This is a genomic window from Myroides sp. WP-1 (genome assembly GCF_014145635.1).
In the GTDB taxonomy this organism is placed as follows: domain Bacteria; phylum Bacteroidota; class Bacteroidia; order Flavobacteriales; family Flavobacteriaceae; genus Flavobacterium.
Genome location: NZ_JACHTC010000007.1, coordinates 57,672 through 154,206, shown reverse-complemented (window position 1 = coordinate 154,206; position 96,535 = coordinate 57,672). Strand labels below are relative to the sequence as shown.

The following is a 96,535-nucleotide window of genomic DNA, read 5'->3' as shown; positions in this document are numbered from 1 at the left end:
CAGATTAAGTGGATTGAAAATAAACTCAATAATCGACCTCGTAAAAGACTTGGATACCTCACGCCAAACGAAAAATTTAAACAAATTATTAATCAGAATTCTGTTGCATTTGCAAGTTGAATTCAGCAATCTTTAACTATGGCAAAGAAACAACCTACACTCACAGAACTCACTGAGTTACTATTTCAGCAGGTAGTTCACTTGCAAGAAAAACTCAAGCAAAATATTACTCTGCAAACTCAGCTTTCAAACAGGATAAATAATATTGAAGTAAAAGTAAATGTGTCTGAATTACACAAAATTGAGTCAAATAATAGACAAAGATTACAAGATGATTTCACTGCATTTCAGTCCACACTTTATGATACTAAAGAAGACCTTTTAAAAGTATATAGGGCTATTAGTCATAAGAAGATGTTCTACATCATAGCCCTTAATATTTTTCTTTTACTCACAAGTGGTTTATCAATTTACGTTGCGATTAAAAAATCAATTCATTACTCTGATTATAATCAGTTAATAGAAAATAATAAGAAATCGAATCTTGAATTAATGTATCTGAATCAGTTCTTTAAAGAGAATCCAAAGAACTTTGAGGTATATAAAAAGTGGAAAATTTCTTCTGAAAATAACACAAAAAAGCCTTTATAGTACATTGATTTTTAGTTTTATTTTTTATTAATAATTACACAAAGTTAGGCAATGCCTCGCGGTTCGCTAGCAAGAAAACCCCCATAAATGCTTGACTAAAGTCTTCGCTTTATTGCGCCCGTTTCTTGCGCTTGCTAAGCCATTACCAACTGTGGCTCCATAATTAATTTAAAAATTTAATATTATGGAAACTACAGTTTTAAACAAAGATTGGCTTATCGCTTCAGAAGTAGAATTAATTTACAAATCAAAAGTAAAGGCTTCACAGAGACCTCAAATTACATCTTCTTATAGTGCATATCAAATAGCATTAAAGGCTTGGGATGGTAATAAGATTGAATTATTAGAACAGTTTAAAGTTCTTATGCTTTCTAACAACAATAAAGTACTTGGAGTATTAGAAGCTTCAACGGGAGGAATAACCGCAACAATAGTAGATTTAAGAATTATTTTCTCAGCTTTACTAAAGGCTAATGCTACAGCTTTTATAATTATTCACAATCATCCATCTGGAAAGTTAGATCCAAGTGATGCTGATAGACAAATTACAAGAAAAATAAAAGAAGCAAGTAAGATACTTGATATTAATCTTTTAGATCACTTAATTATAACCGAAGAGAGTTACTACTCCTTTGCAGACGAAGGCACCTTATAGGTGTCTTTGTTTTTTTATATATTCTTAATTACTCTAGTTTTCACTTTTGTATTTAACTCAAATGAATTTTACTTAGAAGCTAAAAATCCCCTTTATCAAATAACCATCAAATAAAAAAACAACTGATTTTAAGCAGTTTAACTTTTAAAACTAGGTTTGTATCAAATAACCATCAAATAAAAAAAGCTTGATTTTAAGCAATTTCAATTCTTAGTTAGAATCGGGCATTTCTAGAATTTCTTAAAACTATACTAATCAATACAAGAACCTAACAATAATTATGTTACCTTAAATAAAAACTATACCTCAAACCGAACAAGATACCCGCAAAATAAAGCAAATATAAAAAGGTATATAACCTTAGTGTATTACAAAAAAAGCTAAAAGAGCAAACAGTATATATATTTCTTTTTTAGGCCATTTAATTACACAATTTAAAAAAACGCCAAAAGTTCACTACTTTCATACAAATCAGTTTGACTACAAAAAACAGCACTTTTATGTAAGCAAAAAATATTGATTACAATTTTTGAAGGCTAACTAGTTTGATTACAAAAAACAGCATTTTTATGTAAGCAAAAAATATTGATTACAATTTTTGAAGACTAACTAGTTTGATTACAAAAAATAACACTTTTATGTAAGCAAAAAATATTGATTACAATTTTTGAAGACTAACTACTTTGATTACAAAAAACAACACTTTTATGTAAGCAAAAAATATTGATTACAATTTTTGAAGACTAACTAGTTTGATTACAAAAAATAACACTTTTATGTAAGCAAAAAATATTGATTACAATTTTTGAAGACTAACTAGTTTGATTACAAAAAACAGTACTTTTATGTAAACAAAAAATATTGATTACAATTTTTATACTCTAACTAATTTCATTAAAGGTTCAAAAGAATACATCGCAGCTCTACGCCCTGATGATTCTTCTCTTAAAACTAAATAGCCATTATCAACTAATTTTTTAATCATTAGTACTGCTGTTGCATTCGGGATCTTTGTTGTACTAACAAATTTATTATTTCTAAATACTGGATAAGTAAATATAAAATCAAGTATCTCTATATTCCATTTTGAAGATAGTAACTCAGAGAATTCAGTTTTTGTAGTTTCGTACAAACTCTTTATACTCTCAGCTATTTCTAAATTTTTAATCGCTTGATTTTCTACTGCTTTTAAGAAAAAAAGAATCCATTCATTCCAATCCTTTGTTTTGGAAACATTACGCATTTGTTCTATATATTCATCTTTATTTTCTTCAAAATATCCACTAATATAAAAATGAGGTTCTGAAAGAATTTTTTCTCTCCATAAGTTCAGCGTAATTAACATTCTTCCAATTCTTCCATTTCCATCTTTAAAAGGATGCAATGCTTCAAACTCCAAATGCATAATAGCAGTTTTAATTAACGGAGGAAAATCACTATTTTCTAGAAACTTAAAAAGCTGCTCTAATCCATCAACTAGATTTTCAGGCCTAATAGGAATAAACTGAATTTCTCTTTTTAACCTATCTGCCAAATAATTTTGTTCTTTCTTAAATTCACCAGGAGATTTATTTGCTCCTCTACCTAAATATAACAACTGTTGATGCATTTGCTTAAGAAAGCTTAATGAAAAATCATAGCCACTTTCAAGTGCACTTTGAGCATTTTTCAAAGCACGTTGGTATAAGATAGTTTCTATTACATCGGTTTTAGCAGTAGTGATATCCTCACCTTCATGATCAGCCTCATATTGAAGTATCTCATCCATTGTGCTAATTGTACCTTCAATTCTAGAAGATATTACCGCCTCCTGATTTCTTAAAGGAGCTAATAAAATTTCAGTGTTATGTAGGTTTTTTAACATTTGATCAAAACGTGCCAATGCATCAGTAGCCCTCACTAATTCTTGAATAAAAAGAGCATAATCAATACTCTTTGGAGGAAAAACACCATAATGATAATCTACCGCTTTCTCTAAATTATAATCCATACATTTTTATTTTGATTACAAAAATACAAATAAAAACAAAAACAAAGATGTTTGATTACATAAATATAGATATTATTGTAATCAAAATATTTTTTATTAAATTATAATGTAAAACAGAAACAGATAAATCTCTATTAAAAATCAAATAAGCTTCCCTCTTTACAAAACACGCTTTATCAGTCCCCACAAACATAGTTAAAACAAATTCTCAAATGCCTGATCAAGCTCTTCTCTATTAAAATCCTCTACATAAGCTTCAGTAGTTTTAATAGATTGGTGCCCAAAGGCCTGTTTAAGCATATATAAGTTCACCCCTTTTTTTAATGATAGAGTAGCGAAAGTATGACGAGCTGTATAAAAGGTAATCTTTGTTTTAATCCCACATTCCTTTGCAATGATATTTAACTGCTTATTATAATAATCCCTAACACTACTTTTTCGTGCTCTTAGTTCTTCTTTAGTATATAAGCTTAGATCTTTATCCAGGATTGAAAAGATGTAATCTGTATCAAATGGCCTATAGATTCTGAAATAGTTTAAGATAGTATCCAAGTCTTTATTCTCTGGTATCTTTACATTAATAGCCACGCCTGTTTTATTTCGGATATAACTAAAACGATTAGAGTTTATATCATCCCATTTTAATTCAGCGATATCAGTAAAGTTCATTCCTCGACAAAAGAAACTAAATAAATAAGTATACAACACCTTAGCTCCTTCAGTATTTTCTGAAAAGTCATAATCAAGTAGCAGCTGTAACTCTTCTTTTGTAAGCGCTTTTTTTATCTTGGTAGATTTCAACTTAGAAATCACATAGTCTCTAAATGGATAATTCTCCAAAGATGCTATTTTTGATTTAATAGCAGAATTATAAATAGCACGTATATTACGCATATATATACCTATTCCTCCATTTGTACAGCCTCTTGATCTTAAGTCTGCTTCAAAGGCTACTAAAAAAGAATAATCAATTTGTGAAAACTCATATTTGATCACCCCAGGCTTAAAACGTTTTAAAGCCTTTAATGAATCATTATATGAACTTGCTGAACTAACTTGACCTGCTTCTTTGAATTGCTCAATCCTATTTTGAAAAAAAGCAACAAATTTTACAATCTCAACCTTCTCTGGTCGAAGTAGAGAATCAAATACTTCAAGTGTAAATTCTTTTTCTTGTTCAATCATCAAATCCAATACTTTTGACGCATCTTGTTTGAGCGTACTTAATATTCTATTGGCTTGTAAAAAATTCGGGAACTTAGAGGTAAACTCCCCCACTTTTGCATTCCAAAATTTAGGTGCAGTACTGTAAGGTGTTTTATAGAATTTAGACCTCCTATTAATAGTAACTCTAAGATTAATTGGGTAAGTTCCATCACTTAATTTTGTCTTTTTTAATACAATTTTTAAACTCGTTTTCATCATAAATAATTTTAAAGTACAACATACGTACAACAAATCGGTACTTATCGTGCAAATAGATGAAACAAAAATATTTTAAAAATTTTGCAACTAACTAAAAACCAGTTAGTTTGAAACAAAATGCAATTAAATACAACATTCATTTCTCCGGCTCATAATCAGCAAGTCCTTGGTTCGAGCCCAAGTGGGACCACAAGAAAACCCCTTCAATATTTTTTGAAGGGGTTTTGTTTTTTATACAACTATTGTCTTTACTTTCATTACAACTACAGCAAGTCAAAACGGTAAATATTTAGGTAGCGATCTTTGATTTTTGTTTCAACTTTCCCCACCAACTGAGCCTTGCACCTTTGATAAAAACCGTCTGCATTAGGATCAGAATACAGTTCAATATAGCGATACTTTTTCTCAACACTTACTGCTTTTGCTTTTTCAATCATAGAACGACCGTATCCTTTACCATGATACTCTGGCAATATCCACAACCCGTCCAACTCTGCATACCCGTTCATGTCTTTTAAAACGAAGAAACCAATAAAATCGCTATCAACATAGCACTTATAAATACTTCGATCCAAAAAACTCGTTGGAGTAATGGCTAAATCATCTTGCCATTTTTCCATTAACGCATCAGAATAACCCCAAAACTGTTTTGCCTTTTTTGCCGTTTGTGTCAACAATTCACAATCTTCTATTGTCGCTTCTGTATATCCAATATTCAACATCCTATTTCTTTCTACTTTCTATTAAAGCTTTATTATCACTATCGTTCTTTTCATCACTCCTCTATCTCCTCTTAAACAACTTATACCTCAAATGGGAAAATAAAACCACAACAAGGATAAATCCCATACAAATTAGATTAAAGACAAGATTGACAACAATTCCTATGGCCAATACTATTTTTTCTCCCCCGTAGTTCTTCATAAAATCATATCATTTACTCCCATAATAATAGCAACAAAACAGCCGTAATAAACAAGATCAAAGCCGAAAGAAAAGCAAGTCCTGCTGCTTTCCAATTTGAATAGAATTCCTTGTTATTTTCTTTGTGTTGTCGCAATATATTTCCTTGTTTTACCTCTACAATCCACCCCACTATCCCCGTAAAGATTGCGGGAAAAATATAATTGGGAATTCGATCAACCAATTCTACGGGAAGCAGCAAGAGTGCAACCAAAAAAATAAGAGTAGACACAATACCTAAGACAAGCGCTTGTTGTGCTTTTTGCTCCTCTGCTAAAGCGCGATAATTGGCCCGAATTAAATATCCTGCAATCAAAGGTCCTCCTAAAAAAGTGGCAAGACAAATAGCATTTGCCGAATAAAACTTGATATTATGAGCTGTGTTTTCCTGTTCTGTCATTGTGCGTAATTTATTCAAGGAAATAAGTATGCGTATTTCCAAGTCGTCCTAATTTTAGAAAATGGTAACTTTTTTAAGTCAAAAATAAAAATAAGTATTCTTTTACAGAACATCACACTTTCTAATCCACAAAAAATGAAATATAAAAAAACCTTCTCAACAGCGCTTTGAGAAGGTTTCATCTATCTTTATGTAATCGTTTACTTATTTTGATACATATCTGGAGTAATGACATATTTCGTTACAAATTCTCCCTTCTTATCCTTGTAATAGTAGTTAATCGTTACTTTAGCCTCTCGCATTTCCTTCATATCCGGATTTGTTCTTGCATTTTCTAACAGCGTTGGAAAAAGCGTTTGCTCAACTACCTCCATATTCAACTGTGCCTTTTCGTAATTAACGAGGGTGTAATTGTATTGAAATGTAGCATTGGGCATAGCTACCGTATTATCCAATCGGATATCCTGATCGATAACCATCGGACAGTTTTTATTGATTTCCGACGCAACAACACTTAGTTTTTGATCAATCGCAATCGAAGATTTTGAAAAATAATTGACCGCAAAACTCACAACGGCCACTCCAATCACGATTCCCAACAAAGCGCCAAAATTTAGCTTTCGTTTTCCTTTTTGAGATGATTGAGCGTGCGTTTCCTTGGAATCCATTTCAACACTAGTTTCTACTTCAATTTTTGGAAGTTGGTATCCACAACTTGAACAATATTTGGAAGTTATTTCGTTCTCCGTCTGGCAATTTTGACATACATTTTTCATCTGTGTAATTTATCTTTAGTTAGTTTCGGTACGTTTCACAAGTAGTATGCCATATACAGGCATTTCTTTGGTTAATTTAACTGCCAAATTTAACATTTCATCCTACATCCACCAAACAATGTCACTTATAATACAGTAAAAACAACCAAGCACTAATCTTCTTTGTACTTAAAGAGTATATCACGCTAATTTCGACTTACGTAGATTAACTTTCTATTCAAAATGATTCATTCCTCTTGTACTAAGAGCGCTTTATTTATATGATGAATACCTCTGTTTTCTATTCAAATTTACCCATCACTAAACAAACGATAAAAAAAAGCCCAACAAACAAAACGTTCATTGGACTTTACATAATATAGTTTGATTGGTTTTTGTGCTATTTTACAAGTTCTCTTTCGCGAAGCAAGGTTTTCGTCTCGTTCTCAACTTTGTACTTTTTAGTCCACATACAGTCATCATTGTAGTCATAGGCAAATACTTCTTTTTCTATAACAGGACGACGTGGTGGTGTTCTATCTTTTTTCTTTTTCTTTTCTTTCGTATATGTAGGAGCGATAATTGTTCTTGTACTCACTTCAACAACGTTATCACAAGAGTCATACTTATAGGTGCTTGTTTTTATTTTTTTCTCTCCTTCTTCAAAAAAAGTAGTTTTCTCTAGTCGAATGGAGCCGCTTTCGTTGTAAGCTCTCACCGTACTAAACCCACGTTCATACTCATCTGAATACTCGCGTGAGGTAACCAACATTGGTCGGCCTTTCACAAATTTAGTGTAAGTGCGTTCTCCATCATCAACCATTGCACCTTTCTCATCATACGTAAACGTACTTTGATAGACTACTTCTCTAACTTGCCCGCGATCTGCGTCATACATTAAAACTTCTTGATACACGCGTCCCTTATCATCGTAGAAAACATCAAACAACTTTCCTAACTCATCTTTGTAATACAAACGATAGCTTTTAATTTTGCCGTCCTTTAGTTCATACTCTATACGATCATTAGGAAAAACACTTTGCGCATCTTTTTCAAAAAAATGGTCGTATTGTTTCCATTTTGGATTTGCATCGATTCGATCTAGTGCCATTTGAGCAAATGCACCCGTACTCATCGTTAACAATAGCAAGGTAAAAATAACTGGCTTTTTCATTGTGTTTTAGTGGTTTTGTTGTACATTTTCCCGAATTGGGTTACGCAAAGTAGAAAAAAAACCAACCATTACAAAAAATAAAACCATCGAATACGAAAAATTAACTTAAAAAGCGTTTTTCACTATGATTTTACGACATAAACTGATGTTGTTACAATAATTTGACTAATAATTGTCCTTTTTCAATCCAAAGTTTCACGTCAACTACAAAAGGCGTTCGACGCCCCAAATTGAGTTCTAACCTTTGTGTTTCATTATTCGCATATTGAAACTTTGTGTCAACGCGAAAATCAATTAATTCATTTACAAAAACATAGCGAACCTCTAAATCTCCGTTGGGTGACTGACCTAGCCAATAAAATTGCGTAACACTGCCTGGTTTTGTGGTACTATAGTCATCAAAGTAACTTTTTATCTCAAGAAAAAGACCTCCTTTTTCAACATTAGCCACTTGAATAGAATCTTTTACAGCGTAAATAGTCTTTTCCATCCCCTTACCTACACTGGGTTGTGCATACAGTGTTGGAGACAAACAAGAAATAAAAAGCACCACTCCTACAAGTCGCAAATATTCATAAATATATCTAAAAAACAAAATTCGGCACAATAGTTGCATAAAACACATATATAACCTTTTATCATAAAAAAAGGAAAAATAACCAATATTTAAAAATATAAAAAAACACGTTATGAGTAGAAAAACAAATGAAAAATCACAAAAAATAAATCACGAAACACACCAAAAATAAAGATTTCGCGTTTAAATAGAGGAAGAAACTGATCAAAATCAAGATAAATATTCTCTAAAAAAAGAAATAAAGTATCCAAACACGTTTGGAATTAATATTTTAAAAAATTTTAACTAATTTTAATAAAGATATGTTTAATTTTGTAAACAATTATAATCTGTAAAAAGAACCATAACACAGCTTGAGTTAATGAGTCAAAAACAACATTTGTTCAAGTTGTAGACTGAGTATGGATCGAAGTAAAATACAAGCTGCAAACCTCTATTTTATTTTACTATACTTCGAAAGGAAAAAGATTATTTTTACACTAAATTTGCAATCGAAGAAATAAAGAAAAAAAATGAAAAAGATCATCTCATTATCAATCCTATTCTTATCTCTGTCAATGACATATGCACAAAAAAAACCAGTGCTATTGACGGGAAACGACATTATTGTGTATAAGGATATTGAAGTTCTTCTTGAGAATAAAGGGGAGCTAGGTTTAAATCAGAAACAAGAAGCCTCTTTTATTGTCAAAAACGAATACATTAAAAGAGACTTACAGGCTTTAAATGATAGAACAGATATGTTACCTGTTGAGAAAAAAGAAACAGAGAAAAAAGTAAAAGCAGGTTATCAATTATTTATTCAACGTACCTTAACCAAAGATCAGATGGATATTTGGGCACAGAAAAAAGTTGAATACGATCAAGCTAATAACATCGACAAAGGGTTAAAAGAAGATTTAAAGAACTTGGATGAGCTTTACAAAGCAGAGCAAAAAGAAATCTACCGTAAATATGGAATGGATAGAAAAATTTACGCTGCTCAAAAAACGTCAATTCGAAAAAAATACGATACAGATCGCCTAAAACTAACAGAATATTACAAAGCTACTGGAGAAGAGAACGATGTAATGTCTTTAGAGGAAATTGCCAACTTAGTAAAAGAATTTGACGATTTCTATAATGGTGAAAACGAAACTAACCCGTTAAAATACTTGAACATCAGAAATAGTTCAGAAAGTGAAACGGAAGTAGAACAAGAAAACTACACAGAAGAATACGAAGAGCAATAAACATGCATCAAGACAAAAACAGCAGCAAACATAATTTGCTGCTGTTTTTGTTTTCATTCAACTATGCATGTCCTTTTTAATTGCACATTCGGAAAGGCAACCAACAATATAACAGCAAAACAAAAGACTGAAAAAGTAAAAACCTTTTTTAAAATGTCCGAATTACACCAAAATACAGCATTTTAAAACCGTTGCATTTCAGTATTTTTACTTTACTTTGCATAAAAATTATCTTATGTCATACATATCAAGAGTTTTAAGTGGAAAATGCCCAAACTGCGGCAAGGAAGATTTATTCTATGATAAGGGAAATCCCGTTACCATGCGCATGCCGAAAATGACGAAAGAATGTTCTCATTGTCATTATAATTTCCATAGAGAAACTGGTTTTTACTTCGGAGGCATGTATGTAAGCTATGGACTTACAGTTGCCGAAATGTGTGTTGTAATGGTGTTGAGATTAATCATCAATGCTTTATTTGACGTGCATATCACTCTGCTTCAAACCTTTATCGCCATTGTAGTTGTCCTACTATTATGCTGGACATTTAACTACAGATTATCGCGCATCATTTGGTTAAACATATTTTATAAAAAAGAATAGTTTCTTTCAAAAAGTTATTTATCTTTGCACCACTTGAAACAAAAACGGGTGTAGTTCAAGGGTAGAATAGCGGTCTCCAAAACCGTTGATGGGGGTTCGAATCCCTCCACCCGTGCAAAAAAGTCCTTACAATTGTAAGGACTTTTTTTATTGATATCGTTTAAAGAATTCTTTTGGTGTTTCCCCCACTCGTTTTTTAAACAGCTTAGAGAAATAGGAGTAATCGTCGTACCCCAACATAGAAGCGATATCATTCAATGGATGGTCTGTATAAATCATCATTCGCTTTGCCTCTAAAACCACGCGATCCAAAATAATATCTGTTGTCGTTTGGTTAACCATTGTTTTACACACGCGATTCAAATGCTTTTGCGTCATATTCATCCAACTTGCATAAACCGCCGCAGACTTCTCCTCCGCAAAGTGTTTCTCTATTAATTCTTCAAATAACTGTAGATGGGTTGCATACAAATTATTTTGAATCGTCTTAAAAGTTTCTCCTTCCAATAAGATTCGATTGGTTTCAATATAAAATAGCAATGTTAAGCTCACGAGTTGCTGATTGCGTTTCCATTGCTCTTGTCGAACTTCCTCAACCATGCGATTCAATACAAAAGCTAAAACCGCTGTATCTTTTTCGCCCAACATGACGTGATTAGGATAAAAGGCAGATCGAAAAACAGGATAGTCACGGAGAGATTCTTTCAACAAATACAAGTCTAAAAAATTTTGCGTGTGAAAAAAGATGAAACCCTCAATATCATCCGACAACTCCCAACTGTGTGTTTGTCCAGGTGCAAGCATAAAGGCTGAACCGGGTTTAACCTGATAACGGTTAAAATCAATCTCGTGAATCCCTTCTCCTTTAGTAAATAAAATGCCTACATAAAAGTTATGCTTGTGTGGTCGCTCAATATGACTGTGGTTATCGAGCAAATGCTGTGACAGCTTATTCGCATAAAAATCTGTTTGCAAATTATTATGTGTCAGATCATTTATTTGTAAAATAGCGATTTCATCCATACCCTCCCATTTTGTGGTAAAAATAACAAGAAATCTAACGCAGCCCAATACAATTAACTATCTAACAAGAACTTTCATTTTAATTGATTAAGAATTGCATAACCAAATTTTATTTTCAAACTTTGTTACTCAATCTAAAAAACAATTGCTCCAATGAAAAAAGCAATACTAGTTACGGGTTTTATCGCCTTAATAGCGTCTGCTTGTACACAACAACAATCGACACAAAATTTAGAATCGCTCGATAAAAAATCAGCAAGAGAAGTTACCTTAAAAACGGTTACTGTTGGTGATAGCATCTATCATATAACCGCACAAACGATCTGGGTTAATGGTCAAATGATACAACAAAAAGTAGATACAATTACTACTGCTAAAAACATCAATGACTGGGGAGCAACTCAACCCACTAGTTTAGAAAAAATTCCAATTTACGTAACAGTAGAATAGTATGAAAAAAAGTAGTAAAGCCGTTTCTTTAGTTTTGATTACAGCAACTTTAGCTTCATGTTCTAAACCTACTGAAACGAAAGAAGAACAACAACGCGTCTTTATGCGTGCAGACAGTAGCGCCCCTTACACAGAAGTAACGGATCAATACCAACAACAACGAAGTGGTGGAGGTATGGGAATGGGCAGTGCCCTGTTATGGTATATGGCCTTTCGCCCTATGATGGGAGGTGGTATGGGGTATACAAGTCCTGGTATTTCACCTCAATCCAATGTAGGAACAAACGCTTCTAAAGCAGATGCGTACAAAAAGCAAACAGCACGTGGTGGTTTTGGTAATACGGCCAAAAACAACACCGTTTCTTCTTAATTGAAATTCATGCAAATAAAACAACTAACACCGCAAGCCAATTGGAAACACCGATTGGAAGAGCAGGGTTTTGGCTATCATACGGATGAAAATAATATTCCGTATTGGATTGAAGACTATTACTATAGTATCTCAGAAAATTTGGCAGATGAAATCTATGCTGCAACTGCAGATCTATGGCAAATGTGCCTCAAAGCAGTTGACCATGTCATCGCCAATAAATTATATGACCAATTTCAAATTCCTTTATTTTTCCACGATCACATTGAACGCTCTTGGGAAAATGACGAGTTGAGTATCTATGGTCGTTTTGATTTTGTTTATGACACAGTACAGCAACAACTAAAGGTATTAGAGTTCAATGCCGACACCCCTACTTCACTCTATGAAACAGGTGTAGTGCAATGGCAATGGATGAATACTTACTTTGGTACTTCTAAAGATCAGTTTAACTCGGTACACGATCGACTAATCGAATCATGGAAAGAAGCCAAAGCTTATCTAAAAGGTAATACGCTTCATTTTTCGTGTATGCGAGAAACATTAGAAGATCTAACCAATATCGAATACCTACGCGATTGTGCGATTCAAGCAGGAATCAATACCAAACTCATTTTCATTGATGATATCGGTTGGGATGGTGAAACATTCACCGATTTAGAAGATGAAGTGATCACGGATATCTTTAAACTCTACCCTTGGGAATGGCTAATTTACGAACCTTTTGCCTTGCATATTCCCAATGATATGGCTCAAGCACAATGGATCGAGCCCTCTTGGAAAATGATTCTTTCGAACAAAGCATTATTGCCCATTTTATGGCAGTTGTATCCCAACCACCCGCTCTTACTGGAATCGTATTTTGACGAGCCAAAAGGCATGCAGAATTTCGTCAAGAAGCCATTATTATCTCGTGAAGGAGCTAATGTAACACTTTATGTCAATAACCAAATTGTCGAGGCTACCAAAGGAGATTATGGAGATGAAGGGTATGTATGTCAAGCCTTAGCTGATACCCCTAACTTAGGTAAAGGGTACTTTATTATTGGTAGTTGGCTCATTGGACAAGAACCTTGTGGAATTACCTTTAGAGAAAGTGATAAACGAATTACTACAGATAAAAGCAGATTTGTACCTCATCTTATTGAATAATACAATACAAGCCTAATACATCCGATTAGGCTTTTTTAATTCATTTCGCCTATGACACCCGATTTTATATACGACCAAACTTTTGAAAACATCGCTCTAGAACCGCATAGTATCTCTTTTAAAGAATATGAAAATTGTAAATTTATCAACTGCGATTTTACCGCTTGTTCTTTTTTATCCACCCTATTTATTGATTGTGACTTCAAAAATTGCAATTTTAAAAATGCTGCGATAAATTATGTCGGACTAAGAAATTGCCACTTTCAAACGTGCAACTTTACGCATGTCAATTTTACTATGATGGATCAAACAATTTTTGAGTTCTCTTTTACAGACTGTAATCTTGAATTTACTTTATTTTACAGCTTAAACTTGAAAAAAACTGCTTTTATCAATTGTAGTCTGATCAGTGCAGATTTTATGGAAGCGGATTTATCACAGGTCATGTTTGATAATTGTAATTTATATCGCGCCAATTTTACTAAAGCCAAAGCAGAAAAAGCAGATTTCTATACTAGCTATAATTTTGATATTGATCCAGACTCAACAAAATTAAAAAATGCCATCTTTTCCAAAGACGCCTTGGAAGGCCTTCTTCGAAAACATCAATTGATTATAAAGTAATTACCAAAATAAAATGTACCTTTAAGTGATAACTTATGGGATCGCACTATGCATTTGAAAAAGAAATATAAAATTATCCTGTTCATTCTTGTTCTAGGAGTTGTACTCTATGGCTCAAGTCAATGGATCATCAATTCTCTTATCAATCAATATTTACCGGATATTATAGTTGAAAAAAACGATTCTCCTTATGAACTAACCTATGAGACTGTTCACTACGCACTAGCGGAGCGAAAATTGACAGTAAAAGAGATTAAAATTCACCCTAAAGCCACAACTGCTGTAGACACAATTTCCTATATTAAGGGGAGTATCAACCAAATAGACATTCAACAAGTTGGAATTTGGGATCTAATCAAAAGACATCATCTCACTGCACAAGGAATTTCAATTATTCAACCTGATATCCAAGTATATGAGCGTCAAACCAAACAAGATACTACCCCCAAAGTTCCGTTGCAATTCATAAAGGCAATTGATATCAAATCAATTGCCGTGAAACAAGCCCACGTGGTCATCCAACAAGCAGAACGAAATATCCGTTTGCATGAAGTTCACAACTTTAATGCACAACTGAAAGGGATTCACTTTGGGGTAGAAACCCGAGATAAACCCATTCCTTTTACATATAAAGATTATATTATTTCTTGTGATTCTGTAACTAGTTTAGTATCAGACGCACAACAATTGAGTATTCACGGGATTGAAGTAAATACAAATCAAATTAGTACCAAACGCCTTTCCTTACTTCCCTTGACTGCATCTAAAGATAAGGCAGACTTACCGCATCGCCTTGTCACCATAGAGGCTCCTTCTTTGGTACTAAAAGGTACAGACTGGGGATATAAAAATCAGACAGATTTCTATCTGCATATCGATCAAGTACAAACACCTATTGTTGATGTAACAGTAGAAGCAAATATGTTGTCAACCCAAAAAAAAGAAACTAAAACCTCCGTCAGCGCAAAACTTTTACCGTTTGATTTGACTATTCACTCCATCGATATGGATAGTATTCGCGTCAATTCTTTGAATGAGTGGTTTGTAAACCAAGGCAGTTTACACCTCAAGCGAGTTTCAAACAAAGCCAAAGAAGAATTACACATTGGAACTATTACTGCAAAGCAACCGGAACTATACTTCCATCAAGCACAACAAAAACAAAAAACAAAAGCAGCAAAAGTAGATGTGTTCTTTGACGATTTGGTGCAGATTGATACCTTATCTCTCGAGCAGGGTAGTTTTACCTCTACCAAAGGGAAAGATCGCACAGTTGTAATACAGACTAAAGGAATTCAAGCTTCTTTTGAAAACATCCACCTAGATGCACAAACCTTACCCAACAAAATTCCAGTACGATACAATGGAATTTCCTTTTCTACTGAGGCAATCCAATGGAATACCGGACAATTCTACGATATTAAGATAGGCAAACTCCAAGGTAAAAACACGTCTTTCACGTGCAGTGATTTTGAGTTGATTCCCAAATACAACCGCAAGAAAATGGTGCGAATGTTTAGGTATGCAGATGATATATTTACCCTCAAGACCAAGTCCATTACTTTTTCAAATTACACGTGGGGATTTGACGCTCAAGACGTCTTTTTCCTTCAGGCAGATAACGTCCGATTAGATCAAATTAACGCCAATATATATCGCGATAAAACACCTCCTTTCAATATGAGTATTAAACCGTTGTTTAGCAAAAAACTGCGGGAAATTCCCTTTACTTTAGGCATTCAAAAAGTACAGATTGTCAACTCAACACTTGAATATGAAGAATATGATGCCAACGCAATTGCACCTGGTAAACTGACATTTGGCAACTTCAATGCTGTAATTCAAAACGTGTATAGTGGTTATCAACGAAAACAAGTACCTAGAACCACAATTGCAGTAGACGCGCGATTTATGAATGCAGCTCCTCTACATGTAGATTGGTCTTTTAATATCCTAAACAAAAGTGATGCCTTCCAGATCAGTGGAACGATACAAAATTTTCCTGCAACTGCTATGCAACCATTTTTACAACCCTATGTAAAAGCTTCAACAGAAGGAAACCTAGACCTTGTAAAATTCAATTTCTCTGGCGACAATAAAGTTGCGACAGGGACATTTGCGATGAATTACCACGATTTAAAAGTTACATTGTACCGAAAAAATGGAGAAAAAAAGAGAAAAATTCTTTCAAAAGTAGGCAATTGGCTGATTCATAAAAATACAGCCGGTGAATTAAAAGAGGTAAATATAAAAAAGGTAAATCGCATTGAAGAAAAGTCTTTTTTCAATTACCTTTGGCTATGTATCTTACAAGGACTAAAACAAACCATTTTATAACACAAAGCAAGATGAAAACAGTATTTATAACAGGTGCATCTTCGGGTATTGGACAGGCAACTGCTAAAGCATTAGCCCCGAACCATCGCTTAATTTTATGCGGACGCAGAAAAGAGCGATTAGAAGCATTAGCACAAGAACTTCAATCAACCGATACTTATATTCTAACGTTTGATGTTCGAGATAAATCAGCCGTTTTTCAAGCCGTTGATTCACTACCCGAAGCATGGAAAAAAATCGACATTTTAATTAATAACGCTGGTAATGCACACGGATTATCTTCTTTTCAAGAGGCAGATATTGAAGATTTAGAAGCCATGATTGACATCAATGTTAAAGGATTAATCTACGTAACTAAAGCTGTTCTTCCTCTATTGCTTCAACACAACCAAGGTGGGCACATTGTTAACCTCTCTTCTATTGCGGGAAAAGAAACCTATGCCAATGGTGCAGTATATTGTGCCTCAAAAGCAGCAGTAGAATCTATTTCGAAAGGATTGCGCATCGACCTCAATACCAAAGGAATAAAGGTAACTAATGTAGCACCCGGAGCTGTGGAAACTGAATTTTCAATGATCCGTTTTAAAGGCGATCAAGCCAAAGCAGAACAAGTATATAACGGATATGACCCACTACTAGCAGACGATATTGCACAGGCCATCGCTTATGCGATTAATCAACCTGAGCACGTACAGCTAGCCGATATGACTATCTTTCCCAAAGCACAAGCAAGTGGAACGACATTCAATAAAAAATAGGGCCAACAACAACACATGAATCTTGTTATGAAACACTTTTTTGCAATTAGTTCTCTCATTGGACTTTATTGCGTTTCTAGTTATTCACTTCAAGCTAGCGAAGTAAAAGCTTCTTGGAAAGAAAATCTACTTCCGTTAATGGAAGCAACAAAAGACACCGTCTTTATTGATCTGAAAAATGATCCCGACTTTAAGTTTGCCAATAATTTACGCTGGTTTCAAGATCCTGAACGCTCTCTTTTTGGTATTAAAACGAAAACCGGCGAGCTGTTTATTGAACCTTTATTTCACCAAATTGAATCCTTTGTAGAGAATATTTCCATCGTCACTTTTGAAGGTTTTCAGGGGGCAATCAACGATAAAGGCGAAGTCGTAATTCCCTATATTTATGAAGAATTACAAACAAGTAGTGAAGATCGAATTGCCTTTTATGAAGGTGGATTGTGGGGTTTCTTCTCAACAACAGGAGATAAAGTGATCCCTGCAACCTACGAATTTGTAGGTAATTTTTCAGAGGGTTTAGCCCTTGCCTCTAAGGATAATCTGTTTGGTTATATCAACAAGTCGGGTAAAGTAATAATCCCTTTTCAATACGAATACGCCAGTAACTTTGAAAATGGACAAGCACAAGTTGAAGTTAAATTTCGCTCTTTTTCAATTAACAAAAAGGGAATGAAAGTATCGAATTAGTTGACAATTAACGGTTTCAATTTTCTGAATAGATCAATCGTACTTTAATCGAAAAATCAACAATCAACAGAAAATACACAACAAAAAACGAGTTAGATATCCCTTCTAACTCGTTTTTACAACTAACCAAAACATTCGTCCTGTTTACAGTCCATCAAATTTTATTCCTAGTGTAAACCATCTACCGGGCATAGGTACTGCTCCCGCTTCAATATAGGTTGTATCAAATATGTTTTGAGCATCTATATACAATTTCACTTTGTCTAAAGTGTAATTTAAACGAATATCCGTAATCCAATAGCTCTTATAGGTCAATCGTTCATTGAAGCGATTAGCTAAGGTTGCACTAAATTTATCTTGCGTATAACTTACCGTTCCCACCACCTGGTGTTTTAAGCTTTCTAGTGCGTATTTAGAAAGCATACCCTCACCTGCAGATTTATTTTCAATTGTTGGAGAAAGATAGGTATAAGAAAGTCCAATGTTCCAAAAATTCACCTCATCCCCCAAGCGATAACGAAGTGCCGTATTTACACCTTTCGTTTTGTTTTTAGAAGCGTTATAAGGTTGATAAGGCTGATTCATATCTACGCGAATCCAATCTACGAAATCATCAATATCGCGATAAAACACAAAAGCTTCCGCTTGAAAATTGTTCGCTCTATACTTTCCTCCTACCTCAACTTGATATGCTTTTTCAGGTGTTAAATCAGGGTTTCCAATATTACCTGGTCGTTGATTCAAGTACAAATCAGTAAAGGACGGAATTCTACTCGCGGTTCCTGCATTGAAGGTAGCTTGCCAATGTGCGTTGAAAGTATAACTAGCGTCGATTCCTGGAAAAATCTCCCATCCATACTTTGAATTATAATTGATATAAGCACCTAGATTGACATCGAAATTTTCAAACCATTCCCGTTGGAAAGCAGCAAAGAAACCATAATTACTTTTACTGTGATCTCCAATATTTGTAGAATTAATTTCTTCGTAACGCATTTCACCACCAAAGGTATACTTTCCGTAATCGGCCGTATATTCTCCGTTCATATTAGAAGTAATTGCGTGCGTATAGTGTCTACTTCTGGCAACATCTAACCGATTGCGATAATAGCGATAATCGTCAAAATTATAGCGATACGCCACACTTGGCATAAACGTCAATCGATCAGATAAATAATGACGAGAGCTTACATTAAATAGAGTTGTGCTCACAATTTCTTTCGATTCTTTATCTCCAGGAGCGGCATAAAAACCATTTGCCCCAAAAGAACTAGAGGCATGTCCCGCTAAAATCATGATTGCATTATTTTCATTGGGAACAATATTACCCTGATAAAATACTTTGTTATTGTGATAAGCCGTATTATAACGATAGCCATTTCCAGAATCGTGACTTCCAAACAACAGGTGGTTGTCTTTTGCGCGAACTAAAGCTCCTCCAATTTGAATACCTCGGTTGTTATACGTCTCCTTGTGGTCATCTTCTTTGTCTTTTTTAAAGCTGGTACCTCCATAAGCAGCGGCAAACACTCCATCCTTCTTTGGGTTTTTCGTGACGATATTCACAACGCCCGTCAAGCTATTAATTCCATATAATCGTGCTGAAGGACCACGAACAATCTCAATGCGTTCCACCGCTTCTAGTGGTACAGGAATATTTAAAGAATTGTGTCCTGTTTGGGGGTCTGAAATCTTTTGTCCGTTTAACAGTAAGATATTCTGTTCAAAACTACCACCATCAATGCTCAAGTCAGCTTGAGTTCCATTGGGTCCGCGTTGTCTTAAATCCACTCCTGCCACAAAGCTCAACAACTCATGGACAGAACTTACAGGTAATTGTTTAATCTGATCTTGCCCTATCACTGTGATATTCCTATTCTTTAGCGTACTAGGAAGTTGCAATCGTTGATTGTAAATCACAATTTCCTCCATTTCTTCTTCCGTTGCCTCAGTGTTTTTTTCTTGTGCATAACCTGCCACAGCAAAAAAACTACAACATACTAAGGGTATAAAAAAATTACGTTTCATAACTAATTAGCGTTCTTATTCCATTTTCATTTGTGTGAGGCAAAAGTACAGGAGGAATATTTTCCTTTTCTAGTCCAGTTTAAAGATAGTAAACAGTCCGGTTTTTTATTCTAAAAAAAATAACTTATTCTCCTCATTTTAGGAGTTATACGAAAAAATCAAACACAAAATATAAACTAAATCTAAATTATTTTCATTATTTTTGCCTTATAAAATTGCTTTATGATTAAACAGATTATATTACCAGCGGTATTGCTGACTTGGGTTCTTACCTCTTGTGGGGAAAAGGAAAAACAGGCGATGCGAGTCATTTATGGCGAAAATCCGGAAGTCGAAGCTCTACTTGAAGTACCTAATATTCAATTTGACTCTTTAAAAACGAGTAAATTGAAAGAGGATGTCCAATTATTTTACAAAAATAACAACTATCACTTAGGGTGGTCTAACGAGCTAAATAGACAACAACTCTTAACCAGTGTTGCAGACCTTAAATTGGATGGAATAAAAATTTCTCCAAATGAACTTCTGCGTCTTTCAGATCTCAATACAACCTATGACAGTCTTGGAGACGAAGATAAAATTCAGGCTGATTTTTTATTTTCTTCGATGTACGTCAATACATTAAACCGATTGTACAACGGTAGTGTAAATGCAAAGCGAATTTATGGAGATTGGGAAATAACCCCAAAACCGCTGAATACAAGTGCAACAATGTTATTGGCTTTAGAGCATAAAAACATTGCTCTTACGTATGACAGTATCCGAACGAAACAACTGGTTTACACTAATTTAAGAAACAAGTTATCTTCTTTATATGCCTTAGAGAAAGACACTTTAAAACCGTTCAAGCAAGCCAAGATAAACGATACGATACCAGAGTTAATTGCCCTTAAAAAACACTTTATATTCTTGGATCAAGTAGCGGACAGTGTAAGTTCAGATGCCATCTACACTCGAGCGATAGCCCAATCAATCAAAGCCTTTCAAACCAAGAAGAAATTGAATGTAACGGGTTATACAGACAACAAGACGATTGCTGCTATTTTACAAGACGAAAATACGTTAAAGGAAAAAATTATTGTCAATTTAGAACGTTGGAGATGGTTTCCTCGTGAATTTTCTGACAATTATATTTTAGTAAACATTCCTGCTTTTAGTTTAGTGTCTGTTTCCAAACAAGACACTATTCAGCAACACAAAGTTGTCGTTGGAACAAAAGCTAGGAAAACACCTATTTTAAGTTCTACGTTAACAACAGTAGTACTCAATCCCACATGGACTGTTCCACCAACGATAAAAAAGAACGACCTTGTGCCAAAGGCTTCTGGTGATCTCTCGTATTTTTCAAGATTAAATTTTACAATTTACGACGGCAACGGAAAAGTGGTTACCCCAGAGAATTGGGATGCTACCAAGGGAACTTCTTATCGCTATGTACAAAAAGGAGGAAAAGGAAACACTTTAGGACGGGTGAAATTTATGTTTCAAAACAACCATGCGGTTTATCTACACGATACACCTAGTCAATGGGGGTTTGCGCGCAATGACAGAAACTTGAGTTCAGGATGTGTTCGCGTACAAGATCCATTTGATCTGACAGCTTATATTTTTGCACAAGCGGCAACGAATCTAACTAAAGAGCAAGTAGATAAAATTATTGAATCACAAGAAACAAAGAGTGTTTCTGTAAGTAATAATCCTATTGATGTTCACTTATTGTATTGGACTGTACAAGTTGACAATCAAGGAAAATTCACGTATTTTAAAGATATTTATCAATACGACGAGGAGCTTTATAAACGCTTGGTGAACTAATTGGTTGAGATTCAAAGCAAAGCAACTCTTTTTACATTTGGCTTATTTCCATTTAAAAATCAATAAAAACGCCCATAAAGTAATGTACTTTATGGGCGTTTCACTATAATCACTTACTAATTCTTTCTTAGATTAAATATCTTGATTTTTTTAAGTAATCTTGTTGTGAAGAGTAAATAAACAAGCATGACTCGTCTTTAATCAGTTCGATCAATTCTTTATTTATCTCATTTGGCACTGCAGGACATCCGTAGCTTCTTCCTAATCTACCTTGTTTTAAAGCCAAAGTAGGTGAAGCGTAATCTGCACCGTGTACCACGATAGCACGTGTACGAGCATTGTCATTAATTCCTTTTTCCAAGCCATCTAAACGCATAGAAAAACCATTACTCCCTTGGTATGTTTCACCTGTTTTATAAAAACCTAAACTACTCATATGCGAATTGATTCGGTTAGAAAATGCCGTAGCAAATTCATCTCCAGTACGTTTTCCATGTGCTACAACAGACTCTAATAAAACAGCATTTTTCTCCATGTCAATCACCCATAAACGCTTTTGTGTAGAGGAAACACTAAAATCAACAATCGTCAATTTATCGTTTTTTATTAACCCTTCCTCTTTCATTTTATAGTAGCCTTTCAAGGCCATGGTAAATACTTTTTCAGAAGGAGCATCAAAATTGTCTAAATCTAACGTTTGAAAGAGTGTATTTGCTTTTAGGGCAAAAAGCTCTTCAGCTGATAATTCAACCTTTTCTACTTTTTCGTTATTTTTTACTTCATCTGTTATATCAATATCCAATTTAATGGAAGAAATCTCAAATTGCATTGAATTTTTCGCAATACCTGCTCCAACCAATACCAAAGCGGCTGAAGCCACTATCCACTGCTTGTAATTCATCATTCACTTGTTACTAAAAGGGGTTATTTATAATTAAGAAGTCGTAAAAATAAAAAAATATTCTTACCAAACAAATGATTATCACCAAACTAAGCGTTTTTTTTACTTTTTTTTCACTCTATCTTACAAATCGAGAAATCCAATCGAAAAAAAAATCTCAATTTGCTAGAATTCAAAAAAACACGAGTTTATAGTCATTCTTTTTTTAAAATAAAAAGCAGGAATCTGCATTAGAAAGGTAAACGTTCAAAATACAATCTGTAAATTTGTGTGTTATATTGAGTCAAACCACAAAAAAATACAACTATGAATAAAAAAGTAATTTTAATGATACTCGATGGCTGGGGTAAAACACAAGACCCAAAAGTTTCAGCCATTGCTCATGCCAATACACCCTTTATCGATAGCTTATATACCCAATATCCTAATACCTATGTTTTAACTGATGGATTAAATGTTGGTTTACCTGAAGGACAAATGGGAAATTCAGAAGTAGGTCATATGAATCTAGGTGCAGGGCGAATTGTTTACCAAGATTTGGTAAAAATTAACATGGCTGTTGAAAATAAATCTATTGCACACGAGCCTGCTTTACAAGCAGCATTTACTTATGCTAAAGAAAAAAACAAAAAAGTTCACTTTTTAGGTTTATTATCTGATGGTGGTGTTCACTCGCATGAAAAACACTTGTATGGATTACTTGAAGCGGCAGTAGATTTCGGTTTGCAAGATATTTTCATCCATGCTTTTACAGATGGACGAGATGTAGATCCTAAATCGGGTGCGAAACACCTAGAACAACTAGCCAAACACATCGCCTATTCACCAGCCAAACTAGCATCTGTTATTGGACGTTATTATGCCATGGATCGCGACAAACGCTGGGAGAGAGTAGCCAAAGCCTACCATTTACTGGTAGAAGGCAAAGGAATTCATTCTACAGATGCAGTAAAAAGTATAGAAGCAAGTTATGCCAATAACATTACGGATGAATTTATTGATCCTATTGTAATGGTCGATAAAGACAACCATCCGGTTGGTAAAATTGAACCCGATGATGTCGTTATCTTCTTTAACTTTCGCACCGATCGCGGACGTGAATTAACTCATGTCTTATCTCAAGATAATTTCCCTGAATACGAAATGAAAGCCTTGCCGTTGTATTTTGTTACTTTAACGAATTACGATGATACCTTCCGCAATGTACACGTGGTGTATGACAAAGAAAACTTACATCACACGTTAGGTGAAGTTATCGCTCAACACGGTAAAAAACAAATTCGAATTGCAGAAACTGAAAAATATCCACACGTAACATTCTTCTTTTCAGGAGGAAGAGAGTTGCCTTTTGAAGGAGAACAACGCATCTTATGCCCATCTCCTAAAGTAGCAACATATGACTTACAACCGGAAATGAGTGCTTATGACTTAAAAGATGCTTTAATTCCCGAATTACAAAAAGCAGAGGTTGATTTCGTGTGTTTAAACTTTGCCAATGGCGATATGGTTGGACATACGGGAGTAATGGAAGCTGCCATCAAGGCTTGTGAAGCTGTAGATCAATGTGTCAAAGAGGTAATCGAAGCAGCGTTAGCCAATAACTATACGACTATTGTTTTAGCGGATCACGGAAATTGTGAAACCATGATTAATGAAGATGGAACACCAAATACAGCACACACAACCAATCCTGTGCCTATTATTTTAGTAGACAAAGACATCAAAACAATCAATCATGGCGTTTTAGGTGATCTTGCTCCAACCATCTTAAAATTAATGGGTTTACCTCAACCAAAAGAAATGACGAGACATTCGTTGGTTTAATTGAAGTATAAAATTGAAAAGTGCTTTGTAGAATTTACAAAGCACTTTTTTGATGGAGCTATGCCAAAAACAAAGCCGTCTCCTAATGCAATTGTATTAGACCAACAAACCTACTTATACGCTTTTTAAAAAAGAAAGCTCACCCTCTAACACTGGTGCTTTAGTAAAACTTGTACCCCAATTTGTCTCTAGCGATAAAATCGTATCGTTATTTTTTATTTCTGTATTGTTTTAAACAATCTAAATATCGTTTATACAAATGCTTGTTCAACTACCTTTACGATAAACAAAAACAAAGAAAGTCATGAAAATAACAAACCTATACTTAGAAACAAACAACCTCGCTCATAGCCTCACTTTTTATCAAAATACCTTAGGTTTATCTATTGTAGAACAAACAGAAACCATGGTTCGCTTTCAAGCGGGAGAAACCTTACTCACCTTCACGGAGAATAAGCATCAGACGTCTTTTTATCACTTTGCTTTTACTCTTGCAATCAATCACCTAGAGCAAGCGATTGCATGGGCACAAGCCAATCAAATTGAACTACTTCCTTCACCTAAAAATGAAATCATCACCCACTTTGATACCTGGAAAGCGAAGTCAATTTATTTTTGGGATTTAAATGGCAACTTACTTGAGTTCATTGTTAGATCCGATATACAAACCACAAAAGAACAGCCATTTTCACCCAAAGAGATGTTGAATATTAGCGAAATAGGAATCGTCACTTCTCATCCTATGGTAACAGCAGAGGCCATTATGCAACAAACGGGATTGCAGTATTTCAGTAAATCCGAACCTTTACCCGAATTCTGTGCCATTGGCGACGATGAAGGTTTACTTATTTTTGTTAGCCCAGAAAGAAATTGGTATCCAACCCAACTCAAAGCACAACCCAGTGCAGCAACCATTGAGCTAGAAGTAAAACACAACATACACACGATTGTAGCATCGGATTGGATATAAGCCAATTATTTTGCCTTTCAACTACATAGAACCTCTTAATTTCTAAAAATCCATTTTCAACCATTTTTTAGATTCAAAGGAATACCGTAATTTTGTAGTTCTTAAATCAATAAAGTATGATCATTCCAAAAACTCTAGAACAAATTGAGTTGATGAGACAAAGCGCCCTTTTGGTTTCAAAAACATTGGGGATGCTTGCAACAGAGCTAAAGCCAGGAGTAACGACTTTAGAATTAGATAAAAAAGCAGAAGAATTTATCAGAGATCACGGTGCAGTACCGGGATTCAAAGGATTATATGGATGTCCTTCTACTATTTTGACTAGTGTAAACGAGCAAATTGTACATGGATTGCCAACGGATAAACCCATTGTAGAAGGTGATATCGTATCGATTGACTGTGGTACGGTGATGAACGGTTACTATGGTGACCACGCTTATACCTTTGAGGTTGGCGAAGTTGCACCTGAAACGAAGCGTTTATTACAAGTTACTAAAGAATCTCTATACGTTGGAATTCGCGAATTCAAATTAGGAAACCGCGTAGAAGACGTAGGAAGTGCGATTCAACGTTATTGCGAAAAAGAAGGGTATACTGTAGTGCGTGAACTAGTAGGTCACGGATTGGGAACCAAGATGCACGAAGCACCTGAGATGCCAAACTACGGTAAACCAGGAAGAGGAAAAAAATTCGTTGAAGGTATGGTAGTTGCTATTGAACCTATGATTAACTTAGGTACGAGAAACATCAAACAATTGAACGACGGATGGACCATCGTAACACGTGACGGTAAACCTTCTGCGCACTTTGAGCACGATGTTGCTTTAGTAAACGGAAAACCAGAACTATTGTCTACCTTCCAGTACATTTACCAAGCCTTGGGTATCCAAAGCAACGAAGAAGATGAATTTAGAGCTAAACCTTTAGTTTTATAATTCATTCACGCTAAATGAAGAAACTTTTTAAAACCATACTGAACATTATACCTCGACCGATACTAATTCGGTTGAGCTATTTTGTTCAACCTATTTTTGCATGGTACCTCAAAGGTGATCGTTATACGGATCCTATTGACGGCAAGTCTTTTAAAAGTTTTTTACCTTATGGTTATGCCAAACAACGTCCTAATGTACTTTCACCAAGCACGTTATCATTAGAAAGACATCGTTTACTGTGGCTGTACTTGCAAAATGAAACAGATTTCTTTACCGCACCTCATCGCGTCTTGCACTTTGCACCAGAACAAGCCTTTTACAAACGCTTCAAAAAACAGGCAAACTTAACTTATACAACAACAGATTTAGAATCGCCTTTAGCCGATGTTAAAGCAGACATATGCAATCTGCCTTTTTCGGATAACTCTTTTGATATTATCCTGTGTAATCACGTCCTGGAACACATCCCTGATGACACCAAGGCAATGCAAGAACTCTATCGCATCCTGAAACCAGGGGGAATGGGAATTTTTCAGGTTCCTCAAGACCTCAATCGACCTATGACTTTTCAAGATGATAGCATTACAGATCCCAAAGAACGCACCTTAATTTTTGGACAATACGACCACGTACGCGTGTATGGATTGGACTATTTTGATAAATTGCGTCAAATTGGATTTACCGTTATTGAAGAAGATTATACAAAGAAGTTAACACCTACAGAAGTAGAACGATATTGCCTTGCTGCCGGTGAAATAATTCCCGTTTGTTTCAAACCTGCATAAACCTTCCTTTCTCATTCTATCACTTTTGCGTATCTTCGTCCTACTATTTTTAGTCAATGGATATGAATAAAATAACGACGGTACTTTTTGATATGGATGGTGTTTTAATTGACTCCGAAAAATTTTGGCAACAAGCAGAAAAAGAAGTATTTACTTCTGTTGGATGTCAATGGAGTGAAGAAATTGCACACCAAACCACAGGACAAACTACAAGAGCAGTTACTGAACTTTGGTATCGTTTATTTCCTTGGGAGGGTAAAACCCTAGAAGAAGTAGAACAAGCGGTTATTGATCGCGTTGATGAGTTAATTCGTCAAGAAGGAGAAATCAAAGCGGGTGTTTTAGCGACTTTATCTTTTTTACAAGCCCAAGAGATCAAAATAGGTTTAGCAACAAATTCAACCCCTTCTTTAATTCAAACAGTATTAGAGCGATTGGGAATTGCTTCCTTTTTTCAAACAACCGTATCTGCTTTGGATGTAGCACAAGGAAAACCAGCACCTGATGTCTATTTACAAGCTGCTAAAAACATCAACAGCAAACCCCAAAACTGCCTTGTTATAGAAGATTCTTTTACTGGAGCAACCGCAGGAAAAAAAGCGGGGATGACGGTCTTTATCGTACCTGAACCTGAATTTTATCACAATCCCAAATTTGATCTTGCAGATAGAAAACTAGTAAACCTAGAAGAATTTGAAGAAAATTTCTTAGCTTTAAGTTACGTAACCTCTTAATCTCCATTATTCATGTTGAACAAGTATTGGCTTTTCCTTTTATTGTTTTGTACAAGCTTCATTCAAGCGCAAAAAACACAAGATTACACAGCTAATTACATTAAAATGGCTGCATTCATGAACAATGAGATGGCAGTTACCCCATTTTTCCCACTAAATGAAAGCTTTTCAATTGAATTTGACGATTTATACGGTGACGAAGGTAATTACTTTTATCGTGTACTTGCTTATAACTACGATTGGACACCTTCACAGCTAAAACCTATAGACTACATCCAAGGAATGGATAATCAGCGTATTCAACAGTATACCACTTCATTCAACACCTTACAGATGTATACTCATTATCGATTGACAATTCCCAATTCTGTTTATCGAATTACCAAAAGTGGTAACTATATTCTCGAAATTTACGACGAAGACAATCAAGTAGTTATACGACGTAAATTTGTGTTATATGAAAATGTAGCAAGTGTAGGTGCACAAGTAAAACGAGCACGAGACCTCACTTACATTGACCAGAAACAAACCTTAGAGCTTACTGTAAAACTAGGCGAGCAACCCTATCAAAATCCTACGTCAAACGTAAAGATCGCCTTATTTCAAAATGGGCGTTGGGACTCATACATCACAAAAGTACCCCCTCAATATACCTTAGGGACAGACTTAATTTACAAGTACGATCAAGAAACTAGTTTTTGGGGTGGTAATCAATTTCGCTATTTTGACAACAGCGATTTGAAACAAGCCAATAACATGATTTACTCCAATTCGAAAGAAAATGATATGTACAAAACAATACTCTACCCTATTACCGGTTGGTTAGAGAAGAAGTATTCATACTTTCCTGATATTAACGGATCATTTAAAGTAAGGAACCTATTTGGCAAAAATGCAAGTATTGAGGGCGAATACAGTTGGGTTTATTTTAGTTTTGAACCTATTGACGATGACAAAAACAATACGTACTATGTTACGGGAATGTTCAATAATTATGAGTTGACCTCAGAACATCAATTGGACTACAATCCGCAAACCGAACGCTATGAAAAAGCAGTATTGATCAAACAGGGATTCACCAACTACAATGTCACCACTGCTCAAAAAGGAAAAGTTAGTCCGGCACATAATCCAGATGGCAATCATGCCTTAACCACAAATAAGTATCAAGTTTTAGTATATTATAAGGGAACAACCGATCTATATGATCGCGTAATAGGCTTTGCAGAAGCTAATGCCGAACAAATAACATATTAAGAACAAAAGAATAACAATATGGTATCCAAACAAACCAAAGGAGTTAATGTAACCGTAGAAACACTGTATGAAGGTTTTTTCCAACGAAGCAATAGCATGCAATTTGCCTTTAGTTATGAAATTACCATCGAAAATCAGAGTGATACAACCATTCAAATTCATTCTCGTCATTGGGAGATCTATGATTCACTCAATGCGAAAGAAGTTGTAGAAGGATTAGGAGTAGTTGGCGAACAACCTTTTATCCATCCCAATGAGAAATACACCTATAGTAGCGGTTGTGTTTTAACCTCTACTTCTGGAGCGATGCAAGGTTATTACAATGTGATTCGAACAGATAATGAGGAGATGATCACAGTGGAAATTCCCTTTTTTAAACTCATTGCTCCCTTTATTTTAAATTAGACGCTTTAAGTTAAACTAGTGTGTAATAACCGCTAGTTCGAGTAAAATTAATTATCTTTGTAGTTATATATTTTAATAAACCCGAAAAAAAGTACATTATGTCAAAAGGATTCTACAAAGTTCCAAGTGCAATTAATGAGCCTGTAAAATCATACGCGCCAGGAACGCAAGAGAGAGAATTGACTTTGAACTCTTTCAAAGAGCAATATAGCCAATTAGTTGATATTCCATTATATATTGGTGGAGAAGAAATCAGAACTGGAAATACAAAAGATTTATTCCCACCTTTTGATCACAAACATAAATTAGGTGTTTACCACCAAGCAGACAAAGCTTTAGTAGAAAAGGCAATTAGTACTGCTTTAGAAGCAAAGAAAAAATGGGCTGCAATGCCATGGGAACACAGAGCTTCTATCTTTTTAAAAGCAGCTGAATTATTAGCAGGTCCTTACCGCGCTAAAATCAATGCTGCTACAATGATTGCTCAAGCTAAAACGCTACACCAAGCAGAAATTGATGCTGCTTGTGAATTTATTGATTTCTTGAGATTCAACGTAGAATACATGACTCAAATCTATTCAGAACAACCTTTATCAGTAGATGGAGTTTGGAATAGATTAGAGCACCGACCTTTAGAAGGTTTCGTATATGCAATTACTCCATTTAACTTTACAGCAATTTCTGGAAACTTACCGTCTTCAGTTGCTATGATGGGGAACGTTGTTGTTTGGAAACCATCTGCTACACAAATCTACTCTGCTAGAGTAATCGTTGAAGTATTCAAATTAGCAGGTTTACCTGACGGTGTAATCAACGTTGTTTACGGAGATTCTGCTATGATTACAGATACACTTTTAGCTAGCCCAGATTTCGCTGGAATCCACTTTACTGGATCAACGGGCGTTTTCAATAGCATGTGGACAAAAATCGGACAAAACATCAACAATTATAAAACATACCCAAGAATTGTTGGGGAAACAGGTGGTAAAGATTATGTGTTAGCACATCCATCTTCAAACGCTAAAGAAGTGGCTGTAGCCTTAACTAGAGGTGCTTTCGAATACCAAGGACAAAAATGTTCTGCCGCTTCTAGAGCATACATCCCTGCTTCTTTGTGGCCACAAGTAAAAGACTTTATGGCTGCTGACTTAGCGACAATCAAAATGGGTTCTCCAGTAGATCCATCTAACTTCGTTTCTTCTGTAATTTCTGAAAGTTCTTTCGACAAATTAGCCAAAGCAATTGAAGAAGCTAAAGCAGCTAAAGATGCAGAAGTAGTATTAGGAGGTAAATACGATAAATCTGTAGGTTATTTTGTTGAACCAACGGTTATCTTAACTTCGAATCCAAAATACGATACAATGGAAACAGAATTATTTGGTCCTGTTTTAACTATTTACGTATATGAGGATGCTAAATGGGCGGAAACATTGAAATTAGTAGACGAAACTTCAGCTTACGCGTTAACTGGAGCTATCTTCTCTCAATGTCGTTACGCAATCGCTGAAGCAACTGAAGCATTAGTTAACTCTGCTGGTAACTTCTACATCAATGACAAACCAACAGGTGCTGTTGTAGGTCAACAACCATTTGGTGGAGCAAGAGCTTCTGGTACCAACGACAAAGCCGGTTCTATCTTGAACTTATTGCGTTGGGTATCGCCAAGAACAATTAAAGAAACATTTGTTCCTGCAAAAGATTACAAATATCCGTTCTTAGGATAATACATACAAAGGCGGTTTGTTAACCGCCTTTTTTATTTCACAATTCAGTGCTTTTTATTGGGATCGTTTCTTCTTCGCTGACGACACGATTAAGTAAAAATTACTTTTATATTTTGCTTTTATACTTTTTCAGTAGAAAAAGTTCCTTATTTTATTTCTAAAGTACTGGGTTATAATTATTAACAAATAGTATATAACTCATGTTTAAAAAATTACTAGACAACAAACAGTTGGTTATTAATCCTCCTGTTTTTACCACTTCAATTGTACTAATTATTGCATTAATCTCCGTTTGTCTCCTTTTCCCTAGTAAAGTAGGTGATTGGTTTCATATCGGACAGCTTGCTGTTACAGAAAACTTTGGTTGGTTTTTTATTCTTACCGTTAATATCATCCTGATTTTTGCTCTCTTTTTAGCCTTTGGCAAATATGGGAGTATCCGTTTAGGTGGTGATGATGCAGAACCTGAATTTTCTAAACCTTCTTGGTTTGCTATGCTTTTTAGTACAGGAATGGGAATCGGAATTATGTTCTTTAGTATTGGAGAACCCGTCTCTCACTTCTTTAACCCTCCACGACCTGCAGATAGCGATATCGACACTGCTATACAAGCAATGGAATTTACCAGCTTACACTGGGGGTTACACGCGTGGGCTATTTATGCCATCGTTGGGTTAGCCCTAGCTTTCTTCGGATTCAATCGACGATTACCCATGACATTCCGTTCTTTACTTTACCCTTTCTTGGGTGAGAAAATTCACGGTTGGTGGGGACATACCATTGATATTCTCTCAACATTAGCCACTGTTTTTGGGCTATCTACTTCACTGGGATTGGGAGTAACCCAAATTACAGCTGGACTAGAATACCTCTACGGATGGGAGATTTCTCCTTTAATGCAGGCAGGAATTATTATTGGTGTAATCAGTGTGGCAACCATTTCCGTCTTCTCCGGATTAGACAAAGGTGTAAAACTGTTGAGTAATGTTAATATGTATATGGCCTCTGGTTTTATGATCTTGATTTTTGTTCTTGGTCCTACCTTATTTATCCTCAAAGGATACGTACAAAATACAGGGTCTTACTTGGCGAACTTTATCGACATTAGCACATGGAACGATACTTATCAAGGTTCTGGATGGCAAAATATCTGGACCATCTTCTATTGGGCTTGGTGGATTGCTTGGTCTCCTTTCGTAGGAAGCTTTATTGCTCGAATTTCAAAAGGTAGAACAATCAAAGAGTTCATTCTAGGTGTGCTCATTGTTCCTGGTTTGATTACTTTACTTTGGATGAATGTATTTGGTGGAAGCGCTTTACACACCATCTTAGAAGGAGACATGACAATGGTTCACGCTGTAAAAGAAGATATCTCAACGGCCTTATTTGTCTTTTTAGAAAACTTCCCTTTTACGAATTTCTTATCGATTGTTGCAATTATACTAATCTTCTCCTTTTTTATCACGTCTTCCGATTCAGGTTCACTCGTGATTGATAATATCACTTCAGGAAGTGAAGGAAATTCACCGGTTTGGCAACGCGTCTTTTGGTCATTTGCTCAAGGGCTGATCGCTATTGTACTTCTGTGGGGAGGAGGTTTAGATGCACTCCAAACGGCAGTAATTATAACGGGACTTCCTTTCGCAATGATTTTGCTTTTCATGTGTTACAGCCTACAAAAAGGATTACAAGATGAATTAAATAAAAAGGCTAAACAGCTCAAGTCTAAACAAGAGAGAAGTTACAAGGAAATTATTTCTGACTTAATTGAAGAACAACAAAAATAACACAGCATGGAAACCAACAAAACACTCAACATACTAATTGGATTAGATCTCTCAGAAATGGATCAGTATCTAATCCAATACGCCAAAATACTCGACCATATTTTAAATATAGGACAGATCACCTTTATACACAACCTGAAACTAGGTGAGCTTCCAAAAGAACTCATTGAAAAAGAGCAACTAACACTCATTCAAGAGCGAATTAAGAAAAGAGTAGAAGGGCAAATTGCAGCAACAGAAGTTAACTATACGCATGAAATATTCGTGACAGTAGAAAACTATTCTGAAATTGCTTTTGCTACTATTGCTAAACAAAAGAACTACGATTTACTTCTACTAGGAAATAAGCAACAATTTACAGGAAATGGCGCTTTAGCAAACAAGTTGATTCGAATTCTTCCTTGCGCCACCTTACTCGTTCCAGAAACATTTCATATCCCAATTGAAACGGTAATTGACGCGATTGATTTTTCGCGTTATACTCCTGCAATTATGCTTTGGGCAGATCGCTTTAAAAACAATTCTAAAGGACAACCCATCCAGCACTCCGCAGTACATATCTCAAAATCATACTGGAGTTATTTACCAATGATGACAGAAAAAGAGTTGGACAAAATTTCGTTGGAGGATATCAAGGAAAAAGAAGAAAAATGGAACAAAGCTTATGCCCAACATACCGAAATTGAAATTGTACCTGCTAAAAATCAGAATGTTGCCGCAGCACTAATTCAATATGCTAAAACCAAAAAAGCAGATTTGATGATTCTAGGAGTCAAAGGTTCTGCAGGAATTAAAGATATTATTTTAGGAAGTGTTGCTACTCATGTACTACATCGTCCTACCGATACGTGTTTGCTTTTTGTCAAACCACTGATTGGAAAGAAGTAAAAAGAAAGAAGAGAGAGGTAAAGGGCATGATATGAGGTTTCAGCTCGATTTATTATTATCTTGAACACTTTGTGTAAAAATAATCATGATATAAAAAAGGCATGGATTGTAATTACAATCCATGCCTTTTTTATAATTTATTCTGTTAGTTGTCAAATTGCCATTTACCCCTACGGATTTCGCCTCTTTCTTCTTTATCTCACCGAGTTTATATTGGTTTTTGTGTTCGATGAATCTTCACTGCGTTTCGATTTCCTCTCTCCTCTCTCCTCTCTCCTCTCTCCTCTTTATCTCACTTATTTTATATTGGTTTTTGTGTTCGATGAATCTACGCTGCGCTGCGATTTCCTCTTTCCTCTCTCCTCTTTCCTCTCTCCTCTCTCCTCTTTATCTCACCTATTTTATATTGGTTTTTGTGTTCGATGAATCTTCACTGCGTTTCGATTTCCTCTCTCCTACTTACCCTTTATATTTCAACGGCAGATAAACTACTTTTTTTGTTTCAAAAAATTCATCGTCAAAAATATTGCTCAAATCGAATTGAACGGCTCTAGGAAAATCTTGCAGTTCCTCTGTTAAATCTCCACCTTTCAGATATAAGATCCCATTTTCGAATTCGTGGTTATTTTCTTTTTTTGTTTTATGGCGAATCCACTTGACAAAATCAGGCATATTCGTTACAGCACGGCTTACAATAAAATCAAATTTCTCATCCACTGTTTCTGCTCTTTTTTGCTCTGCTACCACATTTTGTAATCCCAGCGCTTGTACCACTTCATTAACTACGCGTATTTTTTTAGCGATGATATCAATCAAGTAGAATTTAGTTTCAGGAAACATGATAGCCAATGGAATACCCGGAAAACCTCCCCCTGTTCCAACATCCAACACACTACTACCCGGAACAAATTCCATCACCTTGGCAATACCCAAAGAATGTAAGACGTGTTTCACATACAATTCGTGTATATCTTTTCTAGAAATAACGTTAATTTTCGCATTCCATTCGTTATATACACTTTCCAATTGCTCAAATTGAGCGATCTGTTCTGGCGTTAAATTAGGGAAATATTTTAAAATTTCTTCCATTTCAAAAGTTTTGACAAAAATAGCTTTTTTTATCGGTAAATAAACCACCTGTAAACTATATTATAATTTATTATACTTACCTTTGATCGATACTATTTAAATGTATCAATACCTATGGAAACTCAAGTTCTATCAGATAGAATTAACAATCTTACAACTTCACAGACTTTAGCGATGGCCGCAAAGGCTCGCGAGCTAAAAGAACAAGGAATAGACATTATCAGCTTGAGTCTTGGTGAACCCGATTTTAATACACCTGACTTTATCAAGGAAGCTGCTATTCAAGCCATCAAAGATAACTACAGTAAATATCCTCCAGTAGAAGGATATTTAGAGCTAAGACAGGCTATTAGCAACAAATTTAAAAGAGATAACAACTTACACTATACCGCAAATCAAATTGTAGTATCTACAGGAGCTAAACAAGCGCTATTCAACGTAGCCCAAGCGATGATTAATCCGGGAGATGAAGTCATCATTCCTGCTCCATTTTGGGTGAGTTATGCAGAAATTGTAAAAATTGCAGAAGGTATTCCAGTAGAAGTACCTACAACGATTGACACGGATTTCAAAATCACTCCTCAACAATTAGAAGATGCGATTACTCCACAAACAAAAATGATTTGGTTCAGTTCACCTTGTAATCCAAGTGGATCTGTTTACGACAAAGCTGAATTAGAAGCGATTGGTGCTGTATTGGCAAAACACCCTTCTATTTACATCCTTTCGGATGAAATTTATGAGCACATTAATTTTGGAAGTGCTTATTGCAGCATTGGTTCTATTGGCAATTTAATTGACCGTACCATTACTGTAAACGGAATTTCAAAAGCCTTCGCTATGACAGGGTACCGTATTGGATATATTGGCGCGCCTGAATTTATCGCAAAAGCATGTGCTAAAATGCAAGGACAAGTTACTTCAGGAGCAAATACTATCGCACAACGCGCTACAATTGCTGCCGTAAATGCAGACCCTAGCGTATTAAAAGACATGGTACAAGCTTTTAAAAACAGAAGAGACTTAGTAGTAAACCTGTTAAGAGACATACCTGGTATCAAAGTAAATGTACCTGATGGTGCATTCTACTTATTCCCAGATGTATCCTCGTTCTTTGGTAAAACTTTACAAGGAGTAACCATTAACAACGCTAATGATTTATCAATGTATTTATTAGATAAAGCTTATGTTGCTACAGTTACAGGTGATGCTTTTGGAAATCCAAACTGCATCCGTTTGTCTTATGCAACTAGCGAAGATCAATTAACAGAAGCATTAAAACGAATGAAAGAAGCTTTGAAATAAGCTCCTTTAATATAATAAAAAGCGCTAGTACAGTTGTATTAGCGCTTTTTTTTGTATAAATAAAATTGTACTTTTATAAGATAAATCGATTGTTGTGGATATACTATTAGAAAGTATTGCGAATCATGTTACGCTTACAGAAATTGAACAGAAAATTGTATTAGATTCTTTTGAATCTCATCGCTATAGTGCTAAAGAAAAACTTCTTTTAGAAGGAGAGGTTTGTTATAACTCAACTTTTGTCGTTTCTGGTATCTTACGCAACTACTTTGTCGATGATCAAATTGTTGAACACACGGTTAGTTTTGCAACTAATGGCTGGTGGATTGCCGATATGTACAGCTTTTTGTCTCAGAAGCCCGGAAACTCCTACATCGAAGTTGTGGAAGATGCCATGGTACTTACCATGACAAGAGCTCAACAATTAATTCTCTTTGATCAAGTGCCTAAAATGGAACGCTATTTTCGAATCCTCATTGAGCGATCGTTAATTGCCAATCAACAGCGCTTAATGGATAACCTATCCCTTACGGCAGAAGAGCGCTATGAACGCTTCTGTGAGCGTTTCCCAGAGATAAAACACTGCTTACCTCAAAAGCAAATTGCCTCCTATCTTGGTATTACACCAGAATTCTTCAGCAAACTGAAAAAGAGAATCCTTACTGCGAAATAAAAGTTTATTGTTTGTCGATTGTTGATTGTCGATTGTTGATTGTCGATTGTCACAAACAACAACGAACAACAAACAACGAACAACAATCCCCCCACTATTTCTTAACCTACATTAAGCACATAAACCACTGACTAGCTGTATCTTTGTATAACAAAATCAATACAGCTATGGAGAATTTTATTTTATACAAATCAGATACAAGAGGTTATGCCGATCACGGTTGGTTAAAATCACACCACACGTTCAGTTTTGCAAACTACAGAAACAATGATCGCGTACACTTTGGTGTTTTACGTGTACTCAATGACGACTATGTAGCACCAGGAATGGGATTCGGAACCCATCCTCATGAGAATATGGAAATTATTTCCATCCCACTCAAAGGAAGCTTGGCTCATCAAGACAGTATGGGACACGGAGAAACCATACATGCCAACGAAATCCAAGTGATGAGTGCAGGTACAGGTGTACAACACAGTGAGTTTAACCCAAGCGAAACAGAAGCTTCGGAATTCTTACAAATATGGTTATTTCCCAATCAGTTACACGTTACACCACGTTATCAGCAATTGCCTTTAGATGTGGCTAATAGAAAAAATAATTGGGATCAAATTCTATCGCCTAATCCAAATGATGCAGGAGCGTGGATTCATCAAAACGCATGGTTCCACTTAGCTGATTTAGAGGCAAATAAAACACTAAACTACGATCTAAAAGACAAAGAGAATGGGATATACCTATTTGTTTTAGAAGGTAGTATTACCGTAAACGGACAAACTTTAGATCGAAGAGATGCTCTTGGTATATGGGATATCACTTCACTAGACGTTCAGGCAACAACAGATGCACAACTATTATTAATGGAAGTTCCAATGGAATTACCTAGTTACTTACAATAATTACAAACAACTAAAATTTAACAACGATGGAAACAAAAAAATGGACAATCGATACCACACATTCTTTAATTGGTTTTAAAATCAAACACATGATGTTTACCAATGTAAGAGGAACATTTACAGATTACAACGCTACTTTGAATGTAGTTAATGACAATTTTGAAAATAGCACAATTAGTTTTGAAGCACAAGCCGCTTCTATAGACACCAACAATACAGATCGAGATAACCACTTGAGAAGTGCAGATTTCTTTGATGTAGAACAATTCCCTACCGTAAGTTTTAGCTCAACCAATATTGAGAAAAAAGGAGAAACACACTACAGTGTAACGGGTATTTTGACGATGCACGGAGTAAGCAAAGAAGTAAAACTAAACGCAGAATACAGCGGAATTATTATTGATCCATGGGGAAATGCTAAAATTGCTTTAGCTCTTACAGGAAAAGTAAATAGAAAAGATTGGGATCTCAACTGGAATACAGCCTTAGAAGCAGGTGGTCTTTTAGTTAGTGAAGAAGTTAATTTTGATATAGAAACACAATTTGTTTTAGCCTAATTGACATGTCAAACATAGCGAAAGCTAAGCAGCTAATAGAAACAAAAAAGGGTAAGTTTACTTTAAACTTGCCCTTTTGTATCTTTTAAAACTTTCAACTGATGACGTTAGCGATCTATCCTTGTTGTAGACTTCGAACCTCTTCATCTGTTAAGAATCTCCATTTTCCTCTTGGTAGATTCCATTTTGTAATTGACCCATACATCACGCGATCAACTTTCAATACGTTGTAATCCATTGATTCAAATAAAGCACGTACCAACTTTACGTTAGAGGCTTTTAACTTGATTCCGATTTCTGTTTTGGGTTGATTTTCAACATAAGCAACATCTTCTACAAAAACGCGTTTTTCTTCGATATAGATTCCCTTTTGAACACGTTCTAAATCTTCATACTTCAAATTTCTATCTAAAGATACTTGGTACATTTTAGAAGAGCGTTGCTCTGGAGAACTCAATTTCTGAATTAGATTCGTATCATTTGTAAATAACATTAATCCCAACGTACTTTTATCCATACGTCCAACAGGTGCTATATAGGATTTAGTCGCATTTTTAACCAAACTCAATACATTTTCTTGACTAACAATCTCTTCATTAATTGTAGCGAATCCTTTTGGTTTGTTCAAAACAATGTATACCTTTTTCTCTGGTGTAATCACCATACCGTCAAAATTCACGACATCCGTTACCTTAACTTTATAACCTAATTCCGTTACTACTTCACCGTTGACTTTTACGTTACCAGAAACTATATATAAATCGGCGTCTCTACGAGAGCAAACACCAGAATTACTAATGTACTTATTTAAGCGCATCTCGCCATTATCTTCTTTTGGCGCAGTTACAACTTTTGGTTTTTTATCGAATGTTCTAGCAGAAGGCTTAGGTTTTTGTGTTCCTTGTCCTTGACTAGCTCGCTTCTGAAAAGGCTTTGCCCCTCCAGATTTTGGTTTACCACTGCGATTAGATTGGTTTTTTCTAGAACCTGATTTACCGTTATTCATATTAAATATTTTTGCAAAGATAGACAAACTCCTTCTTTTATTTCAATATACAAAAAAATATAGCTTTTAATTATAAAGTCTCTTCCAAAAGATACTTTCCACTAGCTAAAACATCAGGTTTAATTAACACGATGGATAGCACGCCTAATAAGATTAAAAGTTTAAGTAAAAAATGCAATTGATGGTATTCTTGAGTGGTATGCGATCTCCACAGCTTTACTAAAAAGAAAAGCAAAATAACGATGCTAAAATAAAAGTAATAGATCATATAACCTACATCGTAACGCACCGTCATCAAGTAGATCGGGATTAAGGCCAATACAAAAACACCCGTAAGAACTTCCTTCGCTTTTTGTTCTCCAAAGCGAACAGGAATTGTTTGATAATTATTAGCAAAATCCCCCTTTAGGTTCTCTAGATCTTTCATGATTTCTCGCATGAGGATAATCAAATACAAGAAAAAAGCATGAATAAAGATAGAGATATAAAACGATTGAAAGTACATTAGAATCGCGAAAAAGGGCAACATTGCAAGCAAAGAAGCTAATAAATTTCCAATGATAGGATATTTTTTTAATTTATGGGAATAGAACCACAACAGAAAAATATACACTGCAAAGAAAATTACTGCATGTATAGAAACTGGAAATACGATACAAACGGATAAGAAATTAAGTAGAAAATAAACCCTTAACTTTGTTGTCTGACTCACTAATCGATCCAACATAGATTTATTCGGACGATTGATTAAGTCCTTTTCCGCATCGTAAAAATTATTAATGATATAGCCTGAGGCGATCGCCAATCCAGATGCTAAAATAATAAGAAATAAGCGCCAATCCAGAATGACATCTAACGCTCTTTTTTCTGGTGCAAAAATGAAAATTGAGGCTAAGTATTGGGCTAAAATAATAACAAAAATGTTATAACCCCTTACCACAGAAAACAAACTGAATATTTTAGCTAAGAGTATTTTATTTTTCCTAGATAACATATTATATTTTTCTCTCGATTAGTAAAACGGTTATAACATTCTTTTATAGTTGTTGCTTAAAACTGATATACTACTTCTAGTTTATAGTCTTTAAGCGTTTCTTTTGCTTTGTCAATATCGGGAGTAAATCCTAAGATGTATCCACCTCCACCAGAACCACATAATTTCAAGTAGTAGTCATTGGTTTCAATTCCATTTTGCCAAACATTGTGAAATTGCTCTGGAATCATTGGTTTAAAGTGATTGAAAACAACAGAGGAAAGTTCTTTCGTATTATTGAATAGTGCTTTCAGGTCACCTTTTAAGAAGTTTTCTACGCAAGCATCTGTGTGCTTAATGAATTCTTCTTTCAATACTTTTCTAAACCCTTGTTCTTTTAATTTCTCCATAAAGATGGTGATCATAGGAGCAGTTTCACCTACAATTCCAGAATCAATTAAAAACACCGCTCCTTTTCCATCCAAACTTTGTGATGGAATACCCGCAGGTTCAATATTGTCTTTTGAATTAATTAAAATAGGCAGGCTTAAATAACTATTTAAAGGATCTAATCCTGAGCTCGTACCATGAAAGAAAGCTTCCATTTTACCAAAAATTTCTTTCAACTTCAACAATTTATCCTTGCTCAAGTTTTCTAAAACTGTAATTTTTTCCAAAGCATATTGGTCGTAGATAGCTGCTACCAAAGCACCACTACTTCCAACACCATAACCTTGAGGGATACTTGAATCAAAATACAGTCCGTTTTCAATTTCCATTTGTAAACGATCCATATCAAATTGAACCAATGTAGGTTCTGATTCCTGCATATCTACAAGATAAGCAGCAAAATTTCTCAAATATTCATTTGATTTTTTAGCGAATCCTTCTAAGTTATCCTCCATCTTTAGAGCTCCCTTATAAAAATTATAAGGAATTGATAATCCTTTTGAGTCTTTTATAATTCCGTATTCTCCAAATAGAAGAATCTTAGAATAAAATAAAGGTCCTTTCATAGCTTATAAAAGTAAATTTACCCGACAAAGGTACGTATAATATTCACGCTTAGGTAGTTTTGTTTTATTTTTTTTCTATAGATAACGATTTTTAAAACCGTAAACACAATGTCTACATCCATTTTGGCAACATTGTCCTTTGAGTAAATGATATAATTCGGTAAACACAAAATATCCATTTTCTAAATAATAGTGTTTACCCTCAACCATTTCACTTCGTTTACGCGGAAAATCTTCCGTTCTTGCATCTACAATCAACTGATTCATGTGTTCTAAACAAGTATTACACAAGCATTTGTGAAAAGAAGAACGCAAAAATGCTTTCGCATCAGGATGAAGTTGAACTTGTGTACAATCGCAGTGTTCAATGGTCTCTGGCAGACAAGTAATGGGTGTTTTACAACGTGTACACACTTTATTTTTTGCCATACATTTATCTCATTGTTGCAAAATTGTAGAACTGTAGTCCGCCATTTGCTTCAATCTCCACTTTTTGATTAACATTTTGCCCTTGCACTCGTTGTAAATTAAACGATAGCTGGTTCTTCCCCTTTACCAAAGGAACACGTGCATACTTTATTTCTGCAGGAAGGGTTTGCCAATTACGGGTATCTGCTTTTTCAGAAAATAAATTATACAATTGCAATCCGAATCCCAAGCCTTCTAATACGGCATTATTATCATTCGACTTAGCTGCTGCTTTCACGGCATATTCCGCCGATTTTTTAACCGCTAAACGAGTCAAAATCTTTCCTAATTCTTTTCCGGCACGTTCTTGTAAAGTTGAAACCGCTACAACATCAATATCTTGTACTTTTTCCAAAACATAGGTTGCTGTTCCGTTGACCTCTACTTGTGCTTTTGTGTAGGGAACAGGTGTACTAATGTACTTCGGGTAGGCTATATTTACACTGTGTACGTCACTTAAATCCGTTTTTCCTGCTATACCAAAATCTAAGGGAATCATAATCCCTAATGCATTAGTAAAAACTAAAGAACCACTATCTCCTTTTATTAAAGAGAAAAACATACTTTCTTCTTCTTTTACTGGAGCTGTACCATTTTCCCAAAAAACAACTAACTCTCCTCCTTCAGCCTGTTGATAGGCTTTAAAAGGCATCGCAAATTCTTTTTCAAACTTTCTCAACTCACCGGTAAACCCAAGTTTATTTGCCATATTCATGACATCATACTTTAAGTTTTCAGGAATACTCACCCCGTAATACAATCCACCAACTGCACTTTGATAAACTTCAACTGCATTGCGATAAGCGATAAAAGCATCGTTGTAATTTCCGACAGATTCATAGATGAGTCCTTGCAAATTCAAAGCAAATGCATCCTTTGAATAACGCGTTGTTTTATCGTTATACTTGTCACCTTGTTGGTAGTTTTGAAGCGAGATACGTCGAGCTTCGACGATGGCTTCTTGTGATTGTCCAAGATATAAGTAGTTTAATGCTTTATAATAGTGTAGCATAAAAATTTCAAATTCTTCCCCTTTATAACTTTGGGACATCGAATTTAAAAACAGTCCTACCATCACATCTCCAAACTTGGATACTTGATCTTCAATTAAGAGATCCGCCTTATTTAGATATTGATTACTCAATGCATAATTGCCTTTCAAATGCTCTACTCTTCCCTTCTCCATATAAAACAACAGGAGATTTCTCGACTTTTGTAATAGCTTATTTTTGTCTAGGGCTTTATCTGCTCCAACGTAATCTTCTTGGGTCATCCGTTGGTAATAATCTGTAATTCTATCGTGATATGTGGCGCATCCAAAGACGAAAAACATTAGCGCCAAGGGCACTAATGTTTTTGTTATGGAAGATATGGTTCGATTGAAAACCATAAATTATAAGTTTAGTTTTTTACGTATTTCGCTATTTTTTTGTCTCCAATCCAAACAACTTCATTGGTTTGTAGATTCGTTAACTCTAAATTAACTTGGTAGTAAACAACTTTTTTCTTTTTGTGTGAATCTACAATTGAGTTAATCGAACCTTGCAACATAAAGTCTGCACCTTGTTCTAAACCAAATTGTTTCATTGAAGAAGCAGAAGCATTTGTTTGTTGATCCGCTCTTTCACCTCTTAGTTCTTCGCGTTTTTTACCTCCTTGTACTAAACGAACACGTCCAGATTGAATAAAAGACTGCTCCACATCTTTAACGAATGTTTCAGCATCAATATGCTCATGGCTTTTGTTGTATACCATGCCCACGATAACTACTGGTTTTTTGTTATTGTTATCCTCTTGAAAATCTCCAATCCAACCACCATCAAGTACTTGTCTTGTCATTTGCTGTGCAACTTCTCTTGAATCTGAATTATTCCATCTACCACTTAAGTCGATTGTTTCTTCTGTACTAACACGTGTAACTTGACGACCACAAGATGTGATAAACAAACCTGACGCTGCTAAAATTGCAGCCAAAGCTATCTTTTTAATTTGCATACTTTTTTTATTATTCATTAATTTTTTTTACTAAATAGAGAACCACCAGTTCCCAGTTCTAAAGCCAATACGCGGCATCCAATTCCAATTGCTATAGTTTCTGTAATAACTATTGTATCCTGAATTGTAGTTATATCCGTAGTCGGAATAATAGGAACGTCCGTATTTTGCTCTTGCCATGCGTTCTTCATGGCGATATTGTCGTTTTAGCGCTTTTCGTTCTTGTTTTGCTTCATACCAATCATATGCTTTGTATGTATTGTGAACTGTTTCACCTAAAGTAAGGGTTAAAGAATCCTTGTTCATCATGTATTTTTCCATACTTACATGATAATTTGGATTTTGATCGTTTATAGGTGATTGTGCGTTTGCTTGATAAGTAAACAAGCTACACATCACGAGTCCTAATAACTTAATAAGATTTCTCATAGCTTTGTCTATTGTTTATTAAACACTATTTTTCTACTGTAAATTTAGCACTTTTATTTAATAAATAATGCCCCACTCCCCATTTTATCTTCTATAAACTGTTTATTTTGGCAAAAATCACTTAAATCTTCCTGTACAAAACGGAGAACTTCAGCCTTTACAGTTACAGGAAAAAGTAGGTGGACATTCGCTCCTGCATCTAAAGTAAAACAAACGGGAATTGCAGTCTTAGCTCTAAATGCCCATATTTTTTCAATGATCTGCAAGGTATTTGGCTTCATCAAAATAAAGTAAGGCATAGAAGTCATCATCATGGCATGTAAGGTTAAAGCTTCACTTTCTACCAAAGCCATAAACTTAGTTAAATCTCCTGTTTCAAGTATATTTTTTAACATACTTAGATTTTGATGTGCTTGTTTGAAACGCTCAGCAGCAAAAGGGTGATTGTGCATTAAATCATGTCCAACTGTGCTAGACACCTGTTTTTCTCCTTTGTCTACCAGTAAAATTACATCCTGATATTCCTTAAAGTTGGGATGAATAGCAAAAGGCGCGTCAATACCAAATAAGTCGGAACTACCTACTACATCCGCTTGCTCACCCCAAACAACAACTTCTCCTTTAATGCTTCGACAGGCGCTCCCAGAACCCAAGCGCGCTAAAAAAGAAGCTTTATTTAAAAAGTAGACTTCTGTCATTGTAGGATAAAGCGCACGCTCCAATGACATGATATTCATTGACAGGGCAGCCATGCCTGATGCAGAAGATGCAATACCCGAACTATGAGGAAATGTATTAGTCGTGTCTATTGTAAAATGATACTCCTCGATATAAGGACAGTAGTTGAGAATACGTTCAAAAAACTTTTGTATTTTAGGCTTAAACTCTTCTTTAGGCTGTCCATCAAAAAATAGATCAAAACTAATCCCCTTTTCTTCTTTTGGCGTAAAAGCCAATGTTGTTATCGTTTTACAATTACTCAATGTAAAACTCAAAGAAGGATTAGCTGGAATTTGATTTTCCTTTTTACCCCAATATTTCACTAATGCAATATTACTCGGAGCACTCCACGTAAATTGTCCTTGCTGTACAGCGGTCTTCGTACTTTTATTTTTATCGAATATAAAATCACTTGCGTTTATCATTCCTTTCCTCTTTTTGACAAAAATACTACCTTTTTATTACATACGACAGTGACCCAATGACATCTAACAAAACTTATACTAAATGGATAATCTAACTCATTTTTCCACCTATCTTTCAACTCAACAAACAACACACTGCCAAATGTTAATAAAAATCAATCAAAAATTGCATTATAACTAAAATTTTATTAACTTGCTTTTAACGCGGACAATAAAATGATTTAAAACATGAAAAAGTTACACCTTACAACGACATCTAAAATGAATTTAGCTGGTAATTATTCTGTTTTCATTTACGCTGAGACAAATTTCATCAATGAAGTTGACACTTCTTCACAAACAAACCTACTACTTGATCATACAGTAGAAGAACTAACCTTTGTATACGGAAATGTTCAACGTACAATTTCCTTGGCTCAAATAAATGAAAAGAAGAAACAAAGTATTCAACTTACAGAGGATCTCTCGATTGAATTGCGTTTGGTACCTAGAATATACCTTCTGGATCAAACCAATTTAATACTTAGTCTTCTTTCAGGCTTACTTGCTGTTGCCTATTCTATTTTTACAACCTCCAATTGGAAAGAATTATTATTCTTATCAGGAAGTACAATAATCGTGCTCTTGTTGTTTATGATTTTATATAAACACCCTATACATACAGGACATTACAACCTCCGCATGTTTATGACGATTAGCGCCTTATTACTGATCTTTTTTCTTATACCTATCGAAAATTGGACAATCAAAACACTGATAGGATTATCCACATTTACTGTGATTACACGATTTATAAAAGATTATCAACGAACACTTGCATTAGTCTACAATCCTTTCAATAAATCATAAAAAAAATATGGAAGGGAAGACCTTCCATATTTCTATTAGCACTTACAAAATTACATACATCTTTAAATCAGAATGAGACTCTGATTTTTTAGTTGTGTGTTTGCCAAAGGAACATAAAAATCCCTTGGATTCCACTATTTCAAAATAAACTTATCAACAATGTTATCACCAATTTTGATTTAATTATGATAAGTTTAAGAACCGTAAAAATAACGGTTTACTTGTGTTAAAACTGCCTTTCTACATTGTACGCTAATATAGTCTGTATCAATTGGTGCACTAAACATAAACATCGGATTTGCAGGAAATTCACTTGTTGTTCGAAACAACAAAAAGTAACTTTTTCCTGAACGTCCGGATTGAATCCACTCTTCTAATTTATAGTAATCAGGTATAGAACGTCTTTCTCTAACTACAATCAAAACGTCTTGAATCTCGGTCCAAGCCAAAAATTTTTCTTTAAACAAACTTTTATATAGCACTCCTTTTTCGTCGATGCTCACTTTCATAAAGACAATTTTATAAAAGAATACCAAAAACAAAAAGAATAAAACAAGAGCAAACAGCTTAACTATACCAACACCGACAAATAAAAAGAAAATGGCCGTTGATAAAAAAGGTCCTAAACAAACGAGCAAAAGCAACAAGTTACTACTCGTATTATAGTATGTAAATTTCATATCGTCTATGTTATTTTGTTGAAGTAATAGCCTGGGCCGTTAAAAAACCAGTGGTCCACGCATTTTGAAAATTAAAACCACCTGTAATCGCATCAATATTCAGTATTTCACCTGCAAAATACAGCGTTTTGCAGATCTTACTTTCCATGGTTTTAAAATTAACATCACGCAAATCAATTCCTCCTGCAGTTACAAACTCATCTTTAAACGTACTCTTGCCATTCACTTGATACTCCCCTTCTTGTAATTCTACAACTAAAGCTTGCAATTGTTTGTTATTTAGATCTGCCCACGTAGTGGTCTCTAAAATACCCGCTGCGCTTACTAATCGCTCCCATAGTCGAGTAGGAAAATCAAACAATCCTCTTTTTACCACCGTCTTCTTGGCGTGTTCTTGTTTAAACGCTTTCAATTGATCAACTAGATCTTCCCGATCCAAATGAGGGAGCCAATTAACAAGAATGTGGAAGTGATATTTTTTTTCTGCTAGAAGACGAGCTCCCCAAGCAGATAAACGCAAGATTCCTGGTCCACTCATCCCCCAATGGGTAATCAATAACGGACCCGTTGCTTCCAATTTACTCCCTTTCACTTTGATCGTAGCTGGAGTAGCAACTCCCATTAAATCCACAATGCGTTTGTCTTTGATATTAAAGGTAAACAAAGACGGGACAGGTTCAACCACACGATGCCCGAGATCAGTCATCATTTGCCATACTTTGGGATTGCTTCCCGTAGTAAAAACCAATTGAGAACACGTCATTCCATCCTTAGAAGTATCTAATTTCCATCCTTTATCACTTTGATACACTCCTTGCACACTTACTCCTTGTAGGATCTCTATTTTATACTTTGCTGCTGCTTTAGCAAAACAATCAATAATAGTCTGAGACGAATCTGTAACAGGAAACATACGACCGTCTTCTTCGATTTTCAGCTCCACACCGTATTTAGCAAACCACTCAATCGTATCTCCACAACAAAATTGGTGAAAAGGGCCAAGTAATTCTTTAGCACCTCTGGGATAAAACTGAACTAACTCTTTGGGATCAAAACACGCATGCGTAACGTTACAACGTCCGCCGCCTGATATTCTAACTTTGGCAAGTACTTCTTTTCCACGTTCTACAATAGCAATTTTCAAATTGGCGTTTCGTTCACCTAAATTAATTGCTGTAAAAAAACCAGCAGCACCACCGCCTACAATGATAATATCATAATGCATAATCCCCATATTTAGCCATTTACTAAAGTTCTCTTTTTTTATTCTATATGAAACTTTTATCTTTACAGCCACAAAGATACTTACTTACAATCGCATCCTATCATTGTAAAATTAAGATTATGAAAAAATTGCCATTTTTATTACTACTTGTTTTATTTGCTATGTGTAAATCAGTTCCTCACGGAAGTGGCACCAGCACAAACGCCAATACAAACAGCAGTAGTTCAACTGCCTCTTCTAAAGAACTGACAATAGAAGAACGCATCGAAGAAATCAAAGAAGAAAACCGCTTACCAGAAGAAAAAGACGTTATTGATTTGCCTGAGTATGCTCAAGTTCGAGACGATTTTCGTTCTGTAACAGACAAGACGAAAGAATCGTATCTACAGGGAATGCAAGCAACGGCTGATAAATACAGCGTTGTTATTCTTACACAAGGATTCAAAGGAGAAAACATTGTGGTAAAAAACAGTACTAAAACCTTTTTTAAAGGAATGACGATGAGTGATTTATCCAATGGAATTGCAAAATCCGTTCGCGTAGATAACACGGACAGTTTTACAATTTTGGACACGTACACTAACAGTGAAGTGACTATTGAAAGTGATCATGCTAAGATGTTTAAATTCATTTACATCATGAAAAACAGCAGTAAAGAAAATCCTTTCAAAGTAACATTTAGCAACACTTTACGTCCTGTACGTTAATGGAAACACAAGACACTATTTTACGAATTATCCAACAAACGGCTCTTATTTTAAGAGCCTTTTTTAATCCATTGCCTCAAGATCCTTTGGAAGAAAAAGACCTTACCGATTTACATCCAAGCTCAAAAGACAATCAACAATCAACAAACAACAATCAACAAACTACCACTCCTCGCTCCTCACTTTTTCTTTACTCCATGCTACTACACGAATCCCGTCAGCATAATTGGGTGCTATTACATTTTTTTCTGTCAAGTGAATACCTGCCAATTGATAGTCGACTTTGAGTTGTTCAAAGGTGATTGTTTTTAACTCCCATTCTTCATGGTGAATTTGATAGCGATATAAATTATTGTTGACGTACACATACAAGCAATAGCGTTCTGTTAGCCATATTTGTAAGGGTGTCTTCTGTTGTACTTTTTCTCCTATCGTGTAATTTGCTTCTAATTGAAATTTCTTCTTTGCATTTGAAGAGGTATACATCTCTTCTTTTCGTTTCATTGTTGCTTTTTCATAAGGCAATCCTGATAGTTTCTTGGAAACAAAAACAGAAAGCGTTTTTCCACCTTCAATATTCAGAAAGTAAACACCTGCTTTTCCTTCTTTCTTTACATAGGTTCGCACATTGATTTCATCAAAATTGGAGATAAATCCAACTGCAGGCAAATAGCGCGGACGAATTTTTTCCATGCTAAAAGGCACAACGGAAATATAGTATTTTCCTTCAAAAGCGTCTAATTCAAGTGCGTCAGGAACTAAGGCCCTCAACACGTCAAAAGGCACTTCAAAATGTAAAAAAATAAGTCGGTTCCACTCTTGATAATACGCCCACCTTTCACGCGGCATTGGCCACGGTCTGTGTTCTACAGCTTGTAAGATTCTATCAATCATATTCATTTTCTTTTTCACCAATAAAGATACTCAAAATCCAAAACATAGAACGCAAAAAAGGCACCCCAATAAGATGCCTTTTTTCTCCATAGCTTCTTCTTATGTTGCTCATACCTAAAAGCTATTTCTATACAATTGAACACATTCGGAAACTAAGTCAGTTATCAACGAATTAAAACATTATAAATATACTAAATTCCACTAAAACAACCTCACCTAACCGTTGCAAACCCTTATTTTTCAATAATACCTAGGGAAAACACCAAAAATCAACTAATCTGTTTATCAAATAATACATCTTGTTCAAGATCCGTAGTAAAACCATAAAATAGAACTATTCTTCGCTCTTTACCTTTTGATAAGGTGTTGATCATAGTCTATAAACGAAAAAAACTCCAAGATAAACAAGGAGTTTTTTCATATAGTATTACTTTGCGATCATTTGTTCATACGGTAAGATTGTTGTGTATCCTTTTTCCGTAAAATAAGCTGTGGGATTCTCATCTGCCAATACGAGAACAAAATCTCCACCCCAAGCGCCTAAGCTTTTTATTGTACCATTAAAATCGGGAAACAGGCGCTCTTGGACAGGTTGAATACCCAAAACACGACCAATAATTGCTTCATGTTCGCGAATCAACTGAGCAAAAGCTCCTACTGAAGTAGCTGTTACTAACGCTTGGCTAATCTCAGAAATTCGCTTTATCTCAACAGATAGAAGTCCTTTTTTAGAGCGATAAGCCTGAATCGCCTCTTTACTACTTTGTTTCTCGTTTAAGTAAACAAAGTATATATTTTTGTGAAATATTGGTTGAAACTCTACTAGGTCAACACTAGGATATACAGGGTCAGTCAACTGATAAAATAGAGGGCTGTTATGCTTTGCACAAGCGATATCGTAACCGCTTCCACCAAAAGAGTCTTGCAACAATTGATAGGGATTAATATCAAACCACTGTGCTACGTTATTAATCCAAGTAGAAGAAGTTCCCAATCCCCACAAGCGCGGAAAAGTTAGCTCACATCTCACCCTAAATCCCCCTCCACTTTGTAAAAGTGTTGGGTTCTGACTATGAGCAGCTCTTAACACGTCGACTAAGGTTTGAAGGTATGCGCTACCTGTTACTTCTTCGTTTTTCAGCAGTTGCTCCATTGCGACTTGCTCTTGCATCCAAATTTTTCCATCTACATCATAGCTCGTCCAATACAATACAGCTTGCGCTATTGATTCAACGTGCATTGATTGTCCCTGAGCCGTAGGTAAAGCAAAAGCTTTTGCTCCGTCCAATACAACATACTCACCAGCAATCAACAACTTACCAGGGCTGTAAAAATCCATCTAAACTATTTTCTAAGCGTTTCTAACAATTCAACTACAGCACTGTGTGAAACTACATTTTTTTCAAAATGAGCAACTACTTTTATGCGTTCTTCATCGGTTGCTTTAAACTGATTTAAGATGTTCATCAAGTGCATTTTCATATGTCCTTGTTGAATTCCAGTAGTCGTCAGTGATTTAACCGCTGCGAAATTTTGTGCTAAACCAGCAACAGCAATAATTTGCATCAATTGTGTAGCAGATGGTTTTTGTAGCATTTGCAACGCTATTTTCACCATTGGGTGTAAAGAAGTTAATCCGCCTACCGTTCCGACAGCTAGAGGTAAATCAATCCAAAATTTAAAAATTCCATTTTCAATGGATGCATGAGACAAACTGCGGTATTGTCCATCTCTAGCAGCATAAGCATGAACCCCAGCTTCAATCGCTCTAAAGTCATTTCCGGTAGCCAATACAACGGCATCTACCCCGTTCATCACTCCTTTATTATGGGTTACAGCTCTAAAAGGTTCGATTTCCGCAATGCGAATAGCTTGTACAAATTTTTCTGCAAAAAGTATGGGATCTTGAATATCACTTGATTTCAGTTCTGCAACAGGGCAAGAAACTTCAGCTCTAACGACACAATTCGGCACATAATTCGACAAGATACTCATCACAACATCTATGTTTTTCTCCTCTGAATTAAATGCAGGGTACACCGAAGCTTCGCGTTTTAATGTCGTTGCCATTTGCTCCAAACACGAATTGATGAAGTTTGCCCCCATGCTATCTTTCGTTTCAAAAGTAACGTGTAATTGATAGTAGTTATCGATTTCTTGTGTTTTATCACGTAGCGCAATCGATAAGATTCCTCCACCGCGTTTTTGCATATTTTGCGTAATTGAAAGCGTATCTTCAAGAAAAGTTTCTTGAAGATCTTGTATCAATTGCTGCAGTTTCTGTTTATCTCCTTTATATAGGAAGTGAACTTGACCAATTTTTTCGGTATTCAAAATTGTTGCTTTAAACCCGCCTCGATCAGCCCAAAATTTTGCAGCTTTAGACGCTGCAGCCACAACCGAGCTCTCTTCAATCACCATAGGAATCGTATACCAAGTGTCATTGATTAAGAAATTAGGAGCTACACCAAGAGGCAAGTAAAAATTCGTTATTGTATTTTCAATAAATTCATCATGCAATTTCTGTAAATCCTCATCTGAATTCCAATACTGTTTAATTAAATCTACGACCGCTTCCTGGTTGTTTAAATATGTTTTTGCTATCCAATTGATTTTCTCTTCCTTGTTTAGTTTAGAAAACCCATTTATACTCCCTATCATGATTAAAAAGTTTAAGTAACAAAGATAAGTGTTTCTATTGGGTTATAAAATGGAAATATAAAAGGAGAAAACAGAAATACGAAACAACGCACTGTAAATTGATGTTAGGTGAAACCCGTTTAAAAAAACAAGAAGGGAATAGTTCTCCTCTTGGTTAGTTATAGCTATCATTAGTATGTATCTAGGGCACCTCAATGGTGAGTCCATAGTGCATCTATTAAAATAATCGTTTTAATGGACTCACTATGGACTCACTATGGACTCACCATGGACTCACTATGGACTCACCCAAAAGAAAACCCGAAGAATCTCCATTCTTTCATCCTTTAAAACCATAATTTCCTAAGTAAGTCGACAGTGAAAAACAAGCAACGATATCCAAGAACCTATCCTCTTCTCTCTCCTTTACTCTCCTTTTTTCATTAAATTATCTATGATGCAAGAATACTCTAAACAACGGTATGTAAAAAAGGCAAATAAATAAAATTCAGTACGATTTGTGCAAGGTATTAGGACTTTCACTACTAAAACCGCTTCAATAAAATTAAGTTTTTATTATTTAATCTGAATGAAAATTGGCATAAATCATATTTTTTCAGTAAAATTGGAAGTTTTTTCGACTAATTAGATAATGAAATACATTAAATTCACCTCTTTAATTTGTGTGATTGCCACGCAAATTGGTCTAGCGCAAAAGAACATTGAGCTATCAGAAATATGGAATGGCACGTTTAGAACGGAGGCTATGCAAGCGGTCAACACCTTAGAGACTCAGAATCAGTACGCGCGTATTGAACGAATTTCTGAGCAACACCAAGTGATCAATTTATACGACTTTGCAACACTAGAAAAAACAAAAACCGTTTTTAGCAATCAAAATTTCCCTGCCATCAAATCGATAGAAAGCTATGTATTTGATGCAAAAGAAGAACAGGTTTTAATCGGAACCAATACAACACCAATCTATCGTCGTTCTTTCTTAGCGGATTATTACTTATACAATCCCAAGACGAATCAGACTACAAAAATAGCAGATCACCCCATCATGGAACCTCTATTCTCTCCTGATGGCAACAAGATCGCCTATGCTTACCAAAACAACCTTTTCATCTACGATATTTCATCGAAAAAAACGATTCAATTAACACAAGACGGACAAAAAAACCACATCATTAATGGTATTTCAGATTGGGTTTATGAAGAGGAGTTCAGCATTGTACGTATGTTTGATTGGAATAAAGCGAGTACGCAATTGGCTTATGTTAAGTTTGACGAGACAGAAGTACCTGAATACTCGATGGATGTATATGGATCGGGATTATATCCAACACAAGACCAGTTCAAATATCCAAAAGCAGGAGAAAAAAATGCAGTAGTTTCTCTTCATATTTACGATGTCAATCAGAGGAAGAACAACGCTGTGGATCTATCTGAATTCTCCGATTTTTACATTCCGAGAATCAAATGGACGAATGATGCTAAATACCTGAGTATACAAGTAATCAACAGACACCAAAATGACTTAAAAGTCTTTTTTGTTGATGGTAATACACAAGCAAAAAAATTGATCTTACAGGAAAAAGATAAGGCATATGTCGATGTACACACGCTTTCTTTTTTAGCAAACAACGACTTTATTTGGATGAGCGAACGCGATGGATACAACCATTTGTACCACTACAATAAAGACGGAAAACTTCTAAATCAAATCACCAAAGGCAACTGGGAAGTAACAGAGTACTACGGTATTGATGCAAAGAACAAAAAATTATTCTTCCAATCTGTAGAACGAGGTTCTATCTATCGAGATGTTTACTCTATCGACTTAAATGGAAAAAACAAAAAGCTACTTTCTTCTCAACTGGGAACAAATACGGCTATTTTCAGTCCGAAATTTGATTTATTTATCAATGTATATTCTTCCACTACAACTGCACCGCGTTACACCTTACACCAAAGTAATACAGGCAAAGTAGTTAAAGAAATTTTGAATAACACGTCTTTAGAAAACAAGCTAAAAGCGTATCAACTTCCGAAAAAGGAATTCACACAGATTCCGACAGTAGGAGGCGTTATGCTCAATGCATGGGTAATGAAACCCGTTGATTTTGACGCTTCTAAAACGTATCCTGTCTTCATGTATCAATACAGTGGTCCGGGTTCACAACAAGTGGCAGACCATTGGTTCGATTCCAATGACTATTGGCATGCGATGTTGACTCAAAAAGGATACATTGTTGTTACAGTAGACGGAAGAGGTACTGGTTTCAAAGGAGCTGATTTCAAAAAAACCACGCAATACGAGTTGGGTAAATACGAAGTTGAAGATCAAATTGAAGCAGCGAAGTATTTGGCTCAACAGAGCTATGTAGATGCTTCTAGAATTGGAATCTGGGGATGGAGTTATGGCGGATTTATGTCGACCAACTGTATCTTAAAGGGCAATGACGTATTCAAAATGGCAATCGCCGTAGCACCCGTGATCAACTGGAGATACTACGATTCAATCTACACGGAACGCTACATGAAAACGCCTCAAGAAAATCCTTCAGGGTACGATGACAACTCTCCGTATTTCTTTGCGAACCAACTCCAAGGTCGCTATTTATTGATTCACGGAACAGCGGATGACAATGTACACGTTCAAAATGCGATGGCAATGATTGAAACGCTAGTTCAACACAACAAAGATTTCGATTGGTTGATCTATCCCGATAAAAACCACGGAATTTACGGAGGAAATACACGCTTACAACTGTATACGAAGATGACCAACTTCATCTTAAACAACTTATAAAACGACTAACGATCAACTATTAAAACTATAGTTTAAGCTTTTAAAACAAACTATACTAAACTTAATCATAAATGGCAGCAGAAACAGCTACTAAATCAGACCTTTTTAAGTCTAATGTCTTAGGACATCCAGCAGGTCTTTTCGTTCTTTTCTTCACTGAAATGTGGGAACGTTTCTCTTTCTACGGAATGAGAGTATTATTGATTCAATTCTTAACCGCTCAAGTGCTTTTTGGCAGTGAGTTTTCAGGTTGGGGTTGGACAGCAGAGCAAGCCGGTGCCCTATATGGTACTTATGCAATGCTTTTATACCTAACTCCTATTTTAGGGGGAGTTATCGCCGATAAATACATTGGTTCTCGTTGGGCTGTAATCGTTGGAGCAATTATTATGACTGTAGGTCACGCTTCTATGGCAGCAGAGGGAATCTCTAAAATATGGTTCTTTGTCGGACTTGCGTGTTTGGTTATTGGTACAGGTTTCTTTAAACCGAACATGCCCTCAATGCTAGGAGAAATGTACAAAGCACTTCCAGAGAAAAAAGATGGAGCTTATACGATTTTCTACATGGGGGTAAACTCAGGAGCTTTCTTCGGAATGATGCTTTGTGGTTACTTAGCAGAAACAAAAGGATGGCACTATGGATTTGGATTAGCGGGTATTTTCATGCTTTTGGGAACTATCCAATTCTGGTTAGCGAAACCGTTGTTTGGAGATCTAGGTGAATTGAAAAAAGAAGATACCTCAGTAGAAAAAACTGCAGAGCAAATCAAAGAAGAAGAGGAAACAAAAAATCCGTATACTATTGTTGACTATATTCTAATCGCTATCGTATCTATCGTTGGATTGCTATACGCATTCAATGATCCCTTGTCTAAAAATGGCGTATTAGATATTTTTGCGACTTTAGATACTCCTTTCTTAAGAGGGCAAAACTTAATGGCTATCTTAGCTTTAGTTTCTTTCTTGTACTTAGTGGTTTCTCGTATTCTACGTTATGGTAAAGTAATTAGAGACCGTATGTTTGCCGTTATCTTATTGGCATTCTTCTTGATGTTCTTCTTTATGAGTTTCGAACAAGGAGCGACGTCATTAGTGCTTGTTGCAAGAGACTATGTAGACAGAACCTTAGAAGGAACTGCATTAACTGTGTTTAATATCATCAATACGTGTTTAACTATCATTCCTTTGATGATTATTTCATGGGTATTGTTCTTATTAGCGAAAGCAACTTGGAAAAAAATTGCATTATCTAACGTAATTTTATTCATCTGTTTTGCGGGAATTTGGGCCATGGCGATTTATATGTTAAATGCTGAATTTTCAAAAGAAGTGTCTGAAATTACCGTTTCATGGTTCTCTATTTTGAACTCGTTCTTTATTATTGCATTAGCGTCTTCTGTATCAAAACTATGGGATTCAAAATACAACCCACCAGCTGCATTTAAATACGGAATTGGCTTATTATTAGTCGCTATCGGATTCTTAATCTTAGGATTGGGATCTATGGGATTAGGAGAAGGTGTAAAAATGTCGATGATATTTTTAGTTTTAACTTACTTATTCCATACTTTAGGGGAATTATTTATTTCACCGGTAGGATTGTCTTATGTATCGAAATTAGTGCCAGGAAAAATGTTGGCATTTATGTTTGGTATGTGGTACTTAGCTCTTGCTATTGCTCAAAAATTTGCAGCAATCCTAGGAGGTCAAATTGAAAATATTAAAGAAGAATATTCGTTGAGTCACTTCTTCTTCTTGTTTACTTTAATCCCGGCTGCTGCTGCAGTATTGGTGATGTTAGTAAATCCACTATTGAAAAAACTAATGCACGGTGTTCGTTAACCCACCGTGCATTGCACAATAAATAAAAACTATAAACAATGAGTCAAACACAGACAATAGAAGAGATTCAGAATTTCGAGGGAAAATACCCTAAACAAATCTGGAGCTTATTCTTCTCAGAAATGTGGGAGCGTTTTTCGTTCTATGGAATGAGAGGAATGTTGGTATTCTTTATGATACACCACTTAGATTTCGAACACGGTAAAGCTAATTTACAATACGGGGCAACACAAGCTTTCGTATACGCTTTTACATTCTTGGGAGGAATCTTCGCAGATAAAATTTTAGGTTTCCGAAAGTCTCTTTTTTGGGGTGGCTCAATGATGATTTTAGGTAGTTTAATCCTAGCTATAGACCCGCATGCTTATTTCTTTACGGGTATTGCCTTTACTGTAATTGGAACAGGTTTCTTTAAACCTAACATTTCAACGATGGTGGGTAAACTATACAAAAAAGGAGATAACCGTACGGATGCTGGTTTCTCTTTATTCTATGCGGGGATTAACTTAGGTGCTTTATTAGGAGGATACTTATGTATCGCGATTGGTAAAGGACAACTTTTTGCTGATTCGATTGATGAAGCACACCGTTGGAATGTTGCTTTCGGATTAGCAGCTTTCGTGATGTGTATCAGCTTAATCAATTTCATTTTCACAAAAAGACATTTAGGTCCTATCGGGCTACAACCGATGCAAACCAACGCAAATGGGGAGCAAACTAAAATGCCTTTATGGAAAGAAGTTGGGACATACATCTTAACGTTTGCCATGGTTCCTGTTATTGTATTTATGATTGACAATACAGAATACACCGCATACTTTATGTATACCGTAGGTCCTTTAGCCTTGGCTTATTTGTTCTATGAGATGACGAAACTAACAAGTGGCGAACGCAAGAAAATTATTGCTGCTCTTGTGTTTATCTTTTTCTCTATTTTGTTCTTTGCAATTTACGAACAAGCAGGAGGTTCATTAAGCATCTTTGCAGCGCAAAACTTAAATTCTGAGCTATTGGGTATGCATTTAGATCCAAACGGAGTTAATAACTCTGGAGGGGCTTTCTTCATCATCTTTATTGCTCCTATTTTAGGTTTACTGTGGATTTGGATGGCAAAAAAGAAAATTGAACCCAATACAGTAATGAAATTCGGTATCGGATTTATCTTATTAGGAGCAGGTTTCTACGCTTTATTCGGGACTCGTTTCTTCGCTGATGCTGCAGGTATGACTTCTTTGGATTTCTTTACTTTCGCTTTATTAATCATCACTTTGGGAGAGCTTTGTTTATCGCCAATTGGATTGTCAATTATGACTAAACTTTCTACAGCCAACCTACAAGGAATGATGATGGGAATGTGGTTCTTAGCAAGTGCTTATGGTCAATATGTCGCAGGTATCATTGGTGCTTCAATGTCTACACAAGAAGTTGAAAATCCAACAAACTACGATTTGTTAATCACCTATACCGATGGATATAAAGAATTAGGATTATATGCTGTTATTGCAGGGGTAATCTTAATTGCATGTTCACCGATTATGAAAAAATTAATGCAAGAAGTGAAGTAATTCCACTCCACTTTTTCGATAGTATACAAGACAAAAGCGACCAATTGGTCGCTTTTTCTTTTTTCATCCGTTTTTTTTAACACGGAATGCATTGCTATATAGAATATAGGAATTAAATTACACTCCTTAATTTTAACAACCTTTTATTATCATGTCACAAAACAATAAGACCTTTGGACAGACGTTAAAATCGTTTAATAAAAACTTCTGGATTGCCAGCTTCATGGAACTGATGGAGCGTTGGGCATGGTACGGAATTTACACCCTTTTGGGACTATACTTAGTTGGTTCAACCGACGCAGGAGGTTTGGGTTTTGACCACGTACAAAAAGGAAGTATCATGGGTGGTGTAGTAGGTATATTATACTTCTTACCTTTGTTTTTTGGTGTTATCGCTGACCGTATCGGTTATAAAATATCCTTGATTATTTCCTTTATCATCATGATTGCCGGTTATTACCTTTTAGGGGAAGTAACTGCATTCTCCAATGTCTATGCTGCATTTTTACTAGTTGCAGTAGGAGCAGCTTTCTTTAAACCCGTAGCTTCAGCCATTATTGCAAGCAACACCGATGAGTCTACTGGAACACTAGGTTTCGGTATCTTCTATATGATGGTAAACATCGGAGGTTTTATCGGACCTGCCATGTCATCAGGATTGCGTACTACCTACGGTTGGAACATCATCTTCATCCAAGCTGCTGTGGTAATTGCCATTAACTTAGTTGTGGTGCTATTTTTCTATAAGGAATCAAAAGTAGAAAAACCGAAAGACTCTATAGGAAAAGCTATTAAAGACTCTGTACTTGGTATCTTTGAAGCTTTAAAAGACGTTCGTTTAGGTATTCTTTTGGTATTAATGATTGGGTTTTGGACTATGTTCAATCAATTGTTCAACACCTTGCCAAACTTTATCGAAGATTGGGTAAACTCTGCTGTACTAAGCGAATGGATCAATGAAAATGTTCCTTTCTTAGGAACTTTACTTACACAAGATGGTCAAGTAAAACCAGAATGGTTTACGAATATTGACTCCTTTATGATTATTATTTGTCAGGTGACTATTTCTTATTTCGTAACTAAAATGCGTCATATCAATGCCGTGATTAGAGGAGCTCTTATCGCCAGTATAGGTGTTGGACTTACATTCTATACGCATAATCCTTTATTTACGATTTTAGGAACCATGATCTTCTCTATTGGGGAAATGATGTCAAGTCCAACCGTATCTTCGTTTATATCATTAATCACTCCTAAAGGAAAAGATGGTCTTTATCAAGGAACATACTTCTTACCTGTAGCAGCGAGTTATTTTGTTACGGATTATATCTCAGGAAACTTATACCAATCGTGGTCTGATAAATTATCTTTATTAAAAACAGAAATGGCCACGCGCAACGTTCCAATGCCGGAAGTAGTGAGCCACGAACAATTTATAGAACAAGGAGCCAAGGCGTTAAACATGTCAATTTCCGCTTTTGAAAAGCAATTTAATCTTAAAGCTGAAACTGTCGATTGGGTACAAGTAACACAAGCGTTTAAAGATTTTGCTACATCTAAAGCCATTGATATCAGCCAGATTCACTTCCCTTTCTCTAAAAACGAATACTTCGCGTTAGCCGAACAAAAGTTAGGTATGTCTCACTGGGAAATGGTCGATATGCTTTGGAACACATACAATCCAAACAAAATTTGGTATGTAATCGTTGCCATCGGTATTTTCTCTGTGGTGACCCTAATGATTTATGATAGATTGATTATCAAACCGATTGAAAACAAGAAATAATTCTTTGTTTTTATATTAAAATTATTGAGAACGAAAAAAATAACAGTTTAAACTAAATAAAAATAGTTATCTTTCTCAACCAATTTTAAAAACAATACATTATGCAGACAAACTCGAGTTCGCAGCCAAACTTTTTCGATACCAAGGTGCTTGGGCATCCGGCTGGTTTATTTGTGTTATTCTTTACCGAGATGTGGGAGCGATTCTCTTTCTACGGAATGAGGGTTTTATTAATTCAATTCTTAACCATGTCCGTAGTTGGGATCAATACCGGTTGGGGTTGGAATGTTGCTGATGCAGGGGCTTTGTTTGCTACATACGCAATGCTACTATACATTACACCTATTTTTGGAGGTATTTTAGCTGATAAATACATGGGATACCGATTGGCTGTTGTCGTTGGTTCTTTGATTATGACTTTAGGACACGCTGCTATGGCCTTGGAAGGAGAAACTTTCATGTACATCGGTTTGGCGTGTTTAGTAATAGGAACGGGATTCTTTAAACCGAACATGACCTCTATTCTATCTGAAATGTACAAATCGTTTCCAGAGAAGAAAGATGGTGCTTATACGATTTTCTACATGGGAGTAAATGCAGGGGCATTCTTCGGAATGATGCTTTGTGGTTACTTAGGAGAACGCGTTGGATGGCACTGGGGATTCGGACTAGCGGGAATCTTTATGTTGTTAGGAACCTTGCAATTCTGGTTGGCTAAACCGATCTTCGGCTCCATTGGAGATATTCCTTCGAAAGAAGCTCGAAGCGATAAAGAAGAAGTTGTCGATACAACGAACATGACACCGGAAGAACGAGATTCATTAAAACGCAATCCCTTTACAACTATTGATTATATCTTAATCGCCATTACGACCGTCATCGGTTTACTATACGCTTTTGATGATGTTTTCCGCATTGTGGGTGGAATTAACCTATTCCCAGAAACTATTCTCGGACAAGACGGCTCTACCGTGGGTATTGCCTTCGGATTAATCGTCTTCTTAGTTCTTGTTATTTGGCGTATTGCTCGTTATGCGAAAGTAGTACGCGATCGAATGATTGCCGTAATTATCTTTGCGTTCTTTACTATCTTTTTCTGGATGAGTTTTGAACAAGGAGCTACTTCCTTAGTTATCTTTGCTCGTGATAATACACAACGTGTACTTTCGGGTGATACGGCTCTACTATTTAAGATTTTCAATACACTTTTAACGATTATTCCTTTAGCTTTAATCTCTTGGGTATTGATCATCTTAGCAAAACGCACTTATAAAAAAGCGTTGGTTTCTAACATCATCTTAGGCTTGACCTTCTTAGGTGTTTGGGGAGCTGTCGTTTGGATGCTAGACAGAGACTGGTCTTCACATGCATACCAAGTGCATTACCAAACGGTAGAAACACTTGTTCTCAATGAAGATGGTAGCCAAAAACTAGACGAAAATAAAAACGCTACCTACCATTATCAACCGGTTTCAATGGCTTTTCAAGCCAAAGATGGAGATAAAATGGTTGAAAAAAACACCATTATTTCAAACCGTGAAGAATATGCTGTTGGTACAACAGTTAAGATTTATGAAGAATTGGGTACCTACCACATTCTGACAGATGAACTAGAAGCAAAATTAATTGCGGAATATGGAACTCAAGATAAAACACCGCATATTGTACAAGCAGAGATTAAAGAAATTAAGGACAATCAAGTAGAAATTACGGCTTCGTGGTTCTCTATCTTAAACTCCTTCTTTATCATTGCCTTTGCTTCACTAGTTTCTAAACTATGGGATTCAAAATACAACCCACCTGCGTCGATTAAATACGGATTAGGTTTAATCATTATGGCTTTAGGTTTTGGAGTTTTGGCTTATGGAGCTAATGGAATTACAGAAGGAAACAGAGTTTCGATGATGTGGCTTGTTTTTGCCTATTTATTTCATACCTTAGGAGAGTTATTCTCTTCACCAGTGGGACTTTCTTATGTTTCTAAGCTTGTTCCTGCCAGAATGATTGCCTTTATGTTTGGTATGTGGTATTTAGCTATTGCAATTGGTAATAATTTGGCTGCTAAATTAGGAGGTCAAATCGAAAATATTACAGAAAAATACTCTTTATCAGGGTTCTTCTTGATCTTTACGATTGTTCCAATTGTGGCAGGTATTTTAGTAATTGCATTAAATCCAGTTATGAAACGTTTAATGCACGGTGTTAAATAAAAACAAACTTATTCACATGAAAAAAATCGTATTCTTATTTGCCTTGATTTTGGTTGGATTAACAGCACAGGCGCAAGAAATCAAATGGATGTCTTTGAACGATGCCTTAGCAGCTCAGAAAAAAGACCCTAAACCTATTTTTATGGATGTCTACACGGATTGGTGTGGTCCATGTAAAATGTTAGACAGTAACACATTCAGTGATGCAAAATTCGCAGCGTATGTAACAAAGAATTACTATGCTGTAAAATTCAATGCTGAAGGAAATGAAGCAGTTACCTATAATGGTAAAAAATATAGCAACCCAAACTATGACGCGAGTAGAAAAGGTAGAAATGCAACGCATGAACTTACTTTATTCTTACGCGTACCTGGTTATCCAACAATGGTTATCCTAGATGAAAAAGGAAGTTTAAAACAATCGATTGTTGGTTACCATACACCTGACCAATTATTGAGTAAAATATAATCTCATTACAATTGATATAACCAATATCCCTTTTCACGTATATCGTGAAAAGGGATATTTTTTTTGACACAACTTTGCTTTAACCTCATTTTGTATCCCTCCCCCATTTCTCTGCCAATAATGATTTGCTTCGGTTGATGATACGCCAAAACACGATCAAAATTAACTTTACTATTATCGTGAAAGTATAGAATTTCAGCCGTGTGTTCTAGTTGAAAAAAAGGAGTCGCTCGAGAGAGCACTAAAAGTTTAGTAGAAGGATCTAGTTGATAAACGTCTTTCCACGTTGCGCTAAATAAACGCGATGGGACATAATGTCTTTGATAGCCTTTAACTACAGTAGGAGTGTTTTCTGTATTTTCAAAGGCTGTAAGTACCGCATTTTTATACTGTAGAAAAAGCATTGCTTTATCTCTAGTTGCAGCAATAATAAAAGAATCTGATGGCGAGTATATCAATCGCATACCCTTACTAATTATAGGTAGTAAAACAACGCTGATCAAGGCGATTTTAATCCTCTTGAGATTTATGCGCTGAAGTACATAACCGATACTCACCAATCCCAATAGTAGCAATACCGCATCTTCTCCTCTAATAAAAAACGAAGAAACCGCAATATTTAGCTCGTTTAACCCCTCTAACAACAAAAAAACAAAAGAAGTAATTTGTTCTAAACAAAGCGCTAAACATTCTGCTAATACAGGCGTACTCCATCCCAAACACAAAAAGCACAACCCCACCACAAGGAGTAACGTGATGAACGGAATCACAATTAAATTACTCAACAAAAAAGTAAACGAGAAAGAATGAAAATAGTAGAGTTGTAAAGGCAATACACTAAATTGTGCCACTACAGAAACATAGCACAATCCCAAGAAGTAATTTACATATCTATTTTGGGTATAGCTATTCTTAAACAATGGCATAAGCCAAACAATGCCGAGCACTGCAATATAGCTCAATTGAAATCCGACGTCAAAGAGCCAATTGGGTTGAAAAAGCAAGCTAAAAAACAGGGTTAATCCAATGCTTTCGTGAGTAGGTTGTTTACGTCTCAACTCCTGGGCTATCGATAGAAGAGAGAACATGCAAACACATCGAAAGACAGAGGGAGAAAAACCCGACAGAAAAACAAACATCCAGAGCAACAACACAATCAACAAACAGCGGTAGCGCGGTTTCAAGAAAGCTGTAATTTTAGTTAAGAGCAAATAGATCACTCCTATATGCAAACCGGAAATAGCTAAGATATGCATCAATCCTAGGCGTTGAAAAACAGCTATGTTTTCTTGTGATATATCCTGACGATCACCTAACAGAAGAGCATTAATCAAAGCTTTGGTCTGTGATGACATTTTGGTTTCCTGTATACGTTGTTGCAAGTCCAAACGCATAGCGATGAACCACGAAGCTCCATGTTGTCTATCTGCTACCTGATGGATCTTTTTAACGATCAGCTGCCTTTCTATTCCCTTTCTTCTCATAAAAGCAGTATAATCCATCTGTCCGAGGTTAGTAACTCCATCAAAGGGCTTAAAATAACCTACCGCTTGATACATCCCGCCAACCTTCAGCAAACTATCTCCATAAAAGAGGGTAGCTTTACCTTGAACAAACGCCTGATCGACAGCTTCAATAGCAACGACATAGCGCGTTTGATCGCCGTATGTTTTTTGCTTTTCCACTAATCGAAACTCTACTTGATAGGGCCATTGATCCGCAACACACGATGAATAAAGATACTGTTGATGTCTCCAATCCGTAAAAACAGCAGCTAAATATCCTAGAGAAAAACACAAGACATAGTAGATCAACCCCGTATAATAAAAAGAAAAGGGATGAAAAAAACGCTTGCTTTTGGTCCAAAGAAAAAGCAAGAGCATAAAAACAATACAAAGTGACATCATTCCCTTTGCATTCCAAAGAGATTTACTACCAATACCGAGTGCTACAGCTGTGGCATAAAACAAAAAAGAGAATTTTAATGGCCTCATGAAATGAGTACATCAAAATTCTCTCCAAGATATTTAATTGGTTTTGATTTAGATACTTTCGTCTGTCAAAACTCTGTTTATTTGAACAAATCTTCTTTTGTAATAATCTTCTTTTGTAGAAGAAACGATTACACCTTTACTGGTAGAAGAATGGATGAATTTAATTTCATCATCAATTACTTCTGTTATTATCCCTACATGGCTAATTCTACTTCCACGTCCAGTACGAAAGAAAATAAGATCGCCTTTTTGCGCTTGGTTTTTAGAGACTTTATCTCCTACTTGAGCCATAGCACTAGAATTGCGAGGTAAATTGATTGAAGTATCATTGAAAGCATTCATCACTAAGCCGGAACAATCCATTCCGCTTCGGGTTGTACCGCCAAATCTGTAACGTACACCTTCAAAATCGAAGGCTGTATTGAGCACTAATTCAGATACTTCTTCGTTAACTGCTTTCGACGTACTCATTTCTTCTAAAAGTGCATCTAATTGATTTCGAATCTCGTCATCTGTTTTTTTGCTTTCATTTAAAACGACTGTTCCTTTCTTTTTAACTGGATTTTCAACTTTTGTTGTTGCGGCTTGTGTATAACTTGAGCACACAAGGCTCAAACCTAATAAAATGGTGGAAAGTACTGTTTTATTTTTCATAGCAAAAGGGGTTTTACATACTCAATTTTCAATTAGAATTTTTAATAATCTCGCCGGCTACTAAATCACTAGCCCCGCGACCGCCTAAATTATGAATTAATTTTTCATAATCCAATAAAATTTTGCTTCTTTTTTCACTTTTTACAATTTTTTCAAATTCTAAAGCGATTCTTTTCGCATTACAATCATGTTGAATTAACTCTACAACAACCTCTTCATCCATGATTAAATTAACTAAAGAGATGTATTTTAGGGTAATAATTCGCTTGGCAATTTCATAGGATATTGTATTGCCTTTGTACAGGACTACTTGTGGCACTTTGAACAAGGCAGTTTCTAGAGTAGCTGTTCCTGAGGTTACTAAAGCCGCGTAAGCAACATCTAATAAAGCATAGGTATCATTGGTGATAAACGAGATATTCTGTCCTTTTAAAAACTGCTCATAAAAAGTGGGCTCTTGGCCAGGAGCACCTGCAATAACAAATTGGTATTCTGGGTGATTCTGTACCACAGAAAGCATCTCACCTAATAAACGTTTGATTTCTTGTTTTCTACTTCCAGGTAACAAGGCAATAATTGGTCGTTCATCCAGTTGATATTTTTGACGAAAGTCTACGCGATCTCTGCTGCGAAATTCTTCAATTTCATCAATTAAAGGATGTCCTACAAAAGTGACAGGATAGTGATGTTTCTTTTCATAAAAATCCTTTTCGAAAGGCAAAATCACATACATAAAATCAACATCGCGTTTAATAGCTTTAATTCGATTTTCCTTCCAAGCCCAAATTTGGGGAGAGATATAATAATGTGTAGGTATTTTATGTTCTTTGGCCCATTGTGCAATACGCATATTAAAACCAGGATAATCAATAAAGATTAGCACATCAGGTTTAAATGTTGCAATATCTTTTTTACACAAAGAGATATTTTTTAAGATAGTACGAAGGTTTTGAACAACTTCTACAAACCCCATAAAAGCTAAATCTTTATAGTGTTTCACTAGCGTACCTCCAACTTTTTGCATCAAGTCACCACCCCAAAAGCGAATATCGGCTTGAGGATCTTTAGCGTAAATTGATTTCATAAGGTTAGCCCCGTGTAAATCACCCGATGCTTCACCCGCAATAATGTAATATTTCATCTACAACAACTGTGTGATTAACGTGATAATAATCACTGCAAAAATGCAGCCTCTCGCGTAGTAATCCTTTCTTTTATTGATAAAAAAGGTAAAGATTCCCAAATTCAATAAACTGCCAATTGCTACGATTCGCCCCAACAAACCTGCTTTGCGGATTAAATCGAAATTGATAAATAAATCAAAGTTGGTAAACAACCTCAAATAGAGTTCAGCTCCAAGTACGGTCAAACCTGATCCGATTAGGAAGCCCAGTAGAATGTCTTTAATTCTAGTTCTCATCTATACTAATTCCCAATTATTAATTCTGTTTATGGCATGATGTGCAGTTAAGTCAAAATGAACAGGAACAATGGAGATAAATCCATTTCTCAACGCCCATTCATCTGTGTCTTCTCCTTTATCTTGGTTGACAAACTCACCTTTTAACCAATAGTATTCTTTTCCATTCGGACTCAGACGTTTGTCAAAATCTTCAATCCAAACGGCTTTTGCTTGTCGACAAACCTTAATTCCTTTGATTTCCTCCGTCAACAAACGCGGAAAGTTGACATTTAGCACTACTTCTTTTGGAATTCCATTCTCTAGCGCTTGAGTTGTGATCTTTTTCACAAAAGTGCGCACTTGTTCAAAATCGGCATTCCAGCTAAAATCTAATAAGGAGAAACCAATTGCTGGAATTCCACTCATTCCCGCTTCTAGAGCAGCACTCATTGTTCCGGAATAAATTACATTAATAGAAGAATTTGATCCGTGATTGATTCCTGATACACACAGGTCGGGTTTGCGATCCAAAATTTGTCCTAAGGCAATTTTCACACAATCCACTGGTGTACCCGAACAAGCGTATTCTAACTCAATTTCGGGGTCAATATTCACACGTTCTAGCGTCAAGGTATTATTAATGGTCACAGCGTGTCCCATTCCAGATTGCGCACTATCAGGAGCTACCACAACTACTTCCCCTATTTCTTTCATCACATCAATCAAAGCACGGATTCCTGGCGCCGTGATACCATCGTCATTAGTAACAAGTATTAATGGTTTTTGCATCATCTCAAATTTTTAATTACTTTCGTAAAAGTAACAATTATTATGTAAAACATTTCGTTATTTCAGACTTTCTAAACATAAATAGAGAGGCGTCTCGCGTCCTATCTTGTGATTTAACAAATAATTATCTGCTTACATCATAATTACTCTACTTTTTTAACTACTTTAGTTCAAAACTATTTAATGAATACTATTTGGGCATTTATGAAAAGAAATTATAAGGTTATCATTCTTCTTCTTGCAGTTTCTGCAGCTTTATGGAGTTTTATACCTAAAAAGGAAACGGAGGATCCAGAAAAAGACCAACTCTTATTAGAGTTAGTCGCATACTTAATGGAACGTACCCATTATGATCCACCCAAGTTAGATGACAAGTTTTCACAACAAGTATATACGGAATACATCAAGGCTCTTGATCCTATGAAGCGTTACTTCCTTCAGTCAGATATCGATGAGTTTAGCAAATATGAACTTTTAATTGACGATATGATTCAATTGAAAGAGTTGTCATTTTTTGACCTAACCTATCAGCGAATTACCGCCCGTATGAATGAGGCAAAAGACATCTATAGCGAAGTCTTAGCTGAACCTTTTGATTATACCCAAGAGGAATCTTTTGATGCGGATTACGACAAGATTGGATTTGCAAAAACACCAGCAGAACTCAAAGATCGTTGGAGAAAACAATTGAAGCTAAATGCTTTATCTACCTTAACCGACAACATCAAAATCCAAGAAGGAAAAGATGTCGTTGAAGAAGAGGAAGAGGAAGTAGATGAATATGGCAATACCGTAGAAAAAGCGAAGGATGCTAAGAAGAAAAAAGACGATAAACCCAAAGAGATTAAATCTTTCGAGCAACTAGAAAAAGAAGCTCGTGAGAGCACTAAAAAGTCACTAGACGAGTATTTTGACGCGTTGAATGACTTAGAGCGCAAAGATTGGTTTTCTGTATACTTAAACTCCATCGTGGAGCGCTTTGACCCACACTCTTTCTATTTTGCACCTGAGAATAAAGAAAAATTTGATGCCAGCATGAGTGGTAGCATTGAAGGAATTGGTGCGGTTCTGAGAAAGAAAACAGAAGGTGTTGAAATCAACGAGTTAGTACCGGGAGGTCCTGCTTGGAGAGGAAAAGAAATCGAAGTTGGAGATATCATTTTAAAAGTAGCGCAGAGTAAAGACGAAGAACCTATTGATGTTGTAGGAGTTCGTTTAGATAATGTGGTAAAATTGATCAAAGGAAAAAAAGGAACAACCGTTTACTTGACCATCAAAAAAATTGAAGGAACAATTAAAACAGTTGCTATCACGCGTGAAGTGATTGAATTTGAAGAAACATTTGCCAAATCGAGTATCATTGAAGATGGAGCAAATCGCTATGGAATTATCCAATTACCGAAATTCTACATCAATTTTGAAAACAAAGACAACCGAAATGCGTTTACAGATGTTCAAAAAGAAATTATTGAGCTGAAGAAACAGAATGTCGATGGAATCATCATGGACTTGAGAAACAATGGTGGAGGATCGCTACAAACGGTGGTAGATATGTTGGGATTATTCTCTAAAGAAGGTCCTGTCGTTCAGGTAAAATCATCCAGAGGGAAACAGCAAATTTTAGATGATAAAGGCACGCCAATTGTATGGGATGGTCCGTTAGTTGTTATGGTTAATAATTTCTCTGCATCGGCTTCTGAGATTTTCGCAGCGGCTATTCAAGATTACAAACGCGGCTTGATCATCGGTAGTAAGCACACGTATGGTAAAGGAACGGTTCAGAATTTAGTTGACTTAAACGAGCTATTGAAAAAACAACCGTTTGGCGATTTAGGAGCTCTGAAAATCACCCTTCAAAAGTTCTACCGAATCAATGGAGGTTCTACACAACGAGAAGGTGTATTGAGTGATATTGTATTACCAGATCGCTATTCTTACATTGATATGGGAGAACGCGATATGGACAATGCGATGCCGTGGGATAAAATTGACCGTGCAAACTACACTCCATACAACAACGACTTTTCTTCTGTAATCAACAAAAGTAAATCGAGAATTGCAGGTCATGATCAATTCAAATTGATTGACGAAAATGCACAGTGGATTAATCAACGTAAGGATGAAAAATCATTTACATTGAACTTGAAAAAATACGAAGCAAAACAAAAAGAGGTAGACGAAAAAGTAAAAAAATTCAAAGCGATTTCGAAATATAACAATCATCTGACATTCTCTTCTTTACCAAGTGAAATTGAGCGCATCAAAACCGATACAATTTTAGAACAAAAAAGAGATAGATGGCATGAGTCTTTGGGCAGTGATGTATATGTTGAAGAAGGAGTAAAAATCCTAAACGACATCAAACAACTGACAACGGCACCTCGAAATACAAAAACATTTTCTGATAAAAAACTATAAGCACAGCTAGTTCAATGGCTAGAAACAAGAATAGTAACACAAATATTGCGCTCCGAAAATTCAAAAAGGATTTTCGGGGCGTTTTGTGTTTTTGGATTATTATCTTCTTTATATTGGTGAGTGTATTCGCGTACTTCATCATACCGGATAAATCTCAACATGCCAATGCGGGTGATTTGGCGATTCGTTCCAAGCATCCTGGTTTTACAACGGCGGTTCTTGTTTTTCCTACTACGACAAAACCAACTTGGTCTGAGTATTGGTTTGGCCGTAAAGAAGCCCCCGAACAAGTTCCGTTGAGTCAGTATACCCTAACGCAAGACACTTTGATCTATACACCTTATACTGAATTACAGGAGGGTGCGCAAGTGAAGAAATTGGTTTTGTCTGGTTTTAGTGCTAGTGAAAGAGCAGCTCTCATCCAACAAAAAACCTACTGGTTGGGTACAGATAACCAAGGAAGAGATTATTACAGCCGTTTGGTTTTAGGATCGCGCATCTCCATTTCTATTGGTTTTATCGCGGTTTCCATCTCTTTGTTAATTGGTATCAGTTTGGGAGCAATTGCAGGCTATTATGGAGGTAAGATCGATGCTTTTATCCTTTGGGTCATTAACATCTTTTGGTCTATTCCAACGTTGCTCTTAGTGATTGCCATTACCTTAGCTTTAGGCAAGGGATTTTGGCAAGTTTTTATTGCAGTGGGTCTTACGATGTGGGTAGAAGTAGCTCGTGTTGTTCGAGGGCAGGTAATCAGCACCAAACAACAACAGTATATTACAGCAGCAAGAGCTTTGGGATATTCCGATTACCGCATTATTATGAAGCACATCTTGCCCAATTGCATGGCGCCTGTTATCGTAATTTCAGCAGCAAATTTTGCGTCAGCGATTCTAGTAGAAAGCGGATTGAGTTTTTTAGGAATAGGAACTCAAGTACCGACTCCGAGTTGGGGAGCAATGATCAAAGAAAACTACAACTATATCTTGGTTGGGAAAGCCTACTTGGCCTTACTTCCAGGCTTAGCTATGTTTAGTATTGTTATGTGTTTTACCCAGCTAGGCAATGCGATTCGCGATGCCTTTGATGTGCGTAAATAACCCTATTATTTGATTAGAATACTGCGAATATCAGATTTTGTTCCGTTGTAAATATTGAGATCCACTTTTCCATCGATTCCTTTCACTACACCTTTTTCTGTGAATTGCCAGAAGTGCCATTCAGGTTTGATTTCCTCTACAAAGAAGTTATAGTTAGCAATCCAAATCACATGATCGGGAAACCATTTTTTTAAGTGATTGGTATAGTAGTGTTCTCCAGAATACAAAATAGGTTGCACGCCATAGTGTTTTTCTACCATTTCCATCCAACGCTTTAACCCTAGCACAAGATTTTCCATGGATTGTTGTTTTGGAAGATCCTCAATATCCAATACTGGAGGAAAATCACCTTCATTTAGTTTTACGGTTGCAATAAAATTTTCGGCTTGTTTGATGGAGTTTTCATCCGGGCGATAATAGTGATAAGCCCCGCGAATAAAGTGATTTGCACGAGCTCCTTTCCAATTGATATCAAAGGCTTTATCCTTGCCGTCATCTCCCATTGTAGCGCGAACAAAAACAAATTCTAAGGGTGCACGTTGTGCAACAGAATCAACTTGTTCCCAATCAATTACTCCTTGGTAATGAGAAACGTCAAATCCAATCATGCGATCGCTGTGTCGTTGCAACACTTCTACGGTACGAAAATCAAAAAAAGATTTTTCATCGGCTTCTTTGCGTTGCGCACTAAAAAAATACTTAATTCCCTCTTGAAAGGTAATGCCAAACCAAACTCCAACGCCTAATAAAACCACTACAATACAAATCCATTTAATACGGGTAAACGCCGTATTGTCTTTTTTCTTTTTTGGTCGTCGTGGAGTGGGTTTCCTCTTAGCGGGTTGTTTTTTATTTACCACAGCAATAGGAGAATTTTGTCCAGTTCCGTATTTTGTAGAAGCCATAATTATCTTAAAAAAACAAAAATACGTATTTTACCTAAACAATGTACATCAGAATTATCGCACAGGTGTTTGATCTACTTTTAAAACCGGTACAGGAAGAGCAATATTATTCAATTTAAACTTCTTATCAATAGCGAAGCGGATATCACTAGAAATTCGGTCGTTATCAAAGGCATGTTCGATAAAATAGTACAGAATAAAGCGGATAGAAGAATCGCCAAACTGATCAATAAACACAATCGGTTTTGGATCTTTCAACACATCTGGATTATCTTCAACTGCCGACAAGAGTACAGCTTTTACTACCTCAACATCAGTTCCAATATACACACCAACATCAATTCGAGCACGAATTACAGGATCTTCATGAGTCCAATTGTAAACAATATCATCAATCAATTTACGATTGGGTATTACGATGTCTTTTAAGTTACGCGTTTCAACAATCGTACACCTAAGGTGAATTGCTTTCACACGCGCTACTTGTCCATTAATTTCAATGACATCCCCCATGTTTAGTGTCTTGTCAAAGAGAATGTAAATCCCTGCAATGATATCGCGAAAAATATCTTGTAAGGCAAATCCCAATCCTACAAACAATGCTGCCGAAGTGGTTAAGAACATACTGATATTAAGTCCAATTACATTGAGAATGAAAAAGAACATAATCACATAAATGAAGTAATTGACAAAATTAAAAACACTGCGCAAGCGCAAAGCAACATCAGGAGGTGCATTTTTAATAAATGTCTTTCTCAAAAAGGTCAATCCATACTTGGTAATCAACAACGTAAAAACAATAAAAAGTATAGTCCCTATTGTTATACTAATTGATTTACTTGCGTAAAGTTCGTATTCTAAAAACTTAGAAAGCAATAATTTTAAATTCAAAATAAGTCTCTTTTATTAAGTGGGTCTATACTCTTTGGACAGGCTATCGAAGAAAAGTCACTTTTTATGCATTCTTCAACTGATAAAATTAAGACTTTAACACAACTATTAAAAGATAAAACCCAAATAATTACCGTGATTAGCCTTATTTTCAAAACCGTCACTAGTTTCTGTCTATAAAATCTCATTTAGCGATTTAATGAAGAATTAGCGTCTAATTCTAGCTAAAAAATCACTTTTTCGACCTGTTTCGCCTCTCTAAAGCATGATAATTATCACCTAAGTCCCCGAATAAAATACCTACTTTTCCTCCCTTACAACTAAACCTATATCCAAATGAATGTAAAACCTACGCATTCCTTTCACATACCAGTGATGGGACTTGCCTATACCATAGACAGCCCAATTCGCGTGGCACAATATGGATTGGCTTCGACGTTATCTGTGATGGATGACGAATTGATTGAGCGCATGAATAAATTTTATTGCGAAAAGTTTGAATTGCCTTACCAAGAAATCACTAAAAAAATAGAAGATTTTAGAGCGAAACGCATCACGGCTTATCTCAATACATTAGATACCATAGTCAAGCGAAAATTTGACACGCTTAAAAGAGATTTATTACAGAGCAAAAAAAACGTAGAGGATTACATTGATATGTTACCCACGGTATCGGATATCCGCAAACAATTGCAAACTTATATTGACGATACGATTTCGGTAGACAACCTAAAGAACATACTTGATACCTATCTGACTCCTGGAGATATTGACGTCAATATCATGACCAAAGTAGACCGAGAACAATTCGATAAAAAAAGTCCCTTGCCAGCTATGTACAACGATGCACATGCTGCTTTACGGGGTTTCAGCAATAGTACGTTAAGTTCTTCTGTTGTTTTATCTGCTGGTATGAATCCAAAACTCTTCAGCTATTTTGAAGAATTTGACGCTTTTTATCCGACCTCAACCCACCAATTAGAAAAGAGAATCATTTTAAAAGTAAGTGATTATCGCTCAGCTCTAATTCAGGGGAGTTTCTTGGCGAAAAAAGGGTTATGGGTATCCGAATACCGCATTGAATCAGGTTTAAACTGTGGAGGACATGCCTTTGCCACAGATGGATTTTTACTTGGAGTAATATTGGATGAATTTAAAACCAAACGAGAAGAGCTTATCACAACAACGCATGAATTAATGTGTAAAGCACTAGAACAAAAAGGAAGATTTGTGCCTGCAACTCCTTTGAGCTTAAAAATCACTGCACAAGGTGGTGTGGGAACAGCGGCAGAACACCAATTTTTACTCGATCACTATCAGGTAGATTCTGTAGGATGGGGATCGCCTTTTTTACTTGTTCCAGAAGCTACTTCTGTAGATCCAGCTACTCGTCAGCTTTTAGCCAATGCAAAGGAAGAAGATCTGTATTTGAGTCACATTTCTCCTTTGGGTATTCCCTTTAACAACATTAAGGGAACGACAAACGAGATACACAAATCAGCGCGCATTGCTAAGAACAAAGCGGGAAGTTCCTGTCCAAGAAAGTATTTAGCGCTGAATAAATTGCACGATAATGAAGGAATTTGTACCGCATCGCGCAAATACCAAACCATCGAACTAGATGCATTACTCACACAAAAAGATCAACTCTCAGATTCGGAATACCAACAAAAATTTCATGCTATTACCGAAAAAGCATGTTTGTGTATAGGTTTGGCCAATGCTTCTTTCTTAGAAAATGATATGCAAATAAAAGGAGAAGCTCAAGGTGTGGTTATTTGCCCTGGTCCGAATATCGCCTACTTCAACAAAGAAGTATCGCTTAAACACATGATGCATCACATTTATGGTCGTGCCAATGTCATTGACACCGTACATCGTCCTCATTTCTTTATCAAAGAACTGCGAATGTACTTGGATCACTTCAAAGAAGAAAAACGTCAAATCAAAGGAGAAGCGACACCTATTCAGCTTAAAAAAATGGCTAAAACCAAGGAAAACCTTACTGCTGGAATTGCGTACTATCAAAACTTATTTGAACAAGACGACACCTATTTTACGAAAGAAAAATCGGCTATTCTTCAAGAATTAACCGATATCCAAATAGCGTTGTTACACGCATAGCCCCCCTAATTCATTTTTTGATTGTAATCAGGTTCTCTTTTATGGAGAGCCTGATTTTTTTATTGCACAATCTCCTTTGTAGCTTAATTTATACACTATTCAAACAACTATTGACTATTACTTACTTATATCAAATACAACCAATCACTTAAAGTAAATTTTATTTAGTTTTAAAATAAAAATGTCTAGCAATGCCACCTTAATCACCTTTTCAATTTACTTAGTTCTAATTTTGGTCATTGGTTTAATCGCCTATATAAAAACAAAAAACTTCTCTGATTACATCCTTGGCGGTCGTCGTTTAGGTGCATTAGTTACGGCGTTATCAGCAGGGGCATCGGATATGTCGGGTTGGTTGCTCATGGGATTACCAGGCAGTATTTTTGCCTTAGGTTTAGCGCAAAGTTGGATAGCGATAGGTTTGCTTTTAGGTGCTTACCTCAATTGGAGATTCGTTGCAGGTCGCCTGCGTATGCATACCGAATTGTATCATAATGCTTTAACACTCCCCGATTTCTTTCTTCACCGTTTTGGTACGGCAGGAAAAGCAGTAAAAACGATTGCAGCACTCGCTATTCTACTTTTTTTTACGCTATACTGCGCGTCAGGTATGGTAGCTGGTGCACAGCTATTTACTGTTATATTTGAGCTTCCTTATACACAAGCCCTTTGGATTAGTGCACTTGCGACGATAACCTATACTTTCATTGGGGGGTTCTTAGCGGTGAGTTGGAGCGATACCATACAGGCCACGTTGATGCTTTTTGCCTTACTTGTTACTCCAATCATGTTGTTGCTTCACCTAGGAGGTTGGTCTGTCGCTTTAGAACAAATTGACATAGCTAGTGCCCTCCAACAAATTGATTATTCAAATTTAGTTCACAACATTAGCTTTGTAACCATTATCAGTGCAGCAGCCTGGGGATTGGGCTATTTTGGACAACCACATATCCTCGCGCGTTTCATGGCAGCGGAAGGAGTTAAGACGATGAAAAAAGCAAGGCGTATTGGGATGACCTGGATGTTGCTTTGCTTAGCGGGAGCCGTTTTAATCGGTTACTTAGGTATTGCCTATTTTCAAGTCAATCCACAACAAGCACTGGGAGTAAACCAAAATAGAGAGCTCATTTTTATCGAGCTCATTCGCTATCTATTTAATCCTTGGGTTATTGGAATTTTACTATCTGCCATCTTGGCTGCCGTAATGAGTACATTAAGCGCGCAACTGCTTATGGCCTCTAGTACACTTACGCAAGATTTTTATCACTCTTATTTTCGCCGCGCTGCCCGCCAAAGAGAATTGGTATGGATGAGTCGTTTAGCTGTATTGTTGATTTCACTCATTGCCATCGGAATTGCTTCTGACGAAAACAACAGTATTCTCGCGTTAGTATCTCGCGCATGGGCAGGTTTTGGTGCTGCCTTTGGCCCTCTTATTCTCTTGGCTTTATTTTGGAAAAAAACCACAGCTCAAGGTGCTTTAGCAGGAATCCTTGTTGGAGGATTAACGGTTATTTTTTGGCCGATGTTGCAAGAAGACCTATTAGATGGAATGATTTTCGGTTATCGAGAACCGCTGTATGAAATTATTCCTGGGTTTATACTCAGTGGGCTAAGCATCGTTGTTATCTCCTATTTTAGCAAACCCGTAACCAAAGCCATACAGGTCTCTTTTGATACTGCTAATGCCATGTATCACAAAGAAAAATAAAACTTCGTATAATTATAGTACAACAAAGCTTTTAACATATTCAATAATAGCAACCCAAAGTATCGATGAAGTGACTAATATCGCCATTTGCAGTAAAAATTCTAAGCCAGTGGACTCTTCAGCTTCTTTTAGTTCTAAAAAACGACTCACTCTACAGCTGAAATAAATTGGTCTTTTGTATTTCTTTAAGGCAATTGCATTCGCAAGTTTATAGAGCAAAAGATAAAAAAATAAATACAATGGCGATAAAATTCCCATAATACGCTTGTGCTCCCAACCAATTTCAATTTTAAAACACGCATAAATTACACCAACAATAGATAGAATTAGAAGTGTATAAAAAACTTTCTTACTCTGAAGGTGTTTATGAACCGGTGAATAACATATGTTACCAAGCCAAATGGTTGAAAAAATCACAAAAAAAAATATCTGATAATCCGGTTCGTTTTCCATCTACAGGACAAGAATTAAAACAAAGCTAATCTTTTGCTATGGCTATTTTTACTTTTTTATTTTTCAATTTGGTATCCTTCAATTTTTGCAGTAAAGGTTTTATTTTAGCTGTTTGAACGGCAACAAAAGCTTGTGTATCTTTTACTTCAATCAATCCGATATCCTCTTTTTGAAGTCCTCCAGTTTTGATCAAATAACCGACAATATCAACCTTATTGACTTTGTCTTTTTTTCCTGCGCTGATGTAAATCGTCTTAAACTCGGTACGATTGTCAATCGCATAATTTCCTTGTAAGTGTTCTATAGGCATCGCAGGATCGATGAAGCTGTATTCTTCCTCATTTGTCACCATGAGGTACACTTTCCCTTTTGCCTTCATACGAGCCGTACGTCCATTGCGATGAATAAAGGCATCTTCTTTTTCCGGAATTTGATAGTGAATTACATGTCCAATTTCAGGAATATCCAAACCACGTGCGGCTAAATCCGTTGAAATTAAAATGTGACAACTCCTATTTCTAAACTTCATTAAAGCGCGTTCGCGATCTTCTTGTAACAATCCGCCGTGAAAAGCACCATTTGCCACGCCTTTGTTGGTCAGTGTTTCACTAATTCGAGTCACGGCATCACGGTGATTGCAGAAAATTAAAATAGTATCCTTCCCTATTTTTCCGATCAACTGAATAACCGCTTCAAGTTTTTCTTCTGCAGGACAAACCACTTTGCTGAAAGTTAACTGGGGTTTGATTTCTGCTGCTTGCAAAAATTTGAGATTTTTGGGGTTTTCAATTCCCGTAAATGCAGGTATTTTCTTTAAAGGAGTTGCTGAAGTAAGCATGCGAAATTGAAGCTGTTCAAACGAGTGAATGATATATTCCATGTCTTCTTGAAACCCCATTTCTAATGCTTTATCAAACTCATCAACAACATAGCTGTGTACCGACCCCGTATCAAAAGAATTTTCTTCGATATGGAAAGCCACCCTTCCTGGCGTTCCAACCAATACGGCAGGTGGAGAAGCTAGGTTATTCAATTCAGTACGGGTAGAATGTCCGCCGTAACACGCATTAATCTTAAACGCAGTTCCCATCTTTTTAAACACGGTTTCTATCTGGAGTGCCAACTCACGTGTAGGCACGAGAATAACCGTCTGTACCCCTTTGATTTTCGGGTTTAATCGCTCTACTATCGGCAATAAGAAAGCGAGTGTCTTACCCGAACCAGTAGGGGATAATAAAACGATATTATCGTGTTCTTTCGCGTTTTGAAGGGTTTGAAGTTGCATATCGTTCAACGACACAATCTCCAATTTCTTAAGGATATCTGCTTGATTCATGGTGTAAAGGTAGGATATTTTGATTGACGTTCTGTGTTTTTGTATGGATAGGAGAGCCTTCGTTGTCTTTACATTCGCCTTGTTCTTTGCAGAAAAACTTGAAATTCATACGTAAACTATTTTTCATCAACTGAATTTTATTCAAAAAACAACCACAATCAATACACTATTCAAACAAATAAATCAAATTACATACTAATATCAACAAATAATTAGAAAAAAAGTTATTTTAAAATAATTTAGCAGGACATTTTACCCAAAAGGAGGTAAATACACATTTTTAATCATTAAATAGTTAATTTCTATGAAAAGAAAAATTTCAGCTTTACTAGCTATTCTAGCAGTAAGTCTTTGCAGTTGCAGTACAGAAGACACAGTAGTTGCCCCAAAACAATCCTTAACACGTGCTGCTCAAAATACAGACAATTATGCAAAAGATGAAAACATTTTACAAAATTATGTTTGTATTAATAAAACGGACAAGCAGTACTATATGTCTTATCAACAAACCTCTGAGATTCTAGGACAAGTAAGTCCAACTAACAAAGCGCGTTTTGAAAAGCGATTGGAAGACTTAAACCGCAGCATCAAAGAGGCTTTAAAGCAGCCGGATCAAAGTATTTATTTAGAAACGAGAAACGATCGTTATTTTAGCGACAATGACGACAGTATTACTGCAACACAAGCCTCTAATACACAGAGTTTCAGGATTGCATACTTGGAGGGAAACAAAACTAGTTTTTTCGACCTTTTCTATGCTAATACTCACAAAGCACACAGCATCATCCGAGTTAGTACAACGAGTTATGATGACCCCATTCAAATGACAATTCACTTAAAACACTCTGTTGCAGGAAAGGGAACTAAGCGAAAAGTTTTCATTGCGTCTCCTGTACGAGTTATCAATGCCTTGATAAATTGGACGTATCAATATCCTAATGGTTCACAATCTTCGTGGCCATTGAATGTTACTAAAAACAAAAATGTTACTGGTACTATTTCTTTTTACCCTGGACATATTGGATCACTAATAGAGATTCAATAAGCGAACGAATTCTTGATCTATCGGTGTAATGAGCCCAAAAAAGAAACCTCGCCTTAAAGGCGAGGTTTTATTTCTTTTTATCCTCCGATGAACTTTACATTTTATTGTGTAATTACATACCTAGTCGTTACAGTTTCAATTTCTTAAAAAAGAAGTATAGAAAAATAGCACTTGAGTACTAATTCACTAGTAGAAGAACCGTCACTTGGATAAATACAATTCTTTCAGAAATACAATAACGCCTGATTTGGTCCAATTGCTTTTTGTGACAGAAAAATTGCGAACAACTCCATTCTTTTCTCCAAAGAGAAAATAGTGTTTAATTCCCTCTTCTTTCAAATCAACTTGCCAAACAATATAGTTATTAACCGCATCTTCCTCTAGTATAGCGACTTCGGCATTAAACGTTTTTTTCATATAACTCGAGTCCCATTCATAAAAGGCTTTGGTAAAATCAAATCCCTTCAATGTTCCTTCTTTATTAAACTCATAGGACGTAAATGGCGCGAACGTAAGAGCAATAGTGGCACTGTTATCCTTATTGGTAAAAAACTGTTGTCTACTGCTTGAATTATAACTCGTTTGTTCCCATTGACCTGGTATCTTAACGGTTCCCAAAGGCGATAGGGTGTAGTTTGTTACTTCTTCTTTTTGATCGTATGTACTTGTTTTAATATAAGAAACTTGATTCGAAGAACAACTTGTTACAACGCAAAAAAGCGAAAACAGCAGTGTTGCATAGGTAAGAATAACTTTTATCATAGCAGATTTATTTCATTTAGCATCACAAGGATAGGGAAAATATTTAATATTTATACTTCCGTATAAAAGACTTTATTCTTAATCTTCATAGTTAACATCAACTACAATACTATTTTTTGTAGTAAACACAGCTTTATAATAAATTAAATGGAAAATAGATCAGACAAAGAATTTGTTACCCCCAAGAACAACTCTATCCTTTTGCCTGAAAATATTGTTTTACCAGTTAATTCTTTTTCAGCACTTGCTCTAATTGAAAAGTTGCATTTTCTCTTAGTATAAGATCATCACAATTTTGTAATAACTCCAATTTTTGAATTGCTTCCTGTGTATTGATAGCACTTAAAGCCCACATACATTTTTTTGCCAAAGCACGCATCTCGTCATAATCAGGTACATTAATAGCAACCTCGTATAATTTATTTACACTTCTAGGATCTTTAATTAATTCTAGAACACTTATGATATCCTCTTCAGAAGTATGCCAATTTTCATCTAAAAGTTGTAGTAAAAGATCCGTATAATCTTTATCTGCTCCGTTATTACAAATAAGGGCTAAAATACTAGCTAATCCCTTATCATTTTTATTTGTAATATGGTCTTTAAGTAAAGAAAGTGTTTCTTCATTAAATTGAAAACGGTGGCGCTGATCGTAAGGAAATCGATCCCAATACTTATCAAAATAATCCGTTCTTTTTAATAGACCCTTATAAAATTTCCAAAAATCAACCATTACTTTATTCTTATAAAATCATTTATCCGAAGATTAAACATATCGATATTTTGAATCAAACCATGTTATGTATTTAGCAAGAACTATAATCGATCCTTGTTATCTCACCGGCTTAAAAGTAAGAAACTCATCATTAACTATCTTTCCACCAGGTCTGAAAATCGTTAATTTCTTCAAAGGAGTAATCAAAATCCTCCGTTTTCAAAGTCCCTATTTTTGTAAAAACTTCATCTAGTCTTTTTTCATCGATTAGACGGTCTAGAGCACTTTTTATCGTTTCTTTTTCCATATTTGGAACAATGATTGTATCCACCATATCGAGACATCCATCATAATCGCGTTTTGATGCTAATGTTGTAACATTTTTTACAGTCATTAGTAAGCCAAAATATATTTCTCCCGTCTCTAAAACGATATTGATATCACAATTATCATCTTCTTTATGGTTTAAACTAAAAGGACTGATGAAAATAGTTTTATACTTCACTTTATGTTCCATTTGCATTTTCTGATTTTCTAGTTTATTTCAAGATGGGTTAATTCACTCCTATTACTTACAAGTCCTCTTCTTTTACGTCGTCTCTACATTAAACAGCAAGAGTCAAACGCACTAAAAATTCGAATCTCCTTGTTTATCTCTCATCCTCTCTAGGCAGGCGAACATACATCTTAAATCGTTCTTCTATAGCTCCAAAAGATTTAAAATTTTCCTTTGCTTGAATTAAATTTACAGCATTAGCACCTTCTTCATACGTAGGATCTTTCAACTGTATGTCATCATCTTCCCAATAACAAACAGGGCAAAGTTGAAAACTATTACCTATTTCATCAGTTAAAGTAAAATAACCACAACATGGACAAGCCTGTTTTATCAAAATCAAGTTCTATTTAATTTGACATCTCAAAATCTAATTCTTTATTTTTTATTAGTAGGTCGCTAAGTGATTTTATTCCGAAAAATCAGATTCAATATGAGCTATTTCAAATTCAATTCCTGTTAATTTTTCTTCGTCTATCATTTTTTTAAATTCCTGCGAACAAATGTAAATAGCCTCAGGTCTCAATAAACCACGTTTAACACCTACCTTCTGTCTGCTTGAAAAAAAATCGAAGTCACCGATAAATTTACTATTTAAGAGATAAGGTTCTGACAGCATATTTAATCCAATTGTATCGCCTTTAGGACACTTATAAATTTCTTTTTCAAACTGAACAGGAGTGTCCCCTGATACTGTAAATTCACGTTCCTCGCTACATGTTGAAAAATCCCAAGGATCAATTCCAACAATAGTATTTGATGACAACTCAACTTCTGTATTTGTAATAAGTTGGTAATAATTTTCAACATTAGTTGGTATAAATTGTAATCCTTTTAAATTCCTTTGCCTTACTGCATTTACGAATTTTTTTGATACAACAACCTCACCTCCCAAAGTTCTAACTATATCTTTTTTAGGTATTTTTCCTTTCTTAAGAATTAAGGTCGTTAGCTGCTTTCTATTTGCTCCACATACACTACAAGCAACCGTCTCATCATATAACGTCCCACATTCTTCACCTGCGGGTTCAAAAGAAGTTTTTATCTTTACATGCAAAAGGGAAGCTAAGGCTAATTCTCTTTTCGTATACTTTCGTTTAATTCGCCACCCAAAGAAAAGACTTTGCCCATACTTATTCTTCACTTCTTCACGAATTACTGAGATCTGATTATATAGAGGATCCTCTTTATCTACTTCTACAACTTTAACTGAAGTTTCTAAATTCTTACTTTCATCTACTTTAAAAAGCAAATAAACATAATCACAATTAACTCTAAGTTCTACAATTTCTTTCATTTTTTTTTTTAATAGCCTGGTGGCAGTGGGTATTTAGAATAAACATGCTTCATAATATATTGTAATTGAGTACTACTTGGCACACCTTTACCGTATGGCCATAGTAACCGAAACTCATTAGTAATAATTTGATGATACGCCGCATCTAATGGAACCAATGGTCCATTCTTTGGTCCTCCCAAATATTTTGGTGTTATATGATGTAATTCTATTTTACCTGCCTTACTCGGATATAATTTCTGTGCAGACTTAACTAATCCAGAATAAGTAGTTGCTACTTTAGTTGTAGCAGGAGCACTCTTCACAACCGCCACCGCCACAGAGCTTTTAAACAAACTAGTCAATCCCCATAAACCTCTAGCTCCTTCAACAACCATATAGGCGTCTAGCATAAATTGATTAAAAGGAAGCAAATCATCCTTCATGTAAGCGTAATCCTTTTCCTCTGAGGTCATTTCTGATCTACTCTTCGTTGGAGGATCCTACTCCGTTGTTTCCATTTTATGCGCCCCATGATTCAACATACTCACATCAAAGGCAGTTGCGGTTCCTTCCCAAAAATTACCACCTGTTAACGCTGATACTCCACCACCACTAACCGTAGAAAAGGCTATCATCGTCAGTTGATCGTCTTTTAAGATTCCTCCAAATTTCATAAACCCAGAAGATAGCAAACTGCTCTAAATATAGCGCTTTTTATTAAGCTGTAATTCTCTATACTCGCTTCTACTGCATATTAGCATCTCATGATTAATCTGGTACAAAATTGAAAATCTCCACGTATCAAATATAAGTTGAATAATGCCTGATAATAAAAAAGCAGTAGAATCAACTCTACTGCTTTTATTTACATTTATAAATCGTTAGGCGGCATTAGAACTAACGCTCATCTAATTTTTATTTATACCTTTTAATCAAAAATGAATGATATACCCTACCATCTTCAATCACTTGTTCAATAAAACCTTCTTTTGCTAATGCTATTAATTGTTCATTTAATTCCTTTTCATCACTAATAGAATCATAATAGCTATCTATAAAATCTTTTAATTTCATATCAGTTATTTGATAAGTTAAATCCTCGATGAAACGAGAATAATTAAAATCACATTTTACCCCTTCTTTTTCTACAAAACATCCTGCTCCATGGAATTGATAGTGGTATCCCTTTATGTTACCTTGTTTATAATTAATACTACCCTTCGATTTTGAAAATAGTTTCTGAATCTCTTGATACATATCTTCTTCCACTAATCCTAACTCTTTTCTTAATGTATCCTCAAAATCAAGAATAAATTTTCTAAAATCAGTGATACTTTGTTTTATTTCCATTTTCAACTATTTTAAACAGTAAGACCAAAATCATATTATTTCATCTGCTTCATTTAATACTTATTTTTTTATTCCATTGTTTTTTATCCAATGATAGTATCAAATCTTTTACAAAAATTTCATCTTCTCTTTTTCTTTTAGCAAAGACACTTAAAATAGTATGTACAAAAAATCCTCTCTCCTCAGGAATAAAATCCTTATAATTTGTTCCTTCATACTCTATTTTAAATTCTTTAAAGAACTTGACTAAAAATGCTAAGACATCATCCCCATCTAATCCTAAATCAGAAAGTGAAGTAGTAACTGTTAATTTACTTCTATCATAATTAAGTTCTTTACAGATATAATCTAATACAATGTAATCATTTCTATTTTCCATTAATTATATCATTATATGTTATTTGTGTATTATATAGTGTCATTCCTACATCATATGCAAGTATTCCCCAGCCTATGGGCCCCGCCAATCGTCCCAAAAATCTACCAAAAACTTTCGTATATCTCCATGTTCCACCTCTCATATGTGTTGGTAATCTTTTAGGCATTTCCCATGGTAATGCTTCTGCACCATATTTCGACGCAAATGACGTTCCTTTTGAAGCTCCCACTGCTTGAAAGGGTTTATTTAATAAGCCTTGATTATCAAGTGCGAGTGTGAGTGAAACAATATCTTTAATACCAAACTGTTCTGCTGCTTGATCTACAAGAATTGCTGCATATAATTCACTTTTACTGTCATAAAACTTATCTTTATACTTATAACGAGATTCCATCTCATTATTAGAACTATCTTTATCACCTTCTATTTTATGCGCTGTATGATTCAACATACTCACATAAAAGGCAGTTGCGGCTCCTTCCTAGAAATTACCTCCCGTTAATGCTGATACTCCACCACCACTAACCGTAGAAAAGCAATCATCGTCAGTTGATCGTCTTTTAAGCTTCCTCCAAATTTCATAAACCCAGAAGATAGCAAACTGCTTGTCACTTCAAATATAGTGCTTTTTGTAAAGCTGTAATTCTTTATAATCTCTGCTACTGTATATATTATCATCTCATGATTAATAGAGTACAAAATTGAAAGTCCCTCGTATTAAATACAATTTGAAAAGGAAATACCTGTAGCCAATACTGAAAAAAATCACATTCTACACGTATTGGACGGTTTTATTAAATCTATTAAACTTAAAAATATTGCTGCTCTGTAATCAAAAACGCCAAGCTAAATGCCTGGCGTTTTCGTTTATTCACATATTATTTCAAAATACAAATTAGCGTCTCTATTATTGACAAATTCTAATGCCTTTTCATAAATACCACTAATGGATAATGTACCTGAATAGTCTATACTATCTTCTAAACTCGGTTGAGTAAGGGATTCAGATATAAAAAATCCATCTATTCCTAAAATAACTATTTCAAAATATTTACATTGTTCAATAAAATCCAAAGCATCTCTTTTTGAAAAAAGAAGAATTCCACCACGATTTATTGCCCTGCTTGAAAACAAAACTTCAATTTTATTCATAATCTACTCTATTTAGGAATGTATAGGTTTATAATAGTAGCATCAGGTACCCATTTGTTTAACAATTTTTGGAGTTATCTCAGAAAATATACTACTCGTCTTAACGGAATTCATCAAACAACTAACTAAACACCAATTACCTGATTCATACATTTGATACTAATAGGCACTAATTTGATTAGAATAATATTCTTGTGACCCAGAATTACTGACTCTCTTTGAAAAACGAACATTTTGAATATGAACAATTAAATTACCCACACTATAAAACTGTTAAAACTTCTCCTCCTTTTTAGTTTTTATAATCGATATACCATAAATCCCTATCGAAGAAAGAAAGATTACAATAAGCGCAATCTTTTTATTTCTATCAATATCCTTCTTTTTTTTAATTGCGATCAGATTTTCTTCTTGATTAGGGTTTAACCCCTCCAATTGTGTTTCATATTTTTCTGATACTCCAAAATTAAAATAAGCGAAACTCGCAACAAAACATAAAACAAACAATAAAACAAACAATAATATTACCAAAATTTTCTTCATTTTTATTTTCATAGTTTTTATAGTTTTGGTCCTTGAAAACTCGGATTATAACCATTTTTAATGCTCTGTAATTTTTGAAAATCGTATAACATTCCTGCAGGTGTCTGAGAAGCATTAATATTAGCTCCTCCTTTATTTAACCCCTTATAGGTAATCGTCGTACAATTATTTCCCCCAGGTCCTATTAAACCATAGGTATCAACAACTCTAGCGAAAGACATATATCCTGATTTTCCACTTATTTTTTGTCCTGAGTTATACATTCTATCGTAATAAGCTTTGACTTTAGAACCATTTACTTCAACAGCAAACCTAGATGTTGGGTATTTAGAAGTTCTTTCAGCCACAAAATTAAGTGCATTTTCACCTTCTAAACGCAGCAAAACACCATCTCCATATGGTCCTAAACTACCTGATGCAGGAGAATAGCTACCATTGTATCTACCATATGAATAAACTACACCATCCACTTCAACATACACATGCCCAACTCCATCTGTTTCAATATAAACATTCGCCGTTGACTCTTTATCGCCTTTCTTTGAATTGGCATTATGCACTGAATGATTCAACAAACTCACATAAAAAGCAGTTGCGGCTCCTTCCCAGAAATGACCACCTGTTAACGCTGATACCCCTCCTCCACTAACCGTAGAAAAGGCAATCATTGCTACGGTATTGTCTTTGATGCTACTGCCATATTTAAGAAACCCAGCAGATAGCAAACTACTGATTGCTGCTGATGAAAAGGAAGATCCAAAATTACCGCCTTGAACAGCGGATATTATTCCTTGACTCATTCCATGTGCTAGTGCTTGTGCCATAGCCTGCTGCACAGTAACTACGGTATTAGCACTTTGAAACATCTCGCCAACACCAAAACTAACGGCTCCACTGACTGCTCCAAATATAGCGCTTTTTGTAAAACCTCCAGCCGTGAAAGGTACATCTGCCAAAAGAGCTGTCATTGTATAGGTAGTCATGGCAACAACAGCACCAATAATTACTGCAGCAGTAAAAGAAATCCCCTCTTCACCACTCGGATCCGTATATTTTAGCGGATTATTCCACACATAGCCATAACGATTAAAATTTTGTGTATTCGTTGGGTCTTGTATATAATTATCAGGAGCCATGAATCTTCTCAAATAGGGATCATATAAACGACCATTCATTTGAATGATATTAATTCCTTGAAGATGTTCGTGTCCCGTATACCCTCGATCTGTAAATGTTAATTGGTTCAGCACTTGACCTTGTCCATCCATTATTTTTACAGCAGTTCCCCAAGCGTCAAAATGTCTTTTTTCGACAATCGTTCCATATTGATTTGTAATAGCGACGATACTAGACAAATAATCTCGGTGAAGATAATAATACTGTTTCCCTTTGATTCCATCTCCTTTTGCTAATACTGTGGCATTATACGCATCTCCATCTACATAATACACATAATCTATACTTTGGTTTTGTGTATTATAGGTTATTTCTATACTACCATCCGAAGAATAGTATCTTTGATAAAGACTCTGTTCTTTTGTATTAGCCATATTGCCATAATACATAACGGTTCTTTCTCCAGCTCCATTGTATTCAAAGTATAAATCTTCTTTATTCTCTTCATGAATGGATACAGGGCTTTTCAATGCATTATACTCAACTTCTAAAATCTCAACTTCGATTAAGTCATAAATGAAAAACCCAGCCGTTGACTGGGTCTTGTGTTTAATCTATATACTTATTAACTTGGCTATTATATACTTCTTTAGATATAATTTTTTTATTAAACTTACACTCTAGCTCTTTCAATTGTTTTTCATATAATATTTTTTTAATCTCAGTCGGCTTTATATCCTCTGAAGTGAATAAAAGAATTGTTTCAACAATTTTTTTAAATTCTTCATCAGAAAGACCTATTTGATCAACATCAAAAAAATTAAATAAAAAAGAGTATTTATTTAATTTATCTTCATCAAATTCAAATGAATACCCTCCAATTTCACCTTCATCAATTGAATAAGACAAACCGATGAGTGAAGCGAAGTTCCTATCAAAATTTTTATTTTTTATTGAAAATAAAACTTCTTTTATGTTATTAAATTTAAAACGCTTCATAATTATCTAAATGTTTGAAAAAAATCATTACCATACTGCTTAACACCATTCCACCATAAATGAACTTTAGTACTGCCTTCAGTATATCCTCTATGTAAAAAAGTTCCAGTCTTAGTATAAGTATCGTGAAACCATCGAATCGTTTTCCCTTGTGCATTCAAATATTTTGTAGTTAAAGTATAACTTCCATTGCCATTTCTAGCCATAGTTTTAGTTGTGTATTTCCAAAAATCACAATTTTTTTTAACTTCAACTAAACTTGTCCCTTCCCTAGCTAGCATTTTAGCAAGATATTTAGCCCCTTTACCAGGACCGAATTCGACTGCTCCACCTATTACGCCTGGTCTATCGCTAAACATTCTCCCAAAGAGAGGTAATTTATTATATTGATCTAAAGTAAGACCATCACTATTTTTTGGTTCATACTTTGATACAGTCCCCTTACCTGTAAAATCTCCTTCGCCATTCTGCTCCATTGTTTCTATTTTATGTGCTGAATGATTCAACAAACTCACATAAAAAGCAGTTGCGGCTCCTTCCCAGAAATTACCTCCCGTTAATGCTGATACTCCTCCTCCACTAACCGTAGAAAAGGCAATCATGGTCAGTTGATCGTCTTTTAAGCTTCCGCCAAATTTCTAAACCCAGAAGATAAAAGACTGCTCTAAATATAGTGCCTTTTGTAAAGCTGTAATTCTCTATACTCGCTTCTACTGCATATTAGCATCTCATGATTAATCTGGTACAAAATTGAAAATCTTCACGTATCAAATGTAAGTTGAATAGGAAATATATAGAAGGAAAAAAGAGGTCTTTTCATGAAATGTATAATTTGGTTTTCAAATACACTCTAAAAACAAACCACCTTGTTCTTTAGTGAATACATTCCGTTGTATAATTGAAGTGAAGTTCCTATCAAAATTAAGATGAAAAGCTAGACTATTCTATTTATCATTTTTAACAAAAAACAAACAAAACACAACAAATACATTAAAATATCAAACAAATAAAAACAAAAGACTGTTTTTTACATAATTTCACATTATTATTCCCTCCAAAAAGATCATTGAATTGAACTCCATATTAATTTTGCATTAGACTTCTGTCATGAAAAAAGAAAAAATTTTCAGTTTCCTACTGATACTAACTGTATTACTCTTACAATCTTGTAAACATGAAAACGCTAAAAAGAATGAGATTGTCACTAATCAAGAGAACGTACTAGCAGATGGCGTTGTTCCAACCCAAGAGATTCAAACGAAGCTCACACCAGATTTCATTCTACACACCTTAAAAAAGCGCAACCAAGATTACACAGAGGATAAACTTACCATACTCAATAGACCGGAGAGAATTAAACAAACGGCCTTAGCGCAGTATCCTGTGGCTGCGATTTTATCTTGTGTCGATTCACGCGTTCCTGTGGAAGATGTTTTTCATTCTGGCATTGGCGATTTATTTGTTGTCCGTGTTGCGGGTACTATATGCAACGAAGATATTTTAGGGAGTTTGGAATACGCCTGTAAAGTTGCGGGAGCTCATCTAATTATCGTCTTGGGACACGAGCACTGTGGTGCAATTAAATCGGCGATACAAAAAGTTGAATTGGGAAATATAACGCCTTTGCTAAACAAAATAGCACCAGCAATCGAGCAAGTAAAAGATTTTAAAGGACAAAAGAGTTACGACAATCCCGCATACATGAAAGCGGTAACTCAGGCTAATATTAAACATACCCTAGAAGATATTCGAAAAAACAGTCCTATTTTAAAAGAAATGGAACACAAAGGAGAGATCAAAATTATAGGTGCCGAATACCAAATGGAAACAGGGCAAGTAGAATTTTTAGATTAATACTATTTTGTAAAGAAAGATTAGATTCAAGACATAAAAAAAGCCTCTTCTTTCGAAGAGGCTTTAGTGCGGGTGATAGGACTCGAACCTACACACCTTGCGGCACCAGATCCTAAGTCTGGCGTGTCTACCAATTTCACCACACCCGCAGGTGGCTTAGAACTGTCGTACACTTGTGTACTGTTGTTCTTTTAAGACGTTGCAAATATACAACCTGTTTTTTAATGCGCAAGAAAAAAATAATTTTTTTTTATTCTTATGTTTGTAAGGAATAATATAACTGTATCGATACATACTATGAAAGATTCAAAACAATTTGTTCAAGAAAACAAGCAACGTCTTCTAGATGAGCTAATTGAACTACTTAAAAAACCCTCTGTTAGTGCAGATAGTGCGTACTCACAAGACGTAATAAACACGGCAGAAGCAGTAAAAGAAAATTTAATAAAAGCAGGTTGCGACAATGTAGAATTGTGCGAAACTCCGGGATATCCTATCGTATATGGAGAAAAAATCATCGATCCTGCCCTTCCAACGGTATTGGTTTACGGTCATTACGACGTACAACCAGCAGATCCAATTGAACTTTGGACATCTCCACCGTTTGAACCTGTAATTAAAACGACGCCAATTCACCCAGAAGGAGCGATCTTCGCTCGTGGTGCATGTGATGACAAAGGACAAATGTTCATGCACGTGAAAGCGGTTGAATATATGATTGCAACGAATACTTTGCCTTGTAACGTGAAATTCATGATCGAAGGAGAAGAAGAAGTTGGATCTGTAAGTTTAGGTTGGTTTGTAAAAAGAAACCACGACAAATTGAAAAACGACGTGATTCTTATTTCTGATACGGGAATGATTTCTAATCAACAACCGTCAATCACAACAGGATTAAGAGGATTAAGCTATGTTGAAGTTGAAGTAACAGGACCTAATAGAGATTTACACTCTGGGTTATACGGTGGAGCGGTTGCTAACCCAATCAACGTATTGACGAAAATGATTGCTTCTCTACACGATGAAAACAATCATATTACAATTCCAGGGTTCTATGACAAAGTAGAGGAATTGTCACGTGAAGAGCGCGATGAAATGGCTAAACGTCCATTCTCATTAGACGAGTACAAAAAAGCATTAGACATTGAGGAAGTGTATGGTGAGGCTGGTTATACAACAAACGAGCGCAACTCAATTCGTCCTACTTTAGATGTAAACGGAATTTGGGGTGGTTATACAGGAGAAGGTGCTAAAACCGTTATCGCAAGTAAAGCTTTCGCTAAAATCTCAATGCGTTTAGTTCCGAACCAAGATTGGGAAGAAATTACAGACCTATTCAAAAAACACTTCGAGAGCATTGCTCCAGCAGGTGTAAAAGTAGAAGTAAAACCTCATCATGGAGGACAAGGATATGTAACGCCAATTGATTCAATCGGATACCAAGCAGCAGCTAAAGCGTATGAAGATACATTTGGTGTAACACCAATTCCAGTTCGCTCGGGAGGAAGTATTCCAATTGTTGCTCTATTTGAAGAAGAGTTGGGTTCTAAATCTATTATGATGGGATTCGGATTAGATTCTGATGCGATCCACTCTCCAAATGAACACTTTGGGGTATTCAACTACTTAAAAGGTATTGAAACGATTCCGTTGTTCTACAAATACTACATGGAATTAGCAAAATAATTTAGAACTCATCTTGACTTTTTTGATTGAAGTGAAAATTAGAGAAAGTCAAGAGGAATTCTTATACAAAAAGCGAGTACCATTGGGTTACTCGCTTTTTTTATGCTTGTTTTTTTCCTCTATCCACAGTCCCATGTACTTCGTACTTTGAGCCGTATGATATTTAAACACTTCGAGTAAAAAATGAGCCTTTCGATGTGCTGCTATCTCTTGATCTAACTGCAACATTCGCGCTTTAAAAAGCTCGGTATACGCTGACTTGCTGTATCTTTTTTGCACCAAGGCAATTCCTTTTTGTTGTTTTTCTTGCCATAACTCTTGTTGTTGATAGAGTGCTACCGCTTTTTCAACAAACAGCTCTACCTCATCTGCCTTATATCCGTTCCACTCTTCTTCTGTTGCCATGGCTTCCATTCCGATAGTAGTGGTTACGTTGGGCGTTCCCACGCGCATACCATCGATAAACTTGCCTTTTATTCCTGCGCCAAAAGCAAGGGGAGCAAGCATCACTCTCGACTTTCCTACAACAGCTAAGGCATCCTCTGCTCTACCGTGTACGAGAAAACGCTCTTTGGGATTGTGCAATTGCATAACTTTTGCCGAAGGATATGCCCCATAGATATGCATATTCACTTGAGGTAAGGCTTTTCTCAACTGTGGCCATATTTCCGTTTTCAAACGCAAAACGGTTTGCCAATTGGGTTCGTGAATAAAGTTGCCAATAAAAACAAATCCTTCTCTCTCTTCAAAAGGCAACCAATTAGCTTGTTCTTCTCCTGTTATTTCCGCTTCCAAGAAGGGAAGAACAAACAGCAATTCTTCCGCTATACGAAAGCGCTGTGTCAAAAGGTCGGATTCTACTTGTGAAATCAGCAAGGTCAAATCACAACGCATAATACTTGCCAATTCTCTTTTTGTTCGGTCGCTATAGAGATAATCTTCCAGTACGCCTTCTCCTTTTTTTAGATGTTCCTGACGAGCATAGCGCAAAAAGTGTAAATCTTCTGTGTCGAGTATCGTTTTGGTTTGAGGACATTGCTCGGTGATACGCCAACCGAATTGCTCTTCAATCATAAATCGATCGTACATCACCCAATCGGGCTGCAAATCAGCTAAAATGTGGTCTGTGCGCTCGTCATTGAGGTATAAGTCCACTTCTTTTATATTCCAAGAAGATAGGTCGTCACTATACGGCGATTTTTGAGCGGTAGAGCCAAAATACAGCTCCATCTCCCATTGGCAAAATACATCCAATAGCTGTAACATGCGCTTTCCCGCTGCAGATGATCTCGATTCTGGCCATACTTGACCGATAATCAATAGCTTCTTCCCTTTTAATGCATTTTCCATGCAACAAAAATACAGTTTCTCTAGCAGTATCCCTCTCCCATTTTTAATGTCTATTATATTTAGTATTTTTGTGGCAAACGAAAAGGAATTATGTTAGGACTTAAACTTTTAACCGATCCAAGATGGGCTAATATTGCGGAATCAAATCTTGAAGAAATCTTGACTGATCACTGTTGGTGCGAACAAAAAGCAGCAACCAATGCCATTACTTTAATTACATACAATTCAGAGCACGAAGACTTAGTCACTGAATTGACTGAAATTGCAATTGAAGAAATGCAGCATTTCAAAATGGTACACGATATCATCAAAGAAAGAGGCTACACGCTTGGACGTGAACGCAAAGATGACTATGTAAATCAATTGGTGAAATTCTGTAAAAAAGACGGTAGTAGAAACGATGCATTTATCGATCGATTGCTTTTTGCAGCGATGATTGAAGCGAGAAGTTGTGAGCGTTTTCGCGTACTTTCTCAAAATATCAAGGACGAGGAATTAGCGAAGTTTTACTATGACCTCATGGTTTCGGAAGCCAATCACTATACAACATTTTTAAAATTTGCTCGCAAATACACGGAACGTGTAGATGTCGATCAACGATGGAAAGAATGGTTGGAATTTGAAGGAAACTTAATTCAGAGTTACGGAACAAAAGAACACATTCACGGATAATACAAATAAAGGCGAGTTGGTACACTTGCCTTTTTTTATTGCTATTTTTTTAGGTTGTTCACTTTTTTCAACAGCTTACGCGCTTTACTCTGATAAGCGGGGGTTTTCTCCGCAAACCTAATTTCGATCAATTCTGCTATTAATTGCGCTTGTGTTGGAAACTTTTTACACAAGACCATGATAATATGCATTGCATTGGCTTCTGTTGCTACTTTGGCATCAGATGTTAGCCAAACCAAACACTGATCCAACAGTTGTTCCTCTAGCTCCTCATGAAACAACACCCTCCGTTTCTCTACCAATAAAATCGCCATTTTACTGGTTAAACGCTTCACGCTTTCATCGCGTACTACAGGTAATTGCTCAATAAAAGTGAGGATATATTCATCTAACAAATTAGGGTTGGCTTGTAGCAAATCATCTAAAACAACACTGGCCAATACGTTTACCTTACACCTCTCATCAAAAGTGAACTGCAGTAAAGTAGCTACGACATCCTCTTGGTTTTCAAGTTGATTTATAACTTTTTTTCTGCTGGCTAAACTGGTATTTCCTTTAGCTAAAATATCAAAAATCATAGGATGGTTATATGTTATACATTTCAATAGCACTACTTTACGTTTGTAAATTTACTTGGTTTTCTCAAAAAAAAGAAAAAATATACTAGGTATATTTAAAAACTATTCTATATTTGTAGAACAACATCTACATCAATAGATATGAAATATGTTTACTTTAGTTTTTTACTATTTCTTTTGCACAGTTGTTCCGTCAATCAACACATTGATGGGGAACATGTCGGTCGATGGGTATACAAAACTAAAATAGACAACAACAAAGATGTTGCAAGAGGGCGCTATGACAAAAATGGATGGCAAAAAGGAACTTGGCGGTATCGATACAATGGAAAACTATACAAGAAACAGCGGTTTAAGGATTCCATTGCCTATACCACCTACTATCATCGCAATGGCAAGGTAGCAGAACGAGGACAAACCAAACTAGTAGCGACCGAGTCGAGTTTGCATTACTACTATTTTGGTTCTTGGTTTATTTACAACATTGATGAAGTATTAACGCACGTCAGACATTACAACTATGGACTTTTAAAACACGAAACAACAGTACGACCATGATAAAACTACCGCAAACAGAAGAACAATTAATGGAATACATTTGGGATTTAAATGAGGCTTTTGCTAAAGATCTTCTTGAAAAATACCCCGATCCCAAACCCGCGCAAACTACGTTAGCTACCTTGCTGAAGCGACTAACGGAAAAAGGGTTTATCACCTATCAAACCTATGGTAATTCAAGAGCTTATGTTCCTTTAATCAAAAAGGAAGACTATTTTGAAACTCACTTAAATACCATGGTAGAGCAACACTTCAATAATTCTGCTTTCTCTTTTGCTTCTTTCTTTACCAAGAAAAGCAACATGAGTAAAAAAGAACTAGAAGCTTTAAAAAAAATTGTAGAAGACCAACTAAAAAAATAAAACTATGCTTGTATACCTCATCCAAACCACACTCTTATTGCTATTGACCTTGGGTATATACAAACTGTTCTTAGAACCGATTAAAATACACGAGTTCAAACGATACTATTTGTTAAGTGCTCTTGTACTAGCGTTTAGTTTACCCCTAGTAAAAATTCCATCAACAGGAGCCTTTACAGTGGCCAATACTAAATTACAAGAACTAAACGAAGTTATTATTACCCCTACAATGGCAGAAAATAATCTTACGACTTCAGCCTCGTGGACAGCGAGCGATTTACTCCTGCTTATTTATGTTTTAGGTGTTTGTTTTTTTCTGATTCGCTTTCTTTTATCGCTTCGTTCTTTTCATCACTTAGACAAGCAAGGAAGCATTGTCTATAGTCGAGGGCAAAAATTTGTATTCGTCAGTCATTTAGATGCAGCATTCACCTTTAGAAAAACGATTTATTTACCGCTTCACATCCCCATCGATTGGAACAACAAAATTCTCTTACACGAGTATAATCACGTGAAACAAAACCACAGTAGGGATATTTTATTTATCGAACTTCTCAAGATTGTATGTTGGTTTCAACCTCTTTTGTACTGGTATCAGCAACATATCGCTTTAAATCACGAATTTCTGGCTGACGATGTACTGAATAGTACCAAAGAAGAAACCCAGGCTTATTTAC

The 96,535-nt window shown here is 35.6% G+C and carries 94 protein-coding genes, 2 tRNA genes and 2 pseudogenes (1 of these 98 running past the window's edge); 47 read left to right on the top strand and 51 right to left on the bottom strand.

The annotated features are described in order from the left end of the window. The 3 genes and pseudogenes from H4K33_RS09155 to H4K33_RS09145 all read left to right on the top strand — a co-directional run. Positions 1-120, top strand: a pseudogene (locus H4K33_RS09155) (IS30 family transposase); the annotation flags it as partial. A gap of 18 nt (positions 121-138) precedes the next feature. Continuing rightward, complete coding sequence (locus H4K33_RS09150) at positions 139-651, top strand: hypothetical protein (RefSeq protein ID WP_006260541.1); 513 nt, start codon at positions 139-141, stop codon at positions 649-651. Between the two features lie 184 nt (positions 652-835). After that, positions 836-1,306: a JAB domain-containing protein gene (locus H4K33_RS09145; protein ID WP_006260540.1), complete on the top strand. Its 471-nt coding sequence runs from the start codon at positions 836-838 to the stop codon at positions 1,304-1,306. Between the two features lie 874 nt (positions 1,307-2,180). Here H4K33_RS09145 and H4K33_RS09140 read toward each other — a convergent pair. From H4K33_RS09140 to H4K33_RS09110, 7 genes are all read right to left on the bottom strand, one after another. Beyond that, on the bottom strand, positions 2,181-3,296 hold the full coding sequence (locus H4K33_RS09140) for a Fic family protein (RefSeq protein ID WP_006260539.1): 1,116 nt from the start codon (positions 3,294-3,296) through the stop codon (positions 2,181-2,183). A 195-nt stretch (positions 3,297-3,491) separates the two neighbouring features. Beyond that, positions 3,492-4,721: a site-specific integrase gene (locus H4K33_RS09135; RefSeq protein ID WP_006260538.1), complete on the bottom strand. Its 1,230-nt coding sequence runs from the start codon at positions 4,719-4,721 to the stop codon at positions 3,492-3,494. A gap of 263 nt (positions 4,722-4,984) precedes the next feature. Next, positions 4,985-5,443: a GNAT family N-acetyltransferase gene (locus H4K33_RS09130; protein ID WP_255493633.1), complete on the bottom strand. Its 459-nt coding sequence runs from the start codon at positions 5,441-5,443 to the stop codon at positions 4,985-4,987. 215 nt (positions 5,444-5,658) lie between these two features. Beyond that, the gene (locus H4K33_RS09125) at positions 5,659-6,084 is read right to left on the bottom strand and encodes a hypothetical protein (protein WP_182648148.1); all 426 of its coding nucleotides are present in this window, start codon (positions 6,082-6,084) and stop codon (positions 5,659-5,661) included. Between the two features lie 200 nt (positions 6,085-6,284). Beyond that, entirely contained in the window at positions 6,285-6,860 is a 576-nt protein-coding gene (locus tag H4K33_RS09120; protein ID WP_182648147.1) for a zinc-ribbon domain-containing protein, read from the bottom strand. Positions 6,861-7,239: 379 nt separating this feature from the next. Further along, complete coding sequence (locus H4K33_RS09115) at positions 7,240-8,013, bottom strand: hypothetical protein (RefSeq protein WP_182648146.1); 774 nt, start codon at positions 8,011-8,013, stop codon at positions 7,240-7,242. Positions 8,014-8,164: 151 nt separating this feature from the next. Further along, positions 8,165-8,629, bottom strand: a complete 465-nt coding sequence (locus H4K33_RS09110) for a hypothetical protein (protein ID WP_182648145.1) — start codon at positions 8,627-8,629, stop codon at positions 8,165-8,167. A 473-nt stretch (positions 8,630-9,102) separates the two neighbouring features. Between H4K33_RS09110 and H4K33_RS09105 the strand changes: the two genes are divergently transcribed. The 3 genes from H4K33_RS09105 (at position 9,103) to H4K33_RS09095 (ending at position 10,541) form a co-directional block, all read left to right on the top strand. Next, the gene (locus H4K33_RS09105; protein ID WP_182648144.1) at positions 9,103-9,822 is read left to right on the top strand and encodes a hypothetical protein; all 720 of its coding nucleotides are present in this window, start codon (positions 9,103-9,105) and stop codon (positions 9,820-9,822) included. A 235-nt stretch (positions 9,823-10,057) separates the two neighbouring features. Beyond that, positions 10,058-10,426, top strand: a complete 369-nt coding sequence (locus H4K33_RS09100; protein ID WP_182648143.1) for a DUF983 domain-containing protein — start codon at positions 10,058-10,060, stop codon at positions 10,424-10,426. A gap of 44 nt (positions 10,427-10,470) precedes the next feature. Next, positions 10,471-10,541 (top strand) — tRNA-Trp (locus H4K33_RS09095). Between the two features lie 32 nt (positions 10,542-10,573). Here the strand turns inward: H4K33_RS09095 and H4K33_RS09090 are convergent. Then, on the bottom strand, positions 10,574-11,449 hold the full coding sequence (locus H4K33_RS09090) for an AraC family transcriptional regulator (protein WP_182648142.1): 876 nt from the start codon (positions 11,447-11,449) through the stop codon (positions 10,574-10,576). Positions 11,450-11,602: 153 nt separating this feature from the next. Between H4K33_RS09090 and H4K33_RS09085 the strand changes: the two genes are divergently transcribed. The 7 genes from H4K33_RS09085 to H4K33_RS09055 are packed head-to-tail and all read left to right on the top strand — an operon-like array spanning position 11,603 to position 17,830. Further along, positions 11,603-11,899, top strand: a complete 297-nt coding sequence (locus tag H4K33_RS09085) for a hypothetical protein (RefSeq protein WP_182648141.1) — start codon at positions 11,603-11,605, stop codon at positions 11,897-11,899. Position 11,900: 1 nt separating this feature from the next. Continuing rightward, positions 11,901-12,269: a hypothetical protein gene (locus H4K33_RS09080; protein WP_182648140.1), complete on the top strand. Its 369-nt coding sequence runs from the start codon at positions 11,901-11,903 to the stop codon at positions 12,267-12,269. 9 nt (positions 12,270-12,278) lie between these two features. Further along, positions 12,279-13,421: a glutathionylspermidine synthase family protein gene (locus H4K33_RS09075; protein ID WP_182648139.1), complete on the top strand. Its 1,143-nt coding sequence runs from the start codon at positions 12,279-12,281 to the stop codon at positions 13,419-13,421. 51 nt (positions 13,422-13,472) lie between these two features. Continuing rightward, a complete protein-coding gene (locus H4K33_RS09070; RefSeq protein ID WP_182648138.1) occupies positions 13,473-14,045 on the top strand; it encodes a pentapeptide repeat-containing protein in 573 nt (190 codons plus the stop codon). 48 nt (positions 14,046-14,093) lie between these two features. Then, positions 14,094-16,382, top strand: a complete 2,289-nt coding sequence (locus H4K33_RS09065; RefSeq protein ID WP_182648137.1) for a DUF748 domain-containing protein — start codon at positions 14,094-14,096, stop codon at positions 16,380-16,382. A gap of 11 nt (positions 16,383-16,393) precedes the next feature. Further along, positions 16,394-17,140 carry an SDR family NAD(P)-dependent oxidoreductase gene (locus H4K33_RS09060; protein ID WP_182648136.1) on the top strand — a complete coding sequence of 249 codons (747 nt, stop codon included), beginning with the start codon at positions 16,394-16,396 and terminating at the stop codon, positions 17,138-17,140. A gap of 27 nt (positions 17,141-17,167) precedes the next feature. Beyond that, entirely contained in the window at positions 17,168-17,830 is a 663-nt protein-coding gene (locus H4K33_RS09055) for a WG repeat-containing protein (protein WP_182648135.1), read from the top strand. Positions 17,831-17,974: 144 nt separating this feature from the next. Here the strand turns inward: H4K33_RS09055 and H4K33_RS09050 are convergent, their stop codons facing one another. After that, complete coding sequence (locus H4K33_RS09050; RefSeq protein ID WP_182648134.1) at positions 17,975-19,858, bottom strand: TonB-dependent siderophore receptor; 1,884 nt, start codon at positions 19,856-19,858, stop codon at positions 17,975-17,977. A gap of 222 nt (positions 19,859-20,080) precedes the next feature. Between H4K33_RS09050 and H4K33_RS09045 the strand changes: the two genes are divergently transcribed. Next, a complete protein-coding gene (locus tag H4K33_RS09045) occupies positions 20,081-21,673 on the top strand; it encodes a murein L,D-transpeptidase (protein WP_182648133.1) in 1,593 nt (530 codons plus the stop codon). Positions 21,674-21,800: 127 nt separating this feature from the next. Here the strand turns inward: H4K33_RS09045 and H4K33_RS09040 are convergent, their stop codons facing one another. Beyond that, positions 21,801-22,577 (bottom strand): murein L,D-transpeptidase catalytic domain family protein, encoded by a 777-nt coding sequence (locus H4K33_RS09040; RefSeq protein ID WP_255493632.1) that lies wholly within the window; start codon positions 22,575-22,577, stop codon positions 21,801-21,803. A gap of 303 nt (positions 22,578-22,880) precedes the next feature. Between H4K33_RS09040 and gpmI the strand changes: the two genes are divergently transcribed. The 10 genes from gpmI to H4K33_RS08990 all read left to right on the top strand — a co-directional run bounded on the left by gpmI (position 22,881) and on the right by H4K33_RS08990 (position 33,883). Beyond that, positions 22,881-24,398 (top strand): 2,3-bisphosphoglycerate-independent phosphoglycerate mutase, encoded by a 1,518-nt coding sequence (gene gpmI / locus H4K33_RS09035; RefSeq protein WP_182648132.1) that lies wholly within the window; start codon positions 22,881-22,883, stop codon positions 24,396-24,398. Positions 24,399-24,702: 304 nt separating this feature from the next. Further along, a complete protein-coding gene (locus H4K33_RS09030) occupies positions 24,703-25,368 on the top strand; it encodes a VOC family protein (protein ID WP_182648131.1) in 666 nt (221 codons plus the stop codon). A 116-nt stretch (positions 25,369-25,484) separates the two neighbouring features. After that, entirely contained in the window at positions 25,485-26,303 is an 819-nt protein-coding gene (gene map, locus H4K33_RS09025; RefSeq protein ID WP_182648130.1) for a type I methionyl aminopeptidase, read from the top strand. 14 nt (positions 26,304-26,317) lie between these two features. Beyond that, a complete protein-coding gene (locus tag H4K33_RS09020; protein WP_182648129.1) occupies positions 26,318-27,088 on the top strand; it encodes a class I SAM-dependent methyltransferase in 771 nt (256 codons plus the stop codon). 62 nt (positions 27,089-27,150) lie between these two features. Then, entirely contained in the window at positions 27,151-27,822 is a 672-nt protein-coding gene (gene hxpB / locus H4K33_RS09015) for a hexitol phosphatase HxpB (protein WP_182648128.1), read from the top strand. A 12-nt stretch (positions 27,823-27,834) separates the two neighbouring features. After that, a complete protein-coding gene (locus tag H4K33_RS09010) occupies positions 27,835-29,079 on the top strand; it encodes a DUF5103 domain-containing protein (RefSeq protein ID WP_182648127.1) in 1,245 nt (414 codons plus the stop codon). Between the two features lie 18 nt (positions 29,080-29,097). Further along, positions 29,098-29,484 carry a Co2+/Mg2+ efflux protein ApaG gene (gene apaG, locus H4K33_RS09005; RefSeq protein WP_182648126.1) on the top strand — a complete coding sequence of 129 codons (387 nt, stop codon included), beginning with the start codon at positions 29,098-29,100 and terminating at the stop codon, positions 29,482-29,484. 98 nt (positions 29,485-29,582) lie between these two features. Further along, positions 29,583-31,208: an L-glutamate gamma-semialdehyde dehydrogenase gene (gene pruA / locus H4K33_RS09000; RefSeq protein WP_182648125.1), complete on the top strand. Its 1,626-nt coding sequence runs from the start codon at positions 29,583-29,585 to the stop codon at positions 31,206-31,208. A 200-nt stretch (positions 31,209-31,408) separates the two neighbouring features. Continuing rightward, complete coding sequence (locus H4K33_RS08995) at positions 31,409-32,995, top strand: BCCT family transporter (RefSeq protein ID WP_182648124.1); 1,587 nt, start codon at positions 31,409-31,411, stop codon at positions 32,993-32,995. Between the two features lie 6 nt (positions 32,996-33,001). Next, on the top strand, positions 33,002-33,883 hold the full coding sequence (locus H4K33_RS08990; protein WP_182648123.1) for a universal stress protein: 882 nt from the start codon (positions 33,002-33,004) through the stop codon (positions 33,881-33,883). Positions 33,884-34,342: 459 nt separating this feature from the next. Here H4K33_RS08990 and rsmG read toward each other — a convergent pair whose 3' ends face one another. Further along, positions 34,343-34,972: a 16S rRNA (guanine(527)-N(7))-methyltransferase RsmG gene (gene rsmG / locus H4K33_RS08985; RefSeq protein ID WP_182648122.1), complete on the bottom strand. Its 630-nt coding sequence runs from the start codon at positions 34,970-34,972 to the stop codon at positions 34,343-34,345. Between the two features lie 114 nt (positions 34,973-35,086). Here rsmG and H4K33_RS08980 point away from each other — a divergent pair, with 114 nt between their 5' ends. The 4 genes from H4K33_RS08980 (at position 35,087) to H4K33_RS08965 (ending at position 38,406) form a co-directional block, all read left to right on the top strand. Further along, on the top strand, positions 35,087-36,277 hold the full coding sequence (locus tag H4K33_RS08980) for a pyridoxal phosphate-dependent aminotransferase (protein WP_182648121.1): 1,191 nt from the start codon (positions 35,087-35,089) through the stop codon (positions 36,275-36,277). Positions 36,278-36,371: 94 nt separating this feature from the next. Continuing rightward, a complete protein-coding gene (locus H4K33_RS08975; RefSeq protein WP_182648120.1) occupies positions 36,372-36,950 on the top strand; it encodes a Crp/Fnr family transcriptional regulator in 579 nt (192 codons plus the stop codon). Between the two features lie 167 nt (positions 36,951-37,117). Beyond that, the gene (locus H4K33_RS08970; RefSeq protein WP_182648119.1) at positions 37,118-37,849 is read left to right on the top strand and encodes a pirin family protein; all 732 of its coding nucleotides are present in this window, start codon (positions 37,118-37,120) and stop codon (positions 37,847-37,849) included. Between the two features lie 26 nt (positions 37,850-37,875). Continuing rightward, on the top strand, positions 37,876-38,406 hold the full coding sequence (locus H4K33_RS08965) for a YceI family protein (RefSeq protein ID WP_182648118.1): 531 nt from the start codon (positions 37,876-37,878) through the stop codon (positions 38,404-38,406). Between the two features lie 115 nt (positions 38,407-38,521). On the opposite strand, the gene H4K33_RS08960 is transcribed toward H4K33_RS08965, so the two are convergent. The 8 genes from H4K33_RS08960 to H4K33_RS08925 all read right to left on the bottom strand — a co-directional run bounded on the left by H4K33_RS08960 (position 38,522) and on the right by H4K33_RS08925 (position 45,438). Beyond that, positions 38,522-39,412 carry a pseudouridine synthase gene (locus H4K33_RS08960; RefSeq protein WP_182648117.1) on the bottom strand — a complete coding sequence of 297 codons (891 nt, stop codon included), beginning with the start codon at positions 39,410-39,412 and terminating at the stop codon, positions 38,522-38,524. Between the two features lie 70 nt (positions 39,413-39,482). After that, positions 39,483-40,406, bottom strand: coding sequence for a geranylgeranylglycerol-phosphate geranylgeranyltransferase (locus tag H4K33_RS08955; RefSeq protein ID WP_182648116.1), 924 nt, complete (start codon positions 40,404-40,406; stop codon positions 39,483-39,485). Between the two features lie 56 nt (positions 40,407-40,462). Further along, positions 40,463-41,401 carry a mevalonate kinase gene (locus H4K33_RS08950; RefSeq protein WP_182648115.1) on the bottom strand — a complete coding sequence of 313 codons (939 nt, stop codon included), beginning with the start codon at positions 41,399-41,401 and terminating at the stop codon, positions 40,463-40,465. A 75-nt stretch (positions 41,402-41,476) separates the two neighbouring features. Beyond that, complete coding sequence (locus H4K33_RS08945) at positions 41,477-41,830, bottom strand: cysteine-rich CWC family protein (protein ID WP_182648114.1); 354 nt, start codon at positions 41,828-41,830, stop codon at positions 41,477-41,479. A 4-nt stretch (positions 41,831-41,834) separates the two neighbouring features. Then, positions 41,835-43,259: a COG3014 family protein gene (locus H4K33_RS08940; protein WP_182648113.1), complete on the bottom strand. Its 1,425-nt coding sequence runs from the start codon at positions 43,257-43,259 to the stop codon at positions 41,835-41,837. Positions 43,260-43,270: 11 nt separating this feature from the next. Beyond that, positions 43,271-43,864: a penicillin-binding protein activator LpoB gene (locus tag H4K33_RS08935; RefSeq protein ID WP_182648154.1), complete on the bottom strand. Its 594-nt coding sequence runs from the start codon at positions 43,862-43,864 to the stop codon at positions 43,271-43,273. 30 nt (positions 43,865-43,894) lie between these two features. Continuing rightward, positions 43,895-44,293 (bottom strand): hypothetical protein, encoded by a 399-nt coding sequence (locus H4K33_RS08930; protein WP_182648112.1) that lies wholly within the window; start codon positions 44,291-44,293, stop codon positions 43,895-43,897. 53 nt (positions 44,294-44,346) lie between these two features. Continuing rightward, complete coding sequence (locus tag H4K33_RS08925; protein WP_182648111.1) at positions 44,347-45,438, bottom strand: diphosphomevalonate/mevalonate 3,5-bisphosphate decarboxylase family protein; 1,092 nt, start codon at positions 45,436-45,438, stop codon at positions 44,347-44,349. A 228-nt stretch (positions 45,439-45,666) separates the two neighbouring features. On the opposite strand from H4K33_RS08925, the gene H4K33_RS08920 reads away from it, so the two are divergent. Further along, on the top strand, positions 45,667-46,287 hold the full coding sequence (locus H4K33_RS08920; protein ID WP_182648110.1) for a hypothetical protein: 621 nt from the start codon (positions 45,667-45,669) through the stop codon (positions 46,285-46,287). Positions 46,288-46,481: 194 nt separating this feature from the next. Here H4K33_RS08920 and H4K33_RS08915 read toward each other — a convergent pair whose 3' ends face one another. Together H4K33_RS08915 and H4K33_RS08910 are read right to left on the bottom strand one after the other, a co-directional pair. After that, positions 46,482-46,967, bottom strand: a complete 486-nt coding sequence (locus H4K33_RS08915) for a PH domain-containing protein (protein WP_182648109.1) — start codon at positions 46,965-46,967, stop codon at positions 46,482-46,484. A 10-nt stretch (positions 46,968-46,977) separates the two neighbouring features. Then, positions 46,978-48,192, bottom strand: a complete 1,215-nt coding sequence (locus H4K33_RS08910) for an NAD(P)/FAD-dependent oxidoreductase (protein ID WP_182648108.1) — start codon at positions 48,190-48,192, stop codon at positions 46,978-46,980. Between the two features lie 119 nt (positions 48,193-48,311). Between H4K33_RS08910 and H4K33_RS08905 the strand changes: the two genes are divergently transcribed. Continuing rightward, complete coding sequence (locus tag H4K33_RS08905) at positions 48,312-48,899, top strand: hypothetical protein (protein WP_182648107.1); 588 nt, start codon at positions 48,312-48,314, stop codon at positions 48,897-48,899. 162 nt (positions 48,900-49,061) lie between these two features. Here the strand turns inward: H4K33_RS08905 and H4K33_RS08900 are convergent, their stop codons facing one another. The 3 genes and pseudogenes from H4K33_RS08900 to H4K33_RS08890 all read right to left on the bottom strand — a co-directional run. Then, positions 49,062-49,799: a YqjF family protein gene (locus tag H4K33_RS08900; protein WP_182648106.1), complete on the bottom strand. Its 738-nt coding sequence runs from the start codon at positions 49,797-49,799 to the stop codon at positions 49,062-49,064. Between the two features lie 421 nt (positions 49,800-50,220). Continuing rightward, positions 50,221-51,132, bottom strand: coding sequence for a GYDIA family GHMP kinase (locus tag H4K33_RS08895; RefSeq protein ID WP_182648105.1), 912 nt, complete (start codon positions 51,130-51,132; stop codon positions 50,221-50,223). 5 nt (positions 51,133-51,137) lie between these two features. Next, a pseudogene (locus tag H4K33_RS08890) lies at positions 51,138-52,466 on the bottom strand (hydroxymethylglutaryl-CoA reductase, degradative); the annotation flags it as partial. Positions 52,467-53,085: 619 nt separating this feature from the next. Here H4K33_RS08890 and H4K33_RS08885 point away from each other — a divergent pair. The 6 genes from H4K33_RS08885 to H4K33_RS08860 all read left to right on the top strand — a co-directional run bounded on the left by H4K33_RS08885 (position 53,086) and on the right by H4K33_RS08860 (position 63,125). Continuing rightward, the gene (locus H4K33_RS08885; protein ID WP_182648103.1) at positions 53,086-55,251 is read left to right on the top strand and encodes a S9 family peptidase; all 2,166 of its coding nucleotides are present in this window, start codon (positions 53,086-53,088) and stop codon (positions 55,249-55,251) included. 71 nt (positions 55,252-55,322) lie between these two features. Continuing rightward, the gene (locus H4K33_RS08880; RefSeq protein WP_182648102.1) at positions 55,323-57,095 is read left to right on the top strand and encodes a peptide MFS transporter; all 1,773 of its coding nucleotides are present in this window, start codon (positions 55,323-55,325) and stop codon (positions 57,093-57,095) included. Positions 57,096-57,133: 38 nt separating this feature from the next. Next, the gene (locus tag H4K33_RS08875; protein WP_182648101.1) at positions 57,134-58,660 is read left to right on the top strand and encodes a peptide MFS transporter; all 1,527 of its coding nucleotides are present in this window, start codon (positions 57,134-57,136) and stop codon (positions 58,658-58,660) included. 151 nt (positions 58,661-58,811) lie between these two features. Beyond that, positions 58,812-60,446: an MFS transporter gene (locus H4K33_RS08870; protein ID WP_182648100.1), complete on the top strand. Its 1,635-nt coding sequence runs from the start codon at positions 58,812-58,814 to the stop codon at positions 60,444-60,446. Positions 60,447-60,547: 101 nt separating this feature from the next. Beyond that, positions 60,548-62,656 carry a peptide MFS transporter gene (locus tag H4K33_RS08865; RefSeq protein WP_182648099.1) on the top strand — a complete coding sequence of 703 codons (2,109 nt, stop codon included), beginning with the start codon at positions 60,548-60,550 and terminating at the stop codon, positions 62,654-62,656. 16 nt (positions 62,657-62,672) lie between these two features. Continuing rightward, the gene (locus H4K33_RS08860) at positions 62,673-63,125 is read left to right on the top strand and encodes a thioredoxin fold domain-containing protein (RefSeq protein WP_182648098.1); all 453 of its coding nucleotides are present in this window, start codon (positions 62,673-62,675) and stop codon (positions 63,123-63,125) included. 5 nt (positions 63,126-63,130) lie between these two features. Here the strand turns inward: H4K33_RS08860 and H4K33_RS08855 are convergent, their stop codons facing one another. From H4K33_RS08855 to surE, 5 genes are all read right to left on the bottom strand, one after another. Next, positions 63,131-65,095, bottom strand: a complete 1,965-nt coding sequence (locus H4K33_RS08855) for a ComEC/Rec2 family competence protein (protein WP_255493628.1) — start codon at positions 65,093-65,095, stop codon at positions 63,131-63,133. Positions 65,096-65,167: 72 nt separating this feature from the next. Then, positions 65,168-65,773 carry a C40 family peptidase gene (locus tag H4K33_RS08850; protein WP_182648096.1) on the bottom strand — a complete coding sequence of 202 codons (606 nt, stop codon included), beginning with the start codon at positions 65,771-65,773 and terminating at the stop codon, positions 65,168-65,170. A 28-nt stretch (positions 65,774-65,801) separates the two neighbouring features. After that, positions 65,802-66,914, bottom strand: coding sequence for a lipid-A-disaccharide synthase (gene lpxB, locus H4K33_RS08845; protein ID WP_182648095.1), 1,113 nt, complete (start codon positions 66,912-66,914; stop codon positions 65,802-65,804). Continuing rightward, a complete protein-coding gene (locus H4K33_RS08840; RefSeq protein ID WP_182648094.1) occupies positions 66,915-67,193 on the bottom strand; it encodes a hypothetical protein in 279 nt (92 codons plus the stop codon). Continuing rightward, positions 67,194-67,964, bottom strand: a complete 771-nt coding sequence (gene surE / locus H4K33_RS08835) for a 5'/3'-nucleotidase SurE (protein ID WP_182648093.1) — start codon at positions 67,962-67,964, stop codon at positions 67,194-67,196. Between the two features lie 183 nt (positions 67,965-68,147). On the opposite strand from surE, the gene H4K33_RS08830 reads away from it, so the two are divergent. Beyond that, positions 68,148-70,382, top strand: a complete 2,235-nt coding sequence (locus H4K33_RS08830; RefSeq protein ID WP_182648092.1) for a carboxy terminal-processing peptidase — start codon at positions 68,148-68,150, stop codon at positions 70,380-70,382. A 14-nt stretch (positions 70,383-70,396) separates the two neighbouring features. Further along, on the top strand, positions 70,397-71,482 hold the full coding sequence (locus tag H4K33_RS08825; RefSeq protein ID WP_182648091.1) for an ABC transporter permease: 1,086 nt from the start codon (positions 70,397-70,399) through the stop codon (positions 71,480-71,482). Positions 71,483-71,487: 5 nt separating this feature from the next. Here the strand turns inward: H4K33_RS08825 and H4K33_RS08820 are convergent, their stop codons facing one another. Both H4K33_RS08820 and H4K33_RS08815 read right to left on the bottom strand, forming a co-directional pair. Continuing rightward, positions 71,488-72,387 (bottom strand): glycoside hydrolase family 25 protein, encoded by a 900-nt coding sequence (locus H4K33_RS08820; RefSeq protein ID WP_182648090.1) that lies wholly within the window; start codon positions 72,385-72,387, stop codon positions 71,488-71,490. A gap of 54 nt (positions 72,388-72,441) precedes the next feature. After that, positions 72,442-73,278: a mechanosensitive ion channel family protein gene (locus H4K33_RS08815; RefSeq protein ID WP_182648089.1), complete on the bottom strand. Its 837-nt coding sequence runs from the start codon at positions 73,276-73,278 to the stop codon at positions 72,442-72,444. Positions 73,279-73,614: 336 nt separating this feature from the next. Here H4K33_RS08815 and H4K33_RS08810 point away from each other — a divergent pair, with 336 nt between their 5' ends. Beyond that, positions 73,615-75,402 (top strand): hypothetical protein, encoded by a 1,788-nt coding sequence (locus H4K33_RS08810; protein WP_182648088.1) that lies wholly within the window; start codon positions 73,615-73,617, stop codon positions 75,400-75,402. Positions 75,403-75,583: 181 nt separating this feature from the next. Next, positions 75,584-77,113: a sodium/proline symporter PutP gene (gene putP, locus H4K33_RS08805; RefSeq protein WP_182648087.1), complete on the top strand. Its 1,530-nt coding sequence runs from the start codon at positions 75,584-75,586 to the stop codon at positions 77,111-77,113. 12 nt (positions 77,114-77,125) lie between these two features. On the opposite strand, the gene H4K33_RS08800 is transcribed toward putP, so the two are convergent. Together H4K33_RS08800 and H4K33_RS08795 are read right to left on the bottom strand one after the other, a co-directional pair. Next, positions 77,126-77,566: a hypothetical protein gene (locus H4K33_RS08800; protein WP_182648086.1), complete on the bottom strand. Its 441-nt coding sequence runs from the start codon at positions 77,564-77,566 to the stop codon at positions 77,126-77,128. A 25-nt stretch (positions 77,567-77,591) separates the two neighbouring features. Beyond that, entirely contained in the window at positions 77,592-78,902 is a 1,311-nt protein-coding gene (locus tag H4K33_RS08795; RefSeq protein WP_182648085.1) for a DEAD/DEAH box helicase, read from the bottom strand. Between the two features lie 304 nt (positions 78,903-79,206). Between H4K33_RS08795 and H4K33_RS08790 the strand changes: the two genes are divergently transcribed. After that, positions 79,207-79,947, top strand: a complete 741-nt coding sequence (locus H4K33_RS08790) for a hypothetical protein (protein ID WP_182648084.1) — start codon at positions 79,207-79,209, stop codon at positions 79,945-79,947. Positions 79,948-80,148: 201 nt separating this feature from the next. On the opposite strand, the gene H4K33_RS08785 is transcribed toward H4K33_RS08790, so the two are convergent. From H4K33_RS08785 to H4K33_RS08715, 15 genes are all read right to left on the bottom strand, one after another. Then, positions 80,149-80,709 (bottom strand): hypothetical protein, encoded by a 561-nt coding sequence (locus H4K33_RS08785; protein WP_182648083.1) that lies wholly within the window; start codon positions 80,707-80,709, stop codon positions 80,149-80,151. A 226-nt stretch (positions 80,710-80,935) separates the two neighbouring features. Continuing rightward, entirely contained in the window at positions 80,936-81,442 is a 507-nt protein-coding gene (locus H4K33_RS08780; RefSeq protein ID WP_182648082.1) for a HEAT repeat domain-containing protein, read from the bottom strand. A 133-nt stretch (positions 81,443-81,575) separates the two neighbouring features. Continuing rightward, entirely contained in the window at positions 81,576-81,941 is a 366-nt protein-coding gene (locus tag H4K33_RS08775; protein WP_182648081.1) for a hypothetical protein, read from the bottom strand. A 133-nt stretch (positions 81,942-82,074) separates the two neighbouring features. After that, positions 82,075-82,317 carry a CPCC family cysteine-rich protein gene (locus H4K33_RS08770; RefSeq protein ID WP_255493627.1) on the bottom strand — a complete coding sequence of 81 codons (243 nt, stop codon included), beginning with the start codon at positions 82,315-82,317 and terminating at the stop codon, positions 82,075-82,077. 72 nt (positions 82,318-82,389) lie between these two features. Further along, the gene (locus tag H4K33_RS08765) at positions 82,390-83,277 is read right to left on the bottom strand and encodes a hypothetical protein (RefSeq protein ID WP_182648080.1); all 888 of its coding nucleotides are present in this window, start codon (positions 83,275-83,277) and stop codon (positions 82,390-82,392) included. Between the two features lie 8 nt (positions 83,278-83,285). Then, entirely contained in the window at positions 83,286-83,732 is a 447-nt protein-coding gene (locus H4K33_RS08760) for a hypothetical protein (protein ID WP_182648079.1), read from the bottom strand. A gap of 27 nt (positions 83,733-83,759) precedes the next feature. After that, on the bottom strand, positions 83,760-83,933 hold the full coding sequence (locus H4K33_RS08755; protein WP_182648078.1) for a hypothetical protein: 174 nt from the start codon (positions 83,931-83,933) through the stop codon (positions 83,760-83,762). Positions 83,934-84,174: 241 nt separating this feature from the next. Continuing rightward, positions 84,175-84,609, bottom strand: a complete 435-nt coding sequence (locus H4K33_RS08750; protein ID WP_182648077.1) for a hypothetical protein — start codon at positions 84,607-84,609, stop codon at positions 84,175-84,177. A 49-nt stretch (positions 84,610-84,658) separates the two neighbouring features. Next, on the bottom strand, positions 84,659-84,988 hold the full coding sequence (locus H4K33_RS08745) for a DUF1493 family protein (RefSeq protein ID WP_182648076.1): 330 nt from the start codon (positions 84,986-84,988) through the stop codon (positions 84,659-84,661). Further along, on the bottom strand, positions 84,978-85,439 hold the full coding sequence (locus H4K33_RS08740; RefSeq protein ID WP_182648075.1) for a hypothetical protein: 462 nt from the start codon (positions 85,437-85,439) through the stop codon (positions 84,978-84,980). The genes H4K33_RS08745 and H4K33_RS08740 overlap by 11 nt, the downstream gene beginning before the upstream one ends. 416 nt (positions 85,440-85,855) lie before the next feature. Next, positions 85,856-86,140: a hypothetical protein gene (locus H4K33_RS08735; RefSeq protein ID WP_182648074.1), complete on the bottom strand. Its 285-nt coding sequence runs from the start codon at positions 86,138-86,140 to the stop codon at positions 85,856-85,858. A gap of 273 nt (positions 86,141-86,413) precedes the next feature. Beyond that, positions 86,414-86,695 (bottom strand): hypothetical protein, encoded by a 282-nt coding sequence (locus H4K33_RS08730; RefSeq protein WP_182648073.1) that lies wholly within the window; start codon positions 86,693-86,695, stop codon positions 86,414-86,416. Between the two features lie 5 nt (positions 86,696-86,700). Continuing rightward, the gene (locus tag H4K33_RS16535) at positions 86,701-88,329 is read right to left on the bottom strand and encodes an RHS repeat domain-containing protein (protein ID WP_182648072.1); all 1,629 of its coding nucleotides are present in this window, start codon (positions 88,327-88,329) and stop codon (positions 86,701-86,703) included. A 79-nt stretch (positions 88,330-88,408) separates the two neighbouring features. Next, positions 88,409-88,798: a hypothetical protein gene (locus H4K33_RS08720; protein ID WP_182648071.1), complete on the bottom strand. Its 390-nt coding sequence runs from the start codon at positions 88,796-88,798 to the stop codon at positions 88,409-88,411. A 2-nt stretch (positions 88,799-88,800) separates the two neighbouring features. After that, the gene (locus H4K33_RS08715) at positions 88,801-89,400 is read right to left on the bottom strand and encodes a hypothetical protein (RefSeq protein WP_182648070.1); all 600 of its coding nucleotides are present in this window, start codon (positions 89,398-89,400) and stop codon (positions 88,801-88,803) included. A 505-nt stretch (positions 89,401-89,905) separates the two neighbouring features. On the opposite strand from H4K33_RS08715, the gene H4K33_RS08710 reads away from it, so the two are divergent. Further along, a complete protein-coding gene (locus H4K33_RS08710) occupies positions 89,906-90,652 on the top strand; it encodes a carbonic anhydrase family protein (protein ID WP_182648069.1) in 747 nt (248 codons plus the stop codon). A 67-nt stretch (positions 90,653-90,719) separates the two neighbouring features. Here the strand turns inward: H4K33_RS08710 and H4K33_RS08705 are convergent. Further along, positions 90,720-90,801, bottom strand: a tRNA-Leu gene (locus tag H4K33_RS08705). Positions 90,802-90,949: 148 nt separating this feature from the next. Between H4K33_RS08705 and H4K33_RS08700 the strand changes: the two genes are divergently transcribed. Further along, positions 90,950-92,338 (top strand): dipeptidase, encoded by a 1,389-nt coding sequence (locus H4K33_RS08700; RefSeq protein ID WP_182648068.1) that lies wholly within the window; start codon positions 90,950-90,952, stop codon positions 92,336-92,338. A gap of 87 nt (positions 92,339-92,425) precedes the next feature. Here H4K33_RS08700 and H4K33_RS08695 read toward each other — a convergent pair whose 3' ends face one another. Beyond that, positions 92,426-93,688, bottom strand: coding sequence for a glycosyltransferase family 4 protein (locus H4K33_RS08695; RefSeq protein WP_182648067.1), 1,263 nt, complete (start codon positions 93,686-93,688; stop codon positions 92,426-92,428). Between the two features lie 90 nt (positions 93,689-93,778). Here H4K33_RS08695 and H4K33_RS08690 point away from each other — a divergent pair, with 90 nt between their 5' ends. Continuing rightward, on the top strand, positions 93,779-94,360 hold the full coding sequence (locus H4K33_RS08690) for a tRNA-(ms[2]io[6]A)-hydroxylase (RefSeq protein WP_182648066.1): 582 nt from the start codon (positions 93,779-93,781) through the stop codon (positions 94,358-94,360). Between the two features lie 41 nt (positions 94,361-94,401). Here H4K33_RS08690 and H4K33_RS08685 read toward each other — a convergent pair whose 3' ends face one another. Then, a complete protein-coding gene (locus H4K33_RS08685; RefSeq protein ID WP_182648065.1) occupies positions 94,402-94,938 on the bottom strand; it encodes a hypothetical protein in 537 nt (178 codons plus the stop codon). Between the two features lie 141 nt (positions 94,939-95,079). Between H4K33_RS08685 and H4K33_RS08680 the strand changes: the two genes are divergently transcribed. The 3 genes in view from H4K33_RS08680 to H4K33_RS08670 are tightly spaced (at most 4 nt apart) and all read left to right on the top strand, a layout consistent with a single transcriptional unit that may run on beyond the window. Beyond that, complete coding sequence (locus tag H4K33_RS08680; protein WP_182648064.1) at positions 95,080-95,496, top strand: hypothetical protein; 417 nt, start codon at positions 95,080-95,082, stop codon at positions 95,494-95,496. Beyond that, positions 95,493-95,858: a BlaI/MecI/CopY family transcriptional regulator gene (locus tag H4K33_RS08675; RefSeq protein WP_182648063.1), complete on the top strand. Its 366-nt coding sequence runs from the start codon at positions 95,493-95,495 to the stop codon at positions 95,856-95,858. The genes H4K33_RS08680 and H4K33_RS08675 overlap by 4 nt, the downstream gene beginning before the upstream one ends. Before the next feature lie 4 nt (positions 95,859-95,862). Beyond that, positions 95,863-96,535 carry the 5' portion of a M56 family metallopeptidase gene (locus H4K33_RS08670; RefSeq protein WP_182648062.1) on the top strand. It continues 566 nt past the right edge of the window, so 673 of the gene's 1,239 nt are visible here — the first part of the coding sequence; the start codon lies at positions 95,863-95,865; the stop codon falls past the right edge of the window.

Bases quoted from the DNA above. Each gene is read 5' to 3' on its own strand.
- map (WP_182648130.1), top strand. From the start codon at position 25,485: ATGATCATTCCAAAAACTCTAGAACAAATTGAGTTGATGAGACAAAGC.
- H4K33_RS08960 (WP_182648117.1), bottom strand. From the start codon at position 39,412: ATGAATAACGGTAAATCAGGTTCTAGAAAAAACCAATCTAATCGCAGT.
- H4K33_RS09040 (WP_255493632.1), bottom strand. From the start codon at position 22,577: ATGATGAATTACAAGCAGTGGATAGTGGCTTCAGCCGCTTTGGTATTG.
- H4K33_RS09065 (WP_182648137.1), top strand. From the start codon at position 14,094: ATGCATTTGAAAAAGAAATATAAAATTATCCTGTTCATTCTTGTTCTA.
- H4K33_RS09140 (WP_006260539.1), bottom strand. From the start codon at position 3,296: ATGGATTATAATTTAGAGAAAGCGGTAGATTATCATTATGGTGTTTTT.
- H4K33_RS08710 (WP_182648069.1), top strand. From the start codon at position 89,906: ATGAAAAAAGAAAAAATTTTCAGTTTCCTACTGATACTAACTGTATTA.
- H4K33_RS09050 (WP_182648134.1), bottom strand. From the start codon at position 19,858: ATGAAACGTAATTTTTTTATACCCTTAGTATGTTGTAGTTTTTTTGCT.
- H4K33_RS08900 (WP_182648106.1), bottom strand. From the start codon at position 49,799: ATGAATATGATTGATAGAATCTTACAAGCTGTAGAACACAGACCGTGG.
- H4K33_RS09060 (WP_182648136.1), top strand. From the start codon at position 16,394: ATGAAAACAGTATTTATAACAGGTGCATCTTCGGGTATTGGACAGGCA.
- H4K33_RS09080 (WP_182648140.1), top strand. From the start codon at position 11,901: ATGAAAAAAAGTAGTAAAGCCGTTTCTTTAGTTTTGATTACAGCAACT.
- H4K33_RS09090 (WP_182648142.1), bottom strand. From the start codon at position 11,449: ATGGATGAAATCGCTATTTTACAAATAAATGATCTGACACATAATAAT.
- H4K33_RS09085 (WP_182648141.1), top strand. From the start codon at position 11,603: ATGAAAAAAGCAATACTAGTTACGGGTTTTATCGCCTTAATAGCGTCT.
- H4K33_RS08740 (WP_182648075.1), bottom strand. From the start codon at position 85,439: ATGTTGAATCATACAGCGCATAAAATAGAAGGTGATAAAGATAGTTCT.
- H4K33_RS08940 (WP_182648113.1), bottom strand. From the start codon at position 43,259: ATGGTTTTCAATCGAACCATATCTTCCATAACAAAAACATTAGTGCCC.
- H4K33_RS08980 (WP_182648121.1), top strand. From the start codon at position 35,087: ATGGAAACTCAAGTTCTATCAGATAGAATTAACAATCTTACAACTTCA.
- H4K33_RS09145 (WP_006260540.1), top strand. From the start codon at position 836: ATGGAAACTACAGTTTTAAACAAAGATTGGCTTATCGCTTCAGAAGTA.
- pruA (WP_182648125.1), top strand. From the start codon at position 29,583: ATGTCAAAAGGATTCTACAAAGTTCCAAGTGCAATTAATGAGCCTGTA.
- rsmG (WP_182648122.1), bottom strand. From the start codon at position 34,972: ATGGAAGAAATTTTAAAATATTTCCCTAATTTAACGCCAGAACAGATC.
- H4K33_RS09150 (WP_006260541.1), top strand. From the start codon at position 139: ATGGCAAAGAAACAACCTACACTCACAGAACTCACTGAGTTACTATTT.
- H4K33_RS08715 (WP_182648070.1), bottom strand. From the start codon at position 89,400: ATGATTGCCTTTTCTACGGTTAGTGGAGGAGGAGTATCAGCATTAACG.
- H4K33_RS08790 (WP_182648084.1), top strand. From the start codon at position 79,207: ATGAAAAGAAAAATTTCAGCTTTACTAGCTATTCTAGCAGTAAGTCTT.
- H4K33_RS08995 (WP_182648124.1), top strand. From the start codon at position 31,409: ATGTTTAAAAAATTACTAGACAACAAACAGTTGGTTATTAATCCTCCT.
- H4K33_RS08825 (WP_182648091.1), top strand. From the start codon at position 70,397: ATGGCTAGAAACAAGAATAGTAACACAAATATTGCGCTCCGAAAATTC.
- H4K33_RS09125 (WP_182648148.1), bottom strand. From the start codon at position 6,084: ATGACAGAACAGGAAAACACAGCTCATAATATCAAGTTTTATTCGGCA.
- H4K33_RS08945 (WP_182648114.1), bottom strand. From the start codon at position 41,830: ATGGCAAAAAATAAAGTGTGTACACGTTGTAAAACACCCATTACTTGT.
- H4K33_RS08990 (WP_182648123.1), top strand. From the start codon at position 33,002: ATGGAAACCAACAAAACACTCAACATACTAATTGGATTAGATCTCTCA.
- H4K33_RS08905 (WP_182648107.1), top strand. From the start codon at position 48,312: ATGAAAAAATTGCCATTTTTATTACTACTTGTTTTATTTGCTATGTGT.
- H4K33_RS08775 (WP_182648081.1), bottom strand. From the start codon at position 81,941: ATGGAACATAAAGTGAAGTATAAAACTATTTTCATCAGTCCTTTTAGT.
- H4K33_RS09070 (WP_182648138.1), top strand. From the start codon at position 13,473: ATGACACCCGATTTTATATACGACCAAACTTTTGAAAACATCGCTCTA.
- H4K33_RS09010 (WP_182648127.1), top strand. From the start codon at position 27,835: ATGTTGAACAAGTATTGGCTTTTCCTTTTATTGTTTTGTACAAGCTTC.
- H4K33_RS08760 (WP_182648079.1), bottom strand. From the start codon at position 83,732: ATGACCTCAGAGGAAAAGGATTACGCTTACATGAAGGATGATTTGCTT.
- H4K33_RS08925 (WP_182648111.1), bottom strand. From the start codon at position 45,438: ATGATAAACGCAAGTGATTTTATATTCGATAAAAATAAAAGTACGAAG.
- H4K33_RS09135 (WP_006260538.1), bottom strand. From the start codon at position 4,721: ATGATGAAAACGAGTTTAAAAATTGTATTAAAAAAGACAAAATTAAGT.
- H4K33_RS08695 (WP_182648067.1), bottom strand. From the start codon at position 93,688: ATGGAAAATGCATTAAAAGGGAAGAAGCTATTGATTATCGGTCAAGTA.
- H4K33_RS08700 (WP_182648068.1), top strand. From the start codon at position 90,950: ATGAAAGATTCAAAACAATTTGTTCAAGAAAACAAGCAACGTCTTCTA.
- H4K33_RS08885 (WP_182648103.1), top strand. From the start codon at position 53,086: ATGAAATACATTAAATTCACCTCTTTAATTTGTGTGATTGCCACGCAA.
- H4K33_RS08820 (WP_182648090.1), bottom strand. From the start codon at position 72,387: ATGGCTTCTACAAAATACGGAACTGGACAAAATTCTCCTATTGCTGTG.
- H4K33_RS08915 (WP_182648109.1), bottom strand. From the start codon at position 46,967: ATGAAATTTACATACTATAATACGAGTAGTAACTTGTTGCTTTTGCTC.
- H4K33_RS09110 (WP_182648145.1), bottom strand. From the start codon at position 8,629: ATGCAACTATTGTGCCGAATTTTGTTTTTTAGATATATTTATGAATAT.
- H4K33_RS08785 (WP_182648083.1), bottom strand. From the start codon at position 80,709: ATGATAAAAGTTATTCTTACCTATGCAACACTGCTGTTTTCGCTTTTT.
- H4K33_RS08720 (WP_182648071.1), bottom strand. From the start codon at position 88,798: ATGAAGCGTTTTAAATTTAATAACATAAAAGAAGTTTTATTTTCAATA.
- H4K33_RS08690 (WP_182648066.1), top strand. From the start codon at position 93,779: ATGTTAGGACTTAAACTTTTAACCGATCCAAGATGGGCTAATATTGCG.
- H4K33_RS09030 (WP_182648131.1), top strand. From the start codon at position 24,703: ATGAAAATAACAAACCTATACTTAGAAACAAACAACCTCGCTCATAGC.
- putP (WP_182648087.1), top strand. From the start codon at position 75,584: ATGTCTAGCAATGCCACCTTAATCACCTTTTCAATTTACTTAGTTCTA.
- H4K33_RS08875 (WP_182648101.1), top strand. From the start codon at position 57,134: ATGAGTCAAACACAGACAATAGAAGAGATTCAGAATTTCGAGGGAAAA.
- H4K33_RS08795 (WP_182648085.1), bottom strand. From the start codon at position 78,902: ATGAATCAAGCAGATATCCTTAAGAAATTGGAGATTGTGTCGTTGAAC.
- lpxB (WP_182648095.1), bottom strand. From the start codon at position 66,914: ATGAAATATTACATTATTGCGGGTGAAGCATCGGGTGATTTACACGGG.
- H4K33_RS08810 (WP_182648088.1), top strand. From the start codon at position 73,615: ATGAATGTAAAACCTACGCATTCCTTTCACATACCAGTGATGGGACTT.
- H4K33_RS09055 (WP_182648135.1), top strand. From the start codon at position 17,168: ATGAAACACTTTTTTGCAATTAGTTCTCTCATTGGACTTTATTGCGTT.
- H4K33_RS08930 (WP_182648112.1), bottom strand. From the start codon at position 44,293: ATGAGAAATCTTATTAAGTTATTAGGACTCGTGATGTGTAGCTTGTTT.
- H4K33_RS08860 (WP_182648098.1), top strand. From the start codon at position 62,673: ATGAAAAAAATCGTATTCTTATTTGCCTTGATTTTGGTTGGATTAACA.
- H4K33_RS08920 (WP_182648110.1), top strand. From the start codon at position 45,667: ATGAAAAAGTTACACCTTACAACGACATCTAAAATGAATTTAGCTGGT.
- H4K33_RS08755 (WP_182648078.1), bottom strand. From the start codon at position 83,933: ATGAAATTTGGAGGAATCTTAAAAGACGATCAACTGACGATGATAGCC.
- H4K33_RS08840 (WP_182648094.1), bottom strand. From the start codon at position 67,193: ATGAGAACTAGAATTAAAGACATTCTACTGGGCTTCCTAATCGGATCA.
- H4K33_RS09105 (WP_182648144.1), top strand. From the start codon at position 9,103: ATGAAAAAGATCATCTCATTATCAATCCTATTCTTATCTCTGTCAATG.
- H4K33_RS08880 (WP_182648102.1), top strand. From the start codon at position 55,323: ATGGCAGCAGAAACAGCTACTAAATCAGACCTTTTTAAGTCTAATGTC.
- H4K33_RS09130 (WP_255493633.1), bottom strand. From the start codon at position 5,443: ATGTTGAATATTGGATATACAGAAGCGACAATAGAAGATTGTGAATTG.
- H4K33_RS08850 (WP_182648096.1), bottom strand. From the start codon at position 65,773: ATGAAAAATAAAACAGTACTTTCCACCATTTTATTAGGTTTGAGCCTT.
- H4K33_RS08730 (WP_182648073.1), bottom strand. From the start codon at position 86,695: ATGAAAATAAAAATGAAGAAAATTTTGGTAATATTATTGTTTGTTTTA.
- H4K33_RS08865 (WP_182648099.1), top strand. From the start codon at position 60,548: ATGCAGACAAACTCGAGTTCGCAGCCAAACTTTTTCGATACCAAGGTG.
- H4K33_RS08745 (WP_182648076.1), bottom strand. From the start codon at position 84,988: ATGGAAAATAGAAATGATTACATTGTATTAGATTATATCTGTAAAGAA.
- H4K33_RS09045 (WP_182648133.1), top strand. From the start codon at position 20,081: ATGATTAAACAGATTATATTACCAGCGGTATTGCTGACTTGGGTTCTT.
- H4K33_RS08950 (WP_182648115.1), bottom strand. From the start codon at position 41,401: ATGAAAGGACCTTTATTTTATTCTAAGATTCTTCTATTTGGAGAATAC.
- H4K33_RS08675 (WP_182648063.1), top strand. From the start codon at position 95,493: ATGATAAAACTACCGCAAACAGAAGAACAATTAATGGAATACATTTGG.
- H4K33_RS08955 (WP_182648116.1), bottom strand. From the start codon at position 40,406: ATGTTATCTAGGAAAAATAAAATACTCTTAGCTAAAATATTCAGTTTG.
- gpmI (WP_182648132.1), top strand. From the start codon at position 22,881: ATGAATAAAAAAGTAATTTTAATGATACTCGATGGCTGGGGTAAAACA.
- H4K33_RS08910 (WP_182648108.1), bottom strand. From the start codon at position 48,192: ATGCATTATGATATTATCATTGTAGGCGGTGGTGCTGCTGGTTTTTTT.
- H4K33_RS09115 (WP_182648146.1), bottom strand. From the start codon at position 8,013: ATGAAAAAGCCAGTTATTTTTACCTTGCTATTGTTAACGATGAGTACG.
- H4K33_RS08780 (WP_182648082.1), bottom strand. From the start codon at position 81,442: ATGGTTGATTTTTGGAAATTTTATAAGGGTCTATTAAAAAGAACGGAT.
- H4K33_RS08830 (WP_182648092.1), top strand. From the start codon at position 68,148: ATGAATACTATTTGGGCATTTATGAAAAGAAATTATAAGGTTATCATT.
- H4K33_RS08935 (WP_182648154.1), bottom strand. From the start codon at position 43,864: ATGCAAATTAAAAAGATAGCTTTGGCTGCAATTTTAGCAGCGTCAGGT.
- H4K33_RS08970 (WP_182648119.1), top strand. From the start codon at position 37,118: ATGGAGAATTTTATTTTATACAAATCAGATACAAGAGGTTATGCCGAT.
- H4K33_RS08735 (WP_182648074.1), bottom strand. From the start codon at position 86,140: ATGAATAAAATTGAAGTTTTGTTTTCAAGCAGGGCAATAAATCGTGGT.
- H4K33_RS09100 (WP_182648143.1), top strand. From the start codon at position 10,058: ATGTCATACATATCAAGAGTTTTAAGTGGAAAATGCCCAAACTGCGGC.
- H4K33_RS08895 (WP_182648105.1), bottom strand. From the start codon at position 51,132: ATGGATTTTTACAGCCCTGGTAAGTTGTTGATTGCTGGTGAGTATGTT.
- H4K33_RS08750 (WP_182648077.1), bottom strand. From the start codon at position 84,609: ATGGAAATAAAACAAAGTATCACTGATTTTAGAAAATTTATTCTTGAT.
- H4K33_RS09075 (WP_182648139.1), top strand. From the start codon at position 12,279: ATGCAAATAAAACAACTAACACCGCAAGCCAATTGGAAACACCGATTG.
- H4K33_RS09120 (WP_182648147.1), bottom strand. From the start codon at position 6,860: ATGAAAAATGTATGTCAAAATTGCCAGACGGAGAACGAAATAACTTCC.
- H4K33_RS08965 (WP_182648118.1), top strand. From the start codon at position 37,876: ATGGAAACAAAAAAATGGACAATCGATACCACACATTCTTTAATTGGT.
- apaG (WP_182648126.1), top strand. From the start codon at position 29,098: ATGGTATCCAAACAAACCAAAGGAGTTAATGTAACCGTAGAAACACTG.
- H4K33_RS08680 (WP_182648064.1), top strand. From the start codon at position 95,080: ATGAAATATGTTTACTTTAGTTTTTTACTATTTCTTTTGCACAGTTGT.
- H4K33_RS08685 (WP_182648065.1), bottom strand. From the start codon at position 94,938: ATGATTTTTGATATTTTAGCTAAAGGAAATACCAGTTTAGCCAGCAGA.
- H4K33_RS08765 (WP_182648080.1), bottom strand. From the start codon at position 83,277: ATGAAAGAAATTGTAGAACTTAGAGTTAATTGTGATTATGTTTATTTG.
- H4K33_RS08800 (WP_182648086.1), bottom strand. From the start codon at position 77,566: ATGGAAAACGAACCGGATTATCAGATATTTTTTTTTGTGATTTTTTCA.
- surE (WP_182648093.1), bottom strand. From the start codon at position 67,964: ATGCAAAAACCATTAATACTTGTTACTAATGACGATGGTATCACGGCG.
- hxpB (WP_182648128.1), top strand. From the start codon at position 27,151: ATGAATAAAATAACGACGGTACTTTTTGATATGGATGGTGTTTTAATT.
- H4K33_RS08870 (WP_182648100.1), top strand. From the start codon at position 58,812: ATGTCACAAAACAATAAGACCTTTGGACAGACGTTAAAATCGTTTAAT.
- H4K33_RS09020 (WP_182648129.1), top strand. From the start codon at position 26,318: ATGAAGAAACTTTTTAAAACCATACTGAACATTATACCTCGACCGATA.